Origin of the sequence: Alteromonas antoniana (genome assembly GCF_019249295.1) — a bacterium.
Lineage (GTDB): Bacteria > Pseudomonadota > Gammaproteobacteria > Enterobacterales > Alteromonadaceae > Alteromonas > Alteromonas antoniana.
Map to the genome: position 1 here is coordinate 57672 of NZ_JAESDH010000005.1, position 115343 is coordinate 173014.

The following is a 115343-nucleotide window of genomic DNA, read 5'->3' on the forward strand; positions in this document are numbered from 1 at the left end:
TAAGGAGCCAGTCCCAACTGCTGACTCAACTGACCCAGAGCGGTTGCTTTATCTTCTTCGCCCTGAATTATGTGCGCCACATTCAGCGCTTTCATTCGGCTTTCAACAATCGCAGAGCGTCTTCCGGTAATCACGGCGACATCCACGCCGTTTTTTACCAGCGCCTTGACGCCATAACCATCCCGGGTGTGAAAGGCTTTTAACTCTTCACCATCGTTGCCCAGATAAATACGGCCATCTGAGAATACGCCGTCTACATCGCATACCAGCAGCTTAATCTCGCTAAGTTGTGCGAACAGTTCAGCGTTGAGAGTAGTATAAAGGGTTTCGGTTTGCGACATCAGAGCACTCCGGCTTTCAACAACATATGCATATTAAAGGCGCCCGTCGGTGTATTATTTTCATCTACAACCATCAGCGCACTGATTTTATGGGCTTCCATTAAGTTTAGCGCCTCTACCGCCAGTTCATCTGCCTGGGTCGTCTTACCACCCCGGGTCATGACGTCCGCCACGTTGGTAGTGTGAATATCAATTCTGGCATCCAGAATGCGCCGTAAATCACCATCTGTAAATACGCCTGCCAACTTGCCCTCTGTGTCCAGTATTCCAGTCATTCCCAGGCCTTTGCGGGATATTTCAAGCAATGCTTCAGACACTTTCGCGGTTTGCGATATCAGCGGAAGTGCATCACCACTTAGCATAATGTCGCTGACTTTCAGCAGAAGCTTTCGTCCCAGGCTGCCGCCGGGATGAGACAAGGCAAAGTCATCAGAGGTAAAACCTTTTTTGTCCAGCAACGCAATGGCAAGTGCATCGCCCAGTACCAGCGTGGCTGTGGTGCTGGAAGTCGGGGCTAATCCAAGAGAACAGGCTTCCTGCTCGACACTGATATCGAGGAACACATCGGCATGTTGCCCCAGTGTACTGGATGGCTTGTTGGTCATCGCAATAACCGGTACGTTAAGACGTTTTACTACCGGCAATAAATTAAGTAACTCATAGGTTTCGCCCGAATTGGATATGGCAAGCAATACGTCGTTCTTACTGAGCATGCCAAGGTCGCCATGATTTGCTTCACCCGGGTGCATAAAAAAGGAGGGGGTTCCGGTGCTGGCAAGGGTCGCAGCAATTTTATTGCCGACGTGGCCTGATTTGCCCATTCCACACACCACGACTTTTCCTGTGCAGCGCAGCAATAAATCACAGGCAGCAACAAAACGGTCATCCAGCCGGGTCGCCAGCGCTTCAATCGCGCGAGCTTCAATGCCAATCACATTTTTGGCGGAAGCAATATAGGGGGATTCGTTATATGACATTACGCAAACAACCAGAACTGATAGCCGATAAAGCAACATACGAAAAGGCTGCCTTCAACACGCGTTATCTTTCTGTTTCCTTTTAAATTAAAGCTGAACAGGAACAATAGCAAAGTCAGGCCAAGCATCACCCACATATCGCGGTTGTAGGCATCGGGATCCAACAGTCCCGGTGCGATTAGCCCTGGCATCCCTAAGACAGCTAACAGGTTGAAAATATTCGAGCCGATGATGTTACCCAGCGCCAGGTCGTCCTCACCTTTCATCACGCCGGCAATACTCGCAGCTAACTCAGGCAGGCTGGTACCCAGTGCAATAATTGTCAGGCCAATGACCAGATCACTGACGCCGAAAGCACGGGCAATATACACTGCCGAGTCTACCAGAAAATGCGCGCTTAGCGGCAGCAACACCAGACCAACCCCAATCCATATGACTGCCGAGCCGGTGCTGACATTTTTGGGGATTTCATCTGCCGTTTCCGCCATCAGCGGATCTTCTTTATCAACTTGCAACGACAGCCATGCCATAGCTGCAAGCATGAAAACAAACAGGCCAAGCAAGATCATGCCCTCGTAGTGAGCCAGCTTGCCGTCATACATGAAGGATATCGCGATTAAGCTGATAACAATGAGTACCGGTAACTCTCTTTTCAGGGTGGTCGAAGACACGCAAAGCGGCTTTACCAGCGCGGTTATCCCCAGCACCAGTGCGATGTTGGTGATATTAGAGCCCATTGCATTTCCCACTGCCGTGTTCATATTGCCGTTAGCCGAGGCAATCGCAGAGACCACAATTTCAGGTGCAGAAGAGCCCATCGCCACGATAGTCAGTCCAATCATCATCGGCGAAATACCAATATTCTTGGCTAAAGCAGAAGCGCCATAGACAAAGCGATCTGCACTCCAGCTGAGAACCGCAAGACCAGCAATAAAAATGAGAACCTGAACTAACACTGCTTTCCGTAGGATTGTGAATTTGAAAAGATTGTCGCAAAAACAGAGGCTTTTGCCTACGCCTAATCACCCCGAAGACGATTTCTTTTACACCTGTGGCAAGAAACCTGCTTAATTCTACAACCACAATGACGCAAATCGGCGGATTGATTGTGTATTTGTACGTAAAAGCTCGCGGAAATGGTTTTGTTAGGTAATGGTTGCGCAACAAACGCCATGATAAGACTGCAATGGTGTCTCTTTTCTCTGACGGTAGAGGCCGCTGTGCGTTATTGGCAATAGGTGTGTGAAAAGATTAAAGCGTAAAGAAAGCAAGGTATTGTCGGCGAAGCAGGGCGGGTTGTGATTGTTCACTTTCGATGCCATTCGCTCTTTTTCGCGAACGTTTACGGACAAAAAGCGCTAATTACAAAATCATGCATTGTGTAAATGGATTTCATTCGATGCAATCGAACATAACTTGTAACTTTTTGCTTTTGTTGAGGGCCTTGAAAAAGCGTACAATACGCCAAAATTACACTGGTCAGTGAACTTTAGTCTTCAGACGTCCTCAGATGTCACAGCAAAAGCATTGCCAGTCGGGGATTCCGACCTTTTCCGAAAACCACTCATGGACCGTAGTTCTAATTGTAATGGATAATTTAGTCGAAGTAGACAACATGACATTCCGGCGCGTTGATCGCGTGATTTACGAAGGAATTTCACTGAAAGTACCCAAAGGCAAAATCACCGCGGTGATGGGGCCTAGTGGTATTGGTAAGACCACGCTGTTAAAGCTGATAGGCGGACAGTTACTCCCTGAAGAAGGCGATATTCGCTTTGACGGTGAGTCTATTCCGGACATGTCACGTTCGAAGCTCTATCATACGCGCCGCCGTATGAGCATGCTGTTTCAAAGTGGCGCTCTGTTTACGGACATGAGCGTGTATGACAACGTCGCATTTCCGCTGAAAGAGCACACTAAACTGTCTGACGATGTGATCAGCACGATAGTGTCGCTGAAACTGCAGGCAGTAGGTTTACGTGGTGCCGCCCAACTGATGCCAAGTGAGCTATCCGGTGGCATGGCGCGCCGTGCCGCACTGGCGCGGGCAATCGCGCTGGACCCTGATCTCATTATGTACGATGAGCCATTCGCCGGACAGGACCCGATTTCTATGGGGGTGCTGGTGAAACTTATCCGTGAGCTGAACGACGCGCTGGATTTAACCAGTATTGTGGTCACCCACGACGTAACAGAAGTACTGACTATAGCGGATTACATTTACATTCTTGCCGATAAGCGCGTGATTGGTGAAGGCACTGCGGACGAAATCCGCAACAGCGACTCTGAACTGGTCCAACAGTTTCTTAAAGGCGAAGCAGACGGGCCGGTACCGTTTCATTATCCGGCAGAATCATTGTCCAGCAGTTTGTTAGGGGGCGCTGAATGAAGTTCTTTCAGTCAATTGGCGCGAAAACGCTGGCTAAGCTGTCAACGGCGGGCCGGGCAGCCCTGATGTTGTTTGGGGCACTGGTTGCGGTGCCCAAATTTAAAAATGTATCGCTGACAATCCGTCAGGTTTATGTTGTCGGTGTTCAGTCTCTGTTAATCATTATTGTTTCAGGCTTGTTCATCGGCATGGTAATGGCGCTTCAGGGCTACACCATTCTTGTTGATTACGGTGCCGAGGGCAGCCTCGGTCCGATGGTAGCACTCTCTTTGCTAAGAGAGCTTGGGCCTGTGGTTACTGCATTATTATTTGCCGGTCGCGCCGGCTCTGCGCTAACGGCTGAAATTGGCTTAATGAAAGCCACAGAGCAGCTTAGCAGTATGGAAATGATGGCGGTTGACCCACTTCGGCGCGTGGTCGCACCGCGTTTTTGGGCGGGCATGATATCCATGCCGATGCTGGCGCTGATATTCAGTGCGGTGGGGATTTTAGGCGGCCATATGGTGGGTGTTGACTGGTTAGGTGTCGATGCCGGCAGTTACTGGTCCATAATGCAGTCCACTGTGGAATGGGACAAAGATGTGCTTAATGGGGTAATAAAAAGCCTCGTTTTTGCCTTGGTTGTCACCTGGATTGCCATATTTAAAGGTTACGATTCTATTCCAACCTCGGAAGGGATCAGTAAAGCGACCACGGAAACGGTGGTATTTTCTTCATTAGCTGTGCTGGGGCTGGACTTCGTGTTGACTGCCCTGATGTTTGGGATTGAGTAGGGGGTAGGATGAATAAGTATAAAACGGAACTGATGGTTGGGGTATTTGTCGTACTTACCATTGGCGCAATTTTGCTGCTGGCATTGAAAGTAGCTAACCAGACAATGGCGACCGAAGGGGATACTTACACCCTGTATGCAAAATTTGACAACATTGGTGGGCTCAAGGAGCGTTCAGCGGTAAAAGTCGGCGGCGTCACTGTTGGGCGGGTTACCTCCATCTCTCTGGATAAAGAGGACTATACACCGGTAGTTGAGCTAAGTATTTATCAGCAGTATGCAGACTTTCCTGAGACCAGTTCCGTATCTATTCTGACCTCAGGATTATTGGGCGAGCAGTATGTCGGATTTCAACCGGGCTTCTCGTTCGACGGGGTTGCCAATCTGGAAGACGGTGACTATCTGCAGGACACCAAGTCTGCGTTGGTACTGGAAGATCTCATCGGACAGTTCCTGTTTAACCGCGGAAGCGACGAATAACGAATTATGAACGTGGCGGGGCAATGGCCCGGTCATAGTGAAAAAGCAATTAGGAGAATTTAGTGAAAAAGTTGGTATATATTGTTGGCGTATGGCTGCTAACTGCGTTTGCAACTGCCACTGCACAGGAAGTTAACGAACAAAACCCGTATGAACTGGTTGAGGATGTGGCGATGAAAACGTTCGATCGCATCAAAGCCAATCAGGACGCTATAAAGCAGGATCCGGAAATGCTGCGTACCATCATGGAAGAAGAGCTGGTTCCACACATTGATTATCAGTTTGCCGCTTTCATGGTGCTGGGAAAACATTTTAAATCCGTGCCAAGAGACAAACTGTCTGAGTACGTCAGTGTATTCCGTCAATATCTGATCACGACTTACGCGGTAGCGATGGGGTATTACGATAATCAGGAAGTGATTTTCGAACCGGAAGGTGAGTTCGATGATAAGAAATCGGTGACCGTCCGCGCTGTGGTGCAGGATCCGACACGCCCGGAAATCAATATTGCTTTTAAAGTCCGAAAAGACAGTAAAACCAATGAATGGAAGGCTTATGATATGGTTGCTGAAGGCATCAGTATGCTGAACAGTAAGCGCAGTGAGTTTGAGTCAATCCTCAGACAGGACGGTATTGACGCAGTGATCGCCATCATGCGCGACAAAATTGAGAAGCCGGTTCAACTGAAGCAAGACGATAAGGATGCCGCGTGAGCCTGTATACCTTTGAAGATAACGATACGGTAAAAATTACCGGTCAACTGGACCGCGACACGCTGTCGCGGAACTGGTGGGTCATGTTATCCTCTTCCGAGCGCTCGCAGCTGCAGAAAGCCGGGCGCTGCCAATTTGACCTACAGCAGGTAGAGCGAGCTGACAGTGCAGGTCTGGCGTGGATCATAAACGCTGTCCGTGACGCCAGAGCACATGATATTGATATCTCGTTGCACGCCGTACCGAAAAAAGTATTAAAGCTGGCTAAAATCAGCGATGTCGATACACTGTTGCCGGTCAAATAAGTTGTAATTTACAGTCAGCATTGCTGACTATTAATACCGGATGGTTTTATGGACGTTACTGAAATAGAAAATATTTTGAAAGAGGCTTTGGATTTAGCGGAAGTCCATGTTCAGGGCGACGGTTCACATTTCACGATTATTGCGGTAAGCGATGCGTTCAATGAGATGAGCCGGGTCAAGCGCCAGCAAGCTGTTTATGCGCCGCTGTCCGATAAAATAGCAGATGGTTCTATGCATGCCATTTCTATTAAAACCTTTTCCGAAAAAGACTGGGCGCGCGAGCGTCAGTTTAATCTTCCACAATAAATGCCCCACGGAAACCCTTTTACAGTGGATAAACTAGTAATTAAAAAGAGCCCGCCGTTACATGGCTCGGTGCGTATTTCCGGCGCAAAAAATGCTGCGCTGCCGCTACTTATGACGAGCCTGCTTACCAAAGAGGCATGTCGCTATACGAATGTGCCGCAATTGCGCGATATCAATACTACAGTGTCGCTGCTGCAGGAGCTGGGTGTTGAAGTGGCAAGGCCCGCACCGAATGATGTGCTGCTAGATGCTCACGAACTGTCCAGTGTTACTGCTCCTTACGAGTTAGTACGCACCATGCGTGCCTCCATTCTGGTTCTCGGGCCGCTGCTGGCACGCGAAGGGAAAGCCAATGTGTCTTTGCCTGGCGGCTGTGCGATAGGTGCGCGACCGGTAAACCTTCATCTGTCTGGCCTTGAAAGAATGGGCGCAGTGATCGAAGTGGATGAAGGCTATATTCGCGCTCATGTAGATGGACGCCTGCAGGGTGCCCGCATTTTTATGGATATGGTCAGTGTTGGTGCTACCGAAAACCTGATGATGGCTGCTGCGCTGGCGGAAGGTACCACGGTGCTGGAGAATGCTGCGCGTGAGCCTGAAATTGTTGACCTGGCTAACTGTCTGAATCAGATGGGAGCAAAAGTCAGCGGTGCGGGAACTGACAGTATCACCATTGAAGGTGTTGATTCACTAAGTGCATGCGATTATGCCGTGTTGCCAGATCGCATTGAAACCGGCACGTTTTTGGTTGCCGCAGCGGCTACCGGCGGCAAAGTTCGCTGTACGCATGCAGCACCGGACACACTCGATGCCGTATTGGACAAGCTGGAGCAGTCGGGCGCGAAAATCACTACCGGTGATGACTGGATTGAGCTGGATATGCAGGGACAAAAGCCCAAAGCGCTGCGTGTGAAAACCGCGCCGCATCCGGCATTTCCTACCGATATGCAGGCGCAGTTTGTCACACTGAACTGCATTGCGGAAGGCACTGGCGTCATAACGGAAACGATTTTTGAAAACCGCTTTATGCATGTGCCGGAACTTCAGAGAATGGGCGCAGAAATAGCGCTTGAGGCCAATAGCGCAGTGTCCAAAGGCTCGTCTAAGTTAAAAGGTGCGCCGGTAATGGCAACCGATTTACGGGCGTCAGCGTCACTGGTCATCGCCGGGTTAATTGCTGAGGGAGAAACGCACGTAAACCGCATTTATCATCTTGATCGTGGCTATGAAGCCATTGAAGAGAAGCTGCGTGGGCTAGGTGCCAATATTGAGCGAGTAAAGGAATAATCGCTTTTTGATTTGATCACCAGAAGGCGCTTTAACTAAGCGCCTTTTTTATTTTCGGTTATGGCACTTCCAGTACATAACTTCTGCATCCTTGCCTTTTAGTGACGGTTGCAAGGGACTATGTGCTGTGTTGCTGGTAAACGCGAATAATGTCTTCTTTATTTTCAAAATCAACCACAGCGGCGGCGCGCTCCACGCAAGCATCTATATCAGTGACCACGTCAACACAAGACACATTTTTCGTTAATGCTTTAGCCAGAATTTGCGTGGATACCGACGAGCCCGAAGGGTCTATTAACCATTGGCCGACCATGCCTTGTTCAGCTGCGTGCACATTGAATTCTGACAATGCCTGTAGCACTGCAGGCGTGCCCAACTGCCATTTGTTAGCCTCTATCAGGCAAATGAATTCCCTGATGCCAGCCTGTTTCCGCAACGCGATAATTTTGCTCATATAATCGCGCGTGCAGGACATCGACCAGCTGCCGCGAGGGAACACCATAATGACACCCGGTAACGCAGACAGGATAAAGCTGCCGTTTTTGTGACTGGAAGATGTGACGGTGAGCGGGTCGGAAAGTGACATAAATTAGTTAATGCGGGGCGTAAAGTTCTCAGATACCGATAATTCCGCCACAACCACATTCAGGGTAAGAATATCGCCATTGCGGCTCACTTCCAGTTCAAGCGCAGTACCAGGCTCAGTTTCAGCGATCATATCCAGTGTTTTAGACGCACTTTCCAGCCGTACACCATCTATCGCAAGCAGTCTGTCACCTGCTTTCAGGCCGGCCCTGTCAACCGGACTGCCATTCGCGACTGCGGTGACTTCAATGCCTGGCTGGCCCCGGTATTCACTGCCAAGAAAGCCAAGCTGCCCCCGGGTTACCCTGCCGCTGGTGATAATTTCATCCATCACCCGTTTGGCCAACTCATAAGGGACTGCGAAGTTAATACCATCAACGTTGCGTACTCGCTGGCGTGAGTCACGAACCTGAAAGTTCGCATTAGTGATCCCCACTAAAACGCCATTACTGTCCACCAGTGCGCCGCCAGAATTGCCTTGGTTAAGTACAGCGTCTGTTTGTATGAAATCCACATAGTTGGATAACCCGTTGCGTCCGGCGCGGCTGACAATACCCTGAGTAATGGTTTGACCCAGGTCGAATGGATTGCCAATTGCCATAACCACATCCCCAACACGAATATCTGGCTCTTCGACCTGTGGAATAACATGAAGATTGTCTGCACTGACCTTTAACACCGCCAAGTCAGTCAACGGATCATTGCCGATGATTTGTGCCTCGAGAATGCGGCCATCCTGAACGGCGACAAAAATACTGTCGGCGTTGGAAACGACATGGTGGCAGGTAAGAATATAACCGTTGTCAGTCATGATCACGCCGGAGCCGAGGCTGGCTCGTTCGCGAGGCTGATTTCTGAATAACCCGGTATCGTTTTCGATACTGACACTGTAAATGTTGACAACGGCGGGTGCAGAACGGCTAAGAGCCGGGAAATAAGTAGCGCGATTGTCAGCGGGAGAGGGCTCGCGAAAAAAGGCGTCAGTAAACCCGGTACCCTGACGAAGATCAGGAACCAATAACAAAATCAGGGCAGCTACCACTACCCCTAAAAGCACGGACTTAACGAAAAAACTTACGATTTGTCTGCCTGACACAATGCACACTTACCCACTATGCCCCCTACACCAAACTCAGGCAGGGAAGGAAGCAAAAAATATAAACTAAAACAAAGAATAACACCGATGTGGTTTGACACCAATCGGATTTGCCTGTGCAAACAAAAACAGCGCCGTGCGGCGCTGTTTTTACATAGCTAAGCGTTATTGTCTGATAACCAGATAGAGCGTGGAGTTGCCGCGCTTCACGTTTAACGCGATAACGCCAGTTGCCTCATCAAGCGCATTTCTGAAATCGGCAACGTTGGTGACGCGATTGCGATTCACACCAATAATGACATCGTCAGGTTGTAAACCAATCCGCGCAGCTGGCGTATTGCGCTCAAGTTCTGAGACTACGACACCTGCATTGCCGGCTTCGTCTTCACCATTGACAAGGGTTGCACCCTCCAGGGCCGGATGAATCTGGGCTGCTGTGATTTCTGTCTGTGTAGCATCGTCTAGAACCACATCCACATTCATTTCTTTCCCTTTGCGCACAATGGTCAGCTCGACTTCTGCACCGGCGCCCATGCTGGCGATTTTCGCGCGTAGCTCCTGGAAGCTGTTAAGGTCACGGCCGTTCACTGCGGTAATAATATCGCCAGCCTGAAGGCCCGCCTTGTCCGCAGCAGACTCAGGTTGAACTTCACTGACAAACGCACCGATATTGACTTCGGACTCCATAGCTTCAGCCAGGCCCGCGTCAACATCATTACCCAGAATACCCAGCAGTCCCCGACGAACTTCACCGAACTCTGCAATTTGATCTACCAGGCTTTTCATCATATTGGCCGGGATCGCGAAGCCAATACCGACGTTGCCGCCGTTAGGGCCAAAGATCGCGGTGTTAATGCCTACCAGCTCTCCACGCAAGTTGACCAGGGCACCGCCTGAGTTTCCGCGGTTAATAGCGGCATCGGTCTGAATAAAGTCTTCATATCCACCGATGTTTAATCCGGAACGGCCAAGTGCGCTAACAATCCCAGAGGTGACCGTTTGCGACAGACCGAAAGGGTTACCAATTGCCACCACGAAGTCGCCAACGCGAAGGGCATCTGAGTCAGCCAAAGGCAGCGCAGTTAGCTCATCAGGGTCGATTTTCAGCAGCGCGATATCACTTTGCTCGTCCGAGCCAAGCTTTTTCGCAGTGAACTCCCTGCCATCAGTGAGTTTCACCGTGATTTCGTCAGCATTATCTACAACGTGGTTATTGGTGACCACGTAGCCTTTTTCTGCATCAATAATGACACCGGAACCCAGGCCTCTGAATGGTCTTTCACGAAGCTGTTCCTGCGGAGCGCCAAAGAAGTAACGGAACATTTCCGGAACCTGCTGGCGCGAGGTTTGTGTGCCTTCAACAGCAATACTAACCACCGCCGGGGTCGCTTCTTCCAACATCGGCGCCAGAGAAGGCACCTCGTCTTTTTTATCACTAAAAAAGGGTAACGCTGCGCTGGCTGTAACACTCATACCTAACGAGCTGATTACCACACCTGACACCAATAACATCTGGCGAAGAGACTTATTCATATTCGCTTACACTCCTCATGTTTCCTGCGATATGCGTTCGTTCACTGACAGACTCGACACGGCAACAAAAAGTTCCCCGGGTTATTTCTTATCTGCGGCAGACTGCTCAGAACTGCCGACGAACAGGCCTGACCCTGCATTTGCAAAGTCACGAGGCTGGGTATCAGGCGCCACATTCTGTTTAGCCTTTTCCTTACCTTTAAGGTTGTTACGCAAGTAAGTGGTAGCCTGCTCACCATAGAAAGGCACGCGAGGGGTGTCGTCGTCGAGGTTTTGAGTCAACAGGGCATCATATTCCTCAACCTGTTGACGCAATGCTTCACACTGGTTTTCAATCGCTTCAATGGTCTGGCGAGTCTGGTGGATATGATGCTCGGCCTGCTGCGCCATAATTTCTTTGATATTCTTTTCCGCCTGCGCGCTGGCTTTTGCGCCGTCATCCCGCGTGTAAACATATCGCGCAACAAAGAAGCCGATGATAAGGCCTACCGCTAGCAGGGCGAGGGGGATTAACACATCCATTAATGTCTCCGAATTTCCGATTAAGTGAATCAAAGTCCGAGGTAACGCGTAAAGTCATTACGAAGCCGCACTTTCCCTGACTATAGCAATTGCGCCGGGGTTTGGCGCGAATTCATTGCGTTAAACTGTTACCAAATATACCTCTGGCGACAATTGACTGTATAAGAACCGCTGTCAGGGTAGATACGGTAAAACTTCTCAGACGTTCGTCGGACAGCGTGATTCTACCGTGATTTCGAATTAAATTAAGGTCATAATTGTAATTTTCAAGCAGGTCGGTGCAGCCATGAATGGTTAACACGCCTTCGTAATCGACAAGTCAGGAGTGGTAACGGCGATGACGCCATGGGAAAAATATCAGCAAGATCTCGAACAGCCCGAGTTCAAGTACGACGCCGCCCAGGAGAATGCGGTAAAAGAGCTACAGCGTTTGTACGATGAGTTGACTCAGCCCAGTAAGAAAACCACGTGGCGGGTTAAAATCAAAGCGGCGTTTGGTAAAGGGCAGAAAAAGCCGGGCATTCAGGGCATCTATTTTTATGGCGGCGTGGGAAGAGGAAAAACCTATCTGGTTGATACGTTTTATGAGTGTCTGCCATTTGACAATAAAATGCGTGTGCATTTTCACCGCTTCATGCACCGAATTCATGATGAGCTCAGGCAGCTCGATAAAGCAGAAGATCCACTGAAACTTATTGCAACTAAGCTGGCAAAAGAAACTAAAGTCATCTGCTTTGACGAGTTTTTTGTTTCCGATATCACCGATGCCATGATCCTGGGAACTCTGATGGAAGAGTTGTTTGGTCACGGGATAGTGCTGGTGGCAACATCGAACATCGTACCGGACGAACTGTATAAAAACGGCCTCCAGCGTGCCCGTTTTCTGCCCGCCATTGACCTGATTAACCAGAATACCCGAGTGATCAGTGTTGATAGTGGCATTGATTACCGCTTACGAACCCTGGAACAGGCAGAGATTTATCACTATCCGCTTGATGAAGATGCGACGAAAAACCTGCACGAGTATTTTCGACAGCTGGCGCCCGAAGAGGGCTCAGAGAATGAGGCGATCAGCGTAAATAACCGCAAGATACAGACGCTGCGAAATGCCGATGGCGTCATGATGGCAACATTTAAGACGTTGTGTGAAGGCCCCCGCAGTCAAAGTGATTACATAGAAATAAGCCGTTGCTACCACTCGGTGTTAGTTGCCGATGTGAAGCAAATGGGACAACATAACGACGATGTCGCCAGACGATTTATTGCAATGGTAGATGAGTTTTACGAGCGTCATGTGAAACTTATTATGTCAGCGGAGGTGGCGCTTGAGTCATTGTACAGTGAAGGGCGACTGAGTTTTGAGTTCAGGCGTTGCCTGAGCCGGCTTAAAGAAATGCAGTCTCACGACTATCTGGCGACAGAACATTTACCATAAGCGTTGTTATCGTTACCCTAAACGCTGTAGAATTCGGTCAATTTTTTGCCGGGCTGACGGATTACTGAGATCGCGACAGCTGGCGTTACGCAACATGCAAGAGAATTAAGATGGGAAGAGCATTTGAAGTAAGAAAGGCGGCCATGGCCAAAACGGCGGGCGCCAAAACCAAAGTGTATTCTAAGTACGGCAAAGAAATTTATGTCTGTGCGAAGAATGGTGGTACCGACCCGGACACCAACCTGTCTCTGCGTCGCCTGATGGATAAAGCAAAGAAAGATCAGGTGCCTGGACACGTCATCGACAAGGCAATTGATAAAGCTGCTGGTGGTGCTGGCGAAGACTTCCAGCCTATGCGCTATGAAGGCTTTGGACCGGGCAACTGTATGGTGATTGTTGACTGTTTGTCCGACAACGCAAACCGTACCATCACGGATGTGCGTAACTGCTTTACTAAAACCAACTCGAAGCTTGGCGCACAAGGTGCGGTGTCGCACATGTTTGATCACCAGGCTGTATTCCAGTTTGCAGGCGATGATGAAGATGCGGTTCTTGAAGTACTGATGGAAGCCGATGTCGACGTGACAGATGTGGAATGTGAAGACGGCAAGGTTACCGTGTACGCACCACATACCGAGTTTTACCAGGTGAAAACAGCGCTCACTGAAGCTTATCCGGATATCAGCTTCGACGCAGAAGAGATGAGCTGGATCCCGCAAACAGAAACCGAAATCAGCGAAGACGATATGCCCATGTTTGAAAAGTTCATGGATATGCTGAATGACTGTGATGACGTTCAGGATGTGTATCACAACGCAATCACGCCGAACTGATATTTTTAGCGGTCACGTTTCTGCATACGTAATTTATACTAGAGATGTTGGCCGTTGACAGATGAAATATGCCCTCATGATTCGAGGGCATTTTTTTGCTTTTCAGGTCAGAGAAGCACTATCACCAGCCGCCGGGGACTACTATTACAGCGCGGCGATGAGTGAGTAGTTGAAAACGGAATAAATGGCCTGGTAAGGCCGTAACTACTGATTAGTCAGCAGCGTTTTGGCTGAACCCTTTTTCTGCCAGCCATGCCAGCGCATTGTCTTCGTCGCTGAACACACCCAGCGGTAAGCCAACATTTCTGTAAATTCGTTCAAACTGAGACTGTACCATGGCTTCCATTGTCGTTTCTCCAGTGACCAGTGCGCCAAGCGCCATGCCATGCTGAGCCCGCCAGGCGATAGATTTTTGCAGCTCCAGCTCGCCGTCTTTGGTCAACAATGCTGAGCCGTGTAGCACCCCTAAAAAAGCCCATTTTTGACCTTCAAAACCAGAAATGACATCAACCATGTCTTTCGCATAACGCGCTATTGCATCTTTATCTGCCATACCTTCTGCAGATACGGCAACAATATTACCCAGTACAGCAATATAATATTGACCATATTTACTCTTAAGCTGCGCATTGGGGTTTTTAAATATTTTCATCTGGTACTCGAGGCAGTCTGTCATTAACGGTGTTTATGCGACTACGGTGTAAACCTGATAATAAAAAAATGACAATTCAGGCATTGGTAGCTACCAATGAACCATGAGTTAACCACGTAGTCAATGTTGTCAATTTGCATTTGCCTGGCTCCTGCTGCCATTTATCAATGGATGAATTGCCACATGCAAAATGAAGGGAAGCGTTACAGAGAGAACCTCGGACGAGGCATGAACTGCGCTATTTCATTGAAGTATAAAAGGTTCACATGCGCTAATACGAAACAGCGTTGCCGTGAAAGCGTATCGGGAAATAAAAAAGCGCGGCGATATTTCGCGGCGCTTCTTCGGTAGCGTAATTGCGAAAGTACAGTTAACTGTCAGCTTTTTGTGCTTGCTGACGTGCTTCCAGTTCCGCTGAAATTTTCTCGGCTATGCGGCTGCGCAAGGCTTTGTTTTGGTTGGCAGCCAGCGAGATTTCACGGTACTTTTCTACTTCCATGCCGCTGTCGGCGATAGCGGTTTCCATTTTGCCTCTGGCTTCTTTCTGAAGCTTCAGTGCTTTTTCCTGATCGCCTGCCGACTGGATCTTAGCCTGGTACTCCTGACCAATAAACTGAACAGACACATAGGCGTCAACAAAGTTTTCAACTTGTTGTTCGGTAACCTGAACCCGTTTGGTGGCCTGCGTATCAGGGGCCGGCATCTGAGTATTTTGCTGCTGAGCTAGTGCTGCTCCCGAGGCAAGTCCAGTTGTCAGAACGGCGGTCAGAAGAGTTTGTTTGATAAGCTTCATTCGAGCTCCTTAACATTGTCGTGAATTACAATCGACAGAAAGAAGTGATGCTTCTGCTGTCGATTTTTTGGCAACTGAATAGGGTCGGGCAATAGTGAGTTCGGAAAGTTCGGATTTTTTTTGAAAGCATAGTGCGGTTGCGCGTAAATTGAGCAGCTCAACACGATACCATGTTGCCTGTGGTAAGTAATTTGCTGTCATTTTCTGGTGCTATACGTCAGACGGTAGTGGTGAGCATTGGCTTATAGCCAGAAGAAATAGGGACGTTAGCAAAATTGTCGTCGCGAACCTGATAGGTATCAGGTAGAATGCGCGCCGGAGTTGGCCAGACAATCGCCGCTTTCTCAGGAAAGGGGAGGAAAGTCCGGGCTCCACAGGGCAGGGTGCCAGATAACGTCTGGGCGGCGCGAGCCGACGACCAGTGCAGCAGAGAGTAAACCGCCTAAGCGCGCAAGCGCCGGTAAGGGTGAAAGGGTGCGGTAAGAGCGCACCGCGTCGCTGGTAACAGTGTACGGCACGGTAAACTCCACCCGGAGCAAGACCAAATAGGCCTTCATTACGTGCGGCCCGCACGGAAGGCGGGTAGGTTGCTTGAGTCAGTGAGCAATTGCTGACCTAGAGGAATGATTGTCCACGACAGAACCCGGCTTATCGGCCAACTCCCCAAATACTGCTGGCTTGCCAACTCATAAAATCGGTAAGGCCTGCAAAAGTCTGCTTTATTCAATTTCTTGGCGGTATGCCAGAGAGAGCCTGGACTTATTCGCATTTGAATGAAATATAAAAAAAGGAGCCGTGCTGGCTCCTTCATTGAGTGTGCTTATCTTACGATTTTCTGAATTTTCTCATTGTCAGTAAAGCAAGACCAAACAAGCCGATAACAGCGGGTTCCGGAACTTTGGTTCCTTCGAAAGCAATATTATCTAAGCCGGCATTGTTTCCACGACCTTCATTCAATCCGAAAGCAGTGATACGGAAAGTGTAATCTTCACCGCCCATCAGGTTTGTACCAGAAAGTGAAAAGCTAACCTCACGCTCGGGAGCGCCATAACTGCTTTCAGAGTTTCCGAAGATTTGAAGGAAATCTTCAGAAGCTATTACGTTCATATCGCCATCGAATAATTCGACAGACATGTTCAATAGACGCTGGACACTCTGAATGCTTCCGCTGTTGTTAAAAATCAGCGCGTCGAAGGTAAACGAGTTTGCTGCAATGTAGGCAAGGGAAGCATCTACGCTGAAAGCGAAGTCAACAAACCATGACCCTTCGTTATGGATATTTCTGTCAACAGCAAAACGGTTGCTCGAATCGGTTGTATCGTGAAGAGCAAGAGCGGGTGCGATTGCGTTGATTTCTTCAACTGTTAAATCACCCAGCCCCATCACACCATCCTGATACCAGGTAATATCGGTCATTTGTGTGCCAGTTACTGTATTACCATCAAGGTTGGAAGAGAACAGGATTGAAGCGTGTGTAGAAGCCGTGAACATCAGCGCTAGTGCTGATAGAACGATCCCTTTGCAAATTTTGATTTTCATTTATTATCCTAACTACTGATATGCTACTAGTCACTTTCAAGGCATAAAACGTGCCGCAATATTAATTACTAATATTTACAGTGTGTTATGGTTGTTTGCATTAGTTTTGATTGCTTGAGTGTAAAAAATCATGACAACAGGAAAGTATATCGGTGGTGCGTATAGTGATGGTTCAATGCCAGTGGTCCATTAACTGCAACAGCGAACTTAGCTCAGAATGACGAGACTTCTCATTTCCCCCACTTGCGTGTAGGCTTAAAGCGCTCCTGTTCCAGGGACAGGCACTGTATTAGTTTTCAAGGAGTTTCTATGCGTATTACCTCTGTCGCCATTGCTGTTGGCGTTGTTGTGGCTGCTGGTGCAGCGGCCACCTGGTACACCAAAAATCAATATAATGAAGCCATCGCTACCCAGCTGGCCAAAGCGACCACCTATTACGATGAGATGGGTATGAAAGTGAGCCGCGATGTGACACAGAGCAGCTTCTTTAGTCTTTCAGATAAAATTACGATTACGGCAACGCGAGCCATGTTTGAACAAATGGACACCGGATATATGCCGACTGATCCGTTTACGTTCAGCATGCTTAGCGATTGCTCTATTCTGCCTTTATATCTTACCTGTGACAGTGTTTTCGAAGCCGGCACCGACGAGCTCTCCTTGATGGTTTCAGAGATGACCAAAGGGTTTGACTATTCGCTGAAGTCTTCTGTCAATGCATTGACGAGTAGCATTCATTACACGTTCGTGTCTGACGCATTGGTTCGCGAGGAAGAAGGCGTATCGATAAACATTAAGCCTATGCGCCTGACCAGTGAAAGCGACCTGTCCATGAGTGAAGCGGAACTGGAGGGAAGCTGGGATGGCATGACGCTGGAGAAAGCGGCTTCCGAGGAAAAAATCACCCTTGGTACGATGGCGATGAAACTGGACATCGAATACCTCGAAGATCTGCTTTACACCGGTGATACTGAGTTATCATTGTCATCGTTTGATCTTAGCAATGCTGCAGGCGGACCCACTCTGGCGGCAGAAAAAATTAATTTCGCGACGAAAACGTGGCAGCGTGATGACGGGGCGTTTGGTGTTAATTATAACGTGACCGGCGATAGTATGGTCGCCACCGGTAACATGCCGATGGAACTAAAAGACATGGTGTTAAAATTTCAGCTTGAAGGGATGAGCCAGGCTGCAATGAAATACCTGGTTGGATACAACAATTCCGCTGCCGATATGCAGAACCCGGAAGCGGTCGCTAAGATGATTGATATCCTTGGTGAAAATCCGTTATCCATGACTATTGAAGATATTTCAGCGGTGTATAACGAAGCGGAAATGGAGGTTGATGGGAAGTTTGACCTGCAACGTTTCGATATGGGAATCTTACAATCTGGTCAGATGCCTGGAATAGTCAGCGGTACGCTGAATATTGAACTGGATGAAAAAGCGCCGCAAGTTCTGCCGAACCTTGCCCCCATGCTGAATCAATATGTACAGATGCAGATGGTGGATGTAGACGAAGAAGGCGATTACTCCTCCACAATCACGATAAAAGATCGCAAAGTTACTGCTAACGGCCAGTTGGTCACCGAGCTGTAATTTCCGCCCGCACCACGGCGTCTGTCCGTGGTGCGCATGTCTCGTTTTACATCAGCGCTGTCTGGCCTGCTCTGCTTCATCGCCCTCACTCTGCGTACGGCTTGACTGTGAGGTCTCCCTGAAATAACAACCCAGCACACAAATAATAATAAAAAAGACGGGTAGCCAGAGGGTAGACAGATTCACGTCGATAGCAGACTGAATCAACATTGTCAGCACACTGCAGCGACACGCCAGCAGGTACGGAGATGCGCCAGCGTTGCTGCGTTTAAACACGCTGCTGAGTAATGCGCCGATAAAAAGTACAGTCAGTCCTGTGCCGATAATACCCTGAGTTGCAAGCGTTTCCAGATAGTCATTATGAGCACGTTGAGACATGCCACTGTTTCCCAGCGAAGCGGGTTTATAATTGTGTTGGACGTAGGGGTAAGTGCCAGCGCCAGTGCCGGTAAGCGGAAAGTCAGCAATAACATGCATTGCGGTTTCGCGAAGCTGCTGCCTGCCATTGTCCTCAAACTCGTAGTTGGTGAAACGTTCAAAAGCGGATGACTGTAAGAACAATAACGCCCCGACGATTACTGCAAGGCTGCCCGCAATAAGCACACGAGGGCGCATCAGTGCACGTCGCCGGTCTGCCTGAAGCAGCACATAACTTCCAAAAACCAACAGTAAACTTAATGACAGCGACAACACTGCCCCGCGAGACGCAGTATTGAGTAGCGTGATGTACAGTAATCCCGTTAGCGTGACAACCGTTGCCAACTTTAAAAATGACAGGCTGAACAGCCAGTGGGTAACTGCGACGTTTCGCAGGCGTATGGACTGATATATCGACATACACCAGCCCGTTCCAAGAGCGACAGACATCGCGAGATAAACTGCATACTGGTTTTTGTAACTGTAGGTCCCGCGGATCCCCTCCTGCCAGGGATAATCCCAGGGTGGGATAGCCGGAACGATATCGAAACGGCCCTCTGTTGCAAAATTAAGCAGGCTGTAAATACTGGTGGCTGCTGCGGTGAGCACCATGACAATAATGAGGAGCTGGGCTGCCTGCCTGAATTGGCAAAGGCGATATACAAGAGGAATAAGCGCTACCAGTGCGGCAAATTTTATCACTTCGGTAAGCGTCGCAAACCGATAGAGGCTCAACGCTGGCGACTCGCTCATCAGCGGGTGGGTGTACCAGGAAAAGGCCGATGGGCTCAACAATTTGAGTAAACTCAGTGGCATCGGGATAAGGTACAGTACGTGATAACAAATCCAGATGACGCCAAATATCACACTGAATCTGACAGCAGAATGACGTACTTTGTCGCGGGAGTGGCTCAGCAACAGCATCGAAAAACTCAGAAAAATCAGAGCAGCGGCGAACATTTGCTCCCATAACAGCTCAGCACCGTGTAGCCATGGTATGACAACCAGCATCGCACAAAGCAGAACTGCCGCTGTTTTTGTCGGTAAATCAGCGGCTCTTAGGGCTAACATATATGGCATGCAAGGTTCTCAGCAAATAGGACGTGTCCCGGTTAGGAGAAAATTGGGTAAACGGTAGGAAGCGCTGATGGGTGTACATTGCATCAAGAATACGATGTCGGCTTTCCTGCTCAGACAGCATACTTTTTATCATCGGACCGCTAAGCGCCTGTAAGTCATCTGGCAAGTAATGCCAGTCAGCCACAACAACGGGTCCTAACAGCCACTGGTTGGTTTTTTCAAGTGCGCCGTTATGTAGCGCCAGACGAAGCGCAGGCAAGCGTTCCTCCAGCGGTAATCCTGATTGCGACTCAAGCCAGACCGTCATGCCAATGGCGGGATAATGCGTAGGCTGTTGCATTCTGACTTGTTCTAACTGATGTCTGGCTGCACTTAAAAAATCCGGCCGCGCACTATTGGCATCTATTCCCGCTTTGGCTCTGATCAGATACAGCTTGGCCAACAGTAACCGCGGTTGCGCGTAGTCGGGGAGTAGTGAGCTCAGTGTTTCTAAACGTGTCTGTATGGTGTTAAGGGTCTGTGAGGAGGCAGGGAGTCGATTAAAAAAAATCCTATCGACCTCATTTTGTAGCGCCCTCGTGTTGAATGACGCCACGCCGATTAGCACCGTCAGCCCTAAAACACAAAGCACCAGCGCACACAGCAGGTTTCGACTGTGGAAAAACGATCCGGCTACTGGTGACTGCCGGCTGTCGGCATCCTTTGTGGGCTGATATTGAAACGCGTGTTGGGGCATTGGCGATTTTATTAGTGGATGGCAGGTGCCATCGTCGTTCATATAAGCATACTAATGCGATGCGAAATTCTTGCCAGTATTTATTTACGCGCACTGCCTCTAAGCCATGGCCGCCGTTACGGTGTTGTGGAGGTACGCAAGACACAAGCAGTTGCGAGAGGATGGAAATTCGGTGTGTAGCATAAAGTCACTGGCCGCATTAACTTTCAGGGGGTGAGCTCACGCGGTCCGTCCTGAGAAGGTAACCAGTTTATGTTAGCCACGCACAGTGAACGCACACAACCCTGACTCTATTTTTATTCTACTGCGCTTTGAATATATCATCATGCGCATGGTGAAAGCTTGTTGAATACCGGTGAGCGGGTAAAATTTACACAATGATGCGTGTTGCAGGTAGGTCCGGTCTTCTCAGGTTGCGCGACGCAAAATCATGGCTTGAATGTATTACCTTGATGCGTGAGATGTTTCCATATTCGTTTTTTATGCGCTTTAACCTTGCACTTATCGCGCATGAGCCGTAGCGTTAGAGTATCGACACGTTTTAAAGGCTTGCAGGTTGCCAACCTTTTTAGACCCCCCCACAATACTGGATGTTGAAGCCAGCGGCTTTGGTTCGAATAGCTACCCGATTGAAATCGGTGTGGCCCGGTCTGATGGTGCGCGCTTTTGTCGCCTGATTCGTCCATTTTCGTCATGGTCGCACTGGGATGATTCCGCTGAGCAGCTTCACGGTATCAGTCGTAAGCTGCTTGCTGAATACGGCGCCGATCCGGTGCTGGTATGCCGTGAGCTTAATACCTTTATGGGGGACAGAACCGCCTATTCAGATGGCTGGGTAGTCGATCATCCCTGGTTGATTAAGCTCTTCGCAGAAGCGGGTGTCCGTATGACCTTCAGGCTGTCTGCACTGGAGTATGTGTTAAACGAGTACCAGATGCATTCCTGGCATGACGTTAAACAGCGTATTCATATTCCGGAGTGCGATGCCCGGCATCGTGCGAGTGTTGATGCAGAACTGATCCAGAAAACCTTTATGGCAACGCGTGAGGCGAGTGATATCGCAAAGCAGTCACAGGCAGGTGCGGGATGAGCAACAACCCGGTTCGCATTGGCATCATCGGTGGGATGAGCTGGCAGTCGACGCAAAGCTATTATCAACAGATTAATCAGCAGGTAGCCCATCGCCTGGGCGGACTGCACAGCGCAGACTTGCTTATTCACAGTGTAGATTTCGAGCAAATCAGTCAGTGGCAACATGATAATAACTGGGGCGCACTCACCGAGGCGCTTTGTCATAGCGCCAGCCTGCTCTGTCAGGGCGGCGCGCAGGCGATTGTTATTGCGACAAACACCATGCATAAAGTGGCGGGCGAAGTTGCCCTCACTATACCAGTACCGCTTATTCATATCGCGGATGCGACGGCAAAGCGCTGTCACCATGTTGGTGCACTAAAAGTCGGATTGCTGGGTACGCGTTTTACTATGGAGCAAGCGTTTTACCGTGATCGGCTTGCCGCTCACCAGCTTGACGTTGTGGTACCGGATGAACCCGACAGAGAGGTGGTTCACAGTATTATTTATGAAGAACTGTGCAAAGGCATAATCAATAACGCATCTCAGCAGCGCTATCTGGAAATCATCCAAAAGCTTCGGGCCCGCGGCGCCGAAGCCATTGTGTTAGGGTGTACTGAAATTGGATTGCTGGTTAAGCAGGAAAACTCGCCGATACCGCTGATAGACACCACTGCCGAGCACGTTGCGGCAATTGTGGACAGAATTTGTCAGAAGTAATAGTGAACCCCTAAGTTCAGTGAATTCACATCGGTTTCACCCACTTCACGGTACTCATACTCCACGGCCATATTCAGGCTATCAACTTCTCCGATGAACCAGCCTACGCTGGCAGCTACACCAGCATTGCCCGGTAACACCAGCCAGTCCAGCGATCGGGTATAAAAGTCATTACTGGCCTGAACGCTCGCAAAAATCCGCTGACCGGATGACGCTGAGATAGTTCTGCTTGCAGACAAACGTATAGAATCGATAGGGGAGTGCTGAGAGATATTGTCAATCCAAACTGAATTATGCGGAACGGCACGATCATGACGAACATCAAATGACCATTTAGGTAACAGCGCGCTTCTGAAACTGATTGCAGACGGTTGTGGCGTGGAAAGCAAGGGAAGCCGAGCTTCAGGCACAGCAACACCGGGTGCATTGTCGGCCATAACCGGACCAGAAAATAAAACAGCAAAAGCAAGCAACCGCCACGGATTGTCCATGTGATGGGTTCCAGTTTGAGTGTTATCGCTACCTGATAGAACGCTGTGCTTATTGTTGTCGCTTCGCCTCACTACCGCTCTCTTTTAAGGCGTTATCGAAGCCACGGACAGTCGTTTTTCAAAGGCATGTTTTTACATTGTAGACTCGTGTACGCCACATTTGAAATTATGGATGAGTCTTTTTTGATTAGTTTACACTCACTTATAGCGCTAAAAGTTATAAGTATTGAAGAAGGTGGTATATAGAGGGGCGATGCGCCTGCGTTGTTGTTTCCGCCATTGCCGACGGTAACAACAACGCGACGATCATCGTTTACACGCTGGCTCGCAGCGCTTCTGCTTTATCGGTTTTTTCCCAAGGGAAAAGATCGCGTCCGAAATGTCCGTAAGCTGCGGTTGCGCGATAGATAGGACGTTCCAGATCCAGCATCTTAATTAAGCCATAAGGACGAAGATCAAAATGCTCACGCACAAGGGCAACCAGAGTGGCTTCGTCAACTTTGCCTGTCCCGAAGGTTTCGATGCTTATTGAGGTAGGCTGTGCGACGCCGATAGCGTAGGAAACCTGAATTTCACAGCGTTTAGCAAGACCTGCTGCCACGATATTTTTGGCAACATAGCGACCCGCGTAAGCCGCTGAACGGTCTACTTTTGATGGATCTTTTCCTGAGAACGCGCCACCACCGTGTCGCGCCATACCGCCATAAGTGTCAACAATGATCTTGCGGCCTGTCAGACCACAGTCTCCCATCGGGCCGCCAATAACAAAACGTCCGGTTGGGTTAATATGGAACTGGGTCTTATTATCCAGCCACTCTGCTGGCAACACCGGCTTGATGATTTCTTCCATCACAGCTTCGCGCACCTGCGCGGTACTAACGGTATCGCAGTGTTGCGTTGACAGAACCACGGCGTCAATGCCTACAGGCTTGTCGTTTTCGTACTTGAAGGTCACCTGACTTTTGGCATCAGGACGCAGCCAGTCTAATTTACCAGACTTACGGACTTCTGCCTGGCGCTGTACAAGACGGTGTGAATACGTGATTGGCGCAGGCATCAGCACCTCGGTCTCATCTGATGCGTAACCAAACATTAAACCCTGGTCACCTGCCCCCTGTTCTTCGGGACTTTGTCTGTCGACGCCCTGATTAATGTCAGGTGACTGTTTGCCAATGGCATTCAACACGGCGCATGAATCAGCGTCAAAACCCATATCAGAATGGGTATAGCCAATATCTTTCACCGTTTGACGGGTAAGCTCTTCTATATCAACCCAGGCAGAGGTGGTAATTTCTCCACCAACCAGTACCATGCCGGTTTTTACATAGGTTTCACAGGCCACCCTAGCTGTTGGGTCCTGCTCTAAAATGGCATCAAGCACCGCATCAGAAATCTGATCTGCGATTTTATCCGGATGTCCTTCTGACACTGACTCGGACGTGAACAAATGCGTGGCCATAAAATCTCCGTGAGTGTTTTCACTAACTAAACGCGGCATTGTACCGATTTAGCATTAAAATACCAGTCTTTACTTCTGGACGTCTAAAAGTCCATTCGTTACGATTTGTTGACAGACCGGACCTGTGTAAATAGTCAAATTGCCAGTTAAGGGTTCAAAAATTCGTAGATCAATGATCAAGAGACCTTAACAGTAAATCGGCAATAATTTTTAATTTCATAATCTGGCTGCCGGATTTGGTAAGTAAAATCCATTGAACTGAATGTGTCCATGAGTAAGAATACTCAAACACTCAGATAAGCGGGCAGACAACGTCAGCGCAGTGTTCACGAATACGCGCGCAAAACGTCAGCTCGATCTTCGAAAAAACAATCAGGAGACCACATGCCTTCTCGCCGTGAACTCGCCAACGCCATTCGCGCGTTAAGTATGGATGCCGTACAACAAGCCAAGTCAGGACACCCTGGCGCACCTATGGGAATGGCCGACATTGCTCAGGTATTGTGGGGTGATTTTCTTTCACACAATCCGAACAATCCGGATTGGGCAAACCGCGACCGCTTTGTGTTATCAAACGGTCATGGCTCGATGCTACTGTATTCTCTGCTTCATCTGTCGGGCTATGACCTGCCAATTGAAGAGCTGAAGCAGTTCCGCCAGTTGCACTCGAAAACGCCGGGACACCCGGAGTATGGTTATGCGCCTGGCGTAGAAACCACAACAGGTCCACTGGGGCAGGGAATTAGCAACGCGGTCGGTATGGCGCTGGCGGAAAAGGTGCTGGCGGCCCAATTTAACCGTGATGGTCATGACATCGTTGATCATTACACCTATGCCTTTTTAGGTGATGGATGCCTGATGGAAGGCATCTCACATGAAACCTGTTCACTGGCCGGCACGTTAGGTCTGGGTAAACTGATCGCGTTCTGGGATGACAATGGCATCTCTATTGATGGCGAAGTGGAAGGCTGGTTTACCGATAATACGCCAGAGCGTTTCCGCGCTTACGGCTGGCAGGTAATTGAAGATATTGATGGCCACGATGCCGAGCAGGTAGCGACAGCAATTAATACTGCGCGTGAAAATACCTCGCAGCCTACGCTGATTTGCGCGCGTACGGTAATTGGATTTGGTGCGCCGAATAAGCAGGGCACCGAGTCATGCCACGGTGCACCATTAGGTGACGATGAAATTGCCAGTACCCGTGAGGCGCTTAACTGGCCACATCCTGCTTTTGAAGTACCAGAAGATATTTATTCAGGCTGGAGCGCAAAAGACGCAGGTCAGAAAGCGGAAAGTGAGTGGAATGCAAAGTTTGACGCTTATGCAAAGGCGTATCCTGAACTTGCCGCAGAATTCAAACGTCGCGTCGCGGGTGAACTGCCCGACACTTTCGTGGCGGATGCAGATAAGATCATCGCTGATCTTCAGGCCAATCCTGACAATATTGCGTCACGTAAAGCGTCGCAAAATGCGTTGAATGCGTTCGGACCACTGCTACCTGAGCTACTGGGTGGCTCTGCCGACCTAGCAGGTTCAAATCTGACAATCTGGTCAGGCAGTAAAGGGGTAGAGAAAGACGACGCCTCAGGCAACTATGTTTATTACGGTGTACGTGAATTTGGTATGTCGGCAATGATGAACGGCATTACGTTGCACGGCGGTTTTAAAGCCTATGGCGCCACGTTCCTGATGTTTATGGAATATGCACGTAATGCGGTTCGCATGGCAGCACTGATGAAACAGCCCGTGATTTTTGTTTACACCCACGATTCCATTGGATTGGGTGAAGATGGCCCGACCCACCAACCGGTTGAGCAAGTTGTCGCGCTGCGTGCCACCCCGAACCTGGATAACTGGCGTCCGTGTGATCAGGTCGAATCTGCTGTATCTTGGAAATCGGCTATTCTGCGCAACGATGGCCCGACGACACTGATCTTTACCCGTCAGGGCATGCCACAACAGTCGCGAACGCCTGAACAGGTGGCGGCGATTGAGAAGGGTGGCTATACGCTGATTGATTGCGATGGCAAACCGGAACTGATTCTGATTGGTACCGGCTCTGAAGTGCAGTTGGCGGTAGAAGCAGCAGAAAAGTTAACAGCCCAAGGCAAGCAGGTTCGCGTGGTTTCAATGCCGTGTACTGATGTATTTGATCGTCAGGATGCAGACTACAAAGAAAGCGTGCTACCTTCAGACGTTACTAAACGTGTTGCGGTGGAAGCCTTATCGAAAGACAGCTGGCACAAATACGTTGGCTTTAACGGTGCTATCGTAGGTATGGACACTTTTGGTGAATCAGCCCCTGCGGGAGACCTGTTTAAACATTTCAACATTACTACTGAGGCGGTAGTTGAGGCTGCACTCTCACTGTAACCCAATCAGGCAACAGGCGGTAATATGTTAAGAGTTGCCATAAATGGATTTGGTCGTATTGGACGCAACGTGTTGCGCGCGCTGTTTGAAAGCGGGCGCAATCGACTTATCGAAGTGGTTGCAATCAATGATGTCGCCAAACCCGAAGGCATCGCACATCTGCTAAAGTACGACACCGCCCACGGGCGGTTTGCTTTTGATGTGCATCTTGAAAATGAAAATCTGATAGTTGCCGGTAATGCCATCCGCTTACTGGCACAACCTGATATCGACTTATTGCCCTGGCGTGAGCTGGGCATCGATTTGGTGCTGGAGTGCACCGGTGTGTTCGATGACAGGGCTTCCGGACAGGCCCATCTTGACGCCGGCGCGCAACGTGTACTCTTTTCCTCGCCGGGCACACCGGATTTAGATAATACGATTATCTTCGGCAGCAACGAAGAAACGCTGACGCCGGAGCAGAGACTTGTCTCTAACGGCTCCTGTACAACCAATTGTATTGTACCGGTCATTCAGGCCTTAGATGATGCGTTTGAGGTAATAAGCGGCACCATTACCACCATTCATTCGTCGATGCATGACCAGCAGGTCATTGATGCCTATCATGACGATCTTCGCCGTACCCGGGCTGCCAGTCAGTCAATTATTCCGGTAGATACCAGGCTGGCCCGCGGTATCGAACGGATCCTGCCTAAGTTTGCTGGCAAATTTGAAGCGATTGCGGTGCGTGTGCCCACGATCAACGTTACGGCGATGGATTTGAGCGTTACCACAACACGCGAAGTCACGATTGCAGAGGTCAACGAAGCACTGGCAAAAGTGAAACATGGCCGTCTGGCAGGCATACTGGATTATACTGAAGAGCCGCTGGTTTCGGTTGATTTTAATCATGATCCGCATTCGTGCATTGTAGACGGAACCCAAACCCGCGTGAGTCACAAACATCTGGTAAAAACGCTTGTGTGGTGTGATAACGAATGGGGCTTCGCAAATCGAATGATAGATACTGCGCTGGCAATGCATCGTGTCAGCCAAACCGATTCAATATAAACAGATAAGGGAAATTCTATGGCTATTCCAACTATGCAGGACGTTTCACTATCTGGTCAGCGCGTGCTGATCAGACAGGATCTGAACGTGCCGGTAAAAAACGGTAAAGTGACGTCTGATGCCCGTATTAAAGCGTCTATTCCAACCATTAAAGCGGCGCTGGAAGGCGGTGCCGCCGTTATGGTGATGTCACACCTAGGTCGCCCGACGGAAGGCGAACCAGAGGATGAGTTTTCGCTGCAGCCGGTCGTAGATTACCTTAATGACGCGCTGGACGCCCCCGTTTCTCTGGTAAAAGAGTATCTGGACGGCGTAAATGCCAACGCCGGAGAAGTGTTGGTACTGGAAAATGTTCGCTTCAATAAGGGCGAAAAGAAAGACGACGAAACCTTATCAAAACAGTACGCGTCGCTCTGCGATATCTTTGTGATGGACGCGTTTGGTACAGCCCACCGCGCACAGGCCTCTACTCATGGCGTGGCAAAATTTGCACCGAAAGCCGTAGCCGGACCATTGCTGGCAGCGGAACTGGATGCCTTAGGCAAAGCCCTGGATAACCCGGCACGTCCTATGGTGGCGATTGTTGGCGGCTCTAAAGTCTCAACCAAGCTGACAGTGCTGAAGTCACTGGCAGAAAAAGTGGACCAATTGATTGTGGGCGGCGGGATTGCCAATACCTTTATTGCCGCCCAAGGGCACAACGTGGGCAAGTCACTGGTGGAAATGGACCTGGTTGACGAAGCGAAACGCTTGATGAAACAAGCCCAGGACAACGGCGGCGATATTCCGGTTCCTACCGATGTGGTGGTTGGAGAAGCCTTTGATGAGAACACGCCGGCAACGCTGAAAGCGGTAAGCGACGTGACTGACGGCGATATGATTTTTGACATCGGCCCGGATTCTTCAGCAGCGCTGGAAACCATTTTGAAAAATGCCGGAACGATTGTGTGGAATGGCCCGGTGGGCGTATTTGAGTTTGAGCAGTTTAGTGCCGGCACCAAATCGCTGTCACAGGCGATTGCAGAAAGTGACGCCTTTTCGATTGCGGGTGGCGGCGATACACTTGCGGCAGTAGATAAATATGAAATCGCTGATAAGATATCGTATATCTCTACCGGTGGTGGTGCCTTTCTGGAGTTTTTAGAAGGTAAAACGCTGCCGGCAGTTGCGGTACTGGAAGAAAAAAATAAATAAAACCAGTCCGTTTGGCGAGAGCCACAAATCGCTGGCGAGACAGTGACGTGCGCCAGCGAAAAACTAACCCTACACCTGCCTGCGGGCAGAAAATACAAAAGGAGTGTTGCTAATGGCATCACAAGCTCAGCAAGCTATGCTGGATAAGGTTAAAACCCAGACCGGTTTTATTGCAGCCCTTGACCAAAGTGGCGGTAGCACGCCAAAAGCATTGAAACTTTACGGTGTTGACGAGTCCGCGTACAACAACGATGACGAAATGTTTGAAATGGTTCACCAGATGCGTACGCGTATCATTACTAGCAACGCTTTTAGTGGCGAACGCGTGCTTGGCGCGATTTTGTTCGAAAACACGCTGGATCGTGATATTGAAGGTATGTCATCTGCGCACTACTTGTGGCAGAAAAAGCGCGTTGTTCCATTCCTGAAAGTGGATAAGGGACTGGCTGATGAGGAGAACGGCGTACAGGTTATGAAGCCTATGCCCGGATTGGCTGCGCTCTTGGCTAAAGCCGTGGCGCAGGACGTGTTTGGCACAAAAATGCGCTCTGTCGTAAAGCTGGCAAATCATGAAGGGATCAAGGCGGTTGTCGAGCAGCAATTTGAAGTCGGCAAGGAAATCCTGGCGGCAGGGCTGGTACCCATCATTGAGCCTGAGGTGGATATCAACAGTCCTGAGAAAGCCGAAGCAGAAGCACTGCTGAAGCTGGAAATGCTTGCGCAGCTGAATATGCTGGAAGAAGGTCAGGAAGTGATGCTGAAGCTGACTCTGCCAACGCAAAGCAACTTCTATAAAGAATTAGTTGATCACCCGCGCGTATTGAAAGTGGTTGCACTTTCCGGCGGTTACAGCCGAGATGATGCTAACGCAAAACTGGCTGAAAACCAGGGCATGATTGCCAGCTTCTCACGTGCACTGACTGAAGGTATTTCGGTTCAGCAATCAGAAGAAGAGTTCGAAGCCACGCTGGATAACGCTATCGAAAGCATTTACCAGGCGTCAAAGGCGTAGACTACACCGCTTGGCCTGTCGGAAGGGGGATGCGGTTCGCGCCTCTTTTCCGGCAGGCTAAGCTACTTCTGCCTGGCTCAGGCACATGCTGGTTCGCGGAATTAATACATCACATACCCGTTTTTTATTTTTCTAATTAAGCAACTGCCTGTTTCTCGCTTCCTTCCCTCAGTTTCAGCTTTTTATACGTTTGGGTTTTTCCAATTTCAGCTGATGCAGCCACACTACACGTATAGGAATTCGCGAATCGAAACAGAAGTTTCACGCGGTGAAAGTACTGGAATCATTACGGATTGGCAGTAAAACAGCGTAACTTTTCTGGTGAAAGAGAATGCTATTTCACATCTCTTCACTCTTCTAACTTCTCTCTTTTTACTACATTTTGACGCTTTTCAATGCAATTTCTCAGATCTTTAAGTCGTACTGCGTTCACATCGAAAGATATTTTACCATTCGGTCAAGTCTCATTAACTATTTTTTCTGTACTGGCAGGGAGTTAGGCAGATTCTGGCTTAAGGCAATTGATCCGACCAGTTGGCTACCTTATAATTCGCGCAAATTTTCAGCCCGGAATGGACGTGGGCAGAGTGTAGTAGCCACGTCGGTATATCGATGTTGCGGCGGGGATCTAGCTGTATGCTGTGTTGACTCCCCGTAAACCGTATATCAGGTAAATCATTTTGGGTATTGAAGAAATCGTTATGTTTCAAGGAGGGCTATTAACCCTCGTTGCGCTAATCGGCATTGCGTTTACTTTTGCGTTGCCTAAGCCAAAACATAAACATAAATCAAAAGCGGCGCATTATGCCCGCCTGTTTCTGGTGTTCACCACACTCGCACAAATCGCGCTGTCACTTCGCCATGTCGGTTATCGCGAGGTGTATATTCTGTGCTACAACCTTTTCCTGCTTTTAAGCGCCTGGCTGGTTTTTATCAGTGTCGCCAAACGTTATGGTCACGCAATAAGAGGGCGCTATCGCTACGCGATTGCAGGTCACCTTCTTGTAGTAGAGTTGCTTACCATGCATTTTTACTGGAATCAGAACAGCGTGGTGATGCGCGATGCGCTCATGTTGTTTAATTGTGCGATCCCGCTGCTGATGACGCTTTCCCGTATCAGACACTACTTAAGCCGGGAGTCGGTAGGCAACTGGGTACTGATGTTCTCGCTGGTGGTGGCGCTATTTATCACCCTGATTGGCGGCCCACTTTATTTGTTTGTCTTTGTCGGCAGTTCTGAACAACAAACGATGGTGGGATTGATTTCTATCATCTCGCTGCAAATGCTGTTTTTACTCGGATTTGCCGTCAGTATTATGTACTCATTGCTGGAACGACTGCGTTTGCGGGTGTTTACCGATGCGCTGACCGGCGCAAAAAACCGCCACTTTTACTATGAAATGGCACCTAAACTCTGTGCATTTGCAGAGCGTCAGCAGCAAAACCTGTCCGTTGTGGTTTGTGATATTGATCACTTCAAGTCGATTAATGATCGCTTTGGTCATTTGGCCGGTGACTACGCGTTAAAGCATTTCGCACGGGTTATTCAGTCGATGTTACGTAAAGAAGACACCCTTATCCGCATGGGTGGTGAAGAGTTCTTAATCCTCTCTGTACAAAGTGATGTTGCTGAAGCCAGCCAGCTGGCAGAGAGGCTTCGCTCTGAAGTGAACGCTTACGAAGTGCGCTTCCAGAGTCACCGCTTCCGTTTGACTGCCTCGTTTGGCGTTGTAGAGATTAAACAGAATAGCGACTTGTTTGATAGTGTAAAAGAGGCAGACGCAGCGTTGTATGAAGCCAAGCATACAGGCAGAAACCAGGTTGTTGCGGTCGGATTCTGATTTACACTATCTGCAAAGGATAGCGAACCTCACAAAAGTAACAGGCGTAATCTATCAGGCAAACGAAGAGACAGTGTCTCTTCGCCCTTACTTTTAATAAGCTATTCGCGACATCTGCGCAACCATATCGCGCAAAGTGCCAGCGTGAGCATTCCAAGCGTAGCCGGTGTGCTCACCGAGGAGTAACGAATAACAGCGCCATCGTCGATAAAATCAAACGTACCGGCAATAAACGGAGTGTTGTTAGCGTCAAAGCTGTAAACAGTAATGCCATTTAATCCGACTACATCTGCAAACGTGTGAGTCGTATTGATGCTTTCAGCGGAAAAGGTTCCCCAAATAAGGCCGTCAGTACGGTCTGCAGCCCAGTTATACAACACGGTATCGCCCAGCGTTGTTTCACCGGGATCATCTCTGAACATCATGACTCCTGCTCCTGTTGCAGAGAATGTTAACGAGCCTGCGGTGCCGGTATTGGCATCGAAACGATCACTGAAAATGCTGTAGATGGCGAACTGATTGTTGAACTCAGCAATAAAGGTGATCATCTCATTTGCGATTTCCCAGCCGGTGTTAGCACTGAACTGGCTATTGCTATACAAATTATTAAATGATGATGCACTGATTTCGTTAATGTTGACAGCATCTACATTGAGTGACGTGCCGTTAACGGTGATTAATGCTGCCTGACTGCTGAAGGCGACACTTGCTGCAAGCGCAATAGCGCCTGCTAAACGCGACAAAACTCGTATCATATTGATAGTTCCTTGTTTGAAAAGTCTTGAGGCGTGTCCTGAACGGAAACCTTATTCAAGAAATGCGCCTGTTGTGCAAAATTTAAGCAATTCAGGGCGTTGAAGGAATCGTGCTGGCGAAGCAGGAGAGACGTGTAAAGTTATTCGACACAGCAATACAACAAAAGCCGGTAAGGGCACGGTGCTGTTTTCCTGCTACGTATTGTGGTGATACTTTGCGCAGACTGCAGACTGCAGACTGCAGACCGCAGAAGCACGGTAACAAAGGCTTACCGCTGGCATCTTCCCAAGCAATATTTACCCGTGTTCAGGCTACTGACAGGGTCAAGTCCAGCGCTTTCCAGTAATCGGATTCGCGCTCTAAATCGGCTGACAGAATAGGCCGCCCATCCAGCCAGTTTTCCGGGAAGGTAAGTGACAAGGCGTGTTTCTGCGCATCAATGTTAAACTCGGGGATGAAATCTTCCTGGCGTTTGATATTCAATAATGCGCCTAACCGTAATAAGGCGATAAGTCGCTTCACCAGATTAACATCGTACTGATAAAACGTCGGAATTTCAGTCACACGGATCTTTTTACGGTGGAAGCGTACAAGTGTCGCCAGCAATTCCTGTTGTTCCTGTGTAAAGCCGGGCATATCAACGTTCGCCAGAATATAGGCTGAATGCCGCTGGACGCCGCGCGAATTAATTTGCAGCCCGACTTCATGGAGCAGCGCAGCCCACCCTAACATGCTGCGACAGTCTTTATGCTTGAGTTTCCAGGCTTTGGCGCAGCGATCCATTAAGGCTAACGTTGTATTCAGCACCAGCGTGGCCTGGGCTGTATCCACATCGTAACGGGTTGCCAGGCTACCTGCCGTCCTGCCCCGGATATCGGCGTGATGTAACTCATCTTCCATCTGATAAAGCACGCCCTCACGCAGTGCCGCCGGGGAGTACTGCAGGTTATCGATTTTAAGCGCTTTGAATATTGCCGTGAGAATAGCCAGACCTGCTGCGATAACCACTTTTCTGTCAGGGCTGAGTACCGGCATAGTGAGTTTATCTATATGGCCGGCGTCGATGAACTGTTTGGTCAGCTGGTTGAGTGCTTTTAGCGTTAAAGGGGTTTCTGCGTTGGCGGTAGACTCAGGCTGGGCCAGTAAACACAAGGTTCTGATCGTGCCTGACGTACCAATACATTGCTGCCAGCCAAGCCGGCGGTACTTGTCTTCTATCAGCTCAAGTTCCTGTTCTGCAGCGATAACCGCTTTTTTGAAGGCTTTTGCCGTAAGTCTACCATCCGCGAAAAAGCGCTGGGTATAAGACACGCACCCCATCTGAAGACTGCGGCAAATCAGTGGTGAGAGACCTTCGCCAACAATAAACTCGGTAGAACCGCCGCCAATATCGACTACCAGTTGTTGTCCGTCGGCGTGGCTGGTATGCGCAACCCCGGAATAGATTAATCTGGCCTCTTCGGTGCCGGAAATGATTTCGATAGGGTAGGGCAAGATCTCTGTTGCGGCGTGAATAAACTCTTTTGCGTTTTTTGCTTTGCGCAACGTGTGCGTGGCGACAATGCGAACGGAATCCGGCTCGAAACCTTTGAGGCTTTCCGCCACAATTCTCAGCGTTTGCAATCCCCGGTCAATGGCTTCCTGAGACAGAATATCCTCGTCATCGAGTCCTTCTGCCAGGCGCACCTTTTGCTTTACGCGGTGCAGGATCTGAACGGAGCCAGCATTGATTCTTGCCACAACCAGATGGAAACTGTTTGACCCCATATCGAGCGCAGCAACCTTGGTGACATCGCGGGGCGAAACTGAGTCAAATGCGGTTTCGTGTTGGTTCATTCAGGGCCTGCTACTCATAGTGTCTGATGACAATGCTGGTTGTCGGCACCGTGGCGGACACAAAAATCCGCCAGACGTCGTGGTGAACCGTCCCAACCGCTAACCGTTAATAGGTTTCTTCTAATTTTTTCAGGTAATCGTAGATTTCGACTTGCGACCGAAGCTTCTTGCGATTCCCTCTGCGAACGTACCGATTAGCCTGATCCTTGTCAATAACCCGTGCTTTTAATGTATCCTGAAATTGCATCTCGAGAATATCCACAATTTGTTGCTGCAGGTTTTTGTCATAAATCGGGCAACCTACCTCAATGCGGTTGTCCATATTCCTCGTCATCCAGTCTGCTGATGAGATGAAAACTTTACGCTCACCACCGCCTTCAAACACCATTGCTCTGGGGTGTTCCAGAAAACGATCTACAATAGACAGAATTTCAATATTCTCACTGATGCCTTTCAAACCTGTCACCAGTGAGCACATGCCACGTACAATGCCACGAATTTTAATACCGGCCTGACTGGCGCGGTATAAATCGTCAATTAACTCTTTGTCGACGAGGTTGTTAATTTTAAAGGTAATGGCTGCTTTATGGCCTTCTTTGAGGTGTTGTATTTCCTGACGAATCAACGACTGAATTTTGGTTCTCGCGTTCAGAGGAGAGATTTGCAGATGCTGAAACTTGTATCGTCGATACGGATACTGAATTAAATCAAACACCGAGACGGCTTCATTTGCCAATTCTTGGTTGCGGGTGAAAAGCGAAAAGTCGGTGTAGATTTTTGCGGTTTTTTCGTTGAAGTTTCCGGTACCAAAATGGGCGTAGTTGATTAGCGAGCCGCGCTCTTCGCGGGTCACCAGGCACAGTTTACTGTGAATTTTCAGCGTCGGTACACCGAGCACCACCCGAATACCCGCATCGGTCATGCGTTTTGACCACTCAATATTGGCTTCTTCGTCGAAGCGCGCCCGTATCTCTACAACTACGGTGACTTTTTTGCCGTTATCCACTGCATCGATGAGTGAATTAATGATGCGCGAATTACTGGCCACCCGATAAATATTAATGCGGATCATTTTTACGCTGGGATCGAAGGCGGCCTGGCGAACAAACTCGGTAAAGTGCAAAAAGCGGTGGTACGGGTAGTGGAGCAAAATGTCATGGGCCGAAATGGCATCAAACACCGTGTTGTAACTGGAGAATTTTTTGGTGTCGATAGCCGGAAGTTTATTGTGTTCAAGATAATCACGACCAACATTCGGGAAGCCGATGAAGTCCTTGAAGTTGCGGTAATGACCCGCTGCGTGCATGGTGTCCAGTGAGGTGATTTTTAGCCGTTTACGCAGGTCATTAACCATGTCTTTGGGCATGGCGGTATCGTAGATCACCCGCACCGGCTCAGCGATGAGGCGCTGTTTCATGCTCTCAGACATTTTCTCAACGTAACTCTCATCAATTTCATCGTTAATGGAGTACTCAGAGTCACGCGTCATCTTGAAAGAGAATGCTTCCAACGTATCGAATTTTACAAATCCACGGAAAATATCCGCCAGACATAACTGAATAATGTCATCAAGCAATACGATTTGTTTTTTCTTGCGACTACCTTCAGGTGGGATCAGGACAAAGCGTGACATTTCGCTGGTCGGCACCTGCACAACTGCGAAACGCGGATTCCGGCCTTCCCGCCGGATAGCAACATACAGATAGACCGATGTACCATTAAGCCGGCTCAGCAGGTCGGTCTTTTTATCAATCAGAATGGGGGCGATATGACGCAGCACCTTATTGACGAAAAGGTTGCGTAACCACGTCCTGTGATAATCGTTAAGCATGTCTTTGCGCAGGATATGAATATTGTAACGCGCCAGGGCTTTCAGTACGTCTTTGTGGATGCTGTCGAACTTTTCAGACAGATGAACCACTTTTTGCTGAATTTGCTCCAGCAAACTAATAAGTGCCTCGGCTTCGGCATCGTTGTCATCATTCTGCGCAATCGTAATCTGGCGTTTTACATCGGCCGCTCTTACACGGAAGAACTCATCCAGGTTGTTTGAGTAGATGCCCAGAAAGCGGATACGCTCAACGGCAGGGTTATTTTTATCTGCAGCTTCCTGAAGTACACGCTCGTTAAATGAAAGCCAGCTAAGCTCTTTGGGGAAGTATAATTCTGTGCTATCCATAGGTTGTGATTTTCACTTGTCAAAAATGCTGAAAGCCTGCCATTTTACCGTGACAATACTGTGACAATTACCTTCGCGACAAGCGTTAGAGCCACAGTAGTTCAATTAACAATATTGCATGGCATACGAAGAACGTGCAGCTGGCAGGCCTGAAGAAAACAGATTAGGCCGCACTTTCCTGCGTACGCCGGTTTTAGGATACGTGCGTTTATTAAGCATCTGCTGCACTGATATCGACGACGAGATCGTTTGCCTGTGCCTCAAGCGCGTCTTTAAGCGCCCCTTCATCAAAATTATCAGGTACTACTATTCTTGCATGTGCTTTGAACATCAGACTCCCCCAATTTGGGGCGCTCTCACACCGTGAATCAAAGCTGAGAATGTTGAGGTTAAACTGATTTAGAATGCTGGTAAGTTCCTGAACAATGCCTGGTTTATCATTGCCCATAATTTCAACATCGAAATAATTACCACTTTGCGCTGAGGCGTCAGTCACTGAGACATACTGTACGGATAAGCCATCCAGAGAATCCAATGCCTCGACGAGCGCTTTGTGAGCATCAGCCGGTACATGGACTTCGACAAAGCCGGTAAACATACCAGCCATGTGCGCGAAACTTGAACCCTGCCAGTTGCCCCCATGTTGATAGACACAGCGGGCGAGCGAGTCGACCAGGCCGGGTTTGTCTTTTCCCATTATCGTAATGACGAGAGGTTGCATACGTCGCTCCTGTTTTATGGCAACAATCCAGGTAATGTTGCCTTATTGATGCTCAGCGAAATTCAGGACAGTTATTGAATAACTTTCACTTGATATACGAATAACTTTCACTTGATATAAAAGTAACACACAATACACTGCTCACCAGAGCAATTTGCACCAATTTGTCTTATGGAACAATGAATTCCCAGAGCGAAATGAAAAACCAGCAGCGCAGCCGCCGGGACAAAGCGGTAAGATATACTGTTACCGGCTTTGGTGCACTGGTACTGGTCACGCTGGTGGTGCTGATTACGCATCTGATTTCTCAGGCTTTACCGTTGGCGCTGGTGCCAGCCATCGAGCGTGAAGCGAATATCCCCCTGCCGGCTGGGTATAAAGTGCTGGCCACGGATGATGCGCTGGAAAGCCAGCCGTTGATCCTGTCGGATGGCCAGTGTCAGTTAAGCTTTTTTCAGGTGGCGGATGGCGAGCTTAACGAGGTTACACAATATACCCGCCCGTGCTCCCATGCCCTGAGCGTGATGGAAAGTGCCGGACAAAATATCATTACCGATATTTCGATACGCGGGCAGGCCCGCCTGATCCCTTCCCGCAGCATCCCACTTCCAGGAGTCAATTTTGAAGCGGTACAGACTGTGGGTAGCCGCACGCTGGAAAATGATCAGGCCATGGTGTCGTTTTCGCTTCCTGTGGCGATGTGGCAGTCGAAGACAAAGTGGCAGTCGTGGCTGTCGGAGAATTGGGCCATCGTCGGCATCGCGGATGGCAAGCAAAAGCTGCTGCGGTGGGTTAACCGTCATCAGCCCACTGAACGCATCGATCAGGTATTTGATGCCAGCGATGAAGTCGTGCCATTGGGTGACGCAATGCAAACTCTGGTGATTAAGCCTGACCGACTTGTGTTCCAGTCACTTCGCAATGGCGAAACTGGAACACAGATAATAGCCTCTCCGATAACCTGGTGGTACGCGTTGCCTAAGCAACGCTCACTGATGCTGGCCGATGCCAATGGTGTTCTGACTCGCTGGACATTGAGAAATCAGCAGGGAAAGCTGGTGTATATGCCTACCTACCAGATTCCTTTACGTGATGCAGAGCGTCCGCTTGATATTGCGGTACATGCCAGCACAAATGCCATGGCGCTACTGACATCTGAGCACCGCCTGTTATTTATAAACCGCGTTAGCGGTGAGGTTGTTAGTGACTACTTACTTCCTCAAGGGGTGACAGATATTAGTTGGTATGGTGACCGTATCTACGCAGTATCAGACACCCAGTTGCTGGCGTGGAAAGTGAATCATATTTCAGGGGTTACCACGTGGAACTCGCTGTTTGCGCCTCAGGTTTATGAAGGGTATCCGGAACCCGGCACTGTCTGGCAAACTACCAGCGCGTCCGATTATCAAGAGGCCAAATACAGTCTCGTGCCGTTGCTGATAGGCAGTGCCAAGGCATCCGTGCTGGCCTTACTTATTGCGCTACCCATGTCGATAGGGGCAGCGATATATACCGGCTATTTCGCTCGCAGTCGCTTGCGACATTTTTTAAAGCCTGCAATAGAAATGTTGGAAGCCGTCCCCAGTGTGCTGATTGGTTTTATTGCTGCAATCTGGCTGGCGCCATTGGCTGAGCAGTTCTTGTTTTCGTTTGCTTTTTTCTTAATTACAGTGCCGGTGATCCTGTTCGTTGTTGCCTTGTTTCAGCGACGCGTAGCACGCCATCTGCCTCGCAAGTGGCGGCATGGCTCTGAGCTCCTTTTCACCTTTGTCGGCATCATTGTCCTTGGCTACATCAGCATGGCGTGGGCACCGACATTTCTTTACGCCTTATTTGATACGCAGGGGATTGCGGGCCTCGCAACAGAATCGGATAGTCCGATTGGCAAAACCACCATCGTTGTTGCGATTGCCCTCGGTGTCGCCATATCACCCAGTATTTATTCTCTGGCAGAAGATGCCATCAGTGGTGTGCCTGACAGTCTTAAGCATGCGTCCTTTGCGCTGGGAGCAACCCGACTTCAAACGCTGGCGCATGTGGTCCTTCATGTTGCTTTGCCGGGTATACTTGCCTCCATTATGCTGGGTTTTGGCCGGGCGTTTGGTGAAACGATGATAGTGCTGATGGTGACCGGAAATACACCGGTGTCGAGCTGGAGTCTGCTGGAAGGTTTGCGGGCACTTACTGCTAACCTCACCATTGAGTTGCCTGAAGCGGATGTGTCCAGTGCCCATTATCAGATACTGTTCTTCACCGCCTGTATCTTGTTTGGTTTCACCTTCGTGGTAAATACGCTTGCTGAATTGTTGCGACAGCGGTTAAGAAGGAACGCGTATTATGACTAGTGTGAACAGGTTGCTCAGCTCGTCGCAACGACAGTCTTTCGTCATCAGCGCGACCGCCTTCCTGGCGAGCCTGTTATTGATTGCGCTGTTAAGTATATTGTTGTTAATTCTGGTGCGGGGCGGGGCTTACTTCTGGCCGACACCGGTTTATGAACTGACGTTTTACGATCAGTTGCAGAATAAACAGAAAACCGTTTATGCACAGCAGCGACAGCGTACCGACTCGTCCGGTGAAAAGGTATGGCAGGTCGATTACTCTGATGAAAACTCTCCCTATGGTGCGAAAACGCTGGTTGAAGCACCGGATGTAATTGCGAAGAAGCTGGCGCCGGAAAGCGCGCAAATTAACCTTACCGATGGCCGCGCTGTACTTGCTGAGCCGGTATACCTGACATCAGCGGAAAGCGCAGACATTCCGGTGTCAGAGTATGCGTCCGTGCAGGAAAAGGTGCATGCCCTGACGGCAAAAATAGAAGACATAAGAGAAACCTGGCTATCTGATATCCATCAGAAACTGGCAGAGCTGGACGTACGCAATGTAGATGCAGATGCTCCGGCGCGGCTGAACCTCAATGCGTCATTTGACAGGTGGCAGTCCGAAATTATTCTTCTGGAGCAACGTCGCGATGCGTTTCAGATGAAAGTGGTGTTTGCCAGTGGGGCGAGCTGGCAGTTGCCTCTGTCTGACATTGACAGCTTTTATTTTGTGAGCAGCCAATCGCTGTGGGAAAAGTGGGCGATGGCTCTGAGCAGCATAGGTACGTTTCTCACGGAGTCGCCTAAGCAGGCAAATACTTCTGGCGGTGTGTTTCCGGCCTTATTTGGCACTGTTTTAATGGTTTTTCTTATGACCATTATCGTCACACCATTTGGCGTACTGGCAGCGGTCTACCTCAGTGAGTATGCTCCTGACAATGGTTTTACTGCGGCGATCCGGGTAAGCGTAAGTAACATGGCCGGGGTGCCTTCTATCGTTTACGGCGTTTTTGGTCTTGGTTTTTTCGTTTATACGCTGGGTGGCAGTCTGGATGACTTGTTTTTTGCTGATCACCTGCCGTCACCGACGATGGGAACGCCAGGCGTGTTCTGGGCAGCACTAACGATGGCGATTCTGACGTTGCCGGTAGTAATTGTAGCCACAGAAGAGGGCTTACGGCGCGTACCCGACGGACTGAAAGCCGGTAGTTATGCGTTGGGCGCAACCAAAGCCGAAACGGTGTTGTACACCATCCTGCCTATCGCATCTCCGGGAATAATGACTGGCGTGATCCTGGCTATAGCCCGCGCTGCCGGCGAGGTAGCGCCATTGATGCTGGTGGGGGCGGTAAAATTTGCGCCTAACCTGCCCATTGATGGTGAGTTTCCGTATCTGCATTTAGACCGTCAGTTTATGCATTTGGGTGTGTTAATCTACGATGGTGCGTTTCATAGTCAGACTGACGCAAAAGGGTCGTCAATGATGTTTGCGGCCTGTCTGCTCCTGCTGGTGGTAGTGTTTGTGCTGAATATTCTGGCCGTCATCCTGCGTACACGGTTACGCAAACGTTACTTGCTTTAACGAGGACCTATGCTGAAGCTGTTTGAACATGAAACTCTGGACGTCGGTAACCTCGCCGATCAGGATACTGCCATTGATGTGCAGGCCCTAAATTTGTGGTTTGGGCAAAAGCAGGTGCTGCATGATATTTCGATGCGTATTCCAAAAAACCGTATCACATCGCTTATCGGGCAGAGTGGGTGTGGTAAGTCCACCCTGATTAGTGCATTTAATCGCTTAAACGATTTGTATTCTGGCTGCCGCTCACAGGGCAGTATTATTATTGATGGCAGAGACATTAACCACGCCAAGGAAAATGTATCCCGTTTACGCACTCAAGTGGGCATGGTGTTCCAACGCCCGAACCCTTTTCCGATGAGCATTTACGACAACGTCAGCTATGGATTGCGGTTACAAGGGATCCGCGTTCGCCGTCAACTGGATGACGCGGTGGAACAGTCATTGCGGGATGCTGCCTTGTGGGAGGAAGTAAAAGATCGTTTATTTGAGCCCGCACACATTCTGTCCGGCGGTCAGCAGCAACGCCTGGTGATTGCCAGAGCGCTGGCGTTAAAGCCGGATATATTATTACTGGATGAACCGACGTCGGCACTGGATCCGCTAACAACGTTATTTATCGAAGAGTTGATGGCTGAATTAAAGAAACGCTGCACCATTGTCATCGTCACCCACAATATGCAGCAAGCCGCGCGAGTATCCGATTACACGGCTTTTTTACATCAGGGACAGTTAATTGAGTACACTGATAGTGACACTTTATTTACCATGCCAGACAAAAAACAAACTGAAGACTATATCACCGGGCGTTACGGCTGACTTTTCTGCTAAGAGGGCGTTATGAGACAGGTTGCGATAAATACTCACATATCCGGCAAGTTCAACATCGAGCTGGAAAACCTTCGTAACTCTGTTCTGACCATGGGTGGCGAGGTCGAACAGCAGCTAATTAACACGTTAAAAGCGATAAAACACAATAATGCTGGCTTGGCAGAAAAGGTCATTCTGAATGATCTGAAAGTGAACTCTATGGAAATTCAGATAGATGAAGAGTGCCTGCGAATTATTGCAAAACGTCATCCTACCGCCAGTGACCTCCGTTTGATTATGACAATCTCTAAAACCATTACCGATATTGAGCGGATGGGGGACGAAATAGAGCGGATCGCGCGGCTGGTGACAAAGAATAAATTGCCGCCTTCTGAAGCCATTATCAGCAGCATGCTGGTAATTGGTGAGCGGGTTGCTGCCATGATGCGTGGCACGTTCGATGCGTTCGCTCGTCAGAATGAGGCAGAAGCGCTGGAAATGTATGATAAAGATAATTTAATCGACAGTGAGTATAAAAAACTGCTTAAGTTCACTACGTCAGAGATGGAGAGAACTAAGGAAGATATGCAGGACTGGCTGGAGGTACTGTGGGCATTACGTTCTTTGGAACGTATAGGCGATCGTTGCAAAAATGTCTGTGAATACGTGGTATATCTCACACATGGCAAAGATATGAGACACACACCGCTTGAGTCTATGCAGCAGAAACTGGAACAGTTGTCATAAAACTGAAACAATTGCGGTTAAATTCAGCGTTCTGTCGAGAGATTGCTAAAGTTTATATAATTTCGTCTATTTTCCTCTATGGCAGGCGCATCGATTACGTTATTATGCGCCGCAATTGAGATGATATTCGCACAAAAACTATACATGCAAATGCAAAGTAGTATTGTCAGCTGTGATCGAAGAATCGGTCGCTGTTACTTTAATTCCCTGCCGGGAAACGTTGACGTCTGTTTTGTGACGCGATTAATTCAGGAGCGATAATTCGTGGATTTTTTTGAAAGTTATGGCCTGATTCTGATCATCCTTGCTGGTGTTGTCGGATTTGTTATGGCCTGGGGTATCGGGGCAAATGACGTAGCTAACGCCATGGGCACCTCAGTGGGCTCTAAGGCTCTGACAATCAAGCAGGCGATTCTTATCGCAATGGTCTTTGAGTTCGCTGGCGCGTACCTGGCAGGTGGTGAGGTAACCTCAACCATCCGCAAAGGGATCATTGACGCGTCTTACTTCACAGATATACCTGAGTACCTTGTGCTGGGAATGATATCGTCGCTGCTGGCGGCGGGTATCTGGCTGGCACTGGCGTCCTGGCTTGGCTGGCCGGTCTCAACTACGCATTCTATTATCGGTGCCATTGTTGGTTTTACGGCCGTCGGTGTCAGTTTCGATGCGGTATCGTGGGGTAAAGTCGGCGGCATTGTCGGCAGTTGGATAGTGACTCCTGCCATATCAGGTATCATTGCGTATCTCATTTTTATGAGCGCGCACAAGCTAATCTTCAGCACTGACAAGCCATTTGCCAATGCCAAGCGTTACGTTCCTTTCTATATGGCAATGGCCGGCTTCGTGATGTCGCTGGTTACCATAAAGAAAGGCCTTAAGCATGTTGGCCTTGAGCTCAGTGAACTCAACGGCTATTTGCTTGCTATTGGTATTTCCATAGCCCTTGGTTTTCTCGGCAAGTTACTGATTGGTAAAATGAACTTTAACAGTAACGATAACGCAGACATACAAACCGCGAATGTTGAAAAAGTGTTCGCGTTGCTGATGGTAGTTACGGCATGTTGTATGGCGTTTGCGCACGGTTCTAATGATGTGGCTAATGCCATTGGCCCGCTTGCAGCGGTGGTTAGCGTCGTCTCTTCGGGTGGCCAGATTTCCACGAGTTCAGAACTTGCTCCCTGGATCCTGCCTTTAGGCGGCCTGGGTATTGTGGCAGGTCTGGCGTTATTCGGTCACCGTGTTATTAAAACCATAGGGCAGGGGATTACGCACCTTACGCCAAGTCGTGGATTTGCAGCTGAATTAGCCGCTGCCTGTACTGTGGTTATTGCATCCGGAACGGGCCTGCCAATCTCAACCACGCAAACGCTGGTTGGTGCGGTCTTAGGTGTTGGTCTGGCTCGAGGTGTGTCGGCTCTGAACCTTGGTATTGTGCGCAATATCGTGGTGTCGTGGGTGATTACTTTACCTGCTGGCGCGTTTCTTTCGATAATTTTCTTCTTTATGCTGAAAGGGCTATTCGGTGTAGTCTAAGATAAGCACACGATGAAAAAAGCCGGGCTCCTGCCCGGCTTTTTTGTTTCTGTTGTTGGCGACGAATACGCTTTTTCAGCCGCACTACGGTATCGCCATAGCCATCTCCGCCAATAGATCTGCTATGCCGTGATAGCGCCGACACGGCTGCCAGCGTTGAAGCATAGCGTCAGTCGACTTTAATCGGCGTCACGAAGCCCTCTGGTTTAATGCCTACGATGGCACAATCCAGTTGATGGATGGTCTCCTCCGCGGTTCCGCCCATGATAAAGCCAGGCACACCAAGCCTCGCTACCGTACCCATCACCACGACATCTGCACTCAATGATGTTGCTGTTGCAGCAATTTCCCGGCGAGGATAGCCATGAACCAGGTGGCGCTCTGGCTTGAGGTAATCCAGCACACCACTTTCGCGTTCTGCTTCCAGTTCAGCAAGCAGGCGATCCAACTCGAGATCTCGCTCTTTGTGGATAGCTGAGAGATCCGTTTGCATTGCATCTTCATCAACGCTGATAAATTCTCCGCGTAGGATATGCTCGGGCACAGAATCAAACACATGAACAATATGAAGCTGTGAAAACTCAAGCAAGGCAATTTCTGCTGCATGGCGCAGGATGTCCAGATTCAGCTGACGACGAACGGAAATTTCGTGTTCTGGATAGTGGTAATTTAAGTCTAGCGCTGCCACGACATTGCTGTACTGGCGGGAATTGCCACGATGAATAATCCAAACCGGGCACGGGCATTTGCGCAATAAATGCAAATCATCGCTACCGAACAGCTTGTCCATAATAGTGGTTTCGGAGAGCTTAATTACTAAATCGTGTTCGTCGTTAACCACTTTTTTCATCGCTTCCATGAACGGATGTCCGAAGCGGGCGACACACTTCACAGGATACTTCTCCTGCCAGGATTTACTTTGTTCCTCTAACCAGGATTCGGCGGCCGAATTCATCGACTGTTCTGCATCAATCATGGAGAATGATTCCATAATGATATTTGCGTTGGGTGGTAACGACTCCAGCGCCAGCAAAATTGTCAGTTCAGCCTGATGGCTCTTGGCAACATGAATTGCCTGAGCAACCACCTCATCCTGCTTGTGAGTGTCGTAGAGTACACAAAGAATATTGCGGTAGTGACCTTTCATTCCATAGATACCTGTATATGGTTAACCGATTAATGATAATCAATAAGTAGACTTTTTGTCACCCTAAGCCTGCATGCAGACACAAGTCAACCATCGACTAGGATAAGACCAGTTAAACTGATAAGCGTTTCAAAATCATGACGCGACTGTATTTACTTTCTCAGCAACAACTATCCAAGGAAGCTGCTTGATACACTGTTAATCATTATGATAGATTGAAATTGTTATTTTTAATCTATTAGGTTGTGATATGAAGTGGCCCAATCTTAAACACCTTCACTATCTGGTAACGCTACATCAGGAGCAACATTTCCATCGTGCTGCACAGCGATGCAATGTCAGCCAGTCAACGCTAAGCACCGCAATTCAGAATCTGGAGGAGCATTTCGGTAGTCAATTGCTTGAACGGGAGCATAAAACCTTTGTATTTACCTCGCTCGGGCTGGATGTGGTAGAGCGAAGTAAGATCCTGCTTCAGGAAGCGGGAGAGCTGGTGGAGTTTGCGCAAAACGCGGGAAACTGGCAGCGTGGCAAGCTAAAATTGGGTGTCATTCCCACCATCGCGCCATTTTTGTTCGAAGGTATGATAGGCGCTTTTAACGCCTTTTTGCCGGATATTGCACTGGAGCTTCAGGAAGATACCACTGAGCACCTGCTTCAGCAGTTAACCGATGGCAAACTGGATCTGTTGATCCTGGCGTTGCCCATGGAAACACCGGGCTGCAAACAAATGGTGCTGGGGCACGACCCCTTCCATCTGGTTGCACATAACGATCTTGCCAGCAAGTTACCCGATCCGCTGGATATCGCATCCCTGCCGAAAAAAAGTATTTTCTTGTTGCAGCAGGAGCATTGCATGACAGGTCATGCAGTAAGTGCCTGTAATCTGCAGCACAGTGATCAGGTAAGTAGTCTTGCCGCCAGCAGTCTCTACACACTGGTGCAACTGGCGAACAGTAAACTGGGTTACACCTTTTTACCTGAACTCGCGCTCAATCAGAAAATTCTGGAACACACTGAACTCAATGCTTTTGCTGCCGAAAAACAGGCCTACAGGGAGATTGGACTGGTCTGGCGTTCGGGCACAACGCGGATGCAACTATTCCGAAGAATCGGCGAAGTATTATCTCCACTGTTACCCATTCCTACCCTGAAATAAAAAAGTAGAAAATTTCCAAACTTTTTTAATCCGGCTCCCGACTATATAGTCAAAGCACCCCCGACATGAATGTTTCGTAGCAGGCAATGTCGGGAAGCGTGCAAAAAATGATAATAATCAGCGGGGACGCACAGTGTTTGAAAAGCGCGATGAACAACTTATCAGCCAGGCATTAAAGGGAAACCGCCGTGCCTGGCTCGCGCTGATAAAACGATACGAAAGTCAGATATACCACTATGGTATCCGGATGACGGGCAACACTCATGATGCTGCGGATTTAATGCAGGATATTTTTGTCTCTGTTTACCGCAGTCTGGGGAATTACCGTGGCGAAGGCAGCTTTAAAGGCTGGTTGTTTCGTGTAGCACACTTTCGATGTATTGAGTTTTATCGGCGAAAACGACCTGAACAGGGTCTTGATGATACGCCCGAACCCGAGTGTGATCAGCATTGCCCGGAAAGCGGATATTTCCGTGACCGCGCCAGTGAGAATCTTATGCAGGCAATGCAACGTCTACCCCTGGCGCAAAAAGCGGTAGTCGAACTCAAATTCTTTGGGCAGTTTACGTTTGATGAGATAGCAGAGCAGCTTGGCTTATCAGCCAATACGGTGAAGTCGCGACTTTATAGTGCGCTGTCAAAACTGAAGCTCGAGCTGGAGGTAGAAAATGCATAACCCAAATCATGAACACCTGTTGGCCAAGTGGCTGGAAAACTCGCTTTCAGAGAGTGAACGTCAGGAGTTTGAATCACTTTGTGTCCACGACGAGGCATTTGCTCAACGTGTAGAAAGCGCCAACACGATGACGATGATGGCCGAACAGTTTGAAGAGGTGCCGGTGCCAGCGTGGGACCGGGAAAGTACCTTTATTACACCCGAGCGTTCACGCTGGTGGCAATGGCAGGGCCTGCCAATGGCATCAATGGCTATGTCAGCGCTGGCGATGGTTATGGTTGTCAGTGGCTTCAGAGTGGATGTTGCCGACGGTCGACTGTCGATGGGCTTCAGCGATGCGCCTGACCAACAGGAAATTGCCGCGATGATGGACAGGAAAATCACCGACTATCAACAATCAAACCAGGCACTGTTTACTCAGTACGTTGACGCGCTCAGCACTCAGCAGCAGAAAAACAGTGCTGAACTTACCCAGTATTTGCTCAGTTCAAGCCGACAGGAGCGGCGGGAGGATTTTGCCGAGCTGGTGAAGTTTATCAACGAACAGCGTAGTGACGACCAACGTTTCTATGCCCGGCAAATTAACAACCTACAACAGGAAATCAGTGCGCTGGAAGCTGGGTACAGCTCAGTGCCGCCACTGGTTACCCCTAACCTAACAGATGATGAATAAAGGCAGGACATTATTATGAAGACCCTTTTAGCCGCCACCGTGATTAGCACCCTTTTGACTTCAGTCCCTGTCGATGCAGCGACTGAAAAGATGAAAACCTTAAATAAAGAGCTCGAAATTATGTCGGGAGTCATTGATACGGCATTAAAACAGAGCTCGCCGCGAAAAGGGTTGCGGTATCGTAGCCTCGACAGTACCTACCTGGCCGGGCAGGGCGTTGTGTTCTCAGTCAGTGTGCGCAATTCGACCTCAGGTTTCAGCCTCAGCAATATTTTCGGTCACGTTCCTGAAGCACCCATGCCTCCGGTCACCATTATTGATGGCGACAGTCAGTTTGAAATCGAGTTTGAAGAAGAGTGGGAAGTGGTTGCAGAAGAAATGGAGGAGGCCGGTCAGCGCCTGGCTGAAATTTTTCACGAATCGAATGATCAGATCCGCGAGATGCGAAGTCGCGAACGCGAGCTCGAATGGGAGCGTCGCGAGCTGGAACGACGCACCCGTGATCTTGAGTTCGAGCTTCGACAGGCAGGTAAAGAGCGCGGCGATTCGATCAAAGATGAACTTAAAGAGGTGTCGAAAGAGTTAGCACAACTGGACAGCCAGGAAAAAGAACTGGAAAAATACGCGTCGAAAATGGAGGAGGAGCAGCAGGCCAGACTTGAAGCACAACGGGAAGCGCAGGAAAAAGCCTACAAGCAATTTCTGGCAAACTTTGAAGGCAGTATAGGAGATACGCTGTGTCGCTTTGGTTCGGGCTTGCGTGGACTGCCTGATAACGAACATATCAGCTTTGTACTGGAGCAGTTTATGCGCGATGACAACGGTGATATGGAAGACAGAATATATGTGTTCAGTAAAGAAAAAGTGAAGTCCTGTGTGCAGGAAAAAATCAATGCCTCAGCATTGTTGTCTTCTGCCCGCGTATACAATTTCTGATAGTATATCGCGCGTCGGGGTTCTGCCCGTCGCGCGTTTTTAACCTTTCCCCGCCCCCCCAAATATACAACGTCGTTGTAATATTTTTTGTTCCCATAGCTGTCATGCCAGATTGCACGCAAGCGGGAGAGTTGTCAGTCGATATTAGTATAAAATATGAACAAATATACCTAAATTGAATAGTAAGGTTGATACACTCCGAAATGCTGAAAAAACAGACAATGGAAAAAGGTTTGTATTTACACCTTTCCAAGATTTTTCAGACCGATAGCAGAGAAAAGAATGCAACGGAGCTCATCTGACTTTGATGAGAAGTGTGAAATCGCTCTCTGCTCCTTAATCTATGCGATACGTGACGACAATAAGATAAAGGTGTGCTCTGACAGAGTAATGGCTCGAAACATGCTGTTATGCACGATACACCAGCTATGCCGGCATGGCGTCAGAGGCATAGCATAATCTTATTGACATCAGATTCTGCTGCACAGGGACAATGCGGTGAATATCACGGCTTGCTGCGTGAAAAGATGTTAGAGTATGTTATTGAATTTAGTTACTTACTGGTTTTTTGGAGCGAATTGGTCATTGGGTAATTCATATCGGTCGCAGCCTGCAGGCCAGAAGCTGGCGTGGTTTCTACGCGCCTGGTTTAGCCTTGCCAAGTGGCATGTCACTATTAAGCTTCGGGGCTATGAGGCCTGGCGGGACGATGTAGTCTCGCCGGCTAAAGACCTGGTTGTCTCCAATGACACTCCAGTCGATCCTAACGCTGTCTGCCACGTTGTGCATAAAGCTGCGGATAATCACCTGTTCATATTAAATTGTCTGCGTCGGTGTGTGGTCGCTCGTGAGATCTTAAGAAAAGAAGGCGTACTGGCAGTTTTGCATTTCGGAGTTCGAAGCCGGATGGGGCAGGAGTCAGTACATTGCTGGCTGACGGTCAATGACCAGATTATTGGTGACAGCGAAGAACATGTGGAGAAATATCAGGAGCTGGACCTGAGCCGCCGTAAAGGGATCGACTGGCTGGCATTTCTTTTATAAGGTCTGAAAGCGCAGGTAATAGCTGCAGATTTTTTAAATTCTGCAGCAAAGGTTATCAATCAATATTCTTAATAAAAACGAAATTGTTATCATAATGTTAAATTTAAAAAGGCGCCTGTTTAATGGCGCCTTTTTACTACATATTGCAATGTGTTAATCCGTTATTAAATTAAACTGGCAAAAAGTTAGTACGCATTTTTTCCGGAAAATCCGCCAACAACAGTCATTAATATAATTTTTAAATCAAACCAGACAGACCACCGGTGCATGTAATCGAGGTCATACTCAACCCGTTGTACCATTTTGTTCACGGTTTCCGTTTCACCGCGCAGACCATTAACCTGCGCCCAGCCGGTAATTCCAGGGCGGATCTTGTGTCTCAACATGTAGCCAGTGATGAGTTGTCTGTATTCCTCATTGTGCGCTACTGCATGTGGACGCGGACCAACAATCGACATTCTTCCCTGTAAAACATTAATAAACTGAGGTAGTTCATCCAGCGACGTACGACGCAGAAATGCTCCCAGTTTGGTGATACGGGGATCGTTTTTCGTCGCTTGTTTCACTACGTTGCCATTGTCCTGTGTCGACATAGAGCGGAACTTATATACCTTGATTTCCTTTCCATCCAGGCCATAGCGTTTCTGTTTGAAGATAGCGGGGCCCGGCGATGTCATGCGTACCGCGATGCCTATACACAACATAGGAATAGCGAGAATACACAGGATGATCGAGCTGACCACAATGTCTTCAATCCGCTTCAGCACATCGTTTGCACCCTGAAAAGGTGTGTCATAAACACTAAGTGCCTGCACGCTCCCAACGGTCTGCCAGCGTGAGTTAAGCAGTGTATACATGAAGAAGTTCGGAATAATGTACACGTTCGCTGTAGTATCACTACACTTTTCCAGAATACTTTTTATCCGGCTTTCAGCTGCTGTTGGCAGCGCGATATAGATGTAATCAACCTTATGACGCTTGGCGAGATCAATTGCTTCGTCAATGCTGCCTTTTACCTGCTGCTGGAATTCATGCGGCAGCCGGTCTTCCGGACGATCATCATAAATGCCATCGAAACGGATCCCAAGATGATCGTTATTCATCATCTGTAATGCCATGTTGTAGCCAACTTGCGTCGCACCAACGATAATGGCTGAACGTGTGTTCATGCCATTCTTACGCACCTTAAACAGTACCTGCCGCATAGCCATTCGCCAGCTAAGCAGAAAAATGAAAGACGTCCCAAACCACACCAGCACCATGGCTGGCGACAGTGTCAGACTGTGTGCAAAGAAATACCCCACTGTAAGTGTGACAACACAGCTTATCAGCCAGGTTATCGCCGAACAGCGAAGTAACGCTGTCGTATGATTGCTACGCCAGGAACGGTAAAGATCCATGGCTTCAGCGCTGAGCTGGAAACATACCACATGAGTAAACAGGAGTATCAATCCTGACGTGGTGATTTCAACATCGTAATAGAAAGCCGCGATGTAGAAACACAGGGTAATAAAAGAAAGATCTATCAGGCGATAAATGGTCGAAAAACTACTTTGATAATAACCAGTTACATTGCTCGCCTCATCTGAGGGAGAAGGGTTGCTGGATAACGCCTGACTCTGCAATAAATTGAATTTCATGTTTCATTCGCTCCGAGTGGTAAACCAGAAGTCCATTTGGTTTGATGATATTTCACATGAAAAGAAAAAATGGAACTGCTGCACACAAAGAACACAGCAACAAATATTCCAGTTTTACAGGAGGCCCTGAAAAAAGATTCCGACTACAGGTTTATTCGCATCTTTTTGGAATGCGGCAGGCAGAAAACGTAATGCAATAAGAGCTATTTATATTTCTATGACAAGATATTACTGGCGGCGTCAAATATATACTTTCAATCATTATCGTGTGTGAGTTTGAAAAGATCAGTTTTTACCAAAGACGCGGCGGCGATATCTCTGGCATATAAATAGCATGAATAAATTACAAAGGTAGCGAAATTACCCTGAGATACATTCTTTTTCGCATAACACCTCCCTTTATAAAGCGACGACACTCAATAATCTGTACAGAGTATCTGTACATTTTACCATCATCATGGAGATATTATGTTTGTGAGGATTTCCGGAGTAACGGCTCTCTTTCTGATTGGCACAGGCCCGGTGCTGGCGCAGCAGGCAGGCCGCATCGAAATGGATGGCTACGACCTTATTCCCGAATTTTCTACAGAAATGCTGTATATCGACAACGTGACGTACGCTGCCGACGATAATCCCCGCATAAGCAGTTGGGTGAATGTGATTTCCCCGCAAATCACTGCGGTGACAAAGTTTAGTAATAATAGTATTGAAGCGGGTTACCAGCTTCGTCACGGTGAATACTTTTCAAGTAGTGCTGACAATTATACCGATCATATTGCACATGTTACCGGCAAGTTTGAAATGAACAGCCGGCACCGCTTCACGACGAAGGCCCGGTACGAAGATGGGCATGACGAGCGTGGACGGCGCTACTCTAACGGCTTTGGTAGCGAACTCGACTCGGTGGATACTTATAAAAACCCCGAAGTTACGGGAACCTATTCGTTCGGGTCAGAGACATCGCCGGGCCGTATTGATTTACATGCCGGATACGAGGAAATCAATTATGACAACGGGGCGTTGGCGTATCAAATTCGCGACAGAAGTTATAAAAAAGTAGGGGGGCAATTCCTCTACCGTGTAGCAGGTAGTACACATTTGGTGCTAGATGCTACGCACCAACAGATTGATTACGATGTGGCGGCGAACCCGGAAAACCCGTTAGATAGCGACGAGACCCGTGTGCTCGCAGGTGTATCATGGGAGTCATCAGCGTCGACAACCGGTTTTGCCAAGGTCGGTTATAAAGAGAAGTCCTTTGAGGCACCCACCCGTGATACCTTCACTGGCGTTGATTGGGAAGTCGGCATGAAGTGGCTACCGCGCAGTTACTCACAATTTGAATTATCTACCAGCGCCGATACACGGGAAACGAACGGGGAAGGCGATTACATTCGCGGACAGGATTACAGGCTTAGTTGGAAGCATGCCTGGCTGAATCGCTTTTCGACCACCATGAAGCTGATCTACGAGCAGGAAGATTATGAAGGGGCACAACTTGTCGATCCCAGAGAGGATGATACGACAAGGGCCTTGCTTTCTGCCGACTATCAGTTTCGTCGCTGGCTGCAGCTGGGGGTTTACTATCAGTTCAGCGAGCGTGACAGCAACCGCGATAGAGTTACCTACGATCGCAATGTTATGGGGCTGACCGCGAGGGTCACATTATGAAAATTCGACTACTGACACTACTTTTCACCGTGCTAATGCTTGTCGCGCAGAGTGCTGCAGCGCAACAGGGAAATAGCAGCATGCGCAGTTATCAGCTGGGCGTGGGAGATAAAATCTACATCAATGTCTTTGGCGAAGATGATCTGTCGCTGGAAACCCGTCTGCCGGATATAGGCATTATTAATTACCCGTTTCTGGGCGAAATTAAGCTGGTGGGAATGACACTTTCAGAAGTGGAAAAGCTGATTTACGAAGGGCTAAAGGGCGACTATCTGATCAATCCTTCGGTAGCGGTAACGGTTGTTGAGTATCGACCGTTCTTTATTGATGGTGAGGTAAAGCAACCCGGAGGTTACCCCTACCAACCTGGCTTGTCGGTTAATAAGGCAGTGGCGTTGGCTGGAGGATATACCGAGCGGGCATCGCGTAGCGATATTCAGGTGGTCAGAGAGCAAAATGGCAAGCCTGTTTCCATGGAGGTTGAAGTCGGTGCTCTGATCCAGCCCGGAGATGTTATTACCATTCCACAACGTTTTTTCTGATTTAATCGCAGTGCTACAGATTCACCGCGACTGCAAAAGGGATCCTTTATGTCGATAAAAATGCGGGATCAGATTCAGGCAAACCTGCTTGATGATGAAACCATTGATTTTGCGCATTACTGGCAGGTTTTTAAGCGCTACTCGGGCCGGATCATATTACTGGCTGTAGTGTTTACTGTGCTGGTGGGCGTCATCGTAATGAAAATGACACCCCAGTATTCTGCGAAGGCTACGTTGCTGATTGAATCTCAGCCTGCCAACGTGATGTCAATTGAAGAAGTCTACAACGCCGATACGACGCGAAAAGATTACATGCAAACGCAGTATGAGATCATCAGTTCCCGTCAGGTTGCCCGGATGGCAGTGGAAGAGCTTGGGCTGGCCGATAACGCCACTTTTATGCCACCAGCCACTGAAGATAATGCGTTGATGGCGAAGGCAAAATCCTGGATATCATCATTGTTGCCCGAAGGAGATTCATCAGCACAAAAAGTGCCACTTACGGAAGAACAAAAGCGGGAAAAGCGGATCCGTGCAGCAACCAACCGCCTGATGAATGCCCTGTCGATTTCACTGGTGAATAACACTCAGGTTATCGAAATCACCGCCATGAGCCAGTCGCCTGAACTGGCTGCGGCGATTGCTAATACGATGGGCAATGTATACGTAGAAAATTATCTTCAGGCCAAAGTAGATATGACAGCGAAAGCGACGTCTTTTTTAACTGAAAGTATGGAAGGGTTGCGCGAAAAGCTGGATGCCGCCGAGCGTGAGCTGTCCCGTTTTTATGAAGAAAACCAACTGGTAAATCTGAACAATGGCGTCGTAAGTCTGGCTGCAGAAGAGCTCGAAGAGCTCACCGAACAGTTGCGTGATGCACAGACAACACTGAATCAGAATCGCACAATCTACCAGCAAACCCAGAACAGCGGCGCTGACTACAGCGCACTAGCCAGGCTGCCAGAAGTCCTCAACCATAGCAATATACAGTCGGTACGCCGCCAGGAAGGTGATGCGCTGAGCCGGGTTTCCGAGTTAAGTAAAGTGTACGGTCCGAAACACCCGAAAATGATTGCGGCAAACGCCGAATTAAGCTCTATACGCGATACCTTGCAGACCCAGATCCGCGATCTGATATCCAGTATCACAACGCAGTACCGGGCCTCGCAAAATAAAGTATCTACGCTGCAGGAGAAGGTCGCAGAGGCAAAATCAGAATACCGTACGTTATCCAGCCTGGAAAACCGCCGTCGGGCGCTTCAGCGCGACGTCGATATTAACCAGCAGATGTATAATTCCATGTTTACCCGCCTTAAAGAAACCAGCGAACTGGGGGGCTTCAAGTCGGCAAATGCACGTATTCTCGATCCTGCTGTGCCGCCGGGTAATCCTGCAAAACCCAATAAAACCCTGATTATTGGTGCCGCGTTTATTGCCAGCTTTGGCTTTGGCGTACTACTCGCCTTTGTTCTTGAAGCGCTTAACAGCGGGGTACGCTCTGTTGATGATGTCGAGAAGAAACTTGGACAAAGAATGTTAGGGCTTATTCCCACACTGGCATTAAAACGCAAAGAAGAATTACCGCTTCGGGCCTATTTCGACAACCAGTTTCATCATTTCAGTGAAGCCGTTCGCACATTAAGAACCAGCTTGTCTTTGATGAACATTGAGAAACAGAGTCAGGCTATCCTTATCACCTCCAGTGTACCTAAAGAAGGGAAGACGACGGTATCGACTAACCTTGCATTTGCCTTGGGGCAGCTGGATAAAGCGATCCTGATTGATGCGGATTTACGTCGGCCTACGATAGGCAAGCGTTTTGGGGTGCCCAATTACCAGCCCGGGTTGTCGAATCTGATTATGCGAACTCACAAACTGGAAGAGTGTCTGGTGCATGATGAGCAGTCAGGTCTGGATCTGATTTCAGCCGGCACGATTCCGTCAAACCCGCAGGAACTGCTGGCCGGAGACGGCTTCCGTGCGCTGATAAATTATCTTAAAAAGCATTATAAATATGTTGTCGTAGACACCGCACCCACTCAGGCGGTCTCAGATGCCATGGTGGTATCGAAAGCCTGCGACTCTGTGATTTATGTGGTTCGGGCTGACAGTACCAGTGAGAAAATGATCCTCAATGGTCTGGGTCGCTTCCTGCAAGTAGGACACAGGGTGGATGGCGTAGTGTTGAATCAGGTAGATCTCGGTAAGTCTGACGTTTCCGAGCGCTACGGTGGCTTCTACGACCAGTACAACTACCAGAGTGACGATGTCAGAGAGCCTGCATGATTGATGTTCACAGCCATATCATTCCCGGAATTGATGATGGTTCCAGAAGCATGAAAATGTCACTGACCATGGCAAAGCAGTCAGTCGATGCCGGCGTTACCCACGTAGTGTGTACGCCGCATATTCATTGGGGTGTGTTTGATAATACCTGTGCGAATATTGAGGAAGGCTATAGCAGGCTGAATGACGCTGTGGCAGCAGAGAACCTGCCACTTACCCTGTCCTGGGCCGGGGAAGTCAGAATTAAAGAGATTATCCCGCAATGGCTGGCAGAAAACGCCCTGCCGTTTGTCGGAAAGTGGAAAGGCAAGCCAGTGTTACTTCTGGAAATGCCACACAGCCATGTTCCTGCCGGGCTGGATCAACTTCTCAGATGGCTGAGTGCGTCCGGCATTCAGCCGCTTATTCCTCATCCTGAACGTAATCGCGACGTCATAAAGATGCCCGACAAGATTCAGTGGTTGAGAAACCTCGGGTGTTTGCTGCAGGTGACTGCCGGTGCTATCACCGGACGCTTCGGTGACAAGGTACAGGCGTTATCATTGCAGATGCTGGATGCGGATCAGGTGGATATTGTCGCCTCTGACATGCACGACGATGTGAGGCGGCCTAACGACATGGGCGAAGCGTACCAGATGGTGAAAGAACATATATCCGAAACGCGTGCTGATAAGTTGTTCACGCAGACGCCAGGTAAGATTGTTACTTCGCAGGATGAATAATGCGAACAGCCCTTTTGTGCTGAGACCAGGTACGTTTAGTTAAGACTGAGTACAAGACAGCGGCATTAACACCACTGCGTCATACTGCGCTATAACCCAAAAAATTACCGCGCCACAGCCCCTAAAAATCAGAAAACTCATCAATGCTTGGCCGCGAAGCTGTCGGCAACCTCCGTCGGCATGGTGTGAAGGATTTTTTCGACTGGCGCATGGTGCAGTGGAGAAGATTTTATTCGACAGACCATGACTCTGAGCCATTCGTTGTAATGTCTTGGCAGATTGTAATGTCTTGGCAGATAGTGAGCAGCAGAAGCACAGCCAGCCTTCGGTATCGGAAATGTCGCTTTCGCACTGGATAACGAAGTCCAGTTGATAAATGGAGGATAAAAAACAGGCGGACTTACAGTGGCAGCGGTTGACCGGACTTGTCCAACCGGCATGCTACTGCCTGATAACTCTCGTAGGGTGTATCGTAACGGGATTCAATAGTGATGCCAGTGCGTATAGCTTACGCAACGCTGTTGCCTGAATGCGACACCTCGCTTGCCGAGTAATTGCGCCTGACGGTGCTCTCGCACCGCGAACGCCTGCTGTGCCTGATGATTAGCGAATTTGCTGCGATGGCACAAAAGGTGAATAACAAAAAGTAACAGCAAACGTTTACCGTCAACGGAACCCGTTCGTATTTTTCCGCAACAATACCGTTGTGGCACTCCCTGAGTTAGCAGGGATAGCAGCAGTCACGCATTAAAGGATAGAAACATGACGCCAGTTCAGCCTGCCGTATTTATTATCAACTCGCTTGAAGGCGGCGGTGCAGAAGGCGTGATGTGTAAGCTTCTGACAATCATGGAGTCATGGTTTCGTGAACAACACCGTGAGGTGTACCTGCTGTTGCTTGACGAAGCCGAAGAGGCTCACACCTGTCCGGACTATGTGAATAAAGAAACCTTGTTTACCGACGGCAGCCTGATGCAGGGCTACTCGGTTTTACAGCAGCGTCTGAAAAAACTACAGCCTGAATACTGCGTGAGTTTTCTCACACGCGCAAACATGTTGAATATTGCTCTGGCTAAACGGTTAGGTTACCGCAGTATCATCAGCGAAAGAGTGAACACCAGTAGCCATTTTTCCGGTGGTGTTAAAGATAAAATCAGCAAAATGATGGTACGGGCCAGCTACCCATTTGCAGACAGAGTCATCGCCGTGAGCGCCGGTGTTAAAGCGGATCTGATCAGACGGTTTGGCGTGTCGGCGCGAAAAATTGATACTGTCTACAATCCCTATGACATTACCACCATTAACAAGCTGGCTGACGACATCCCTGATGACTTACCGTCACGCCCTTATATTATTGGTACGGGACGTTTGGTGCCTAACAAAAACTTTTCGCTGATGATCCGGGCTTACGCCAAAGCGAAAATCGACGAAGACTTGTTGATCCTGGGGCAGGGCGCTGAGCGCGACCGGTTGCAGGCGCTTGCCGGATCGCTGGGTATCGCAAACCGCGTACATTTCGCCGGATTCAAAGCCAATCCTTATCCGTATCTGAAAGCAGCCCGGTATTTTGTCTCTACCTCAAATGCCGAGGGATTCCCCAACGCCATCGTTGAAGCTATGTGTTTGGGACGGCCTGTAGTGGCAACGAACTGCGAGTCTGGCCCGGCAGAGATTCTGACAGGTGACTACCCTGTCGCTGTCACAGGGTTTACCGCAGGACAATACGGGGCACTCTGTGAACTCAATAAGGTGAATGGCGTAGCAGATGCCATGCAGTACATGAGCGATGATATTCACCAGGAAGAGTATCAGTACCGCAGCTCGTCCAGAGCCCGCGACTTCAGCAATACTATTTTTAAAGATAAAATTATCAGCGCTATCTACCCGGATACACCGCCAGAGGGCAATGCCTATGTTCGTGCTGGTTAAGCTGGTTGTTGCCGTTCTCAGCGCTTACCTGATTTACCGAACCATTCGCCGACAGTGCAACAAATATCTGGCTTTTGTCATTGTCGCTGTATGGTTGCGTTTTTTGCTTTCTGCGTTTCATACCATAACCTACGATCCTCTTATCGCCGGTTTCTCTATCAATGCGCTGGCTTCCATAGGTATTGCAGGCGTCGGCGTGTTGCTGCTACCTGGCAACTATTTCAGGCTCAAGAACCTGGCCCCCATTTATGTGTTTCTTGCCGTTATTCTCATCAGTGGTCTGATGAACCGGGAAGTCGTTGGCCTCATCAATGTGATAGTTAAATGGGTGTTTTTCCTGGTGATTGCTGGGGGAATGTTTCTGGCTATCCGCAGCACCGGCAAAGACATCGCGCTGAAAAAATTTCTGATGGTTTTCTTTTTGCCGGTCACTTTGCAAATACTCTCTGTGCTACTGGGAGAAGTCAAAGCCACCGAAGCCGACGGCTCAGCAAGTTATATTGGTGGGTATAATCATGAAGCCGCGTTTTCCATGATCATTGCGGCTTTCGTTCTCACCACCGGATTGCTCAGTCCTACCGTAATTCGATACCGCGGGGCACTGTTTGCGCTGGGCTGCGTTTTACTGGTGTTAGTAAACTACCGTACCTCAATTTTAGCTATCCTGCCTATGACAGCTATTTTTCTGTTTACGAGCCTGGAATCCAGGATCCCGCAAAAGCAAAAGCCGGTATTTTTTATTTTTGCTCTGGCAGGGCTGGGGCTGGGCTTCCTGCTACTTTCTTATTCCATGCAGGAGCGGTTTGCCGATATTTTCGTGTTCCTCAGCAGTTGGCAGGATCTGTTAAAAGCGCCGATGTACTACACTGAGAAGGAAAAAGATATTTTTTCTGCCCGTGTATATATCTGGGCCCAGTATGTACATGCCTTTGTCAGTGCTGACTGGATTAATCAACTCATTGGAATGGGTCCTGAATCCTGGAACGGCGTATTTAAGAAGTATGCCCACAATACCTACGTGTCGTATCTCTATGAATACGGTCTTCTTGGATTAGGCGCTTTTGTGTTTGCGGTTTGCCGGTTTCTTATTCTGGCTTTTCGTTGCGCAGATCGCCATTTCGCCTGGCTGCTGTTTTCATCGATGGTCGGCTTTTTAATTATGAATATGGCAACCATGCCATTGTGGAATATCGAAGGGCTGATCCTCTATGCCATTTTACTGGGCAGTGCACTGGCACCATTGCCCAGGTCTTCTGTATCCGGAACATCACATTTTAGCGGGCAGAATGAAACTGCCGGGCCTGAGGGAAAGCGCATGCAGCTATCACCTTCAGGCCGTTCGCAAACGTAGTAACAGGGAGAAAAGTATGAAAGTGTGCGCTATCGGCCTGCGCGGGATCCCCAATGTAATGGGAGGAATTGAGTCCCATTGTCAGCAACTTTATCCCAGAATGGTGAAAGCAGGAGACAAGGTGACGGTCATTGCCCGTTCTCCCTATGTTGAAAAAAAGCACGATAGTTTCGAGGGAGTAGAAGTCCTTGCCTTGTGGACTATTCGTCACAAACTTATCGAAACGTTTTTACACACCTTTCTGGCGTTGTTGTACGCCAGATTTGTCGTAAAGCCCGACGTGTTACATATCCATGCTATTGGTCCGGCGTTGTTCACGCCGCTGGCCAAACTACTGGGAATGAAAGTGGTGGTGACGCATCACGGTGCGGATTATGATCGCCAGAAATGGAATCGATTTGCAAAACGATTACTGCGAACCGGTGAGTCCATGGCAGTGCGCTTCGCGGACCACGTTGTGGTAGTGGGAAGCACGCTAACAGAAAAACTACGCCACAAATACGCCAGCCACAAAGATAAAATCTCCTACGTGCCGAATGGCACGCTGACTAATTTCGATGACACGTTGGCCGCCGATGCCTTGCCTGGCGATCTGGAAATAGTACCTGACAATTACATAGTAACGGTGGGGCGTCTTGTACCGGAAAAAGGCTTTCATGATCTCGTCGCCGCCTATGAACAGAGCCGTTCTCCATTGAAATTGGTCATTGTTGGTAATGCCGACCATGAAGATGATTATTCCCGCAACCTCCTTCGGCATCGCAGTGATAATGTCATCTTTGCTGGCCGGCGACAGGGCGATGAGTTAAATGCGCTGTACAAGTTTGCCCGCGTTTTTGTGTTGCCTTCCTATCATGAGGGATTACCGATTGTGGCGTTAGAAGCCATTAGCGCAGGTACCGACGTGATTTTAAGTAATATTACGCCGAATGCGGATATCGGGTTACCTGAAGACTGCTACTTTCCGGTGGGTGACACCGATGCCCTGGCCAACAAGTTTAACAACCTTAACGAGCTAAGCCTGGGGATAAACAAAACGGCTTTTCTTTCGAAATTTAACTGGGACAGCATTGCCAAAGAGACAAGCCAGGTTCTTACCAGTGTGACGAAGAAAAACCGATCGGAACAGGCGTCTCACTTATGAGCAGTAAAAAGCGGCTTTTCCTTTACCCATTCACCCATAGCAATGGTTTTATCGCAAGGACAAAACAGGTGTTCTCCCGCCTGGGCTTTGACATAAAGCCATTTAAAAGCTTATATCACCCGCGCAATCTATTGTCCCGCGAAGAGAACTGGGTTGTGCTTAACTGGTATGAAGACCAGCCGTTCAGGAAAGGTCTCAGTGGTATCAGACGTGTTGTGTTTATTGCGTCATTTTTTGTGACACTGTGGGTGATGCGGCTGTTTAGTAAAAATATCATTTGGGTTCGTCACAATTATCGCCCTCATAACAGCGACGCAGATATCGACCTGTATCGCTCAATCGTCAGGTTGATGCGTAGCGTCGCAGACAGGGTAGTAACGCTTGAACGCACCGAACTGCTGGGGACATCGGTGACCAAGCATCCTTTGTATAAAGAGGATGCAGTCATTATTGACCTGCAAAAGGAAATGCAGATCAGAACCAAGCAGTTTGATTATTTGTATTTCGGCAGTATCAAACCTTACAAGCGATTAGATGCGCTGCTTGATGCATGGCCCGAATCTAAAAAACTGACGATACGGGGTTTTTGCTCTGACAGCACCTATACCCAAAAGCTGCTGGATATTATCAAACAGCGGGATATAGATGTCGACTGGGAAAACCGCTTCCTCAGTGATGAGGAACTTGAAGCGGCGGTGGCGAATTCACGGTATGTTATTTTGCCTCACGATGATCACGCGATGATTTCTTCCGGCACGTTTTATATGGCAGTAAGCCTTGGCGCAAATATCCTGTGTTTTGACTCGGCCTTTGCGAGAAACAAAGCGGAGCGTTTTGATTTTGTGCAGGTTATTACGCCGGAGGCGTTGCCTGAGCAGCTTGAGTCGCTGCGATACATGCCGTCAGACCAGGTAATGACTGAGGCGCTGGCGCATTACAGCGATAAGGCTGTCACCGAAGCATGGCGGCATGTGTTGTAAATGCTAATTGGATAACACTACTGACATCGGCGATATCCACTGGTGTCTATAAAACAGCGCCGGTGGTTATTCGCATCTTTCCTACAGATAAAGCGCGGCGACGTCGTCTATAGCCATTACCGCCCTCTGTTTCTTCATTTTGCGTCAATTGCCGGTAATAGTGCTGCTCGATGGAAGACTCAATCCAGGCCCGAGCCTGCGATATCGCCGGGATGACTGTTAGAAACTTAAGCAAACGCCAGCTGCCTCACGCAGCATGAGAGTCTATGCTGGCAGTCTTCACCGCATCGTAAATACGCTGGTCGACGTCACAGAGGTTGCGGATACACTGCATTAGCTGCGGATCATCCACGATATCATGGTAAACCTGTTTATTGGGAGTGGCGTTGCGGTTGCCTATTGCGATGCGCACATCGAACCGGGCGTTAAAATCCTGCTCCCATTTTTCCATGTTATCCAGCGTGCCACACACCGAAAATCGCCGTAAGTTCTCCACCGCAGCGTCAACTACACTGGCTTTTCTTTCGGCAATAGCATTGGCATCTGTGATACCTGAAAAATACCGGGCATACGTCATACCGGATGTCAGAGCGGCGTCTGAGTTGAGATACACGCTGATATCACTGTCATGCTTCTGCCACTGTGACGACTTATACCGGTTATACACATATTCAGAGATAAACCGGTCTACCGGATCTCTTAGCACCGTGACAAAGTGCCAGTGTTTGTAATATTTACCCACAACATCCGGACGAGCGATACAATGTCCGTTGGTATAAACCATATGCGGACTCTCAAGGTGACTGATTAGCTGTGATTCACGGGCGCGCATCATATCAATCCCCAGAAGCTGCTCACTTACCTGGCTGGCTTTAAGGTCGATATAGGCAGCAAAACGCGTCGCTTTGAAGAAAGCAGGGTATACCGCGCTAAAAATCGCTTTGGAAAGCGACACGCCAGCACATTTTGGGACGTGACAGAAAAAAATCTTCGGGTATCTGGCGAGATATTTTTCTGATTGACGCTTCAGGATTTCTTGCATGATTCTTGCTCCGGTAATGGTATCACTCACGTCAGTAAGTTTATTCAGCGTAAATGGGAAAGATGCTCTGTTTTCGGACCCGGCTTACTGTCACCATCAAAGAGGATCATTATGAGCTTTACCGTCAGTGTTGTGATTACCACATTTAACCGACCCAAAGAACTCATTGAAGCGCTGGATGGCGTATATACCCAAATCTCACAGCCCAAAGAAGTCATCGTCGTGAACGATGCATCATCCTTGCCATATGATGACGTGAAGCAAAGATTTTCCGAGCACGACAACTTCCAGTATATCTATCTGGAAACCTCGAGCGGTGCTAACAAAGCAAGAAACGTAGGAGTAGAGCAGGCAACCGGCGATATCATCGCCTTTCTTGATGATGACGACATCTGGATGCCGGGTTATCTGCTAGAGCACACTACGGCTTATGAGCAGGGCGCTGACGCCGTAGTCAGCGGCTATCAGAACCTGGGCAAAGAAGACGAGGTGTATGTGCAGTCGTCTGACGTGGTAGATGCTGGTGTACTTAGAACCGGTAACCAGTATTGCGGCATGAGTGGCTTTAGTATGAAGCGTGAGCTGGCGTTGCAGGAGCGATTCGACGAATCGTTACCGAACGGTCAGGACTGGGATATGTACGTCAGACTGCTGCAAAATGGCTACAGTCTTCGCAACATTCCAAAAGCCATTTTCTACTATCGATTCCAGAATATGGACGGCATCGGCGCGAAAGTCGCCAAAATGACGCCTGAAGAGGCTATCGTCCGGCTACGCTCCGCAGATAAACATAGAGCGTTTTTAGGCGACGAGTTCTATCGGCGACGGGTCGCGGCGCAACTGCTGGTGTACCTGCCACTCAAACGTCAGAAATTGAAATGGCTGATGGCGTCAGTGCAACGGGCAGGGGTCATCGTTACCGTTCAGCATATTTATGGTGTCGCCATAAAAAAGTTCAAAACAAGACAACTCGAGCAAGCTAGAGCGCAGCGGAGACGTGCTGCGTGACGGTTGGGGTATACGAGGATCAGTTCGATAGCCGACACGATTTCTCGCACAATCGACGTGCTACCAAAACGCTGATCATTGCCTCTACGGTGCGATCTGGCAGTCATATGCTGGGACACGCGCTCCATGCTACCGGGGCTTTCGGTTATCCCCTGGAGTACGCTCAGCCAAAAAACTTGTCTGTGTGGAAACAAAAGCTGGGGGTGAATACTACACCGCAGGCTATGGAAAAGCTGTTGGCCAGGCGTTCGTCTGAGAATGGCGTTTTCGGGATTAAAGTGCACTACCGCCATCTCGACACATTGGGCGGACTGTCCGGACTGCTTCAATGCTTCCCCGACCCACACTTCGTGTTACTCACCCGCGACGACATCATGGCTCAGGCGGTCTCGCTGGCCATTGCCAGGCAAACCGGAAACTGGATAAGCGGACAAAACGAGTCTGATGTTGAGCCCGAGTACTGCTTTTCTGACATTGATGACAGCTTGCGCCGGGTCATTCTGGCCAATGCGTCCTGGCAGTATTTACTGGCAGCAAACGGCCTGCCCACACTGCCACTGCGATTTAGTGACGTGAAAAATAATACCCGTCAGACCATTACCGACATTGCCGGGTTCATGGATGTTGAGCTGGATGAGTCCAGGATCCCATCAACCCCAGTGACTAAGAAACAGAGTAAGTCGTTGAATCAATCATGGATTGCGCGGTTTCAAAAAGAAGCCGGGCAAGGCGATGAGCTTTTACGGTATCACACCGAAAAATTAACCTACCGCCTGAAGCGAAAGTTCAGGTAAGCAATTTGTGGTGGCACATGCTGTGTCAGCCTTAGCAACAACATAAAGAAGGAAATCAATTGTGCTTTATCACTTGGCTGAAAACGTTGTTCGAAAGCAGGAAAAACAACGTGTTTACTGGTGGGAACCGAAAAACAAAAAGCCCAATATCGGCGATCACGTTGCTTATGATTTGGTGAACCGGGTGTTAGCACAAAAGGGCAAACTCATTAGCGACAAGCTCGACAGCAGCAAAAAACTGGTAAGCGTAGGGTCAGTTCTGCATTTTGCCAATACCGGCGATGCAATCTGGGGAACCGGATTAAACAAAAAAATTGATGATGATAAAAACCGCTTTCGCTCCCTCGATGTGCGCGCGGTAAGGGGACCGAAGACCAAAGCGTATCTGAACAATCGCGGAATTGACGTACCCGATGTATTTGGCGATCCCGCCATTTTATTGCCTTTCTTCTACCCGAAAGCGCTGATGGAGGGGCAAGTGCAAAAGCGGCCATATATCGTTATCAATCACATGAACGATGAAATGGCGCAATACAAGGGGCACGAGTCAGAGCTGGTCACACCGATGCAGTACCCGGGTTCCTTTATTGAAGCGATTGTAAACAGTGAGTTTGTTATTTCCAGCAGTCTTCATGGCGTCATCATCGCTGAAGCTTACGGTGTCCCAGCTGTTTTTCTGGACTCTAACAGCGGTGAGTCTATGTTCAAATACGAGGATTACTTTGGTGGGACCAACCGTAGCTCTGTCCCTAAAGTCACCTCTGTCGATGAAGGCTTAAGTGTTGTCCGCCAGACACCGCCGGACCTTTCCGCGCAGGCAGTGCGTTTGTACCAGGCATTCCCGTTTGATTTATGGGGCACGAAGTAAGCTTGCGGGGCGAATATTTTTATCGTTGAACCAGTCAGCAATAGTGCGTGATTGGTGTTATTCAGCGAGTAAGCAAAAGCGAAGACGCGCCCTGCGTGTTCGCGCTAACTTTTTAGTAGCCCGGTACACAAAGTATGATCAGGTTTTTGCTTTTCCCTCAGGCGGTTTCATTTTCGGCGTCACCCGCAGTTCACGAAGCACGGTAAACGTGTGCTTGCGAAAACATACCAGCAGAATGGCACTGTAAATCAGCGCTCCCATGGCGACCAGGACGGCAAGTTCAGCAATGATTGTGGATAAGCCGAATAAATCTGTACGTTCGCTATACAAGACGGCGCCATACATCACCAGGCCCGCCAGAGAGAACCGCCAGGTATTTGCAATGGCCTCGCGCAAGGAAATACCAATGTGCTTTTTCACCACGGCAAATTTCATTAACAGCGTGATGTAGCCAGAGAGTACGATACCGATGACCACCGCCGTCAGACCCCAGTAAACTAACATCAAGGGAAGCGCCAGGTTTACCACCAGATTAATCATGTTCAGCGTAAATGCCTGATTAGGCTTTCCCTGAGAAATGAGCAGATTAGGAAGGTAGTAGGCCATGACCTGCGTGGGAGCGAGCAGAGCGAGAATAGACAGAAGATGCGCTGACGGCTCCCATTTTTCGCCGAACACCAGTTCAATAAAGGGATGTGCGACCGCACCAACGCCGAAGTAGACGGGGACTACAAATAAAGCCGTCATACCGGTTATTCTCGAAAATGCATGATTCAACCGTAATGTTTCGACTCTCGACAAACCTGCCAGCGCAATGCGGTTAAGTGGCTGAAACGTCAGATTGTTAATAACGGAAAATCCCTGGCGGGCAACCGAGGCATAGGCAAACGTCGACGCACCAAGAAAAAAGGCAATAACGATATTAGAGGCTTTGGTAGAGAAAAAATTAACAAACGAGGTCGCGATGAGTGGTTTGGCAAAAACAATGATTTCCGGAAGATCCGAGCGGTCAGTCACCCACACCGGCCTAAAAGAGGACTGTACCCACGTCAGCACGGTCGACACCACAGCCTGCACCACTTTGCCGAAGATAATTGCCCAGGCACCAAAACCCTGTAATGCCGTGACAACTGAAACAATGCCGCCGGCCAGTACGCCAGCCATATCATATGCGGCCAGTGCTTTGTTGCGAAAGTCCCGTTCAAGCCTGGCTTTGTGTACCAGCCGGAACCCATTGGCAATCGGAATAATTGATAATGCAGCGATAAGCTGTGCTGCCAACTCTGAGTAGGTATACCAGGCAACCGGGACAGCGATAGCGAAAATAAAGATAGCGATTGCGACGGACACGCCCATCAATACCCAGAACGACAGGCTGGCAAACTGATCATCCCACTTTTCCCGCTGGATCAGATTCTGGCTGATACCCACTGTCACAAACAGGTTACAGAATTCTACAACCATCAGGCAGATGGCTACCAGACCGAATTCTTCGACGCCGAGGATCCGCGCCATGATGGCGTAAACTACAAAGTTTATTACCTGTGCGAACCCGTTTGCCGAAAGGTTAAAAAACGCACCGGTAATAGACTTGTTTTTTAGAGACATACTGCAACTGTCCTTGTGTGAAAACGCAAAAGTCTGTAAGCAGATTCTGCGTCAATGTCGCCGTGGTTAGTAGCGAAAAACACCACTATCTGTTCTTTGTTAGTGCAAGAAAAGTTCGCACACTGTTATTGATGCCCTGACGAACGACATTGCGGTTTGCTCATCTGGCATTGGTAGCTAAGCAAGTTTATTGCCACAGTGATACATCCGCTGTAGCGAGAAATCGTTCGTCAGGCCAGGCAATGCCCTTAGGATTGTAATAACGCCAGATAGCCACTGCTGGCAAGGCGTGGCTCGAAGACCATTATTCAGGCAACAAACCGTATAAAAACTGACTACCATCTTCCGAATACCGGGTGAAGTTATCTATGACAAATTCGTTGGTGGCCGGTAAATAAGCTCTGTCATCCTGATGATAGAGTTCATGGGCAAGTTCATCGTCAAATGATGCTTCGCACACATATGGCTGCGTGAGATTCCCTTCGATTTTGGCTTCGCCAAGTTTCAGATTATAAAACACGTTATTGATAAACAACGATCCAGGAAACGCTTCGGGATCATATACATTGTAACCCACCATGTTGTTCGATTTCTCTGTTATGACGACGTTATTGGTGGCGTTGATCCAGAACGAGTCGTCCTCTTTAAAGCGTGACGCGGTAATGCCGTTGCGCTCAACAGTGATAAAGTTATGAAAAATGTTTACCTTGCCCATTGGGCCCGCAATCAAACCGCCAAGCTTCACAGCTGCCCATTGTTTACCGCGTTCATCACCCAGGTTATGGATATAATTGTTAAAGATAAAACTGGGACCCAGTCGCGACGGAACGGCGCTGATACCGGTGTAGGTATTGGAAATATCATTATTGTAAACCAGCACGTTATGCTGGCCGCCATCGATTTCTATCGCGTCATCGTTGGCGTACGCAAGCGTGTTATTGTAAATTGCTGAGTGGCGCACAAATCCACCCAGGGTTTCGCCGTTTTTGCGGCCCTCGATCACATCATTAAACCGATGCTCTGGCGCTCCGGTGAAGCGGTTGTTGCGTAGAATAATTTGTCCTTTGTAGCGTGGGTCCTGATGGTTTCCGTACGCGAGGAAGGCATTCGGGCCTTTGGGATGGCCATACTCCCAGCTGTTGGCCGCCGGTGTGGGCGAATGCACATGACAGTCTTCTACGGTGATTACGCCAGACTGCACAAAGTAGAGCGCAGAATCATAATTAATTGGCTGAGCGTCTTCTTCCTCAAAGGCGATGCCATTTTTGATAACGTTGGGCTGACGGCCCCATTCGGAGATATCACACCCTTTGAACCACAAATGGTGAGCATTTTCTGCGTAAACAGCATGCACGCGAGCCCCTTTTGTGGTCACATTCTCAAAATAAACATAGCTGTTGTCACCGATAGCAATGGCGTGTCGGTCGCCTTCTTCGGCAACAACAGGGGTATCCGCATCACCCACAATTTTCGCCCAGGCTCCCGGTTTTCCTTCTATTCCCAGTGCTTCCAGATCCAGCGTACCGCCGGTATAAATATCGCGAAGATAGTGGATATTGTCCGGATCGACAGGCGGACTGTCAGGACGCGTTGTAACGGTACGGGCATATGTACCGACTGTGTCACCGTCACGGTTAAGCGTCACTTCAATTTCATAGGTAGTGTCAGGTTCCAGATACAGTATAGGGCCAGTAAGTACAGACTGCACCGGTTCCCATTCCGGCGCCCGTGCATCTTTCCATATTTCCTGCCCCTGCTGTCTGAACCGCATCTGTGCAGTGGTGTCCGGAGTTTGCCCAAAAATGGAAATGTTCATTGATTCAATCAGCGACGTGCTTACCACGGGGTAAGCGGAAAGGTCGCCGGGTTTTTGTTCGGGAATGTAAATGCCGGCCACATCGGCATAGCGATGTAACGCATCGGTCTCTACCAGCTCTGACGACTGTAAATCGAGATACAATGCGTAGCGATCCAGGGGAAATAACACAAACGCACTGATGATAGCCCATTTCAAATCGGCGTCCTCGCGCGCGGCCACTTTCTCAATAGCCTGTTTGATGGAATCGCCGTTCTGCATGTTCAGCAGTACGCTGGCGGCGACGTCAAACTGTGCGCTGGGCAGGGAAGAGAATAAGTGACGAAAACGCTTGTCCTTAGACAGGGTCTCAATAATGTCTGTGGCATCGCTTTCGTCTATAACGTTGTCGGCTTCGAAGCTGCTGATGGCGACCATACCCGGCTGCCCGGAAAAATAGTCGCTGGTTCGTATTCCGGATCTTGCCTGAGAGCAGGCTGTAAGGAGCAAAACCGAGACGATGGCAGTTACAGTGTATAGCGTTTGACGCATAGCTTCTCCGAAGTTCGTGATTCAGCGAGAGTCCGCGGCATATTCACTGCGACAAAAAAGTACTGACAACGGCCTTTAAGAAAGCGTGTCACAATGGAATACAGTCAGACGGAACGATTTCAAATTGCGCGATTGCTGCTTCTCCGGGGGGGCTCTGACACTGCGGCTGGCGGGCGGGCAAATAAGCCTTAGCCGTCAGCCTGAATCAAATAAGCAAAACGTCCGGATAGTTGCAAAGCGTTGTAGTCAGGGGAAACGCAACATTAATGCCAACGCATCGGACTGAGAATGGTATTTACACCATCGACCTGACAAGCCGTATAAATGGGCGCTGAAGCTGGCATTAAACTGTAAGTTGAAAGAAGTTGGAGCTGGCAACTGTGGCTAATTAGCAACTATCGCCGTCAAGAATTTCCCGGTAGTCGATGAGAACGTGTAAGTGTTGCAACGAAATCAGTTGATTGTGCAGATTCGATGTCAGCGTTTACTGCCCGATAAGATGGTCAGGGCAGAATAGCGTGTCAGATATGGATAGTGCGTGAAAGAACCCACGCAGAAGTACCGGTTACATCGGCGCGCTTGTGCCTAGCCCGGCCGCCCAGTGCAGAGACTCGCGTGTCAGCGTATTGGCATGTAATGCAGGCATGCTATGTAAAATCGGGTAGGCGCTTGATGAGGGAATACGACAGGCGTGACAAAGCGCATAAACCATCAGTGCGCAGCGATGCATCGACTCATCACAGTAAAAATAAATGCGGGCGCCTTCTTTGAGCAATTGCGACAGCTCTGTGAGGTACTGATGCAGGTACGTGCGCTGAATGTCTGAGGCTGACAACGTCTGATGTACCGGCATCCACAGCCATTCCATTCCGGCTTCGCGGGAGCGCTGGCGCAAAGAAATAGCGTTCTCATCATCAGTAAGAAATACCGCGATATGGGAAACGCCCTGCGCTTTGAGGTTGCGTAATTGTCTTTCATCCGGCTCTGTTCCCAGGGCGAGCTGGCCTGCGTACAGACTAAATGAAGACAACTTTGCATTCTTGGATTGTTGTGTTTCGGTCATACCACGTAGTAATAGATAGAGAAATAATGGCAAATACAGCCGCCCAGCACAAACAGGTGCCAGATGGCGTGAGTATATTTCACTTTCTTGGCTACGTAAAAGAACACCCCTAAACTAAAACAGATCCCGCCGGCAACCAGCAGCCACAGACCAGCACCAGGCAACGACACATAAAGCGGGTAGATAAGTCCCAGTGCAATCCAACCCATCAACAGGTAAGTCATTACTGACACTTTTGGGAAACGGTGCTGAGCAATCAGTTTAAATGCGACGCCGCCAATGGCGAGCGTCCAGATGACAGCTGTCATTGTGATCCCCAGCCAACCACCAATTGCGACCAGCAGCAAGGGCGTGTAGGTACCGGCGATGAGCAAGTAGATGGCGCTGTGATCAAAAAGCTTCAAAAGCCCTTTGGTTTTATGATGAGAGATAGCGTGATAAAGCGTCGAGCTCAAAAACATTAAGATCAGCGTCGAGCCATACACCGCAGCGGCAGTTACCGCTAGTGGATGCTCTGCTCTGAATAGCAAAAATACCAGACCAACAATGGCGGCAATAAAGCCCAGGCCATGGCTGACGCTGTTTAACCATTCCTCTATGACGCTGTATGCGCGTTTTGGCATGTTTGTCATGGTATGCCCTCAATCAACTGGTAGGATGTCATTGTAGAATTTCAGCGTACAGATGTACACTCAAATAGATGATTCTCGAACAATGACATGACAGTGTTATGACAACAGCATGCAGTCGCTATTCAAATTCACAAACCGATTTGTCGAGACAATCACTGAGTTTATCAATGAGATCACGCAGTTGAACGGCTTCATCAGCGGTTAATGAATTCAGATTGCATACCATCTGGTGGGGAATGGACTCCGCCTGTACCCGGGCATCGGAGCCACCTTTCGTCAACTTGACGCGGCGACTACGTTTATCGTGCGGGTCGGCAACAAGATCAAGATAGCCTTTGTCCTGTAGCTTTCTGAGGATGAGTGTCATTGCCCCGCCATCAATGCGCGTGCGACGAAGCAGCTCACTGATAGGGATATCGTCCTGTTCCCACAACGCCATCAACACCACGTACTGGGGATAGGTGATATCCAGTGATTTAAGCAGTGGTCGGTAAGCGCGGGAGAATGCATTCGACACGGTGTAAAAACGATGACAGAGCTGATTTTCCAGCTTCAGTGCGTCAGACATAACCAATACCTGTAACAAAATACCACTATATTTTGCATGCAAAGCACTTGATCTTCAATATTACATACAGTAATTTGTTTTGCATACAAAGTAACTGGGGTGAGCAGACCCTTGCAGACGTTCAACAAAGGAGAGCAACATGCATAAGCTTGAACAGGTCGTATATACAGGTACCGCAACCGCAACCGGCGGTCGTGAAGGTGTGGCGACGTCCAGTGACGGCGCGCTGGATGTTAAATTATCAACGCCTAAAGCGTTGGGTGGCCCGGGTGGTGACGGCACCAACCCTGAGCAGATGTTTGCCGCAGGCTATTCTGCGTGCTTTATCGGCGCACTTAAGCACGTTGCGGCGGCGGAAAAAGTGAAGCTGGGTAGTGATATCAGCGTGACCGGTGATGTCTCAATAGGTCCAATTCCACAGGGTTTTGCCATTGCCGTAAAACTTACCGTTGACCTTGGCGATGTAGATAAAGAAACCGCGCAATCATTGGTAGATAAAGCGCATCAGGTTTGTCCTTACTCCAACGCGACGCGCGGGAATATTGAAGTCGAACTGACGCTGGCCTAAAACAAAGCAAGAAGCAGATTCCCTCTGTTGTTTGGTGGCTTGGCAATCTGACGTAGTTAACGTCACCATCAGCAATGAGTCAGAAAAAGGTCGCCTTGTAGCGACCTTTTTATGACCCTTCTTTGAAACTTAGCAGGATGGGTTCAGGCTGCTTTTCGTCTTTTAATCCTTAAGCCAGAGAACTGTCTGAGGTTGGCAACCAGTGCACCTGCCAGGATAAGGCTCAAAGCCGTTAACACGGCAGTATTCAGCGGACTGAAGTCAAACACGAATAAGGCGACGCTGGATATTACGGGCGTGGTAAAGCTAAGTGATGCCAGTAACGCGCGATTACCCTGCTTCATACCGATATCCCACAGGTAAAAAGCCCCGCCCACGGGCCCAAGGCCCAGCAGGAGTGCGCTTAGCCACTGTCCTGTCGTCAAATCCCAGTTGGTAACTTCAGTGAAACCATGAAATACCAGGGCGAGCATGGCCACCGCAAGAGACACCCAGCCGATATCATCCACGTTGCTGTGAGATGCTGAGAGAAACCAGGAATACCCTGACCAGATTAATGCGCATGTGGCCGCCAGCAGGTAACCGGACACGTGGCGGGCTTCAAACCCTACGTCGCCATTATTTAGCAGCAGAATAGCGGTTCCAGCGAAGCCAATAGCACCACCGGCAAGCGCCAGCAAACGGTTGCCGGCGTTAGCGACAAAGATACCTAACAGCAGTGGCCATAAATAGGCAATGAGGCTGACTTCAATAGCGGGGGCCTGACGAATGGCCTGAAAATAGCACCAGTGAAAGCCGAAAAGGCTACCGACCTGAACCAGCCATTGACCGGCAGATAATGTTGGCAGAGAGAAAAGCGGCGTGCCCCTTAGCACTCTTTTCACCAGCAACAATAAGAAAGACACTAAAAAGCAAATAAATAATAGCTGAAAAGACGGTATTGCCGAGCTGCTAACGCTCAGCGTTGCCAACAGTCCCCACATAAAAATGGCTGAAAGTCCTGCTAAAGTTGTCATAAAGTGATGTGATGTTCGTAAAATCAATATCATCATGATATTTGAAAATACTGGTTTTGTATTTGCTGAAAAGACGCTCTTGTGAGCCGTAAAGACGGAGTTTTCCCTGCGGCAGTATCGGCTTTACGACAACTTGTCAGTGGATATCATTTTTGCAAACAGCCAAACAGCCAAACAGCCAAACAGCCAAACAGCCAAACAACTGTGCTGCCGTGCTTGCATACTTCATCGTCTGTATGCTGCGCACTCTGGTGCAAACCAGGGTTATCAGCCTGATGTTCTTTTATTCGTTAAGTTCGCCTGGTGGTATAAGCGCTGGGCGGCTCGCCAAAAAACGCAGTAAAGCGCCGACTAAACGCCGACAGGTCGGTGTATCCGGCTTCCTGCGCCACCCTGTAAACCGGCAGGTCGGTATGGGTAAGCAGTGCCCGTGCGGTTTTCATCCGCTCCTGCGTAATATAATGTCCGCAGGTCATACCGGTGGCGGCTTTGAATCGCTTCTTGAACTGCGTGATCCCCAGACACGCCACGTCAGCCAGTTCGGCTAACGGTAAGGCCGATGCCAGGTTGTCATGAATATGCGTTTTGGCTGCTGAAATACGCGCGTCCGGAAACCGGTGTGTCGGCAGGGTATTAACCTGTTGTTTGAAAAGCTGAACCAGCATCGACATATCCTGCTCACCCATATCGGTAGCTAATTTGGCTTCAATAAACATCAGGTACGCCTGTGTCGCCTTATCCAGCATCAGTAAAGGTGAGTCGGGGAGTTGTGCTGAAGCCGGAACGTCAGACAAGTCAGCGACAACAAAGCGAGAGGCAACATTGGCTCGAAACCCGTGTTCTTGTCCCGGCGCAATGATGATAGCTTCACCTACACCCACGGCTCCCTGATAGTTATCCATTGCCATCTCAATGTTGCCCTGCAGCGGCAATACCATCTGGCAGTAGTCATGGGTATGGCTGTCCATCGTCAGGGTGTAGGAACGAATTGACAGTGATTCAGTCATCGCTTTCTTCATTCAGGCTCAGTCAACGCAATGCGACGCTGCCTCTGAACATCTGTCAGCCCTGTCCCATCTATCACTTGGGCAACCGGGGCACATTTAAATGGCGTGGTGGTAAAAACGTCTGCCTGTCTGAAATCACTGTGGTGCACCATGTTACCCTCCGTATCTTCCCAACACGCTCTCCTTTGTGAAGTATCACGCATACTGGCGTATAAAACCCAAGCTCTACCGAATACCTGAAAGCATGCTACAACATACTAAACCTATATTACTTTTACACTGTTCATGAACCGGATCCTGTCATTTCTCTTGTTGATGTTACTTACCGCGCCCGCGTCAGCACAGTGGTATTACGACGATGCCGCAATCATGGGAACCAATATTGAAGTGCAGGTCTGGGCATCTTCTGAAGCGCAGGGCCAGCAGGCTATCAATGCGGTATTCGAAGAAATGGAGCGCATCAATCAACTGATGAGCCCTTACATTGAAAGCAGTGAACTGAGCCAGTTAAATGCCCATGCGGCCGACGGCGCTTTTGTGGTGTCGGAGGAACTGTTTTCGCTTATCCGCTATGCCATTCGAATCGGCGACATGACACACGGTGCTTTCGATATCACCTTTGCCAGTGTGGGCTTTCAGTACGATTACCGCGCCCGCGTCCGCCCTGACGACACTATGATTGCCAGTCAGCTGTCCGCCATTAGTTATCAGCATCTGGAACTGAACGCTGACACCCATGCAATCCGCTATCGCCATCCGGATGTCAAAATTGATTTAGGAGGAATAGCCAAAGGACACGCCGTTGACAAGTCTGTTGAAAAGCTTAAATCGCTGGGAATACAGCATGCCATGGTAACTGCTGGCGGCGATACCCGGTTACTGGGAGATCGCCTTGGGCGACCCTGGCTGGTGGGGATCCGGGACCCACGCCAGGAAGGCAAACAAGCTGTGAAAATTCCGCTAGTCAGCTCTGCCATTTCCACCTCAGGCGACTATGAGCGCTATTTTGAGGAAGATGGCGTGAGGTATCACCATATTCTTTCGCCTTCCACAGGCAAACCAGCGTCACTGGTGCAATCGGTATCCATTATCGGTCCCAGCAGCACCACCAACGATGCGTTATCTACCTCTGTGTTTGTGATGGGACTTGCAGCCGGACTGGAACTTATTGACTCTCTGCCTGAGGTGGAGGCCATTATCCTTGATAACGAGCGGCGTATGCATTTTTCCTCCGGGCTGACAGATAACTAGGGAAGGTGCGAATAAGTCTATAGTCACTCAGCGAGTCCTGAAGCATGCAGTTGCAAGGCAGGATCCGCAGGGAATGGCAGTCGCCCTTGCCAAGAAGCCTAGCGCCGCAAATGTTTGCTTCAGGGCTCGCCCTTCGGGGCTTACAGCCAAGCGCCTACTCGCCGTTGGTCTTTTTTGACTTAACCCGTTAGGCCTGCAAAAGACCGCCTTGATTAGTCACTTGGCTGTGAGCCTGAGCGACCATAGACTTATTCGCACCTTCCCTAGAACGAACCTGGTCGCACCGTCCCGGTACCTTATTCTCTGTCTGCTAAAAACCCTTCCTTTTGATGTGGGCGCACGACTGATGAATCCGCGCTGATTTTCTATTACAATCCGCCTTCCTTTGCGCAGAAGAACGACGGAGACCATGGCGGCAATAGGCATTGATTACGGAACATCAAACTCGGAAGTGGCGTTTTTCGATGGTGAGGAGCACCACTTTATCACTCTGGATCCGCAACAGGCGGCGTCTAACAAGATCCGTTCATCCGTGTTTATTTATTACGATGACGAGTTACCCATGCCTCCTGCTTCTGCCGTCGAGGCCAAGGTTGCCCAGATTCAGCGCGCGATTACCGAGCAGATAGAAAAGGCCAAACAAGGCTATTATGACGCGCAGGATCCCAGGGAGCAGCAGGTCTACAGCAACAAAGTGGATGATCTTCGCGCCGAATTTCATAACCTCCCTGCACTGCAGCGACGCGCTATTCAGTACTTGCTCAAGGACATGACAGTAGATGATCTACCCCTGCAAAAGCTGGTGGATACCGGTACCTTTGCCTTTGGTGAGGAGGGATTCAAGCGCTTCCTGGCTACCCCGGAAAAAGGTCGCCTGATTTATTCCCCGAAAAACTTTTTGGGTGCAAATCTGGATAACTCTCAGCAGCAGGCATTTGTCAGCATGATTGCGCGGCAACTACGCTTTTTCCGCGAGTCTGCCGAGGCGCAGATGAAGCAGACTGTTGATACCGCCGTTATCGGTCGCCCGGTCAGGTTCCATGGTAACCGTGGCGAAGAAGGCAACCAGCAGGCTATTGCCATCATGACTGCCGCAGCGCAGGAAGCCGGCTTTTCGCGGGTTGAATTTTTAGAAGAGCCCATCGCCGCCGCGTACAAAGTTGAGCGTTCGCTGGAGCAAGCCACAGACGTGCTGGTGGTAGATATCGGCGGCGGCACCACAGACATTTGCTGTATTACGTTGTCTCCGGAAAATCTGAAAACGCTGGACCGGCAGGGCGATGTGCTCTCTGTAACCGGTGCCCGGCTTGGCGGCATGGAATGCGATAAAAACCTGATTGTAAAATCTATTGCGCCCTTGATGGGGCAGGGCTTACGCATGCAAAGCGGGCTTCCCGTACCGCCAACGTACTTTACCGACATGTGTGCCGTAGATGATATTCCGCGAATGAACCGTTTTTTCTCTGATGATTACGGTCTGGACATTGCTCAGACGATGTCTATTGTCACCGACAGTAAAGCATTGGGTCGCTTACTGACGGTACAGGAAGAGAAGCAATCTGCGCGTCTGGTAAACTCCTCACGCATGGCGAAAGAGTTGTTGTCGTCTAAAAATGAGGTCACGCTGCCCCTGCATTATATTGAAGAGAATTTTGATGTAGACATCACCCGCGACGATTTGGATGCCTCAATGAAGCCCTGGCTAAGTAAGGTAAAAAAGCTGATTACCGACTGTCTTGATAAAAGTGCCAAGTCGCCACAGATGCTGTTTATGACCGGAGGTATGAGCTTATCGCCTATCGTGCGCAAAGAAATCCAGGCTTTGGTGCCAGAGGATTTGCCCCTGATTGAAGGTGATGCGTTCAATTCGGTGTGTGAAGGCCTGGCAATTCAGGCCGCGCGATTACAAAAGTAGCCTGTAGTACAGATTGCTATCATCGCAGGTCTTACAATGTGGCCTAAAAGCCGTCTTTATGATGCGGTACCGGTTGCACAAAGAAAAAGGGGGCAGACAATTAACTGGTAACCACAATCGCCGGAATGATAGCTGCCATAATCACCACCATTTGAATGGCTTCGATAGCTTGTTTCGCGGCTTTTCCTATTAATTGCCCTTCGACAATGCGCTCTATACGGGTTTTGTGCGACCGCAATTCACCTGAACTGAAAACCTGTTTGAGCAGCCCGCCACTTTTTGCCAGTGCCAGCATCAGTGATACGTATTCACTTACGTTGGCATCAGGCTCCATCACTGCGCGGCGCAGCGCACTGCGAAGGGCATTTTCCGGCTCAGGGTTAATTTCCGGATAGACGCGCTTGGTAAACAGCCAAAGTACGGTTTTTTCTTCCGCTTTGACAATGCCTTTTTCAGCCAGCGACTTGGCTACAAGATGTTTCATACCGCCGGCGTTACCCAGCCGCTCAACCCAGTACTTCAGTTTTCGCTTTCTTGATGCAGAGTGCATTTTGGTGAGGATCCTGTCCAGCACCCAGTCGTCGGTAGTACTGGCATCCCGCACCTGCACATACCCCTCGCTGTCAGTCGTGATCCGTTTCATAAGTAGCAGGTCAGCGACGCCGGAAGCGGCGACAGTGATATCAATGAAGTCACCGTTCATTGTGCCGCTGACCTCGTTTAATGCCAGCAGCATAATACCTTCATACAGTTTCAGTTGTCTGGCTTTCAGTTGTTGTGCCACGTTGTCTGCCTTCTCTTTTCACTCGCATCATTCTTCATTCAGCATACCCCTAATAGCGCGAATGTGAACGCTTTCTTCACGGGAAACGTTATTTCGCCACTAATCGGACAGGGTATGGCGTGTGTAGATAATACGGCAGCAACATCAGGGGGAGTGCGAAGGGAAAGCGTGATGCAGGTTTAAAACGGGGGTTACCGCCGTGCAGGTGAGCAGACTCAATACGAATTGGTATCGGTAAGTGCTCGCACACCATTACTAACTGGTGTAAAAGGAAGGTTGTCTACATTGCAGGGCGGGTGATGAAACGCCGCAGGTTGTTGCTGACAAAAAAAACAGAGCGGAAAAAGGGCAAGGGTGCTTAACCTGCCGCTTACCCTTCATCCACATTATGTAGGTAGCACGCTATGCCATGGTGCCCTGCACGATAGGCTCAAATGCAGTAAGCCGGTCCATTAATGCCGCATTTCCCAGCCCGTGTGCCGGGAAGTACTCTGCGAAGCGGTGTTGCTCACCATGCAGTGCGAGATAATTAAGAATGACCGTTTCAACCAGCAGGTTCACGTTATTGGCAGAGGGTGCTGAGGCGGTTTCCACCGAACCGTCACGACGCATAAAGCCAATTTGCTGTCGCATGGCCTGCTCATCGGCATTAGCCCCCATTAACTGCGGCACACCATTAGGGTTATACACCAGGAAAAACGAGGCGGACGTGGAAGAGTTATCTCCGGTCCAGACGCCTTTGCCCCTGCCGTTAGCAGAATCATCAATCATGCCGTTACTGGCAACCGAGCCGTCACTACTGACATACAGCATGAGCGGCATGCCGACACGGGCGGCGTACTCCAGACAGGCACCGATGCAACGACCGGCCCGCAGGTCCCGAGTCTCACCGGTAGCGCGACTGCCATCATGGTAGTCGTAGCCACCCATAGTGACGGTTCCGGCACCGGCGAAGCCGTTTATCACCAGCTTCATAACGGATGCGGTTTTTCTGAACTCGCGATCGCTGTTAAATTCTTCCTGAGTAAAAATACCGCCAGGCCCAACAATGTCGACATCCAGGTAGGGATCCAGTGTCGAGGGATCGCCGAAGCGGTCGGTGATGTCGGCGCTTTTGACGTAACCACAACGTACCATATCCTTGATCACCTCATCGCGGGTAATGGCCGTTGACACATTGTTTAAGCGGCTGTCACTGATGCGCTGAATCGATTCCATCACCGCCACCGAGTCTTGCTGGCTGAGTAAACCCACGAGGTCGCCGGTATCCACAAGCCCCGTCACATCTGATGGACGATCGATCTTGGTCGGGCGTACAGCGGGGTTAATCATTGAAAACGGCGCCATGGAGTTGCCGCCTGAATCACTGTTCTGAGAGCCAACCAGCGTAAGCAGCGAGCCGTCTGCACCCACCCGGTTAATGCCATACATTGGATTGTGCGGATTATTCCCCGTGTCGTTTTCAGAGCGGGCCGGTAACACCGCACCGTTGATATTGGCGCGATGACTGACACCGACTTTTTCCAGTATGCCGCGCAAAAAAGCACTGTCTGAATGAAACGAGAGCCCCAGTTCCTGATTAATAAAATCTGATAGCCCGGTATCCGGGTTTGCTACAGACGGAACCATGTCGCCAGGCAAACCTTGTCGGGAATAGCCCGCCGTGCTCAGGAAATCGAGCTGCCCACCCTGACCACCAATTAATACGTTCGAGCCGGCGATATTCGCGCCACCGGCAAGATCGAAGGTAATAAAAGGAATTTTTCCCGCCCCCTGAGAGGCGATGCCGCATTGCGTTTTCAGTGCTTCAAGGTCGGCAGACAACGTAGCGTGCGCCTTGCGCGGACTGGCGAAAAGACCAAGTACTGAGCCCCCCATTACCGTAGCCGCGCCCGCGCAGAAGCCCTGCGCGATGAACTCGCGACGAGTCACCGGACGACTGTGATCGTTGTGCCGCATGGGCGTATCCAGTCCCGCTCCTGTGGTGCGCTTTTTAAAATAGTGTGACGATAAGCGTGCCATGATGACTCCTATTGGATAAGCATAACTGCACTGCCTAAAACGGCGGCGCAACTGGCTTTGGTAATGGTGCGGGTATACGCGGCGTCGCAACTTGCCGTGCCGTTGCAGGCAGAGAGCCCGCCTACCAGAGTAGCAAGCTCATCGCCAACGGCATCGCGGCTGGCCTGAGTGGCGACATCCGTTTTCAGCATGTTGTTTAAAAGCGGTGAGATAATACCGGTACTGGCCGTGCCATCAAATGCAACGGATGCTGGCTGGCTGAAGTCGAAGTCCGGGAAAAACTGCTGGCGCAGGCCGGCGTCTTCGATCAGTGTGTCGCAATACCTGATAGCCAGTTGCGTCACGGCCATCTGATTTGCTGCGACATAGCTTTCGATATCGGTCACCGACGGTAACTGTTGTTGTAACGATACAAATGCCTGATTGACCGAGGTATTGCTGACCGGTACACCGGTTAGCGCAGCCATGCTGGCATTAATTTCGCCAAAGTTACGTACGCCTATTTCACTCTGAGGCGTCAGGTCCTGTGGAGCGGCAGGAGTTGAAGGCGTGGGTTCAACACGAACATGCTCAGCGTCGCCCAGGCGCTCAAAGGTCAGGAAAAACTCGTCGCTCTCAGGGCCTTTCTCCAGCGGAATAATGGTGCCCTGACGTGATAGCCTGGCCCCGCTTTGTTCATCATATTCTGCTGCTGTTACCGTCGTCGCTAGCGTGCTGTAGACCTGACCGGCGAAAGATTCACGTCCATTGATGCCAATTCGCATACCTTCAAAGGTCACACCATCGATATCCGTGGCCACACCGGATTGCAGTGAGATAAAATGAGGTTCGGTAAACAGGTAGCTGTAACTGTCGTACTGACTGACTTCAAACATCACGTAGCTTTGTGGAATATCAATGATGTCGCTGATGCCGAACAGCAGAAAATATTTTTGTCCGACACCGGCAGCAAAGTTTCCGGCAATGGCCTGTTCGTTTAACGGTCGGTTGTGGATTGCCACCATGCGTAGCGTCCCCGCCCAAGGGCGATCACCTGACACTTCATTGCCGAGCACAAAGGCAAAGCTGTCGTCCCAGTCCAGCAGGCTGCCTGGGGCGGTATCATCAATATCGCCGGTATATTCACCATTAACATAAATTTGTCTGCCATCCGTTGCGCTGTAGTTGATCACAACGTGCTGAAGGGATGCCTGCAATACTTCTGCGTCATCATCAGTGGACAGTATCGGCTCGCCGTTAACGTCGGTATTTTCAGTGCGTAGCATAACGTCATAGTTGTATAAGGTTTGGCCCAGCGTAAAATTACGGCGATCCCGGCCGCCAGAATAACTGACAATGCGGGCAGGCCCTTCCTGAGTGACGTTTGCCGGCGCAACCCAGGCTTCAATGGCGAACTCGCCAGTGCCGACAATAAGCTCATAGAGCTTTCGCGACGCCGTCGTGGTGCCCTGTGCTTTGCCGTTACCCAGTTGAATACCGTAGCCTCCCACCCAGTTGTACTCACCACTTAAGGTCAAATCCAGCGCCGGGTCGACACCACTGGTATCGAAAGCCTGATTGCCGCTTCCGGTTTTGAACTCCCATTTTGCAATAGCGTTGGAATCGAAGCGGCCGCCACCGCTGGCCAGCACGCCTTCGTACAGCGACAGCGCGTCTGAATGTACCAGTTGCGGGTCCAGTTCGGTCAGTGCTATCTCTGCTGCCATGTCGCTGATAGCCGCAGAGAGCGTAGCTGCGTCATCTTCGCAGTCACTCCAGCAATTGTGGAATTGCTCGCGTAACCGTACCACCACCCGTGAAGATGCCGGGTCGTCAAGATTGAGGCGGTCTTTCGCAGCCTCGTAGGCCTCCAGCACATCCGCAGAAGCGAAATAGGGTGAAATGGGAATCGTGGCAGAGCTGGTATGACAGTCTGCACAGAAGGTGTTTAGTACCGGATAGACGGTATCGGCAAACAGATCTGGCGACGCAGGAAAGTTGCGGGTGCTGCCAGGCGCCCGTGAGACGGGTGCTTGCAGTTCAATATCGGTTGACTGATCCTGTGCGTTGGCAAGCGAGGCCCAGTTGCCAATCCAGGTTGTCATTATGTCTTCGCAGGCACTGTCGCTGGACAGCCAGCAGTTGTGACCGCCTGCTACTTTGGTGACCAGAGCGGAATCGCCGGGACTGGACAGATTTACCAGGCCATTAATATCAGTATACGCCTGATTAATATCATCATTGCGGGCGAATGTTGGTGATTGTTGCCCCTGAATGTGACACGCACCGCAACGGTCTTCGGTGGCAATGTTGTCCCACAGCGCTTCTTTAAAGTGCCTGATGTCATCAGTGGCAGGGGCAGGGCCCGAGTAGTTTACCACCGGTTGCTCTGCCGGCGGAGGTAACGGGTTTTCGGTGACCTGAGTATCACCGCCGCCGCAGGCGGCAAGTATAGCGGTCAGGGACAGCACCCATGCCGGACGCAACAGCGCTTTTGGTCGCAACATGCTCACTCTCCTTTACAGTAGCTGGCGGCACCGGCAAACACCGGCTTCATGCGGTAGCCATCACTGGCAAACGCCGATGTCATTGCCGCTATCTGGCTTCTGTCAGCCGCGTCCTGCGGTTTACGCAGGCACACCTCTTCAAACACTTTAGTGACCTGGCAGGTGGCGAACTTTTCACTGTGCGCCAGCTCGCGGCCCATGCTCTTGGCGCCATTGCCCTGACCCGGTAAGGCAGGGTCCCAGCCCAGATGCTGGTTATAACCTTCCCGCCAGTAGTTTTCCCAGGCATCATCTTCGGTAATATAGCCGTGCACGAAATTGTTACTGTTTATCCAGTATTTCGCCTGCACCCGGAGTCCGGTTTCCGGAACCGTCATGCCACTGCGGTTGTAAACCAGTGCGCCTTGTTCACCGTCAGGGTCGCTGTCGGCGTCATAATCGTAATTGTAATAGGCAAAGGCCTGTGCCAGCGGATCCATACCGGAGTGGCAGCCTACACAATTGTTGTGAAACAGGCGGCTGTCACCGCCGGGACTGCGGCTGACGTCCTGTCGGACACGATCCGGGGCACGCGTAATGTCGGCCACGCCTTCAAGATCAGTGCAAAGATGATTAATCAGTGTAAAGCGGAACATGGCGCGATTCGTCCCGTCTTTAAAAAAGGCTTTTGCCGCGGCCCGGGTGGTTAAGACGCCAGCCGTTGCGTCGGCAGGGATCCCGGTTTCTGCTGACTGTGTGGTCTGTTGAAGATGCGCCTGAAGATCTACAACGTTCTCTTCCATCGCCTCATAATGCTGATTATTGGTTGTGCTGTACGCGGGTAAGCTAAGCGCGGCGTCGCCGACATACAGCACGTCAGCACTCAGTACGTCACGAAAGTCAGCATCATCGCGGATAAGGCCGATGACGGTGGCCGTGTAATCGTTCAGCGGTGCGTACACATCGAACGCCTCGTTGGTCCAGGGAGTAACCCAGTGTTTCAGCGTAACATTATAAAAAGCCGGATTGTCCATCGCTATCATGGCGGCGCTGATATCATCGCCGGCAGCAATATGCGACGCCATGTCGTCCAGCACGCTATCGCTGGCGGGAACGCCAGCGAGCCTGTCATGCATGCGTGCTGCCTGCTCGCGCGGGCCAGCCATTACCGGAAGCGTTAACAGCAGCGCTAAGCAAACTACAGCCACTGGCAGCAGCCAGCCTAGCGGTCGTGATGTGTGATGGGATGAATCGATAAGCACAGAAGGCTCCGGTATTTCTCAATCTGTGCATAATAAAAGCAGTGACAGCGTCAGGTATAAATAGCGCTGCACACGCTTACATATATAAATCTATAACTTTGTGAGCGGGTATGCGATGACATAGACACGCTAACTTACTGATTTAAAACATTGCAGAGCTATCCGCGAGGGTGGGTAAAAGCCTGAAATCACTGTGCCAGCATATTTCCTGCTTTATGCATATAGGTATCAAACCACATTCCCATTTATGAATGTGGTCATTGTTCACAGGTGGCGTCAGTGAAATGCTTACACTCCCGATTTTGGGAGCTGTATCGCGAAGGCCATGACTTATTTCACTACTATCACTCACCGAATCACTGCCCTGGCGTCTGTGCCTGTTGCCGCAGGTGTCAGACTCGCCGGTCTCACAGGCGTGCTGTTATTAAGCGGTTGTAGTGAATCGGTTGTGACAACGTCAAGCGAAACGCCTGATCCAGTTGTTGTTGATATCCCGGTGGCTTACGTTGCAAGAGTCCTGCCCGTGGATGAGGATGGCGAGCCGGTTGGTAGCGATCTTCGCGAACCGGCCCAGTTTACTCCCGGCGCAGCGCTGTATATCAAACCCCGTGCGGCGGTGAGTGCGCAGGCCAGAAATATTACCGACAAGGCATTTGTCTCCGATCCTGAGTCAGACGTGCCGCCAATGTACGACGTAAAAGACATCGATGTATCCTTTGACGGCACACGGCTTATTTTTGCCATGCGCGCACCGGAAATCGAGAACGCCGACGACGATGAGCAACCCACCTGGAATATCTGGGAATACGACCGCACAACAGACACGCTGCGACGCATTATTGAGTCGGATATTGTCGCTGAGGCTGGCCAGGACACCGCGCCAACCTACCTGCCGGATGGCCGGATTGTTTTCAGCTCAACCCGGCAACGAACCAATCAGGCGATTTTGCTGGATGAAGGTAAACCGCAGTACGCCGGGCTGGAAGAAAGTCGACGAACCCATGCCTCGGTGCTGCATGTGATGGATGCCAACGGCACCGATATCACGCAGATATCGTTTAACCAGAGTCACGATATCGATCCCCAGGTTCAGCCGGATGGCACTATCTTATTTTCTCGATGGGATCAGGCTGGTGGCGACAAAGGCATGCACCTATATCGTGTTAACCCCGATGGCAGCGGTCTGGCTATTGTCTATGGTCGTCACAGCCACAATGTAAGTGGCGACACGCAACAGTTCGTGCAAAGCCGTCTAACGCCCGACGGACACATTCTGGTAGCCGTAAGACCTTACCAGCGTGACACGCTGGGTGGCAATTTCGCGTTACTGGATACCGAGAACTTTACCGATAACACGACGCCGGTAGCATCCTCTGACAGCCTGAACGGGCCGGCGCAGACCCCAGCGTTGTTTGACAATATCGACACCTCACTGCCGATTTCTCCGGGCGGCATTGTCGCCTCTGTCTACCCGTTGTGGGATGGCAGTGGACGTCAGTTGTTTTCGTGGAGTCAGTGCCGGGTACTGGGGCCTGAAACCGAAGACGACAGCCCCCGACAAGTTCTGCCGTGTACTGAAGAGAGACTGGCAGATGACAATGTCGAAGCAGCACCGGCGCTCTATGGATTGTGGATGTACGATCCGCAAACCCAGACTCAGCAAGTGATTGTCACGCCCGAGGAAGGAATTGCGATGACCGAGTTTGTCTCAATGGAAAGTCGCCCGTTCCCTGACGATTTTACCGGGCCTGAAAACTATGACGACGAACTGGCGCAACAGCAGCGAGGGACGCTGCATATTCGCAGCGTGTATGATTTTGGTGGCGAAGACTTAAGCCCGTTTGGACTGAGTGCCACGGCCAATCCGGCACAAACGTCACCACAGCAACGTCCGGTGCGCTTTATTCGCATCGAAAAAGGCGTGTCGCAACCCGATGATGACGTGCTTGAGTTAGACAACGATGCTTTTGGTCCGAACCGGCGTCTCGGTATGCGGGAAATTATTGGCTATGCCGAAGTAGAGCCGGACGGGTCGGTAATGGTCGACGTGCCAGCGAATATTCCCTTGTCATTCAGCTTTACTGACGAGGCAGGGAAGCGCGTTACCGGACGACATGATAACTGGCTACAAGTCGCTCCCGGGGAGGTGAAAACCTGTCATGGCTGCCATACTGCCGACAGCACGGTTCCTCATGGCCGTCCCGACGCAGAATACGCTTCAGTCAATCCGGGAGCAGCGTCAACCGGAAGCGGGTTCCCCGGCGCAAATCCGGCGCTTTTTGCTGATATCGGTGAAACCATGGCGCAAACCCGCCGCCGCGTCTTAGGTGCGCATCAGGCCAGTGCCGACATGGTGTTTGAAGACGTCTGGACAAACCCGCAAACCAATACACCCGCCCCATCATTTACCGTGACTTATGCAGAGTTACAAACCGAATTACCGGTAACGCAGGGGTGTGCCCAGAACTGGACCGCGCTGTGCCGTAGTGTCATCAATTTCCCCGATCATATACAGCCTCTGTTTGAAGCTGAGCGTGACATCACCGATGAGCTGGGTAACGTGACAGAAGTACGTACCTGTGTGTCTTGCCACGGGCCAATGAACAGCGACAGCGAGGCGCAGGTGCCTGCAACGCAGCTGGATTTGACTGCGAATCCGTCCCCGGATAACCCTGACCACGTTGTCAGCTACCGCGAACTGCTGTTTACCGATAACGCCCAGGAAGTCGTAGAAGGCATATTGCGTGATATTCAGGAAATCGTCGTTGATGACAATGGCAATATCGTTTACGAGCGTGATGAAGACGGCGAGCTGATCCTGGATGCCGATGGCAATCCTATCCCGGTGACCGCGCCGGTACCGGTTGCCGCAACTGCGCGGGCAGGAAGCGCACAGAGCAGTACCGCTCTGTTTCAGGTGCTGGAAAGCGGCGCTCACGCCGGCTGGTTGTCTGCTGCCGAACGCAAGCTGCTGGCAGAGTGGCTGGATATGGGCGCTCAGTACTATAACAATCCCTTTGATGCGGTACAGGAGTAGCGCATGCGGCTGGTATGGATGGTTCTGGCACTTCTGATAAGCAGCGTTGCAAGCGCAACAGAAGTGCAGGTTACGGTGGTTGAACCTTACGCGGATATGCACACCGGTCCGGCAAGTGAGTACCCTGCGTTTCATGCCGTGGAAAGAGGGGAAGCCATCACCGTGATGTCTTCGCACACCGGCTGGTATAAGGTTCGGACTGCCAGGGGTGTTGAAGGGTGGATCCCCGGAAATGCGCTGGCCAAAACCATACTGCAGGACAACAAAACGTTCCCTATTGACGATAAAAACTTTGATGCATTTCAGCAGCGTCTTTTTGAGGTGTCGGTATTCGCTGGTCGTATCGACAATACCAATGCACTTTCAGCGAATGCTGCCTGGATAATTACCCCGAATATTGCCGCAGAAGCCAGCCTGACGCAGGCTCTGGGAGAGTTTTCAGAAAACCGGTTGTGGTTAGTACGTTTGCAACACACCGCGTTCCCTGACTGGCGCCTGTCGCCTTATTTCACGCTGGGTGCCGGTCAGATCCAAACCACGCCAACTGCGACGCTGGTGCAAAGCGGCGCGGAAACACGCACAAACGATCTGCTGGAAGTGGGCGTGGGCGTCAGATATTACCTTATCAAACAATTTAGTGTGCGCCTGGAATACAAGCGCCTGACAGCGCTGACAGAGCGCGATGCATTTGAGGAGTTAAACCAGTGGCAACTCGGCTTTTCCGTCTTTTTTTAACCGGCGGCCTGCTGGCCTCCGGTGTGGTTTTCAGCACGTTATCGCACGCGCAGAGTAACGATGTCCTGATTGAGCCTGAGCTCAAGCGTGATGTGGTCACTGAAGCTGATATCAACAGCAACGACTTTGAGTTCGGCGTGGTGGCAGGCTTCGTTAGTATTGAGGACTTTTCCTCCAGTGCGGTATACGGCTTGTCAGTTGGATATCACGTCACAGAAAACCTGTTTGTAGAAGTGCAGGGCGGGATGGCTGAAGCGGGGAAAACCAGCTTTGAGAACCTGTCAGGCGGTGCGCCACTTCTGACTGAGGATGAGCGTGATTATCAGTTTTACGATTTGTCAGTGGGCTATAACTTCAACGGCGAAATCTTCTTTACTGATGGCACCACCTTTAACACCGATTTTTTTCTGACGGTGGGCGGCGGCAGTACCTCATTTGGAGGCGACAATAAATTTACGTTAAGTCTTGGCGCTGGGTATCGGGTGTTGGTTACCGATAGCATTGCGCTGCGACTTGATGTTCGTGACCGCATATTCAGTTCACAGCTGACTGGCGAGAAAAAAGACACCCACAATTTGCAGTATACGCTGGGTGCCACGTTCTTTTTCTAAACAGAGGTAATGGCTATGAAAATCCATCCATTAAAAAGTTTCTCCGCACTGGGCATCCTTGTCATGGTACTGCTCGGGTTAACGACCACCGTGACACAGGCAGCAACCGTGTCGGTAGAAGCGCCTGACTTTACGCTTAAAAGTCGCTCCGGCGATAACCTGCGTCTGAGCGAGGAGCGCGGCAATATTGTTATCGTGAATTTCTGGGCGTCCTGGTGTGGGCCCTGTCGCGAAGAACTGCCTGAATTCGAAGCGCTGTACCAGAGTTATGCCGATATGGGGGTAACGGTGTATGCCGTGAATGTGGACGATCAGTCTGAGAAGGCGAACAAACTGCTGGAAGATATTTCCGTCTCCTTCCCGGTGCTGTACGACCCCAATGGTGAAGTCAGTGAGTTATATGACGTGTCCGCCATGCCAACCACGGTGATGATCGATCGTAACGGGGTTGCCCGCCTGATGCACAAGGGTTACAAATCCGGCGATGAAGCTAAGTATGAAGAAGCGTTGCACCGCTTATTAAGAGAGTAATGTAATGAAACGCGCATGGCATATTACGATAATTCTCGCAGGGTCGTTGCTCGGTGGATGTGCGTCCACGCTTACAGACATTGAACCTTGGGTAAAACCTTACGAGCGCAGCAACCTGGCTGATCCGATCATGAGCGCAAACCGCAACCCGGTAGCGCTGGCTTATACCAAACATGTGCATGAAGCCAGAGAAGGCGCGCGGGGCGCGGGTGGTGGAGCCGGAGGCGGTTGTGGTTGCAACTAAACGCCTGCTGGCGTTACTGGCTCTGACGCTCGTAAGCGCAGGCGCATCGGCAGCAGTGTTACCGGCCGACCGCGCGGATGCCATGTATCACAGCTATAGTGGTGATGGCGTGTCTATCGACGGCCCCTCCATTTTGCTGCGTAAAAAAGCGGGCAATAACTGGTCGTTCTCGGCCAACTATTATGTCGATACGATATCCGGCGCGTCCATTGATGTGCGCGCCACTGCCAGTCCTTATAAGGAAGAGCGAACAGAAACCTCCGTTGGTGTGGACTACGTCCACAATAAAACCTCTATGGCGATGAGTTACACTAACTCCAGTGAAAATGACTTCGAAGCCAATTCCGTCTATGTAGGCGTAAGTCAGGATTTCTTTGGTGATCTGACCACGTTATCGATGAGCTATTCCCGTGGAGAGGATGACGTTGGCCGCCGTGGCGATGCGTCATTTGCGGAAGAAGCACAGCGACAGAAGCTTGGCGTAGGACTGACGCAGGTTCTCACCAAAAACCTGATTGTCGGCATAAATGCTGAAAACGTATCAGACGAGGGCTATCTGAATAATCCTTACCGGGCCATACGGTATCGCGACGCAGACAGCGCCAGAGGCTTTTCGTTTATGACGGAAGTTTACCCGCAAACCCGCGTAAGCAACGCTTTTTCCGTTAATGCCAACTACTATTTGCCATACCGCGCCAGTCTGTACTCAGACATGCGTTACTATACCGATACCTGGGGTATTGAGGCGGGCAATGCAAAATTTGGTTATATACACACATTTGGGGATGACTGGATCCTTGATTTTCATGTACGGTACTACCAACAGGATCAGGCTGACTTCTACCAGGATCTTTTTTCGCGCCCCGATGAATACAATTTCATGGCGCGTGATAAGGAACTGAGCACATATCAAAGCTTTTCCACTGGCTTTAAAGTCACCTATGAGTGGCAGTTTTCTTCACAAAGAATAGTAGAAAAAAGCTCAGTAAACCTTGAATATGACTACATGAAGTTTGATTATGATAACTTTCGTGATGTCACTGACGACGCGCCGGTCGGCGAAGAAGCGCTTTTCGGTTTCAGCGCTAACGTAATTCGTCTTTATCTGTCGGTTTGGTATTAAAGCGTGCGTTTGCTCACCGCAGCCGAAGGCTGTGGTGACAAGCATGTACGCTGAAGGGAGAACACTACATGAAAAAATGGTTAGCCACTCTGGCTACAGCGACACTGCTTTGCGTTAGTGCAGGTAACGTGTCACTGGCACAGGAGGATGCCACCTCAGCACCAGGAACACTCGAGTCTGACATTGAGGACTTAAAAAAAGCCTTAATCAATCTTAACCGCGACCTGTTTATCCTTGAACAGGATCTGCTCTTTCCGTCCAGTACGCAGGTGGCTGTGTATCTGTCTGTTGATACCGGTGCCTACTTTGCGCTGGATGCTGTAGAACTTAAGATTGACGATGAGGAAGTGACGCACTATCTGTATACCGACCGCCAGGTTGATGCGCTGCATCGCGGCGGGATCCAGCGGCTGTTTGTTGGCAACGTGAATCAGGGAGAGCATGAACTCACCGCCTTTTTCGTTGGCTACGGGCCAGAAGGTCGGGCTTATAAACGGGCTGTCTCGCTGACATTCGAAAAGTCAGGCAAGCCTGCCGCGCTGGAATTACGGATCCGCGACGAAGCGTCGAAACAGCAACCTGAATTTACTGCAACAGTGCTTTAAGGAATGATGAAACCCACTCACCTTCGCTGGTGCATCGCACTGTTTTTAGCAACTTGCAATGCCAGTGCCCAGGAGCCTGCCGACAATACTGATCCCATGTCACGCATCCACCTTGGCGAGGCGGTTTATGCGTTGTATGAATCAGATCCCTTCAACGCCCTGACACAGATAGCGGTATCTCAACAACGGGTACTGGAGCCTGAAGACCGGCGTCAGCTTAACCTCATTCATGGCGGCGTATCGCTGGGGTGGGGGATGCCAGGCGATGCGCAGCAGGCATTGCAGAGCGTGCTGAATGATCCGCAAAGCGACCTCAAGACCCGGATCCGGGCGCGATACTGGTTAAGCCGGCTGTATTTTTCCCAAGCTTACGAAGGTAAAGCCAAAGTTCACTATCAGGACATTGCCGACTATGCCGCATCCGATGCGCGGGGCGATACCGCGTATCTGACCGAAGCGCAGTGGGATCAGCTTCACTACATGGCAGCCAATATTGATATACTGGCGGGCAAGGAAAGTGCATTTTTCGATAAGCTCACCAACACCGATATCGAAACCTATTATTTACTTTATAACCGCGGTGTGCAGGCTTTCGCTGCGGACAATTTCCGTGAGGCAGAGCAGCTGTTCGCCAGAGCACAACAGGGGTTAGTCTCCAACCTGTCACCTGTAGCGGCACCGAAAGAAAGCTGGCTAAGCTGGCTTGGCGTAAACTCTGATCCTACGCCAGAGCAGGTGGATGAAAACGAGTTTCAGGCACTGCTAAATCAAATTCTGCTGGCTCGCGGTCAAACCCTGCTGGCTGAAGGTAAACTGGCACCGGCGACCGATGCATTTGGTCAGATTACGGGGCAGACGCTGGCGCGGGACGAGGCGCTGCTCGGTTACGGCTGGGCATTGGCGCAGGGCGATGACTGGCCAATGGCCATGGGAATATGGCAGTTTCTTACTGAACAACCCGAAAATCTGTATACGCTTCAGGCAAGACATGCCTTAGGTTTGGGATATGCCAGGCATAAAGGCTACCAGGATGCCCTGGCACATTTTGAAACGCTGGATGCTGAATTAACCAAGGCCGTGGCCGAGCTGGACACGTTGAAATCGCAAATCTCAGACAGCGCCTACTGGGCTGCTATTGGCAGTGCGCTATCGGAGTCAGTTGATGTGCAGTCAGTTCCTGAAGCCTACGCTGCCTGGCCACAGGTTCATCGCGATATTTTAAAACGTATTGTGACGACCGATGAACAGCAGTCGAGTTATTCGCTACTGCAACACCTGCGAATGTTGTCAGACATGCAGCGCGTGCTTGCCGCAAAAGAGAAAACCGTTGGCCAGTTTGCAACATTGATAACCGAAAGACGAATTGAACACGCGCGGCGTGTGCGAGCCATTGATACCGCCTCACATGATGAGACGCTACAGGCCATCAGTCAGCAAGCGGATGCACTTGAGCAGCGCGTAAACCGGGCAATGGAGAGTGCAAACGCGCCTGCCTCTGACAGTGCGTATTTTGATGCTATCTCTACATTCGCAAAGCCCGAACAGCAGGCGACACTGGCGCGAATCAACGAAGCTGAAGCCCGGCTTCAAAGACTACTTGCAAATCAGGACCTCAAACCTGAATACCAAGCGCGTCTGGCGCGCGTAAAAGGCATTATTCAGTGGCAAATTGATGATCAGTTTGTGCCGCTGGCGTGGCAATATAAAAATCAGCTTGCGTCACTTCAGGCGTTACGTGATGAAGCTGAAGTCAGACTTAACGCATTAAATGAGCTGGTTGAGAACCCGATGATTTTTGATGCGCAGGAGACCCGCGTGGAGCGAGCAACGCAGCAGGTAGCGATGCGTAAACAGGAAATAAATCGATTGATTAATGTGGTAACCAAAACGTTGATTGCGCGAACGGAAGACGCGTTGGAAACACGCCGCGCCTACTTGTTAGATCAGCAAACGACCACACGTTTAGCCTTATTACAGTTGCGTGACCGCTGGCAGCCCGACTCGCAGGGAGGGCAGCCATGATACCCCGGTTCCCTAACGCATCATTGCTTAGCGCCAGTGTACTTACGGCGCTGATGCTGTCCGGTTGTGCTACAGCCCCGCAGGAAGAAACGCAGGTTGTTGCCACGCAAACCGATACGCCTTTGCTGAATTCTCTGAATATCAAACCGGTATCGGTGACCCCCAGTGAAGCGCCTATTGCGCCGCTTACCGAACTTCGCGACGGCTACGGCGTGATCCTGGAAAAACTTAACGATCCTGAACTGGCTCAGCACATTCAGCTGAGGCTGGGAGATGTCGAGATGCTGCTGGCAGAAAAGCACCAGGCAGCCGGCACGCAGGATCCAAAAAGCAGCGATAACAGCAAAGCCTGGCAGCGCGCGATTGATACCTACGAGGCGTTGCTGGCCACGTACCCGGATGAAAAAACGCAGGAAGAAATACTGTATCAATTGTCGCGGGCGTACGATTTGCAGGGGCAGACTGCGAACAGCGTGCGGGTATTAACGCAGTTGTTGAAAGTGCAACCTGACTCTATTCATGCGTCTGAGGCGTGGTTCCGTCTGGGTGAGGCTCATTATAGCGATGCGCGTTACCGCGAGGCGGCCAACGCGTATCGTAACAGTATGGAGGCAGACGCTACAGGTAACTTCTTTATCATGTCGGCGTACATGAAAGGATGGTCGCACTATAAACTTGAGCAGTTTGGCAACGCGCTGGACGCGTTTGATATTATGGTGGATGCCAGCTTCTCTGCGCTTCCTGAAGCGGTTTTTGCGTTTAATGGTACGCCGCCTGAAGTTGCCATGCTGCCAAAAGGCGAACAAAAGCTGGTATCTGACGCACTGCGCGTCATGGCTATTCTGTTTTCCTATCGTGGTGATGGTAAAGCGATTGCAGAATTTTATGCTGACCGTGAGCCTGCGCCACACAGTTATCTGGTGTACGACGAACTGGCACAGCAACATCTGAATAATGACCGCTATCAGGACGCAGCGGATGTGTATCTGGCGTTTGCATATCGCCATGTATCACATCCGCTGTCTGTGGCATTTTATGTCAAACATGTGGATGCATACCTGTTGGGCGAGTTCCCGTCACTGGCGCTGGAGGCGAAAGCCGGGTTTGTGAATACGTTCGGCCGCACTTACGGTGTCTGGGATGAATGGTCTGAAATTTACAGAGAAAAGTCCTCGCCTTATCTCAGGGAATACTTAACCACTCTGTCTCAGTCTGAGCACAGCATCGCGCAGACGCTGGCGAAAACCGAACCCGATGCGAGCCTTAATGAGCGTCAGGCGAAAATGGTGCAGGCACTGACCGATGTACAAAAAGACAACGCCTACGCCAAAGCCGCCCGGTACTACCGCGAGTTTATCAGTCTGTTTCCTGACGATGAGAGCACGCCGGATATGCAGTTTTTTCTGGCTGAAAGTCTTTTCGAGGCGCAGCAATACGCGGAATCTGTCGACGCCTACGAAACCTTTGCGTATGCCAACCTGAGCCATGAAAAGTCAGCGGAAGCGGCATATTCGGCTTTGCTCGCGCACAATGAAATGGCACTGGCAGGAAGCGGCGATACTGACGCGCAGAACGCCAGCAGAGCACGATTTGTCGATACATTTACCGGCGATCCGCGTGTTCTGCCTGTGGCACAGACGCTCATGCAATACTACTTTGACAATCAGCAGTATGTGCAGGCCGCACAGTGGAGCGACTGGTTACTGGCCTATCAGCCTCCGGCAGGCGTTAACTTTACCCGCGAGGACGAAAACGCCGCGATAGTGGTAAAAGCGTACAGCCTTTATGGAATGGAGCAATATGCCGATGCGCAGCCGGTAGTCGAGCAATTACTGACCCGCTTACCTGTCTCAGATCCCAGGGTCGATGAGCTGAAACGTGCTTATGCCACTATCCTGTATCGTCAGGCGGACAACGCCGTTGCGCAAAACAATCTGCCCGAAGCCATCACGTTTCTGGAAACCCTGATTGCGTCGCTGCCTGACAGTGATGCCAGAATTAACGCCCAGTACGATGTGATAAGTCACTTATTGACTGCGCAGCGGTATGACGAGGCGCAGCGCTGGCTTCTGGACTTTAAAAATCGGTTCCCCGCCAATCCTTTACAGGAAACGATCCCCGATAAGCTGCTGTTTGTTTATGAGCAAACCGGTCAGTGGGATCGCGCCGCCGCACACCTGATTGCAGTCTATGAGCAGTCTCCTGCTACAGAGGCGGGTCGCGAGGCGTTATGGCAGGCGGCAGAATATTTTGAACAGGCCAGTATGAACGATGAGGCCTTAGCCGCCTATCGGGACTACGCGCATGCGTTCCCCGAGCCTTTCTCTCAGGCAACGGAAGCGCGCTATAAAATGAGCGAGTTTTATCTGGCGAGAAGCGACGAAGCCAAACGCCGCTACTGGCTGAAAAAGCTGATGGACGCGCAGGATGCAGCAGGTGAAAAGGCAACAGGCCGGTCGCGGACACTGGCGGCAATGAGTGCGATGGTGTTTGCCACCGATGCTGAAACCGTGTTTGAACGCATAAAACTCACTGCGCCATTGCGTGCATCGCTGGTGGATAAGCGCGAAGCGCTGGATAACGCGCTGGCGTCGTTTAATAAGGTTATTAGCTACGGTGTCAGAGATTACGTCACCGAGGCTAATCACCGGCTGGGTGAGCTGTACCTGACACTGGCAAAAGATTTGATGGACTCCGAACGTCCGGATGGGTTGTCAGCACTGGAGGCGACACAATACGACATTCTGCTTGAAGAACAGGCGTTCCCGTTTGAAGAGAAGGCGATTGATGTTTATGAGCTTAATGCGGCACGGATCCCTGATGGCGTTTATGATGAGTGGATCAAGGCCAGCATGGCGAAGCTGGCAGCGCTATTGCCGGTTCGTTATCGCAAAGAAGAGATCACCGAGGTGCTTAATGAAGCCGATTTTTAAGCACGCGCTGCTGGCGGGTCTTTGCCTGGGAATGACAGCCTGCGCCAGCCGCCCCGATAGTGCCCCCACGCCGACTCCTGAACCTGAAGACGTAGTAACGGAATCGGCGTCAACAGCGATAGATCCGAACGTGGCAAACGGACAGGCGCTGCTTGCCGAGGTAAATTTATACCAGCAGGCTAAGAAACCGCTGGCAGATGAGACCAAAGCATTGCTGGTAAAGGCGCAGGATGCGGTGCATAGCGGGGAGCGCGTTGACGCCGCGGGGTTGTTGGCAAGACTCATGGCACACCCACAACGCACTGCGGCTATGTATGTTCTGCAGGGCGATTATGCCATGCAAACCGGGGAGGCGGAGAAGGCGCAGGACTTTTATCGTCAGGCGGTAAATGCTAACCCGTACACGTATTTTGCGCATAATCGCATTGCTACCCTGCTTAGAGAAAAAGGCCTGTTTGACGAGGCACTGATGCATTACAACCGCGCGCTGGATGGCTGGGCAGGCTTCGCGCCAGCGTACCGGAACCGAGGGATCCTCTACGATTTATATCTGGGCGACAAAGTGAAGGCGAAAGCCGACTACGAACGCTACCGGGATATCCAGCTGGCAAAACAGGAGGACTTCGCCAGTACACCTGAAGGCCGTGAAGTTAACGCCTGGATTGCTGATTTGTCACGCCAGATATCGCAGGCAGGAGGTCGCTGATGAAAACCGTTCTGACAATTTTTGCACTCACTGCGCTGGTGCCGCTCAGCGCTATCGCGCAGTCGGATCCTCGCACGGACAGCAATGAACCTTTGCGTCTGGAAGACACCATTCGTGGGAATAAGGAGCAACCGCGGGTTCTGAGTATTGTGCCCTGGCAACTGCCAAAATATCGTCCCATTGAAGGGGCACTGGACTGGCAACCCAGCCTGATATCACCGCGGCCGATTCACCGTGACAGCTTTACCCGACAGCTGTCGATTGAACAGGTGATGCAGGGTAATGACGCAAAACAAGCAAGTAATAATCAATAATCTGATGGGTGGCTTTTCATCTGTCATAAACGGCTGATAAGGTCACAGCAATACGTATAAACCCAGCCTGATATGTTAGTCAGGCGATAACGAAAACAACGGTAAATTGCGGTACAACAACGCAATACTGAAAATTAAGTGAGAGTTAGGTATGGATTTCTTCAATGTAGTGGTTCGCTTCTTCCAGGAAGGTGGCCCATTTATGTTTCCCATTTCGCTGGTACTGGCATTAGGTATTGCTATTGCTATCGAGCGTTATGTGTTTCTGGCCAATGCCAAAAGAACCAATAAAAAAGCGTTTGCAGAAATCGAGCCTATGCTCAGCGCAAAACAATATGACTCTATCGTGCGGTTAAGCGAGCGCGATAGTGCGCCGGTAACACGGGTAATTGGTGCCGGTATTGCACGTTTGCAGTTAAGTCCGCGACGTGAAGATGTGGAATATGCCATGGAAGAGGGGCTGATGGAGACCATTCCACGCCTTGAGAAGCGTACTCCTTATCTGGGGACACTGGCGAACATCGCCACGCTGTTGGGTCTGTTAGGAACCATCATCGGTCTGATTGCCGCTTTCTCGGCGGTGGCCAATGCGGATCCTGCAGAAAAAGCGAGTCTGCTTTCGCAAAGTATTTCGGTGGCCATGAATACTACCGCCTTTGGTCTTATCTCCGCGATCCCGCTGCTGGCGTTCCATGCCATGCTGCAAACTAAAACCACAGAGATCGTCGATAGCATGGAAATGGCGGGCGTGAAGTGCATTAATTTGTTGATGGCCAGAAAAACCTTGTCTGCTAATACCCGCGCGTCTGACGAGTAAATCCCATGATGCTTAAAAGGCGAGTTAAACGCCCGAAGGCCGATGCGGAACTGGATATCACGTCGTTCATGAACCTGATGATCGTACTGGTGCCGGTGTTGTTGATGATGATGGTCTTTTCCCGTATTACCGTGATTGAACTGAGTCTGCCTGGTTTACAGGGCGAGAGTGCGGCAGAGGTGATTCAGCAGGAAAACCTGGAAGTGTTGGTTGGAGAAGAAGGGATCGCAGTCTTTTTTCCAGAAGGGTATTTGATCAAAACACTGCCTGTGAAAACGCAGGAAGATGGCGCGGTGGTGCAGGACTGGGAAGGATTGCAGCTTATTCTTCGTCAGCTCAAGCAAACGCTGCTGGCTAAAGGGGCGGAGAAAAAAGACATAACCCTGCTTATCAATGACACCGTACCTTACCAACAGATAGTGACCCTGCTGGAAACAACGCGCTCTTATAAAGATGTGGTCGCGGCATCGGTGGTGGATGCGGAATTGTTTCCTGAAGTCGGCTTTGCTGAGGTGAATGCGGACTTGTCTGATTTGAACGCTATCCTCAGCGCATCGCAGCAGGGTGATGATGTGCGTGCCGGAGGTGCCGAATGAAGCAGTCTATGCGCGCCAAAAGAATGGAACGCCATCATAAGCGTCAGTCGCAACAGGCGAAGCTGAGTCTGGTGTCACTGATGGATATATTTACCATTCTGGTCTTTTTCCTCATGCTTAATGCGTCCGATGTCCAGGTGCTGGATAACCATAAGTCGGTAACGCTACCGGAAGCGACCTCCGAAACGCCAGCGAAAGAGACGTTATTGCTGCTGGTTAATAACCAGAGCCTGATATTACAGGGGCAGAAAATTGCGGATGTCAGTGACGTCATGCAACAGGGTGAAGATACTATTGACGCACTGGCAAGCGAACTGAGTTACCGTAAAAAGCGTCGGCAGCTTTCTGACATAGCCGCTGCGCAGGAAGGCGAAGGCCTGCCGATTACCATTATGGGTGATGAGACAGTGCCATACGCATTGCTTAAGAAAATTATGGCTACCTGCGCCAGTGAAGGCTATACCGATGTTGCCCTTGCCGTAGAGCAAATTCCAACTGCGCAGGGGGATTCATGAGTGCCGTTGTGATGAACTCTCAGCTACCCTGGTCGTCGTCGGATCAGGAAAATAAGCGTTTTACCCGGATTTCGGCCGGTGTGCTGGCACTGACGATACTATTGGCGATTATTGTGCAACTTACCGAGGTGCCGCCAGTTCCCCGCGAAGAGGAAGAGAAGCTGCCTCCGCAACTGGCGAGGATCATCGAAACGGTTGAATTGCCTCCGCCACCGGAAGTGAAGCCCGAGCCAGAGCCTGTGGTGGAGGAAACACCACCACCGCCGGTGGAAACGCCGGTACCGGAAAAGAAACCTGAGCCAAAACCGGAACCGGTTAAAAAAGTCGAGCCGAAGCCCGAGCCAAAACCGGAACCCACGCAGGAAGAAAAGGTGGCAGAAGCCAGAGAAAATGCGAAGAAGTCCGGATTACTGGCGTTTCAGGATGATCTGTTAAGTATGCGTGAGAGCGCGAATCTGGATAATCTGGCCGACACGCAGATGATCGAGGGCGCAGGACAGGCAGAGAAGACAGAGAGAAAGCGCATTGCCGCCGATCAGGTCACGCAAACCAGTGGCGGTGTACAGAACGCAGAAGTCAGCCAGAATATTGGCGCGCGAGGAGAGTTGGCGGGCCGTCGTACGACAGAGTTCGCAGCCCCGGAAGAAGGTGCGGCCTCGTTAGCGGCAAAACGCATTGAAGAAGAATCTGAAGTGATTGGTAATCGCGACCTGGCCTCAATCCGAAAGATGCTTGATGCCAATAAAGGCGCAGTGTACTCCCTGTATCGTCGGGCTTTACGGGAGGATCCTGCACTGCAAGGGAAAGTGACCATGAAGCTGACGATCGAGCCGGACGGCTCAGTGTCTGACATCAGTATTGTCAACAGCGAGTTAAACAACCCTGATCTTGAAAATAAGCTGCTTGCCAGAGTCGCGATGATTAATTTCGGTGCACAAAATGTCTCGCAGACTCAGCTGGAATATGCGTTTAATTTCCTGCCGTATTAACCGGGCAAACGCGATGGCTTATCAAATATAAAAAACGGCTCTGCAAGGAGCCGCTTTTTTATCACACTGTTGCTACAGTATTTCCGTAACAAGTCTTTTTTCTTCCAGATAGCGGTAACGCTGATAATTAACCTTTTGGTATCTGGGCAGTGTCTGACTGTGACAGGATCCAGAAAAGAGACAGCTGAAAACACAAGGTAACCGCAGTCACACAGAGACTGAGCGACACATCAGAAGTAAGCAAAAAACTCACAGTGAACGCCACCGCGATGAGGCTACACGTTGCCAGTAAAGACTTTTTCATAATTTTCGCCGTTTGATACGCCACCTGAATTGAAATTAAGTATGGAAGAGGCAGGACTAAGTACAAAGACGGACTTTTCTATGGTTATAATCTGATTAGTCGATTAAACCGACGCAAAGTCTATAGCGTCATTGGCATCACCCTATGTCCGGTAAGCAATGGTAAACAACGAATGACGCCGCCGTCTTTATGAAGCGCCCAAGAAAGCTGGAAAGCTGACAGCGATATTAAGTCAGACAGGTACCTGATAAGCCAAAAATCCCAGGCCGGTGACAACCGCAATCAGCAGCCATACAGGCACTGATGCCTTTCGTAATGCCAGCAGACCAAGTACAACGATAATTATGTCGATGAATCCCGCTACTGTGGTAAGTACCAAAGAATTTATCCACACTGCCGCGAGGATCCCCACAACGGAAGCATTGGCTCCTGCCAGCGCGTTGGCGGCGCCTGCTCTGGCAACAAGCCGTGACCAGAAGGGCAGGCCCCCCATTACCAGCAAAAATCCGGGCAGGAACAATCCTGCCGTGGCCAGCAGCGCCATTAGCGCCGGAGAGACGGATGTGGGGATCAGAGCGCCCAGATAGGTAGATAACGTAAACAAGGGGCCGGGCACACCCTGAACCAGGCCATAACCTGCAAAAAAGGCATCAGCGCTAATCCAGCCGTTATCCACGACAGTGCTTTGCAGCATGGGTAAGACCACGTGCCCGCCACCAAATACCAGCGCGCCAGGCTGATAAAATGCGTAGAAAACTGACAGCGGGCCTGGCTGGGTCCCTGTCACAAACGGCAGGCTGAGAAATAACAGCAAAAACACGCTCAGCAGGCAGACACCCGCCACCGGACCCGGAGCCCTTAGCGCGACATTATTTGTTGTTGCTGTTTGTGAACATAGCCACCAACCAGCCAATGCAGCCAGCGTGATGATAGCCATGTACAGCCAGATGGCATTGAATAACAGCACCGCTATCAGCGCTGCTAAAGCAATACTACGTCTGGGAATATCGGGACAGAGGTTTCTGAACATGGTGAGAACAGCATCTGCCACAATAATGCAGGCGGTGAGTTTCAAACCATGGATAACGGCACTTGCGCTATCCGACATTAACGTGAGGCCCATCGCAAAGCCAAACATTAGCAACGAAGACGGCAGGGTAAATCCGATAAATGCCGCCAACGCGCCAGCAATGCCTCCCCGCTGATATCCCAGCATAAAACCCAGCTGACTGCTGGCGGGGCCTGGCACGAACTGACTTAGTGACAACAACTGCGCGAACTGCGCATCGTTCAGCCAACGGTATTTTTCGACAAACGCGTGTCGAAAAAAGCCAATGTGAGCGGTTGGGCCACCAAACGCGGTGAGCCCCAGTATCAAAAAGCGCACAAATATTTCTTTCATAGTGCTTTCAGCGGTATTGTTTCAGCCGGAGTAATCATCACAGTGTATGACGAATTAAGGTCAGACTGAATGGGCAGACAACCTCATGCACGATTATCCGTTGTCGATAATTGTCGAAGTCTCTAAACAGCAGGTATTCAAAGCAGTCAGTGCCTCCGTATGAGCAGGTTTGTATCTGAAGGAAGAAGACAAACAGCGGAAAGTCGGGACGTACCGGGATCATTAGTCGCGTTTTTTTGCTATGCTGCTTTGGTCAGAAAGCGAGAAAGCCTGCTGAATCGATATGCACTGGTTATGCACGGTGCAGAAGTCAGCAGATAACTCGTGAACCCCACAATGCTTATGTGTGTGAAAAAGGAAAACGATGAAAAACATACTTTGGATATCACTGGCGATGCCGCTGTTATTCGCCTGCTCGGAACCAGTGAAAGAGAACAATGTCGCGGCTGAGAACAGCGAGGACAAAGCTCAGGTTGCCAGCGACACGTCAGCGATAGAAGCAGGCAAAGACTATCACTCTTTCGCCAATCCGGATGAAATCACGGTAAAACATATCGACCTGGATTTAACGGCGGACTTTGACAGTAAGCAGTTAACAGGCAGCGCAACACTGACAGTAGAGCGCCAGAAGGAAAGTGCTAACACGCTGGTTCTGGATACTCGTGAACTGGATATCGATAGTGTTACGGTTAATGGCGAGCCAGTGGAATACACCATGGGGGACACCGATCCTGCGCTGGGTTCTGCCCTGTCGATCACGTTGCCTGACACTGCAACTGCCGTCACCGTCAACTATGCAACCTCACCAGAGGCATCGGGCGTGCAGTGGTTAACCCCCGCTCAAACGGCCGGTAAGCAACACCCGTTTTTGTTCACACAGGCTCAGGCGATACATGCGCGCAGCTTTATTCCACTTCAGGATTCGCCGCAGGTTCGGGTAACGTACGATGCCACGATTCGCACGCCCGACGATTTGCTGGCTGTAATGAGCGCAGCCAACGATCCGGATACGCCCCGCGATGGCGTGTATGAGTTCACAATGCCACAACCGGTACCCTCATACCTGATTGCGCTTGCCATCGGCGATCTTGAATTCAAGGCGATGGGTAAGCGTACCGGTGTGTATGCCGAACCTTCAATGCTGGATGCCGCTGCCGCTGAATTTGAAGATACCGAAAGCATGCTTGAGGCCACAGAAGACACGTACGGACCGTACAGTTGGGATCGTTACGATTTGCTTATCCTGCCCCCATCGTTTCCGTTCGGTGGCATGGAAAATCCACGTCTTTCGTTTATTACGCCTACGGTAATTGCGGGCGACAAAAGCCTGGTTTCTCTGATTGCGCATGAGCTGGCTCACAGCTGGTCAGGCAATACGGTGACGAACGCCACATGGCGAGACCTCTGGCTGAATGAAGGATTTACGACTTACCTGACATACCGCATCATGGAAATGATTTACGGCCATGACCGCTATCGCATGGAAGCAGTACTTGGCTATCAGGATCTGCAGGAAGACATCGACGCACTACCCGACAACGACGAAATTCTGGCTATCGATTTACGAGGCCGGGATCCGGATGACGTGTTCTCTGATATTCCTTACGAAAAGGGCGCACTGTTTCTTCGCGAAATCGAGCAGAAAATTGGTCGTGCAAACTTCGATGCATTTTTAGTGCAGTACTTTGATCACTTTGCTTTTCAGAGCATTACCACGGATGAGTTCATCGCTTATCTGGATGAGACACTACTGAAAAAGTATCCGGATGAGCTGGACCGGGAGCGCGTGCTGGCGTGGATTTTCGAGCCAGGCCTGCCTGAGGGAGCCCCGGTGCCAACATCCGACGCATTCACGACCATTGATGAGCAACGCACTGCATGGCTGAATGGAGAAAAGGCCGCTGTCGACATTGCGACACAGGACTGGACCGTACACGAGTGGTTATACTTTCTGAATAATCTGCCGACAGAGCTTAGCGACGAACAGCTTGAGGAACTCGACAGTGCGTTCTCACTGACGCAAAGTAAAAATAATGAAATTGCGCACAGCTGGTTGCTGATGGCCGTGCAGAATGAGTACAAGCCTGCCTACGACAGACTGTATGAGTATCTGGTAAGTATTGGACGCAACAAACTGGTAAAACCGCTATATCGCGAATTATCAAAAACGCCGGAAGGCAAAGCCTTTGCAGCAAAAGCGTTTGAAGAAGCAAAACCGGGTTATCACCCGTTAACGATTAAAGCGAACGAAGGGTTTGTAAACCCCTAGGCGTTTTGTGCTACACCTTTCCGGTACCTGGCAGTTGCTGATACCGGACGGGTTTCCACATCAACTCTGAAACCGCGTGCAGCATTCGTTGCCACGCGGTTTTTTTATTCCTGTAGCTATCGCTGAAACCGCTTGAGTTGCGCGGTTCTTCAAGCTGATAAAACGCACACCGTCTGACATCAGGCAGAATAGACAACAATATTGCCGGTGTGACAGGTTTCTCCTCAGCACCACTATGGCTAAATCACGTCCGCGATCGGACGAAAAGTGAGATTCAGCCAGGCGGTGAAAAAAGCGAGCCATGTCCGGCAGGCTGTGATCCTAATGCTATGTAGATGGCGTTTTAATCCTATTACCCCATCATAATTATCACGGAGGAAACATGGCTCGTTTATGGATAGCTCTCACGCTCTGTATGTGCAGCTTTTTGAGTCACGCAAACAAGGATATCAGCGGTGTCTGGCAGGGGCAGTTAAAAGTACAGGAGGACATGGTGTTACCGCTGGTCCTTCATCTTAGTAAAACCGGTGATACTTATCAGGCAACCCTCGACAGCCCAAGTCAGGGTGCGACGAATATTCCGGTAAAGCTGGTGACGTACGAGGCATCTACTCTCATGCTGGATATTCAGGCCATAGGGGCTAAATACGAGGGCACGGTGTCGCCTGAGAAAATAGAGGGCACGTTTAGTCAAATGGGGCGCACGTTTCCGCTAACGTTGATGCGGCAAACTTCCACTCAGGCTAAAGCTAATAAAGACGCCATGGCTCGCCCGCAGGAGCCCGAATCGCCTTATCCCTACCGCGTTGAAGAGATTGAAGTGACGCATATTTCTGAAGATTTCTCTTTAGCGGGTACGCTCACATTGCCTGATCAGAACGGCCCGTTTCCTGCTGCCATTCTGATCACCGGTTCAGGGCCACAGGACAGAGACGAAACCCTGGCCGGACACAAGCCATTTAAAGTGATTGCCGATTACCTTACCCGGCAGGGAATTGCGGTATTGCGTGCGGACGACCGCGGTGTTGCCGGATCAGGTGGTACTTTTGAAGGCGCAACACTGCAGGATTTTGCAACGGATGTCGCATCGCTGTATCAGTATCTTAGCAACAGAAGCGACATCGAGGCCGACCAGATTGGATTAATCGGGCACAGCGAAGGGGGCATGACTGGTCCGCTGTTCGCGATGGAACAGGATGATGTGGCCTGGATGGTATTGCTCGCCGCGCCCGGTGTGTCGGGACGCGAAGTGTGGCTGACACAGCAGCGTTCTTTTGCAGAAGCTTATGGCGCACCGGACCCGGATGCTGCGTACAGTGTGATGGCCAAAGCGCTGGAGCTGGCTGAAAAAGACCATTCCGAAGATGAAATCTTTGCGTTTCTTATCGCGCAGGGGTTGCCAGAGCAAAGTGCACGCATGAACGCCCAGTTTATGTCCGGGCCCTGGGGCAGTTCGTTTCTGCGCTACGACCCCGCTGCGGTGTTTCCAACATTATCCATGCCGGTGCTGGCAGTATACGGAGAAAAAGACAGTCAGGTAGCAGCTACGCCCAATGCTAAGGGCATTAAGGCCTTATATGGGAAAAGCAATAGTGAGTTACTGACAGTAAAGACGCTGCCTGACCTAAATCACTTGTTTCAGCATGCTGAATCGGGATTACCTGATGAATATGCGCGTATTACCGAAACCTTTGATGAAACTACGCTGGCATTGATGGCTGACTGGATCCTCAGCCAACAGCCCTAGCCGCAACCTGAGCCGTCAGAGACGGTCAGGGCGCTGCGCCGCAGTAAGAGACATGTGCTGTGCAATATCAATGCACATGAACAAAAGCTGTATCAAACGCCATGAGCAAAAGCCACAGCGAGGGCTGTGCCCGTAGATGTAGACATCGCTACCAACAGAAAACGGCAGGTAACTGCCTAGATGCAGCTGTCGCTACCAACAGTGAATGACAGGTCGATGCCCCGGCTCAGGCGGCCAGTTGCTCGCCTTGCCATCTTTCATCCCGCTTCGCGTCACGCGCTTTTTTGCCGCCTATCTCTGACGTATTCAGGCTCTCAACTGTATGGCATCGATCTGCGGGCACATGGCTATGATTTGGTTTGAGGCTGCAACCTGAAAAACAACGAATACAGCACCGGGACAACGCCCAGACTTAAAATCGTACCCACAGCCAGGCCAAATGCGATTGCACTGGCCATCGCGTAGAACAGCACATCACCGGATAGAATAAGCGGTACCAGCCCCAGGATTGTGGTAGCAGCAGACATCAGGATCGGGCGTAGTCGCCTGACACTGGCTGTCACAATCGCCTCGGCGTGATCACCATCTTCTTCAAGCTCATTGCGCTCGGCATCAATTCGCTCAATCAGCACAATGCCGTTGTTAACGATGATCCCGGCCAGTGCGTAAAGCCCCAGGATCACCATAAAGCCAAAGTTACCCTGCATCACAATAAGCCCTGCCGCAGCACCGATGATAATAAGCGGAATGGTGAGCAGAATTATCAGTGTCCGGCGATAGGAACGGAACTGGGCAATCAGCAGCAGTACAATAACTCCCAGACACAATGGAATGTAAGTGTTCAGTGAGGACTGCGACTTTTTGGACTCTTCAATAACGCCATCGTACTCAATGGTGTAGCCGTAAGGTAAGGTGTCGCTTAGTGCTGCGACATCCTCTTGAAGCATTGGCACCATTTCTTCGGCGTTATAGGTGAAGTTTTTGGCTTCAACGGTAATGGTTCGGAACAGGTTTTCGCGGGCAATGCGGGCAAAACCGGTTTCGTATCTAATCTCTGCTACCTGCGTCAGTGGCACGCTCACGTCGCGCGACTGGGAATACACATTCACACTTTTCACGCGATCCAGATTAAACCGCTCTTCCTCTTTCGCCTGAATGATAACAGGCAGAATGTCGTCGCCTTCCAGGTATTCGGTAATGACGCGCCCTGAGAAATAAGTATTCAGTGTTTGGGCAATATCCGCCGAGCTTATGCCTGCTCTGCGGGCTTTTTGCTGGTCGATATCCAGCTTTATCTGGGTAACCCGGTTTTCCCAGTTATTGCGAATATCATAGGTGCCGGGCAAGCCTTCAAGAAGCCGCTCAAGCGCTTTAGAGGTGGTAAACAGCAAGTCTTTATCCGGCCCTTTTACCTGAACTTCAATTTTGCTGGAATCAGATGGCCCCAGAAACATTTTCGTTACGCGGGCAAAGGCGTTCGGAAACTCCTGAGCGAACATACTGCGCAGCGTGTCGATGGTGGGCTGAACATGCTTCCTTTGCCCTACATCAATCATAATGAAACCCTTTGAGGGCTCGGGATCAATGGGGGTCAGGGAAAGCACGAAACGCGGGCCACCAAAGCCGCCATAGCCAACATGTTTATCAATATGCGGAAAGCGCTGTTTGTCATCCAGACGTTCAAATACGGCCTGTAAGGTGCGGTTGGTTTCTCTGATAGAACTGCCGGTAGGCAAGTCAAGATAGACCAACACCTGGGCGCGGTCTGAATCCGGGAAAAATTTTGCCGGTACCGTTGAGAGCCCGTAACCGCCAAGCATAAACAGTCCGATCATCAGGCCCACGAACAGGACTCGTAAGTTAAGAATGCGTCGCAAAAACGACTCATAAAACGGGTTCAGTCGCTCAAAATAATGACTCACGGTAAAACGTGACTTCTTTTGCTCACCGGGGGCGGGAACAAAGTGATAGCACAAATACGGCGTAATGGTTTGCGACAGCAGCCAGGATACCAGCAGAGAAATCAGGATGATCAGCGATATCGATCGGGTATATTCGCCAGCGGCGCTGTTAGCCAGCATCAGCGGCAGAAATACCAGAATGGTGGTGAGAGAAGAGGTTAATAACGGAAAAGATAATGAGCGGCTACTGTCAGCGAGGGCCTGCTCACGCGATTCACCATCTTCCAGCCGTCGCTTGAAGTCCTCTGCCACGACGATGCCATTGTCCACCAGTACGCCCAGCGAAATGATGAGCGTTGCCAGTGACATGCGCTCAAGCACCATGCCGGTAAACGACATTATGGCGATAGTCAGCAAAATCACGCCTGGTACGATAGCGCCCACGATAAAGCCAGCTCTGAACCCCAGAAACAGGATCACCACCGTACATACGATGGCCAGTGTTTCCAGCACATTGAGACTGACGCCGTCTACCGCTTTTTCTACCACGTCGGCCTGACGCGTAATGGTTTCCAGCGACAGCCCGGCAGGGAGCATGGCGTCAAGTTGCGCAAGCTCAGCCTCCATTTGCGGGGAGAATTTCAGCACGTCCACGTGGTCGCTCTTAGCAATGGCAAAAATGATGGCCGGCTGGCCCTGATAAAAGGCCGTACGCGAGGGCGGATCGACCGGTTCGCGGGTAACACTGGCGATGTCTTTGAGTAGTACAGTTTCCTGTTGCCCGGGGACTGCGATTAACGCGTTTTCAACATCGGCTACGGTTTGAAAATAGCCTGAGGGCTGGATCGTGATATTCATGCCGTTGGCATCCACGGTGCCGCCCGGCTGAATAATATTCTGCTGCTGTAACATGGTCACTAACTGATTAGGAGACATGTTTAGCTGAGAAAGTTTGGTATTGTTTATTTCAATGGCAATTTGCTCAGGCAGAACGCCAAGCAAATCGATGCGCTTTACCCCTTCAACCTTAAACAGCGAGTCACGGATGTGCTGCGCAAAATCGTAGCGTTCACCTGCGGTATAACTATCTTCCGCCAATAGCGCTACCGTCAGGACAGCCACATCGCCAAAGTTATCGTTCACCAGCGGCGGCGAGGTGCCCTCTGGTAAATCCCCCTGAACCTGCTCAAGCTCATCCCGTAAATCGTCCCAGATTTGTTCCAGCTCGAAATACTTGTCCTGGATTTTGACGTGAATAATCGACTTTCCGGTCATGGAGACAGAACGAATTTCATCGATTTCAGGTAGCTTTCTGGCAGCTTCTTCTAACGTTTTGGTGACTAGCAATTCAACTTTATCAGCAGGCAACCCAGGGTACGTAGTGGTGATGACCGACTCCCGGATCGTGATAGACGGATCTTCCTGTGCGGGCAGGGTAAAGTAACTGAACAGCCCGTACAGCATCATGACGATCACTACCGCCAGCATCAGGCGGTTTTGTTCCAGACTCAGTTGGGAAAGAGACTTCATAGCACCGCCTACTCGTTAAACAAGCGAGGATGGCCGTTGGCAATATGGACGCGTTGATTTTCTTTTAAAAATCCTACGCCAGAGCGCACAATTCGCATACCGTCGGTAAGCTTGCCCTCTACCCGGGCGGTGTCTTTATCCATAGACAATAAGTTCACCGACACCGCACTAACCACAAATTCATCGCTGTTGTCGGTACTTGTCAGTTGCCAGACAAAATGCTGATTATTATCTGCCGATGCCACCGCTGACAGGGGAACCACGAAGGCGGTGGTGTTATTGCCATTTTGATAGCGAAACGTGACTTCGGCGCTCATGCCCGGTTGCAGCTTATCGGGTGTGTCATTCAATCTTACTGTCACCGGAAACGCATTGGCACTTTGCGCCCGGCTGGCGACTTCAAAGATCCTGCCTTCAAGTGTCGCTTTCTCAATCGCAGAAACCGTTACTGACACTGCATCACCCACAGCAACATTACTGACCAGGTTTTCCGGCATCAGCACGGCAACTTCAATGCCTGCGGTACCTTGTATCGTGAATGCAGGCTGCGCAGGCGTAATGCGCTGAGAGGGTTCAATATGGCGCTCTGCAATGGTGCCGGCATACGGTGCCACAAGGCGGGTATCGGCAACATCCTCTTTCGCCAGATCAAGCTGCGCACGGGCAACTTCCACCTGATCCTCCAGTGACTTTAACTGCGTTGTGGCCACATCCAGTTCGGCCTGTGACACCGCACCCGAGTCGATTAACTGCTGTTTGCGGCGAAAATCAGTCTGAGCTTCGTTCAGCCGGGCCTGTACTTCCGATAGCTGGCCCTGGCGCTGTTTCACAGCAAGCTCAAATACTCTGGCCTCAATCGTGGCCAGTACGTCGCCTTTTTCGATAGCATCGCCCAGATTCACATTGACGTCTTCGACGATCCCCGCCACTTCAAAGCTGAGCTGACTGGTTTCGGCTGATTGTGCTACGCCGGATAATACTCTGGCCTCGTTTCCGTCTGAGAATGTCACGTCGGTAGCAATCACCGAGCGCAGCAGTGCAGTTCGCTCTTGAGGCTCTGCGCAACCGGCAAGGACAACCATTAAGATGATAGGAAAAACAATACGCATTAGCGTCAACTCCATGACTGATAACACTGTTAAATACGCGCCACCGAGACTTGCAAGCACGGTAATCACGCCCGTTAAGCCGGATAATATTGTGTATTAGGGTTGGTAATATGTCATTTACGCCGTGGTTAGAAAAATAGTTTTCTTTTCACACTCAACGTGGCGAATACCAAGTCCGCTACTTTCTAAGCATAACACCATCGGCGACGGGAGCGGACAGTGACGTGATGCAGCACCTTATTGTCAGAGAACAAAGGCGAATAACCCTATGGCCATTCGGCTATATACCTGAGCGACCCAAGGGGTGTTCGTCTCTTCCCTAAAGGCCATTCAGAAAAGCGACGGAGATGGTGCGAGAGCATTGCACAGTTACAGCTACAGTGCCAAAGCTAACGGTGATAGTTGAGAAACGCTGTACGTTAGCTTGAGTGGCTGTCGCTTTCAGATGTCGTGAATGTGTAACCCCAGACTACCGGACAGGGCATCAAGCTCTGCCAGCGCGGCGTTCGGAAGTGCAAGGGTAATGGTGACGTGCTGCGCGTAATCGCAGCCTAAGACTTTTCCGTTTTGCTGCTCAGCCCAATGGCGCAGATACTGCTCGTGCTTGAAGTCGGCATCGATGCTCACAGTGGTAAGCGCTATCTGGGTTTTTATTTCCAGCGATTCCATCACTTGTTGCGCCGCGCCGGAATAAGCGCGCACCAGGCCGCCTGCGCCAAGCTTTATACCGCCGAAATAACGGCTTACGACAATCATCACGTCTCCGACGTCCTTGTGTTGGAGCACGTTCAATATAGGTTTACCGGCAGTGCCGCTGGGCTCACCGTCATCAGACATTGCGGCGCTGGAGGGCATTGCCGGGTTGCCAAGCACATAGGCCCAGCAGTGATGACGCGCATCGGGGTAGCGGGACCGCGCCGCTTCCAGCAGCGTCATAGCTGCTTCACGGGAGTCGACAAACCCGGCCCGGGCGTGAAATTTACTTTTCTTGATTTCCAGCAACGTTTCCTGTTGCCTGGCGGGGATAGGGTAGTTCATCCGGGAAGTGTATTGGATTGCCCCGGTAAGGGCAATGAACGGGTTCTTGTGTTTACAGAATGCGAACGGACACCTTTCAGTGTCATCACATGGCTCATCACTCCGTCGGTAGGCCTGTAACCTGATGTCGAAATCGAGAAAACCAATGTATCTGTCTGCATTCTGGGCCGGCCCCCGTCGGTAAGTATTTTGGGGGGGCAGTAACAATTATGAACTTTTGTTAATTTTCATCTGTATTGTTAGTAGAAACAACGTACTACTAAATTAGTAGAAAGAGGAAAAATAATGAAATACTTCACTAAACTGATGTTAGGTACACTCACCGCCCTGTTGTTTGTTGCCGGAAACGTTCACGCGGAAGCAATTAGCTCTGACAGTGTAATGCAGGCACAGACGGCATCATTCAATAAGCAGCAACTAATTGAAATGGTGAATCGTGAAGATGTCCAGAATAAACTGGTGAGTCTTGGCGTAGACCGTAATGATGCCATTGACAGAATTAACGCGATGACGCCAAACGAGCTTGCACAGTTAAACGACCATATTAATGAGGCGCCAGCCGGTGGTGTTGTAGGTGCCGTCCTTACGGTACTGGCAATCATTGCCATTCTGGATCTTATCGGCGTTACTGATGTATATCCGTTTATCCGACCTGTAAACAGCTAATATGATGCCATCGTTGGTGATAAAGGCCTGCTTTCTTGCAGGCTTTTTGTTGTTAGCCGGATGTACAGCGACCCCTCAGTCTGAACAACTACGTGCCGCGCACCCCACTGGGCTTTCCGAGGCCAGCTACATTGATAACGTGCCTTTTTACGCACAACAGCAATACTACTGCGGGCCTACCACGTTATCTGAAGTGTTCACGTTTTATGGTAATCCCGTCAGCGCTGAAGAGATTGCGCCAAAGATCTTTATTCCCGAGCGTGAGGGTAGCCTGCAACTGGAAATGGTAAGCGCGACCCGCCAGTATGGCTTTTTGCCCTATGCCGAGCGCGGCACATTAGCCCAGCTTTTCAGGCTGGTGGATGACAATATTCCGGTGATTGTGTTTCAGAACCTGTCTATTCAGTTACTGCCGCAATGGCATTATGCCGTGGTAATTGGTTACGATTTGCCGGCTGGCACCGTTACGCTGCACACCGGCGTTACCCCCGACCATACCATGTCTTTTGAACTGTTCGAGAAAACCTGGGCGCGGGGAAATTACTGGTACATGGCACCCTTGCCACCAGAGACTACCAGCCCGGCGCTGGATGCGTTTACTTACACCAGCGCGGCATATGACATGCTTAACGTGGGCAGAACGGATGCGGCACTGGCGTTTCTTGAATCAGCTACAAGGCAGTGGCCGGATCAATGGCTGGCGTACTTTCTGTTAGCCAATCACTATTTAGAAGCGCAACCAGAGCAGGCAATTTACTGGTTTGATAAAGGGTTTCACACAGGGCAGTATCAAGCCGCTTACATGAATAATTTTGCGCACGTGCTGGCGGTGCAGGGATGTGTAATGCAAGCCGCTAAAATCGTGGAGCAGGCGCTAAAGGTGTTTCCTGATGACGCTTCGCTGAAGCGAACACAACTGAGCATTCAGCGCGAAGACATTGGCGCGCCGCAACGCTGTAATCTCAGTCCTAAAAGCTGAGGATATTTTGCCGTCTGAAGGCAGAGACATTGCTTTAGAGAACAAAGATTGCTCCGATAAGTTATTCGCCTGTATTAGCAAAATTCTTGGCTCTGAACGTATCCCTGACTCCGCTAGTGCAGCGTTCAGGGGTATTTCTGACGTCTGTCTGAGCGGCCACTGACGTATTCCCACTTTCTCTAAAAGTCTAATATAAGTAAATCCTTCTGCGTGATACCTTTCGCTCCCGCAGGTTTCCGCGCGCGCTGAGACTTTTGCTGGCAACATCTGCATTCGCTGGTACTACTGCTGGCATTATCAGCACAAGGTGAAATTATGCTTCCATCAGACTTGGTTACTACCGAACAGACAACAAACAGTGAATCAGACCGGCTCAAGGCGCTTCGGGCATTAAATCTGCTCGACAGCGAGCCCAATGATCGGTTCGACAGGATTACCAGTCTGGTAGCCAACGTGTTTGATGTGCCAATTGCGCTAATATCCCTGGTTGATGAAGACCGCCAATGGTTTTTATCAAAACAAGGTCTCGATGTTGAGGAAACGCCCCGCTGTGAAGCGTTTTGCTCTCATGCTATTCAGGAAAATCATCTTCTGGTTATCGAAGATGCATCAACTCATCCGAACTTCAAAGATAATCCGCTGGTTATTGGCTATCCGAATATACGATTTTATGCAGGTGCAGTGATAAGAGATGAAAACGGTTTTCCGTTGGGAACACTGTGTGTAATTGACACTACGCCCAGAACGATTGACCAAAAAGAAAGAAAACTTCTTATTTCCTTTATGGAATTAGCCCGCCAGGAAGTTCTGTTACCTGACGATATTACCGTCGAACGATTAAAAGCCAGGCTCAAGCTGCATAAAGATTCAGTTACCAATACTCTGGTAGACAGCGCATTTTTTGAAGCCTGTGAACGAGAGCTTCCAGCTAACCGGGACGCCGGTATTTACCATATTGTTACTGTCACCATTAGTAATCTTCGATGGGTCGCAGACACATTCGCGCCGTATGTTGCGGATGAGATGATGATAGAGCTGACATCACGTCTGAAAGCATGTCTGGACAATTATTCTATGATCTTCGGGCGTGTGGAAACTACAAACTTGTGTGCGTTGATACTTCGTCCGCTTAGCGAGTCCGCCACAATTGCGCTTTCCCGCGAACTTAAAGGTTGCCTGAGAGGAGGGGTAAAAACCACAGAGGTGGATATTTTGCCAAGCCTCAAAGTGACCGTAACCAGCAATACTGCAGCCACAAGCGAGCCCCAAGAGCTGTTCAAAGTCGCAGCTCGTTTCGCACATTCACTGCCTAAAAGAGAAGGGGTGCAGGTTAGATTGCTGGCGGAAAAAGAACTTCTGTTAATTGAGCGTCGCGTGCAAGTTGTAAAAGCATTGCGCGAGGCACTTGATAACGAAGACCTGCACCTGGTTTTCCAGCCAAAGGTATGCGCAGTTTCACATAAACTAATTGGTCTGGAAGCGTTACTGCGCTGGCACCATAGTCAGATGGGCGCTATCAGGCCGGATATCATTCTGGATGCCGCGGTGGAGGCCAACCTGCTTTATGAGCTGGAAAAGTGGGTTTTTGATGCGGCGCTAAAACGCATCAGCGAGTGGCAACAAGCCGGATTCAGTGTACCCAGGGTGTCAGTGAATATTACCGGGGAAACCTTATTGCAACAGGGCTTCTCAACTTTTGTAGGAACGCGTCTGGCTGACTACAATCTGTCTGGCTCTGCACTTGATATTGAAATTGTTGAAAGCTCGGTATTTGACGATTTTGAAGCTACTGTCATAGTCATGGAGCATCTGCAAAAAGAAGGGATTAGCTTTTCACTGGATGATTTTGGTACAGGATTCTCAAGTTTGTCTTATCTGAGAAACTTACCTATTACGCATCTCAAAATCGACAAGTCCTTTGTTGACAATATTATCGAAAGTCAGGAAGCGGCAACGCTGTGTGGCGGAATAATATCGCTGGCAAAGAGCTTAAACTTACACATTGTGGCTGAAGGCGTAGAAACCGAAAGTCAGTCGATTGTGTTAAAAGCGCTTCGCTGTGACAGCTTCCAGGGGTATTTCTTTCATAAACCGCTGCCGGTCAGCGAGGTTGAACTAATACTTTTGAAACAAGAGTGACAGCTTAGCCGGTTTCCGGGAAATGCCACGCTAAAAGGACAAAATATCTCGTCGGGAGAAAGCCCCACAGTAACAATAAATTGTGAGACACATAGCCTTTGGGAAGCTTGTTGCCAGGTTAACTACAACAGGCTTCCGAGAAGAGAAGGCAGTGCAGAGCGAACGCTGACCAGAGAAAAGTGTAACCCTGTCATTTGACAATGCAGACATTTGAACTATTTTGTATAAAATTTGTTCAGGTGTCACTGGCATGGATGCGTCTAAGAATCACC

The 115343-nt window shown here is 50.1% G+C and carries 99 protein-coding genes and 1 other RNA gene (2 of these 100 cut by a window edge); 63 read left to right on the forward strand and 37 right to left on the reverse strand.

Annotation, left to right across the window (positions count from 1 at the left end):
• The 3 genes in view from kdsC to JKP77_RS05490 are tightly spaced (each overlapping or abutting the next) and all read right to left on the reverse strand, a layout consistent with a single transcriptional unit that may run on beyond the window.
• Positions 1–341, reverse strand: partial view of a 3-deoxy-manno-octulosonate-8-phosphatase KdsC gene (gene kdsC, locus JKP77_RS05480; RefSeq protein ID WP_218310201.1) — the 5' portion only. It extends 214 nt beyond the left edge of the window; only the first 341 of its 555 coding nucleotides appear in the window; the start codon lies at positions 339–341; its stop codon lies off the left edge, out of view.
• Positions 341–1318: a KpsF/GutQ family sugar-phosphate isomerase gene (locus tag JKP77_RS05485; protein WP_218310202.1), complete on the reverse strand. Its 978-nt coding sequence runs from the start codon at positions 1316–1318 to the stop codon at positions 341–343. Before JKP77_RS05485 ends, kdsC begins: the two co-directional genes overlap by 1 nt.
• On the reverse strand, positions 1318–2274 hold the full coding sequence (locus JKP77_RS05490) for a calcium/sodium antiporter (RefSeq protein ID WP_218310203.1): 957 nt from the start codon (positions 2272–2274) through the stop codon (positions 1318–1320). The genes JKP77_RS05485 and JKP77_RS05490 overlap by 1 nt, the downstream gene beginning before the upstream one ends.
• Positions 2275–2906: 632 nt before the next feature.
• Between JKP77_RS05490 and JKP77_RS05495 the strand changes: the two genes are divergently transcribed.
• From JKP77_RS05495 to murA, 7 genes are all read left to right on the forward strand, one after another.
• The gene (locus tag JKP77_RS05495; protein WP_218310204.1) at positions 2907–3707 is read left to right on the forward strand and encodes an ATP-binding cassette domain-containing protein; all 801 of its coding nucleotides are present in this window, start codon (positions 2907–2909) and stop codon (positions 3705–3707) included.
• Positions 3704–4480 carry a lipid asymmetry maintenance ABC transporter permease subunit MlaE gene (gene mlaE, locus JKP77_RS05500; RefSeq protein ID WP_218310205.1) on the forward strand — a complete coding sequence of 259 codons (777 nt, stop codon included), beginning with the start codon at positions 3704–3706 and terminating at the stop codon, positions 4478–4480. The genes JKP77_RS05495 and mlaE overlap by 4 nt, the downstream gene beginning before the upstream one ends.
• Positions 4481–4488: 8 nt before the next feature.
• Positions 4489–4959 carry an outer membrane lipid asymmetry maintenance protein MlaD gene (gene mlaD, locus JKP77_RS05505; protein WP_218310206.1) on the forward strand — a complete coding sequence of 157 codons (471 nt, stop codon included), beginning with the start codon at positions 4489–4491 and terminating at the stop codon, positions 4957–4959.
• 62 nt (positions 4960–5021) lie between these two features.
• Positions 5022–5672 (forward strand): MlaC/ttg2D family ABC transporter substrate-binding protein, encoded by a 651-nt coding sequence (locus tag JKP77_RS05510; protein WP_218310207.1) that lies wholly within the window; start codon positions 5022–5024, stop codon positions 5670–5672.
• Positions 5669–5977 carry an STAS domain-containing protein gene (locus tag JKP77_RS05515; protein ID WP_218310208.1) on the forward strand — a complete coding sequence of 103 codons (309 nt, stop codon included), beginning with the start codon at positions 5669–5671 and terminating at the stop codon, positions 5975–5977. Before JKP77_RS05510 ends, JKP77_RS05515 begins: the two co-directional genes overlap by 4 nt.
• A 48-nt stretch (positions 5978–6025) precedes the next feature.
• The gene (locus tag JKP77_RS05520) at positions 6026–6283 is read left to right on the forward strand and encodes a BolA family protein (protein WP_218310209.1); all 258 of its coding nucleotides are present in this window, start codon (positions 6026–6028) and stop codon (positions 6281–6283) included.
• A gap of 24 nt (positions 6284–6307) precedes the next feature.
• Positions 6308–7570, forward strand: a complete 1263-nt coding sequence (gene murA / locus JKP77_RS05525; protein WP_218310210.1) for a UDP-N-acetylglucosamine 1-carboxyvinyltransferase — start codon at positions 6308–6310, stop codon at positions 7568–7570.
• A 118-nt stretch (positions 7571–7688) separates the two neighbouring features.
• Here murA and JKP77_RS05530 read toward each other — a convergent pair whose 3' ends face one another.
• From JKP77_RS05530 to JKP77_RS05545, 4 genes are all read right to left on the reverse strand, one after another.
• Entirely contained in the window at positions 7689–8156 is a 468-nt protein-coding gene (locus tag JKP77_RS05530; protein ID WP_218310211.1) for a hypothetical protein, read from the reverse strand.
• 3 nt (positions 8157–8159) lie between these two features.
• The gene (locus JKP77_RS05535) at positions 8160–9251 is read right to left on the reverse strand and encodes a trypsin-like peptidase domain-containing protein (RefSeq protein WP_218310212.1); all 1092 of its coding nucleotides are present in this window, start codon (positions 9249–9251) and stop codon (positions 8160–8162) included.
• A gap of 165 nt (positions 9252–9416) precedes the next feature.
• Positions 9417–10763: a DegQ family serine endoprotease gene (locus tag JKP77_RS05540; RefSeq protein WP_420840052.1), complete on the reverse strand. Its 1347-nt coding sequence runs from the start codon at positions 10761–10763 to the stop codon at positions 9417–9419.
• Positions 10764–10865: 102 nt separating this feature from the next.
• Complete coding sequence (locus JKP77_RS05545) at positions 10866–11306, reverse strand: ZapG family protein (protein WP_218310214.1); 441 nt, start codon at positions 11304–11306, stop codon at positions 10866–10868.
• Positions 11307–11643: 337 nt separating this feature from the next.
• Here JKP77_RS05545 and zapE point away from each other — a divergent pair, with 337 nt between their 5' ends.
• A complete protein-coding gene (gene zapE, locus JKP77_RS05550; RefSeq protein WP_218310215.1) occupies positions 11644–12741 on the forward strand; it encodes a cell division protein ZapE in 1098 nt (365 codons plus the stop codon).
• Between the two features lie 110 nt (positions 12742–12851).
• On the forward strand, positions 12852–13574 hold the full coding sequence (locus tag JKP77_RS05555) for a YebC/PmpR family DNA-binding transcriptional regulator (RefSeq protein ID WP_218310216.1): 723 nt from the start codon (positions 12852–12854) through the stop codon (positions 13572–13574).
• A gap of 211 nt (positions 13575–13785) precedes the next feature.
• Here JKP77_RS05555 and JKP77_RS05560 read toward each other — a convergent pair whose 3' ends face one another.
• Together JKP77_RS05560 and JKP77_RS05565 are read right to left on the reverse strand one after the other, a co-directional pair.
• The gene (locus JKP77_RS05560) at positions 13786–14226 is read right to left on the reverse strand and encodes a hypothetical protein (protein ID WP_218310217.1); all 441 of its coding nucleotides are present in this window, start codon (positions 14224–14226) and stop codon (positions 13786–13788) included.
• Between the two features lie 370 nt (positions 14227–14596).
• Positions 14597–15019, reverse strand: coding sequence for a DUF4168 domain-containing protein (locus JKP77_RS05565; RefSeq protein ID WP_218310218.1), 423 nt, complete (start codon positions 15017–15019; stop codon positions 14597–14599).
• A gap of 317 nt (positions 15020–15336) precedes the next feature.
• On the opposite strand from JKP77_RS05565, the gene rnpB reads away from it, so the two are divergent.
• An RNA gene (gene rnpB, locus JKP77_RS05570) (RNase P RNA component class A) lies at positions 15337–15686 on the forward strand.
• A gap of 158 nt (positions 15687–15844) precedes the next feature.
• Here rnpB and JKP77_RS05575 read toward each other — a convergent pair.
• Positions 15845–16558 (reverse strand): hypothetical protein, encoded by a 714-nt coding sequence (locus tag JKP77_RS05575; RefSeq protein ID WP_218310219.1) that lies wholly within the window; start codon positions 16556–16558, stop codon positions 15845–15847.
• Between the two features lie 309 nt (positions 16559–16867).
• Between JKP77_RS05575 and JKP77_RS05580 the strand changes: the two genes are divergently transcribed.
• The gene (locus tag JKP77_RS05580) at positions 16868–18157 is read left to right on the forward strand and encodes a DUF945 family protein (protein ID WP_218310220.1); all 1290 of its coding nucleotides are present in this window, start codon (positions 16868–16870) and stop codon (positions 18155–18157) included.
• Positions 18158–18208: 51 nt separating this feature from the next.
• Here JKP77_RS05580 and JKP77_RS05585 read toward each other — a convergent pair whose 3' ends face one another.
• Positions 18209–19654: an O-antigen ligase family protein gene (locus JKP77_RS05585; RefSeq protein WP_218310221.1), complete on the reverse strand. Its 1446-nt coding sequence runs from the start codon at positions 19652–19654 to the stop codon at positions 18209–18211.
• Complete coding sequence (locus tag JKP77_RS05590; RefSeq protein ID WP_218310222.1) at positions 19623–20432, reverse strand: hypothetical protein; 810 nt, start codon at positions 20430–20432, stop codon at positions 19623–19625. The genes JKP77_RS05585 and JKP77_RS05590 overlap by 32 nt, the downstream gene beginning before the upstream one ends.
• Before the next feature lie 514 nt (positions 20433–20946).
• Between JKP77_RS05590 and JKP77_RS05595 the strand changes: the two genes are divergently transcribed.
• Both JKP77_RS05595 and JKP77_RS05600 read left to right on the forward strand, forming a co-directional pair.
• Complete coding sequence (locus tag JKP77_RS05595) at positions 20947–21480, forward strand: 3'-5' exonuclease (protein ID WP_218310223.1); 534 nt, start codon at positions 20947–20949, stop codon at positions 21478–21480.
• Positions 21477–22181, forward strand: a complete 705-nt coding sequence (locus JKP77_RS05600) for an aspartate/glutamate racemase family protein (protein ID WP_218310224.1) — start codon at positions 21477–21479, stop codon at positions 22179–22181. Before JKP77_RS05595 ends, JKP77_RS05600 begins: the two co-directional genes overlap by 4 nt.
• On the opposite strand, the gene JKP77_RS05605 is transcribed toward JKP77_RS05600, so the two are convergent.
• A complete protein-coding gene (locus JKP77_RS05605; protein ID WP_218310225.1) occupies positions 22172–22672 on the reverse strand; it encodes a hypothetical protein in 501 nt (166 codons plus the stop codon). The two genes, JKP77_RS05600 and JKP77_RS05605, sit on opposite strands and share 10 nt — an antisense overlap.
• A gap of 313 nt (positions 22673–22985) precedes the next feature.
• The gene (metK, locus tag JKP77_RS05610) at positions 22986–24131 is read right to left on the reverse strand and encodes a methionine adenosyltransferase (RefSeq protein WP_218310226.1); all 1146 of its coding nucleotides are present in this window, start codon (positions 24129–24131) and stop codon (positions 22986–22988) included.
• Between the two features lie 384 nt (positions 24132–24515).
• On the opposite strand from metK, the gene tkt reads away from it, so the two are divergent.
• The 5 genes from tkt to JKP77_RS05635 all read left to right on the forward strand — a co-directional run bounded on the left by tkt (position 24516) and on the right by JKP77_RS05635 (position 31604).
• Positions 24516–26507, forward strand: a complete 1992-nt coding sequence (gene tkt, locus JKP77_RS05615) for a transketolase (protein ID WP_218310227.1) — start codon at positions 24516–24518, stop codon at positions 26505–26507.
• Between the two features lie 24 nt (positions 26508–26531).
• Positions 26532–27557, forward strand: a complete 1026-nt coding sequence (epd, locus tag JKP77_RS05620) for an erythrose-4-phosphate dehydrogenase (protein WP_218310228.1) — start codon at positions 26532–26534, stop codon at positions 27555–27557.
• An 18-nt stretch (positions 27558–27575) separates the two neighbouring features.
• Positions 27576–28751 carry a phosphoglycerate kinase gene (locus tag JKP77_RS05625; RefSeq protein ID WP_218310229.1) on the forward strand — a complete coding sequence of 392 codons (1176 nt, stop codon included), beginning with the start codon at positions 27576–27578 and terminating at the stop codon, positions 28749–28751.
• Between the two features lie 112 nt (positions 28752–28863).
• Positions 28864–29763, forward strand: coding sequence for a fructose bisphosphate aldolase (locus tag JKP77_RS05630; RefSeq protein WP_218310230.1), 900 nt, complete (start codon positions 28864–28866; stop codon positions 29761–29763).
• A gap of 680 nt (positions 29764–30443) precedes the next feature.
• Positions 30444–31604, forward strand: a complete 1161-nt coding sequence (locus JKP77_RS05635; protein ID WP_218310231.1) for a GGDEF domain-containing protein — start codon at positions 30444–30446, stop codon at positions 31602–31604.
• 101 nt (positions 31605–31705) lie between these two features.
• Here the strand turns inward: JKP77_RS05635 and JKP77_RS05640 are convergent, their stop codons facing one another.
• The 4 genes from JKP77_RS05640 to JKP77_RS05655 form a co-directional block, all read right to left on the reverse strand.
• Positions 31706–32359, reverse strand: a complete 654-nt coding sequence (locus tag JKP77_RS05640) for a hypothetical protein (protein ID WP_218310232.1) — start codon at positions 32357–32359, stop codon at positions 31706–31708.
• A gap of 307 nt (positions 32360–32666) precedes the next feature.
• Positions 32667–34196 carry an exopolyphosphatase gene (gene ppx, locus JKP77_RS05645; protein WP_218310233.1) on the reverse strand — a complete coding sequence of 510 codons (1530 nt, stop codon included), beginning with the start codon at positions 34194–34196 and terminating at the stop codon, positions 32667–32669.
• Positions 34197–34302: 106 nt separating this feature from the next.
• Positions 34303–36375 carry a polyphosphate kinase 1 gene (gene ppk1 / locus JKP77_RS05650; protein ID WP_218310234.1) on the reverse strand — a complete coding sequence of 691 codons (2073 nt, stop codon included), beginning with the start codon at positions 36373–36375 and terminating at the stop codon, positions 34303–34305.
• A gap of 211 nt (positions 36376–36586) precedes the next feature.
• The gene (locus tag JKP77_RS05655; protein ID WP_218310235.1) at positions 36587–37096 is read right to left on the reverse strand and encodes a glycine cleavage system transcriptional repressor; all 510 of its coding nucleotides are present in this window, start codon (positions 37094–37096) and stop codon (positions 36587–36589) included.
• A gap of 197 nt (positions 37097–37293) precedes the next feature.
• Between JKP77_RS05655 and JKP77_RS05660 the strand changes: the two genes are divergently transcribed.
• The 5 genes from JKP77_RS05660 to JKP77_RS05680 all read left to right on the forward strand — a co-directional run bounded on the left by JKP77_RS05660 (position 37294) and on the right by JKP77_RS05680 (position 44089).
• Entirely contained in the window at positions 37294–39441 is a 2148-nt protein-coding gene (locus tag JKP77_RS05660; RefSeq protein WP_246601090.1) for an ABC transporter permease subunit, read from the forward strand.
• Entirely contained in the window at positions 39434–40999 is a 1566-nt protein-coding gene (gene pstA / locus JKP77_RS05665; protein ID WP_218310237.1) for a phosphate ABC transporter permease PstA, read from the forward strand. Before JKP77_RS05660 ends, pstA begins: the two co-directional genes overlap by 8 nt.
• 9 nt (positions 41000–41008) lie before the next feature.
• Entirely contained in the window at positions 41009–41815 is an 807-nt protein-coding gene (gene pstB, locus JKP77_RS05670) for a phosphate ABC transporter ATP-binding protein PstB (RefSeq protein WP_218310238.1), read from the forward strand.
• A gap of 21 nt (positions 41816–41836) precedes the next feature.
• Positions 41837–42553, forward strand: coding sequence for a phosphate signaling complex protein PhoU (gene phoU / locus JKP77_RS05675; RefSeq protein WP_218310239.1), 717 nt, complete (start codon positions 41837–41839; stop codon positions 42551–42553).
• Positions 42554–42817: 264 nt separating this feature from the next.
• Positions 42818–44089 carry an inorganic phosphate transporter gene (locus JKP77_RS05680; protein WP_218310240.1) on the forward strand — a complete coding sequence of 424 codons (1272 nt, stop codon included), beginning with the start codon at positions 42818–42820 and terminating at the stop codon, positions 44087–44089.
• A 169-nt stretch (positions 44090–44258) separates the two neighbouring features.
• Here JKP77_RS05680 and JKP77_RS05685 read toward each other — a convergent pair whose 3' ends face one another.
• Positions 44259–45236, reverse strand: coding sequence for a universal stress protein (locus tag JKP77_RS05685; RefSeq protein ID WP_218310241.1), 978 nt, complete (start codon positions 45234–45236; stop codon positions 44259–44261).
• Between the two features lie 250 nt (positions 45237–45486).
• Here JKP77_RS05685 and JKP77_RS05690 point away from each other — a divergent pair, with 250 nt between their 5' ends.
• The 5 genes from JKP77_RS05690 to JKP77_RS05710 all read left to right on the forward strand — a co-directional run bounded on the left by JKP77_RS05690 (position 45487) and on the right by JKP77_RS05710 (position 49724).
• Positions 45487–46395 (forward strand): hydrogen peroxide-inducible genes activator, encoded by a 909-nt coding sequence (locus tag JKP77_RS05690; RefSeq protein WP_218310242.1) that lies wholly within the window; start codon positions 45487–45489, stop codon positions 46393–46395.
• A gap of 133 nt (positions 46396–46528) precedes the next feature.
• A complete protein-coding gene (locus JKP77_RS05695) occupies positions 46529–47071 on the forward strand; it encodes an RNA polymerase sigma factor (protein WP_218310243.1) in 543 nt (180 codons plus the stop codon).
• Complete coding sequence (locus JKP77_RS05700) at positions 47064–47744, forward strand: hypothetical protein (protein WP_218310244.1); 681 nt, start codon at positions 47064–47066, stop codon at positions 47742–47744. Before JKP77_RS05695 ends, JKP77_RS05700 begins: the two co-directional genes overlap by 8 nt.
• Positions 47745–47759: 15 nt before the next feature.
• Positions 47760–48680, forward strand: a complete 921-nt coding sequence (locus tag JKP77_RS05705; RefSeq protein ID WP_218310245.1) for a hypothetical protein — start codon at positions 47760–47762, stop codon at positions 48678–48680.
• Between the two features lie 537 nt (positions 48681–49217).
• Positions 49218–49724, forward strand: a complete 507-nt coding sequence (locus JKP77_RS05710; RefSeq protein WP_218310246.1) for a lasso peptide biosynthesis B2 protein — start codon at positions 49218–49220, stop codon at positions 49722–49724.
• Positions 49725–49909: 185 nt separating this feature from the next.
• On the opposite strand, the gene JKP77_RS05715 is transcribed toward JKP77_RS05710, so the two are convergent.
• Positions 49910–51364 (reverse strand): undecaprenyl-phosphate glucose phosphotransferase, encoded by a 1455-nt coding sequence (locus tag JKP77_RS05715; protein ID WP_218310247.1) that lies wholly within the window; start codon positions 51362–51364, stop codon positions 49910–49912.
• 468 nt (positions 51365–51832) lie between these two features.
• Here JKP77_RS05715 and JKP77_RS05720 point away from each other — a divergent pair, with 468 nt between their 5' ends.
• From JKP77_RS05720 to JKP77_RS05755, 8 genes are all read left to right on the forward strand, one after another.
• Complete coding sequence (locus tag JKP77_RS05720; RefSeq protein ID WP_218310248.1) at positions 51833–53035, forward strand: outer membrane beta-barrel protein; 1203 nt, start codon at positions 51833–51835, stop codon at positions 53033–53035.
• Positions 53032–53577: a polysaccharide biosynthesis/export family protein gene (locus JKP77_RS05725; RefSeq protein WP_218310249.1), complete on the forward strand. Its 546-nt coding sequence runs from the start codon at positions 53032–53034 to the stop codon at positions 53575–53577. The genes JKP77_RS05720 and JKP77_RS05725 overlap by 4 nt, the downstream gene beginning before the upstream one ends.
• Positions 53578–53625: 48 nt before the next feature.
• Entirely contained in the window at positions 53626–55863 is a 2238-nt protein-coding gene (locus tag JKP77_RS05730; RefSeq protein WP_218310250.1) for a GumC family protein, read from the forward strand.
• Positions 55860–56585: a tyrosine-protein phosphatase gene (locus JKP77_RS05735; RefSeq protein ID WP_218310251.1), complete on the forward strand. Its 726-nt coding sequence runs from the start codon at positions 55860–55862 to the stop codon at positions 56583–56585. Before JKP77_RS05730 ends, JKP77_RS05735 begins: the two co-directional genes overlap by 4 nt.
• Positions 56586–57347: 762 nt before the next feature.
• Positions 57348–58514, forward strand: coding sequence for a glycosyltransferase (locus JKP77_RS05740; protein ID WP_218310252.1), 1167 nt, complete (start codon positions 57348–57350; stop codon positions 58512–58514).
• Positions 58498–59865, forward strand: a complete 1368-nt coding sequence (locus JKP77_RS05745) for an O-antigen ligase family protein (RefSeq protein WP_218310253.1) — start codon at positions 58498–58500, stop codon at positions 59863–59865. Before JKP77_RS05740 ends, JKP77_RS05745 begins: the two co-directional genes overlap by 17 nt.
• 16 nt (positions 59866–59881) lie before the next feature.
• The gene (locus tag JKP77_RS05750; RefSeq protein ID WP_218310254.1) at positions 59882–61009 is read left to right on the forward strand and encodes a glycosyltransferase family 4 protein; all 1128 of its coding nucleotides are present in this window, start codon (positions 59882–59884) and stop codon (positions 61007–61009) included.
• A complete protein-coding gene (locus tag JKP77_RS05755) occupies positions 61006–61989 on the forward strand; it encodes a glycosyltransferase family protein (protein ID WP_218310255.1) in 984 nt (327 codons plus the stop codon). Before JKP77_RS05750 ends, JKP77_RS05755 begins: the two co-directional genes overlap by 4 nt.
• Before the next feature lie 247 nt (positions 61990–62236).
• Here JKP77_RS05755 and JKP77_RS05760 read toward each other — a convergent pair whose 3' ends face one another.
• Positions 62237–63031, reverse strand: coding sequence for a sulfotransferase family 2 domain-containing protein (locus tag JKP77_RS05760; protein ID WP_218310256.1), 795 nt, complete (start codon positions 63029–63031; stop codon positions 62237–62239).
• Positions 63032–63142: 111 nt separating this feature from the next.
• Here JKP77_RS05760 and JKP77_RS05765 point away from each other — a divergent pair, with 111 nt between their 5' ends.
• The 3 genes from JKP77_RS05765 (at position 63143) to JKP77_RS05775 (ending at position 65701) form a co-directional block, all read left to right on the forward strand.
• Positions 63143–64039: a glycosyltransferase family 2 protein gene (locus JKP77_RS05765; protein ID WP_218310257.1), complete on the forward strand. Its 897-nt coding sequence runs from the start codon at positions 63143–63145 to the stop codon at positions 64037–64039.
• Positions 64036–64833 (forward strand): Stf0 family sulfotransferase, encoded by a 798-nt coding sequence (locus JKP77_RS05770; protein ID WP_218310258.1) that lies wholly within the window; start codon positions 64036–64038, stop codon positions 64831–64833. The genes JKP77_RS05765 and JKP77_RS05770 overlap by 4 nt, the downstream gene beginning before the upstream one ends.
• 61 nt (positions 64834–64894) lie before the next feature.
• Positions 64895–65701: a polysaccharide pyruvyl transferase family protein gene (locus JKP77_RS05775; protein WP_218310259.1), complete on the forward strand. Its 807-nt coding sequence runs from the start codon at positions 64895–64897 to the stop codon at positions 65699–65701.
• 138 nt (positions 65702–65839) lie between these two features.
• On the opposite strand, the gene JKP77_RS05780 is transcribed toward JKP77_RS05775, so the two are convergent.
• The 5 genes from JKP77_RS05780 to JKP77_RS05800 form a co-directional block, all read right to left on the reverse strand.
• Complete coding sequence (locus JKP77_RS05780) at positions 65840–67309, reverse strand: lipopolysaccharide biosynthesis protein (protein WP_218310260.1); 1470 nt, start codon at positions 67307–67309, stop codon at positions 65840–65842.
• 304 nt (positions 67310–67613) lie between these two features.
• On the reverse strand, positions 67614–69656 hold the full coding sequence (locus tag JKP77_RS05785) for a right-handed parallel beta-helix repeat-containing protein (protein WP_218310261.1): 2043 nt from the start codon (positions 69654–69656) through the stop codon (positions 67614–67616).
• Positions 69657–70221: 565 nt separating this feature from the next.
• Positions 70222–70686 (reverse strand): protein-tyrosine phosphatase family protein, encoded by a 465-nt coding sequence (locus tag JKP77_RS05790; protein WP_246601091.1) that lies wholly within the window; start codon positions 70684–70686, stop codon positions 70222–70224.
• Between the two features lie 29 nt (positions 70687–70715).
• The gene (gene trhA / locus JKP77_RS05795; protein WP_218310263.1) at positions 70716–71351 is read right to left on the reverse strand and encodes a PAQR family membrane homeostasis protein TrhA; all 636 of its coding nucleotides are present in this window, start codon (positions 71349–71351) and stop codon (positions 70716–70718) included.
• Positions 71352–71469: 118 nt separating this feature from the next.
• A complete protein-coding gene (locus JKP77_RS05800) occupies positions 71470–71919 on the reverse strand; it encodes a MarR family winged helix-turn-helix transcriptional regulator (RefSeq protein ID WP_218310264.1) in 450 nt (149 codons plus the stop codon).
• A gap of 139 nt (positions 71920–72058) precedes the next feature.
• On the opposite strand from JKP77_RS05800, the gene JKP77_RS05805 reads away from it, so the two are divergent.
• Positions 72059–72487 carry an organic hydroperoxide resistance protein gene (locus tag JKP77_RS05805; protein WP_218310265.1) on the forward strand — a complete coding sequence of 143 codons (429 nt, stop codon included), beginning with the start codon at positions 72059–72061 and terminating at the stop codon, positions 72485–72487.
• A gap of 143 nt (positions 72488–72630) precedes the next feature.
• Here the strand turns inward: JKP77_RS05805 and JKP77_RS05810 are convergent, their stop codons facing one another.
• Together JKP77_RS05810 and JKP77_RS05815 are read right to left on the reverse strand one after the other, a co-directional pair.
• Entirely contained in the window at positions 72631–73503 is an 873-nt protein-coding gene (locus JKP77_RS05810; protein WP_218310266.1) for a DMT family transporter, read from the reverse strand.
• A gap of 290 nt (positions 73504–73793) precedes the next feature.
• Positions 73794–74510, reverse strand: a complete 717-nt coding sequence (locus JKP77_RS05815; RefSeq protein WP_218310267.1) for a helix-turn-helix domain-containing protein — start codon at positions 74508–74510, stop codon at positions 73794–73796.
• A 315-nt stretch (positions 74511–74825) separates the two neighbouring features.
• On the opposite strand from JKP77_RS05815, the gene JKP77_RS05820 reads away from it, so the two are divergent.
• Both JKP77_RS05820 and JKP77_RS05825 read left to right on the forward strand, forming a co-directional pair.
• Entirely contained in the window at positions 74826–75761 is a 936-nt protein-coding gene (locus JKP77_RS05820) for an FAD:protein FMN transferase (protein WP_246601101.1), read from the forward strand.
• 409 nt (positions 75762–76170) lie between these two features.
• Positions 76171–77676, forward strand: a complete 1506-nt coding sequence (locus tag JKP77_RS05825; RefSeq protein WP_218310269.1) for an Hsp70 family protein — start codon at positions 76171–76173, stop codon at positions 77674–77676.
• Between the two features lie 100 nt (positions 77677–77776).
• On the opposite strand, the gene JKP77_RS05830 is transcribed toward JKP77_RS05825, so the two are convergent.
• The 4 genes from JKP77_RS05830 to JKP77_RS05845 form a co-directional block, all read right to left on the reverse strand.
• A complete protein-coding gene (locus tag JKP77_RS05830) occupies positions 77777–78460 on the reverse strand; it encodes a GOLPH3/VPS74 family protein (protein ID WP_218310270.1) in 684 nt (227 codons plus the stop codon).
• Positions 78461–78862: 402 nt separating this feature from the next.
• Positions 78863–80419: a hypothetical protein gene (locus JKP77_RS05835; protein WP_420840053.1), complete on the reverse strand. Its 1557-nt coding sequence runs from the start codon at positions 80417–80419 to the stop codon at positions 78863–78865.
• Positions 80420–80490: 71 nt separating this feature from the next.
• Positions 80491–82968 carry a LamG domain-containing protein gene (locus JKP77_RS05840; RefSeq protein WP_218310272.1) on the reverse strand — a complete coding sequence of 826 codons (2478 nt, stop codon included), beginning with the start codon at positions 82966–82968 and terminating at the stop codon, positions 80491–80493.
• A 2-nt stretch (positions 82969–82970) separates the two neighbouring features.
• Positions 82971–84113 carry a hypothetical protein gene (locus JKP77_RS05845; protein WP_218310370.1) on the reverse strand — a complete coding sequence of 381 codons (1143 nt, stop codon included), beginning with the start codon at positions 84111–84113 and terminating at the stop codon, positions 82971–82973.
• Between the two features lie 421 nt (positions 84114–84534).
• Between JKP77_RS05845 and JKP77_RS05850 the strand changes: the two genes are divergently transcribed.
• The 15 genes from JKP77_RS05850 (at position 84535) to JKP77_RS05920 (ending at position 99987) form a co-directional block, all read left to right on the forward strand.
• Positions 84535–87246, forward strand: coding sequence for an HzsA-related protein (locus JKP77_RS05850; protein WP_218310273.1), 2712 nt, complete (start codon positions 84535–84537; stop codon positions 87244–87246).
• Between the two features lie 3 nt (positions 87247–87249).
• Positions 87250–87981: an SH3 domain-containing protein gene (locus JKP77_RS05855; protein ID WP_218310274.1), complete on the forward strand. Its 732-nt coding sequence runs from the start codon at positions 87250–87252 to the stop codon at positions 87979–87981.
• Positions 87951–88592, forward strand: a complete 642-nt coding sequence (locus JKP77_RS05860) for an outer membrane beta-barrel domain-containing protein (protein WP_218310275.1) — start codon at positions 87951–87953, stop codon at positions 88590–88592. The genes JKP77_RS05855 and JKP77_RS05860 overlap by 31 nt, the downstream gene beginning before the upstream one ends.
• Before the next feature lie 15 nt (positions 88593–88607).
• Positions 88608–89123, forward strand: coding sequence for a TlpA family protein disulfide reductase (locus JKP77_RS05865; RefSeq protein WP_218310276.1), 516 nt, complete (start codon positions 88608–88610; stop codon positions 89121–89123).
• A gap of 4 nt (positions 89124–89127) precedes the next feature.
• Positions 89128–89367, forward strand: a complete 240-nt coding sequence (locus tag JKP77_RS05870; RefSeq protein WP_218310277.1) for a DUF4266 domain-containing protein — start codon at positions 89128–89130, stop codon at positions 89365–89367.
• Positions 89354–90490: a DUF3570 domain-containing protein gene (locus JKP77_RS05875; RefSeq protein WP_338024840.1), complete on the forward strand. Its 1137-nt coding sequence runs from the start codon at positions 89354–89356 to the stop codon at positions 90488–90490. Before JKP77_RS05870 ends, JKP77_RS05875 begins: the two co-directional genes overlap by 14 nt.
• Before the next feature lie 68 nt (positions 90491–90558).
• A complete protein-coding gene (locus JKP77_RS05880; RefSeq protein ID WP_218310279.1) occupies positions 90559–91095 on the forward strand; it encodes a hypothetical protein in 537 nt (178 codons plus the stop codon).
• Positions 91096–91098: 3 nt separating this feature from the next.
• Positions 91099–93117, forward strand: coding sequence for a hypothetical protein (locus JKP77_RS05885; protein WP_218310280.1), 2019 nt, complete (start codon positions 91099–91101; stop codon positions 93115–93117).
• Positions 93114–96050, forward strand: coding sequence for a tetratricopeptide repeat protein (locus JKP77_RS05890; RefSeq protein WP_218310281.1), 2937 nt, complete (start codon positions 93114–93116; stop codon positions 96048–96050). The genes JKP77_RS05885 and JKP77_RS05890 overlap by 4 nt, the downstream gene beginning before the upstream one ends.
• A complete protein-coding gene (locus JKP77_RS05895) occupies positions 96034–96756 on the forward strand; it encodes a tetratricopeptide repeat protein (RefSeq protein WP_218310282.1) in 723 nt (240 codons plus the stop codon). Before JKP77_RS05890 ends, JKP77_RS05895 begins: the two co-directional genes overlap by 17 nt.
• Positions 96756–97070: a hypothetical protein gene (locus tag JKP77_RS05900; RefSeq protein WP_218310283.1), complete on the forward strand. Its 315-nt coding sequence runs from the start codon at positions 96756–96758 to the stop codon at positions 97068–97070. The genes JKP77_RS05895 and JKP77_RS05900 overlap by 1 nt, the downstream gene beginning before the upstream one ends.
• 151 nt (positions 97071–97221) lie before the next feature.
• Complete coding sequence (locus tag JKP77_RS05905) at positions 97222–97887, forward strand: MotA/TolQ/ExbB proton channel family protein (protein WP_218310284.1); 666 nt, start codon at positions 97222–97224, stop codon at positions 97885–97887.
• A gap of 5 nt (positions 97888–97892) precedes the next feature.
• Positions 97893–98483 carry an ExbD/TolR family protein gene (locus JKP77_RS05910; RefSeq protein ID WP_246601092.1) on the forward strand — a complete coding sequence of 197 codons (591 nt, stop codon included), beginning with the start codon at positions 97893–97895 and terminating at the stop codon, positions 98481–98483.
• On the forward strand, positions 98480–98998 hold the full coding sequence (locus JKP77_RS05915; protein ID WP_218310285.1) for an ExbD/TolR family protein: 519 nt from the start codon (positions 98480–98482) through the stop codon (positions 98996–98998). The genes JKP77_RS05910 and JKP77_RS05915 overlap by 4 nt, the downstream gene beginning before the upstream one ends.
• Positions 98995–99987: an AgmX/PglI C-terminal domain-containing protein gene (locus JKP77_RS05920; protein ID WP_218310286.1), complete on the forward strand. Its 993-nt coding sequence runs from the start codon at positions 98995–98997 to the stop codon at positions 99985–99987. Before JKP77_RS05915 ends, JKP77_RS05920 begins: the two co-directional genes overlap by 4 nt.
• Before the next feature lie 127 nt (positions 99988–100114).
• Here the strand turns inward: JKP77_RS05920 and JKP77_RS05925 are convergent, their stop codons facing one another.
• Positions 100115–100291 carry a hypothetical protein gene (locus JKP77_RS05925; protein ID WP_218310287.1) on the reverse strand — a complete coding sequence of 59 codons (177 nt, stop codon included), beginning with the start codon at positions 100289–100291 and terminating at the stop codon, positions 100115–100117.
• 232 nt (positions 100292–100523) lie between these two features.
• Positions 100524–101693 (reverse strand): chromate efflux transporter, encoded by a 1170-nt coding sequence (gene chrA / locus JKP77_RS05930; RefSeq protein ID WP_218310288.1) that lies wholly within the window; start codon positions 101691–101693, stop codon positions 100524–100526.
• A 364-nt stretch (positions 101694–102057) separates the two neighbouring features.
• Here chrA and JKP77_RS05935 point away from each other — a divergent pair, with 364 nt between their 5' ends.
• Both JKP77_RS05935 and JKP77_RS05940 read left to right on the forward strand, forming a co-directional pair.
• Positions 102058–103962 (forward strand): M1 family metallopeptidase, encoded by a 1905-nt coding sequence (locus tag JKP77_RS05935; protein ID WP_218310289.1) that lies wholly within the window; start codon positions 102058–102060, stop codon positions 103960–103962.
• A gap of 382 nt (positions 103963–104344) precedes the next feature.
• A complete protein-coding gene (locus tag JKP77_RS05940; protein ID WP_218310290.1) occupies positions 104345–105709 on the forward strand; it encodes an alpha/beta hydrolase family protein in 1365 nt (454 codons plus the stop codon).
• A 347-nt stretch (positions 105710–106056) separates the two neighbouring features.
• On the opposite strand, the gene JKP77_RS05945 is transcribed toward JKP77_RS05940, so the two are convergent.
• From JKP77_RS05945 to JKP77_RS05955, 3 genes are all read right to left on the reverse strand, one after another.
• Entirely contained in the window at positions 106057–109140 is a 3084-nt protein-coding gene (locus tag JKP77_RS05945; RefSeq protein ID WP_218310291.1) for an efflux RND transporter permease subunit, read from the reverse strand.
• An 8-nt stretch (positions 109141–109148) separates the two neighbouring features.
• Positions 109149–110249: an efflux RND transporter periplasmic adaptor subunit gene (locus JKP77_RS05950; protein WP_218310292.1), complete on the reverse strand. Its 1101-nt coding sequence runs from the start codon at positions 110247–110249 to the stop codon at positions 109149–109151.
• Positions 110250–110690: 441 nt separating this feature from the next.
• Positions 110691–111287 (reverse strand): IMPACT family protein, encoded by a 597-nt coding sequence (locus JKP77_RS05955; protein ID WP_218310293.1) that lies wholly within the window; start codon positions 111285–111287, stop codon positions 110691–110693.
• A gap of 285 nt (positions 111288–111572) precedes the next feature.
• Between JKP77_RS05955 and JKP77_RS05960 the strand changes: the two genes are divergently transcribed.
• From JKP77_RS05960 to JKP77_RS05975, 4 genes are all read left to right on the forward strand, one after another.
• Positions 111573–111953 carry a PA2779 family protein gene (locus tag JKP77_RS05960; protein ID WP_218310294.1) on the forward strand — a complete coding sequence of 127 codons (381 nt, stop codon included), beginning with the start codon at positions 111573–111575 and terminating at the stop codon, positions 111951–111953.
• Between the two features lies 1 nt (position 111954).
• Positions 111955–112932, forward strand: coding sequence for a PA2778 family cysteine peptidase (locus JKP77_RS05965; RefSeq protein WP_246601093.1), 978 nt, complete (start codon positions 111955–111957; stop codon positions 112930–112932).
• A gap of 315 nt (positions 112933–113247) precedes the next feature.
• Entirely contained in the window at positions 113248–115071 is a 1824-nt protein-coding gene (locus JKP77_RS05970; RefSeq protein WP_218310295.1) for a sensor domain-containing diguanylate cyclase, read from the forward strand.
• Between the two features lie 250 nt (positions 115072–115321).
• Positions 115322–115343: the 5' portion of a lipase family protein gene (locus JKP77_RS05975; RefSeq protein ID WP_218310296.1), read on the forward strand. 1358 nt of this gene lie beyond the right edge of the window; 22 of the gene's 1380 nt are visible here — the first part of the coding sequence; its start codon is at positions 115322–115324; its stop codon lies off the right edge, out of view.

Coding starts and splice junctions, on each gene's coding strand:
- JKP77_RS05485 (WP_218310202.1), bottom strand. CDS start 1,318: ATGTCATATAACGAATCCCCCTATATTGCTTCCGCCAAAAATGTGATT.
- JKP77_RS05495 (WP_218310204.1), top strand. CDS start 2,907: ATGGATAATTTAGTCGAAGTAGACAACATGACATTCCGGCGCGTTGAT.
- mlaE (WP_218310205.1), top strand. CDS start 3,704: ATGAAGTTCTTTCAGTCAATTGGCGCGAAAACGCTGGCTAAGCTGTCA.
- mlaD (WP_218310206.1), top strand. CDS start 4,489: ATGAATAAGTATAAAACGGAACTGATGGTTGGGGTATTTGTCGTACTT.
- JKP77_RS05520 (WP_218310209.1), top strand. CDS start 6,026: ATGGACGTTACTGAAATAGAAAATATTTTGAAAGAGGCTTTGGATTTA.
- JKP77_RS05530 (WP_218310211.1), bottom strand. CDS start 8,156: ATGTCACTTTCCGACCCGCTCACCGTCACATCTTCCAGTCACAAAAAC.
- JKP77_RS05540 (WP_420840052.1), bottom strand. CDS start 10,763: ATGTTATTGGTGTCAGGTGTGGTAATCAGCTCGTTAGGTATGAGTGTT.
- JKP77_RS05545 (WP_218310214.1), bottom strand. CDS start 11,306: ATGGATGTGTTAATCCCCCTCGCCCTGCTAGCGGTAGGCCTTATCATC.
- zapE (WP_218310215.1), top strand. CDS start 11,644: ATGACGCCATGGGAAAAATATCAGCAAGATCTCGAACAGCCCGAGTTC.
- JKP77_RS05555 (WP_218310216.1), top strand. CDS start 12,852: ATGGGAAGAGCATTTGAAGTAAGAAAGGCGGCCATGGCCAAAACGGCG.
- JKP77_RS05560 (WP_218310217.1), bottom strand. CDS start 14,226: ATGAAAATATTTAAAAACCCCAATGCGCAGCTTAAGAGTAAATATGGT.
- JKP77_RS05565 (WP_218310218.1), bottom strand. CDS start 15,019: ATGAAGCTTATCAAACAAACTCTTCTGACCGCCGTTCTGACAACTGGA.
- JKP77_RS05575 (WP_218310219.1), bottom strand. CDS start 16,558: ATGAAAATCAAAATTTGCAAAGGGATCGTTCTATCAGCACTAGCGCTG.
- JKP77_RS05580 (WP_218310220.1), top strand. CDS start 16,868: ATGCGTATTACCTCTGTCGCCATTGCTGTTGGCGTTGTTGTGGCTGCT.
- JKP77_RS05585 (WP_218310221.1), bottom strand. CDS start 19,654: ATGCCATATATGTTAGCCCTAAGAGCCGCTGATTTACCGACAAAAACA.
- JKP77_RS05590 (WP_218310222.1), bottom strand. CDS start 20,432: ATGAACGACGATGGCACCTGCCATCCACTAATAAAATCGCCAATGCCC.
- JKP77_RS05600 (WP_218310224.1), top strand. CDS start 21,477: ATGAGCAACAACCCGGTTCGCATTGGCATCATCGGTGGGATGAGCTGG.
- JKP77_RS05605 (WP_218310225.1), bottom strand. CDS start 22,672: ATGGACAATCCGTGGCGGTTGCTTGCTTTTGCTGTTTTATTTTCTGGT.
- metK (WP_218310226.1), bottom strand. CDS start 24,131: ATGGCCACGCATTTGTTCACGTCCGAGTCAGTGTCAGAAGGACATCCG.
- tkt (WP_218310227.1), top strand. CDS start 24,516: ATGCCTTCTCGCCGTGAACTCGCCAACGCCATTCGCGCGTTAAGTATG.
- epd (WP_218310228.1), top strand. CDS start 26,532: ATGTTAAGAGTTGCCATAAATGGATTTGGTCGTATTGGACGCAACGTG.
- JKP77_RS05625 (WP_218310229.1), top strand. CDS start 27,576: ATGGCTATTCCAACTATGCAGGACGTTTCACTATCTGGTCAGCGCGTG.
- JKP77_RS05630 (WP_218310230.1), top strand. CDS start 28,864: ATGGCATCACAAGCTCAGCAAGCTATGCTGGATAAGGTTAAAACCCAG.
- JKP77_RS05640 (WP_218310232.1), bottom strand. CDS start 32,359: ATGATACGAGTTTTGTCGCGTTTAGCAGGCGCTATTGCGCTTGCAGCA.
- ppx (WP_218310233.1), bottom strand. CDS start 34,196: ATGAACCAACACGAAACCGCATTTGACTCAGTTTCGCCCCGCGATGTC.
- ppk1 (WP_218310234.1), bottom strand. CDS start 36,375: ATGGATAGCACAGAATTATACTTCCCCAAAGAGCTTAGCTGGCTTTCA.
- JKP77_RS05655 (WP_218310235.1), bottom strand. CDS start 37,096: ATGCAACCTCTCGTCATTACGATAATGGGAAAAGACAAACCCGGCCTG.
- JKP77_RS05660 (WP_246601090.1), top strand. CDS start 37,294: ATGAAAAACCAGCAGCGCAGCCGCCGGGACAAAGCGGTAAGATATACT.
- pstA (WP_218310237.1), top strand. CDS start 39,434: ATGACTAGTGTGAACAGGTTGCTCAGCTCGTCGCAACGACAGTCTTTC.
- pstB (WP_218310238.1), top strand. CDS start 41,009: ATGCTGAAGCTGTTTGAACATGAAACTCTGGACGTCGGTAACCTCGCC.
- phoU (WP_218310239.1), top strand. CDS start 41,837: ATGAGACAGGTTGCGATAAATACTCACATATCCGGCAAGTTCAACATC.
- JKP77_RS05685 (WP_218310241.1), bottom strand. CDS start 45,236: ATGAAAGGTCACTACCGCAATATTCTTTGTGTACTCTACGACACTCAC.
- JKP77_RS05690 (WP_218310242.1), top strand. CDS start 45,487: ATGAAGTGGCCCAATCTTAAACACCTTCACTATCTGGTAACGCTACAT.
- JKP77_RS05700 (WP_218310244.1), top strand. CDS start 47,064: ATGCATAACCCAAATCATGAACACCTGTTGGCCAAGTGGCTGGAAAAC.
- JKP77_RS05705 (WP_218310245.1), top strand. CDS start 47,760: ATGAAGACCCTTTTAGCCGCCACCGTGATTAGCACCCTTTTGACTTCA.
- JKP77_RS05710 (WP_218310246.1), top strand. CDS start 49,218: ATGTTATTGAATTTAGTTACTTACTGGTTTTTTGGAGCGAATTGGTCA.
- JKP77_RS05715 (WP_218310247.1), bottom strand. CDS start 51,364: ATGAAATTCAATTTATTGCAGAGTCAGGCGTTATCCAGCAACCCTTCT.
- JKP77_RS05720 (WP_218310248.1), top strand. CDS start 51,833: ATGTTTGTGAGGATTTCCGGAGTAACGGCTCTCTTTCTGATTGGCACA.
- JKP77_RS05725 (WP_218310249.1), top strand. CDS start 53,032: ATGAAAATTCGACTACTGACACTACTTTTCACCGTGCTAATGCTTGTC.
- JKP77_RS05730 (WP_218310250.1), top strand. CDS start 53,626: ATGTCGATAAAAATGCGGGATCAGATTCAGGCAAACCTGCTTGATGAT.
- JKP77_RS05735 (WP_218310251.1), top strand. CDS start 55,860: ATGATTGATGTTCACAGCCATATCATTCCCGGAATTGATGATGGTTCC.
- JKP77_RS05740 (WP_218310252.1), top strand. CDS start 57,348: ATGACGCCAGTTCAGCCTGCCGTATTTATTATCAACTCGCTTGAAGGC.
- JKP77_RS05745 (WP_218310253.1), top strand. CDS start 58,498: ATGTTCGTGCTGGTTAAGCTGGTTGTTGCCGTTCTCAGCGCTTACCTG.
- JKP77_RS05750 (WP_218310254.1), top strand. CDS start 59,882: ATGAAAGTGTGCGCTATCGGCCTGCGCGGGATCCCCAATGTAATGGGA.
- JKP77_RS05755 (WP_218310255.1), top strand. CDS start 61,006: ATGAGCAGTAAAAAGCGGCTTTTCCTTTACCCATTCACCCATAGCAAT.
- JKP77_RS05760 (WP_218310256.1), bottom strand. CDS start 63,031: ATGCAAGAAATCCTGAAGCGTCAATCAGAAAAATATCTCGCCAGATAC.
- JKP77_RS05765 (WP_218310257.1), top strand. CDS start 63,143: ATGAGCTTTACCGTCAGTGTTGTGATTACCACATTTAACCGACCCAAA.
- JKP77_RS05780 (WP_218310260.1), bottom strand. CDS start 67,309: ATGTCTCTAAAAAACAAGTCTATTACCGGTGCGTTTTTTAACCTTTCG.
- JKP77_RS05785 (WP_218310261.1), bottom strand. CDS start 69,656: ATGCGTCAAACGCTATACACTGTAACTGCCATCGTCTCGGTTTTGCTC.
- trhA (WP_218310263.1), bottom strand. CDS start 71,351: ATGACAAACATGCCAAAACGCGCATACAGCGTCATAGAGGAATGGTTA.
- JKP77_RS05800 (WP_218310264.1), bottom strand. CDS start 71,919: ATGTCTGACGCACTGAAGCTGGAAAATCAGCTCTGTCATCGTTTTTAC.
- JKP77_RS05805 (WP_218310265.1), top strand. CDS start 72,059: ATGCATAAGCTTGAACAGGTCGTATATACAGGTACCGCAACCGCAACC.
- JKP77_RS05810 (WP_218310266.1), bottom strand. CDS start 73,503: ATGACAACTTTAGCAGGACTTTCAGCCATTTTTATGTGGGGACTGTTG.
- JKP77_RS05815 (WP_218310267.1), bottom strand. CDS start 74,510: ATGACTGAATCACTGTCAATTCGTTCCTACACCCTGACGATGGACAGC.
- JKP77_RS05820 (WP_246601101.1), top strand. CDS start 74,826: ATGTTACTTACCGCGCCCGCGTCAGCACAGTGGTATTACGACGATGCC.
- JKP77_RS05825 (WP_218310269.1), top strand. CDS start 76,171: ATGGCGGCAATAGGCATTGATTACGGAACATCAAACTCGGAAGTGGCG.
- JKP77_RS05835 (WP_420840053.1), bottom strand. CDS start 80,419: ATGCGGCACAACGATCACAGTCGTCCGGTGACTCGTCGCGAGTTCATC.
- JKP77_RS05840 (WP_218310272.1), bottom strand. CDS start 82,968: ATGTTGCGACCAAAAGCGCTGTTGCGTCCGGCATGGGTGCTGTCCCTG.
- JKP77_RS05845 (WP_218310370.1), bottom strand. CDS start 84,113: ATGGCTGGCCCGCGCGAGCAGGCAGCACGCATGCATGACAGGCTCGCT.
- JKP77_RS05850 (WP_218310273.1), top strand. CDS start 84,535: ATGACTTATTTCACTACTATCACTCACCGAATCACTGCCCTGGCGTCT.
- JKP77_RS05855 (WP_218310274.1), top strand. CDS start 87,250: ATGCGGCTGGTATGGATGGTTCTGGCACTTCTGATAAGCAGCGTTGCA.
- JKP77_RS05865 (WP_218310276.1), top strand. CDS start 88,608: ATGAAAATCCATCCATTAAAAAGTTTCTCCGCACTGGGCATCCTTGTC.
- JKP77_RS05870 (WP_218310277.1), top strand. CDS start 89,128: ATGAAACGCGCATGGCATATTACGATAATTCTCGCAGGGTCGTTGCTC.
- JKP77_RS05880 (WP_218310279.1), top strand. CDS start 90,559: ATGAAAAAATGGTTAGCCACTCTGGCTACAGCGACACTGCTTTGCGTT.
- JKP77_RS05885 (WP_218310280.1), top strand. CDS start 91,099: ATGATGAAACCCACTCACCTTCGCTGGTGCATCGCACTGTTTTTAGCA.
- JKP77_RS05890 (WP_218310281.1), top strand. CDS start 93,114: ATGATACCCCGGTTCCCTAACGCATCATTGCTTAGCGCCAGTGTACTT.
- JKP77_RS05895 (WP_218310282.1), top strand. CDS start 96,034: ATGAAGCCGATTTTTAAGCACGCGCTGCTGGCGGGTCTTTGCCTGGGA.
- JKP77_RS05900 (WP_218310283.1), top strand. CDS start 96,756: ATGAAAACCGTTCTGACAATTTTTGCACTCACTGCGCTGGTGCCGCTC.
- JKP77_RS05905 (WP_218310284.1), top strand. CDS start 97,222: ATGGATTTCTTCAATGTAGTGGTTCGCTTCTTCCAGGAAGGTGGCCCA.
- JKP77_RS05910 (WP_246601092.1), top strand. CDS start 97,893: ATGATGCTTAAAAGGCGAGTTAAACGCCCGAAGGCCGATGCGGAACTG.
- JKP77_RS05915 (WP_218310285.1), top strand. CDS start 98,480: ATGAAGCAGTCTATGCGCGCCAAAAGAATGGAACGCCATCATAAGCGT.
- JKP77_RS05920 (WP_218310286.1), top strand. CDS start 98,995: ATGAGTGCCGTTGTGATGAACTCTCAGCTACCCTGGTCGTCGTCGGAT.
- JKP77_RS05925 (WP_218310287.1), bottom strand. CDS start 100,291: ATGAAAAAGTCTTTACTGGCAACGTGTAGCCTCATCGCGGTGGCGTTC.
- chrA (WP_218310288.1), bottom strand. CDS start 101,693: ATGAAAGAAATATTTGTGCGCTTTTTGATACTGGGGCTCACCGCGTTT.
- JKP77_RS05935 (WP_218310289.1), top strand. CDS start 102,058: ATGAAAAACATACTTTGGATATCACTGGCGATGCCGCTGTTATTCGCC.
- JKP77_RS05940 (WP_218310290.1), top strand. CDS start 104,345: ATGGCTCGTTTATGGATAGCTCTCACGCTCTGTATGTGCAGCTTTTTG.
- JKP77_RS05945 (WP_218310291.1), bottom strand. CDS start 109,140: ATGAAGTCTCTTTCCCAACTGAGTCTGGAACAAAACCGCCTGATGCTG.
- JKP77_RS05950 (WP_218310292.1), bottom strand. CDS start 110,249: ATGCGTATTGTTTTTCCTATCATCTTAATGGTTGTCCTTGCCGGTTGC.
- JKP77_RS05955 (WP_218310293.1), bottom strand. CDS start 111,287: ATGAACTACCCTATCCCCGCCAGGCAACAGGAAACGTTGCTGGAAATC.
- JKP77_RS05960 (WP_218310294.1), top strand. CDS start 111,573: ATGAAATACTTCACTAAACTGATGTTAGGTACACTCACCGCCCTGTTG.
- JKP77_RS05965 (WP_246601093.1), top strand. CDS start 111,955: ATGATGCCATCGTTGGTGATAAAGGCCTGCTTTCTTGCAGGCTTTTTG.
- JKP77_RS05970 (WP_218310295.1), top strand. CDS start 113,248: ATGCTTCCATCAGACTTGGTTACTACCGAACAGACAACAAACAGTGAA.